Genomic DNA, 115,343 nt, shown 5'->3' with positions numbered 1-115,343 from the left:
GTGTACCAAATGAACTAATGGAACGTTACCTGTGAGGTGTGGACCAGACATGACTGTAAAATATGCAGGAATTCCTTTTCTTTTCAAGATGTCAAAAGCAAACGTATATTGGTCTTTTGTACCATCATCAAACGTTAGTACACACCATGGTTCCGAGTTGGACTTATCAATCTCGTCTAACGAGATAATTCGATGTGTCTTGCTAATTAAATCTAGCTGTTCTTCAAAGTCATGGGGATGCATGGGAACAATCCCACCCCATCCTTTCTTCTCACGTACATAGTGGTACATCGCAGCAATATTACCCATTATCAATTCCACCCTTTAGGAAGTGGCCAAATGTTGGGACGATCCATATCTCCGTCAGTTTTAACAAGATATATGTCATTCACTTCCGTATTTTGAAAGTAACCTTCATTTTTTTTAATTTTCCATACAAAATTAATGGGATTAACACGATAACGAAAAGGCTGGAACAGGCCTGCCAATCCACATTCCTTTGGCGTGTAGTCTATATTTTGTTTTTTAAAACCGATGGATTCCAGAACATGCTCTAAACGATTTGAACTTAACTGAAAATCCGCCGCAACACACCCTTGGTCACGAGCCCATGACAAAACCCCAGATACCATCTCAATCAAACGATGATCTGCTATTCCTTCCCAAACCTCCGCATTAGCTGGGATGATTTCTATAATCCTTAATACTTTTGTGCCGTGGGTACTCCCCTCTGGAGCATATACTCGATCTAGACGTGCAATTACAATCCCCTCAGCAGTGGAATCACCGAAAAATAAATACTTATAGCCCGCACTATTTATATATCTCCATTCCCAAAAGGAGGCGCTACGGTACTGCGAAAGTGAGAATCGATGTTGAATACTTTTAATGTATAATTGCTCTAACTCCTCACCCGTAATATTGAGTATTGGGCTGTATGAATGTATCAATCTTTCCTCAACACCTGATATCCATTGTCCAATAACCGAATGATCGAATGAATCATTTAGTAGGTTAACATAACCGTTGGCGTCAAGCGGAATGATGTAACGGTTCAAATGATCTGAATACGAATACCCCATACGTTCATACATAGGTACCACTTGAAGATTACAACCTAAGGTCACGCACACCGAATTATACTTTTCAGCTTCTTTCATAAGCATAATGCCCAAGCCACTGTTTCTATACTTCTCTGATACAATCCACATGGCGAAACTGATACCTTTATATTGTTCTCCGTTAGAACTATACTCACTAGGAATGACCCCAAGGAACCCCTCAATACAACCATTGTCAATCAGCAGTAAACTTTCCGATAAACCATTCTCGTCAATCCGATACTGCCAATCAAACAATTCTTTGTTATAGATAGCATGCTCTGGGGACCAATTAATTCTCATAAACGCAACCAGCGACTCATAATCAGAATCTTTATATTTTACAATTTCCAATAGCTTTCCCCCTCCTTTTTATGCGTTATATTTTTCCACATAACACTTCAAATAAATTATTAATTATGAATATTATTCAAAATATGCAAAATGCTTTGCACTGAATCTATATTAGCTATTTCATCAATGGGAATAGACACATTAAAATTAGCTTCAAGTTCCATCACTAAATTCAATTGATTGAGCGAATCCCAATTTTCAAAGTCACTTTTTACCGATCCCAATGTCACTTTTTCGACAGACACATTCATAATTTTAGATATTATCGATTGAACTAACTCAAATTTATTCAAAAAGAGCACTCCTTAAGTAAGATATGATGAGGTAAGAATATCTCTCCTAGATCTAATTCATTGTTTTTGGATACATCCCTATACTTCTTTGAAATAAAGTCATAAAAAGGTTTATTCTTTTCTGTTTTTATATACATACCCTTAATACTATGGGGGGAAAAATGCTTGGTAACTAAATAAAGCATTGCTTCCTCAATTCCCTTGCCCATGACACGACAACTCATAACAAAATCATGGATTTCAGCCTGACCTTCATCATCACATGAAACCGAAATCAGTCCTGTATAACCTGCATTTCCAAATTTGTCTTCCACTTCAAATAAGATTGCATGATTATTCGGCAGTTCACTCCAGGACCAATACTCTTCAATCGTAAACCTGCGGGTTGCCATGTTAAACTGATTCGTTTTATTCATTAACTGGACAGCACGTGTTAGCAATAATTTATTCAATTTATGTGGAGTCAGCTTAATTTCAAGTGAATGTAGCCATTCTTCCAATGATTCTACGTTTAACTTTATCGACTCTCGCTTTTGCTCCTGTTTGAACCAGTCTGTTCGTTTACGATCCTCCAACGTTATAGCAGGAGTCTCGAAACAATCCAGTTGGCTAATAAAAACAGGGTATTGGGTAACATCAATAGGTAGGTCAGGTACATATACTTCTGGAAGAGCCTGCTTGATACGATCTCTTTCAGATGGATTATCGTCTAGAAATACAACAGATTGCAGACCTAGGTTGAGCTCCTTTACAATTTCAACCACATTGGCAGCCTTGTCGTTCCAGTTGATTCGAATTGAAGAAAAGTCCTTTTTTCTCAGAATCATTTCCGGATGCTGTTCTATCATTTCTAGTGCTATCGGTTCGCTGTTTTTACTGCATATAGCCAGGATGACACCTCGGTTACTCAATCTGTGCAATTCTTGCTGAAAAAGCTTGAAACTCTCACCGACGGGATCAATCCCCCCCAGTTTGATGTTGTCAATACCATCGTCACCAATCACGCCACCCCAGAGTGTATTATCCAGATCACAGATAATTAACTTTTTACTTTGTCCGTATAGACCACTAATGATTGATTTTAGCTCATTGGATACAAAGAGAAAAAAATCGCGAGAGAACTGAATTTTCCCAAGTGCATACATTTTAGCATCGTAGCTTTTTTGCTGGATTGCTGCATACCAATAGCTAGAATCAAGAATGATAACATGCTCGTGCTCTTGTAGTCGTTCTGAAAGACGTAGATTCATTTGCATAAGTACATTGCTTAATCCTACATTGTGCTTTAATGTCATCGATTGTATCCAACGGTAATGAGGTGGGAGGGACCAAGACACAACAAAAATATGTTTTGCTTTTCCCTCAGCCCTGATAATAAGCTCGCAAAATTGATCGACTTCATTAAGAACATCACCGATATTAATTTCCTTATACTCCAGCAGTTTATTAAAAGAAGGAATTACTTTCTCAGGACTTGTCCATAAAAGCAACATATCCTTTTTTTCCGACCATACGGAGTGATCAGAATTCATAAGAACCTGATTTACTTGATTATAAGGAGCTTCTGTCACTTCTAACGTCAAATCTTGATAAGATCCCTCTAGAAAACGAACCATCGGATTTAGATTAGAATCAGAGAGGATTAATAGTTTATTTTTTCTCATTTATTTTCTCCCCCATAAATCAAGGTTCAACTTACTTCATAATGGCGACACTACCACATAAGTCACTTATAGGAGTGTACTTAACACCATGTTCTCTACAATACTCTCTAACCGCCTGTTTTACACCATGAAATCGAGTACTGTTGTAGTCATGGATTATAATATATCCCCCATCTGACATCTTAGGATAGAAAAATTTTAATCCTTCGAGAATAGGCTGATACAAATCAACATCCAAACTAACAAATGCAAAAGTTTCATTCACGTCACTTGCTGATTCTGGAAAATACCCTTTTTTCACAATACAATTTTCTTTATACATCATTTTATTCAGTACTAAGTCCACATCCGAATTGCAAAATTCTCCTGCAACCGAGTTCGAAAAATCACCTTTATTTTCGTTATCAATATCCTTCTGGTCAAAACCGCTAAAGGTATCAAATAAATATAGTTGACGATCAGGAAAAACCCGGTTAATATACTTAGAAAATTCCCCCTTAAACACACCGAGCTCTGCTACACTTCCCTTTACTCCGCACTCATTTATTTCATCAGCAATTTGCCGTAATAGAGCCAGCCTAGTATCAAATTTCAAACTCATAAAATAGTCAATAATTTTTTCCTTTTCAATCGACAACTCTTCAGTTAGCTGTTTGTACACTGATTCTCCATGAATATTCGCTATAATTACATAATCGAATACAAGCTTACAAATTTCATTAGGAGCAACGACCGGTTTGGACAAAAATTTCGAGCCTTGTTTAGATCCATCATTGTCTGCAAATGCGATAACCTCGAATTCATCACTTAATAGATAATGAACACGAAGTCCTCCATCACCTGCACCAAAAATAACTACCTTTGCTTTATCAATCAAATTCTACACCTCTCCCGAAATAAGCATCATAAACATAATGACTGAATAAATGCTCTTTTTATGCAAAACATAGCTGTGCTAATTGAGTTCAATATTATATTCATCGAAAAAAGGCCTTCATTTGATTAATAACAAAACTCTGCTCATCCACCGACATATTTGTTCCAGAGGGCAAACAAACTCCTTTTTCAAATAATATTTTGCTAATATCCAAGCCACCTTCATGAGCATAATACACGGCATCTTTAAAGAGTGGTTGCAGATGAAGCGGCTTCCATACTGGTCGAGATTCAATATTATCTTTTCCTAAATAACCTATTAAATCACTAACGCTTGTACCAATAATTTCAGGGTCTATTATCATTGTTGTCAACCATCGAGTAGACTTACCAAAACTCTTTTCCGGCATAAATTGTATTCCATCAATTCCTGATAGCTCATAGCTATACTTTTCAAAAATTTCTCGTTTCTGTTGAATGCGTTCGTCCAACACACGAAGCTGCCCTCTCCCTATACCAGCTAGGACATTACTGAGACGATAATTGAAGCCTACATCCTCATGCTGATAATGTATCGCCTTTTCCCTCGCCTGAGTTGCGTAATGTCGCGCTCTACTTAGTGCTTCTAAATCATCTGAAACCAGCATGCCCCCACCTGAAGTAGTAATAATTTTATTTCCATTAAATGAAAGAATGCCGAATTTCCCAAGCGTTCCACTCATTTGCTTGCCGTAAGTTGCTCCGAGTGATTCCGCAGCATCTTCTACAATTGGCACCTCGTAATAATCACATATTTTTTTCAACCGATCGTAGTCTGCACTCTGCCCATACAAATTGACTATAACTACAGCTTTAGGTTTCTTTCCCTTATCTGCATAAGTCTTGAATGCTCGCTCTAGTGCCTCAGGGGACATATTCCAGCTGTCTGGTTCCGAATCGATAAAGACAGGAATTGCACCTTGATATAAGATCGGATTAGCACTGGCAACAAAGGTAAGAGAAGAACAAAAAACAATATCATCCTTTTCCACACCAAGCAATATCAAAGACAAGTGAATTGCTGCTGTTCCAGAACTTAGGGCAACTGCGCCTCCACATCCTAAGTAATTTGCCACCTCTGATTCAAAAGCGTCTACATTTTTACCTAGTGGAGCAATCCAATTCGTTTCAAAGGCCTCTGCGATATATTGCTGTTCAAGCCCGCCCATATGCGGTGAAGATAAATAAATTCTATCTCGATTGGACATTTTGTTTCATCCCTTATCCTTATAGGTTTTTTATTACTTTGGCCGGACAACCCACAGCTATAACGTTTTCTGGCAAATCGCGGATGACACAAGAAGCAGCACCAACGATGGTATCGCACCCTACACGAACACCAGGTATAAGACTTGCACCTATTCCGATATGAGCACAGTATCCGATCTGAACTCCACCTGCCATATGTACACCTGGGGAAATATGCACGAAGTCTTCTATTCGGCAATCATGATCTATAGTAGCCGCCGTATTAACAATGACATGCTCTCCAACATACGCATCAGCGTTAATTACAGCATTAGGCATGACAACCGTCCCCTCCCCAATGAATGCGCTGGGTGCGACTACAGCGCTTGGATGAACAGCAGTACCAAATTGGACTGAAGCAACTTTTAATTGACTTACAATCTTCCTTCTGGTTGTATTATCTCCGATTGCCACAACGAACAGCGCCTCTGGATACAGAGATAATAGTTGAGCAATCTGATTACGGCCCCCCAAGATCGGCAATCCGTTCCATGCTTCTTCTTTACAATGGTCATCCAGAATTCCTATGACTTCTTCACCACAGGACCGTAAAATATCCACGATAACCTTGGCATGCCCTCCTGCTCCAAAAACAATATAGCTCAAGGCCGATCCTCCTTAATAGGTAATTGTCTTTTGAATAAGCTGCTCTGACTTGGATGTTCGGTTCAATATATCTACGATGCGAGAGCTGGTGTTATCTCTACTGTAAATATTGTCGGCTGCTTTAACAATTTGTTGGAAAGGCTCAGACATTGCGTACTCTATTGCAGAAGTCAATTCGAGCTCGTCAGCTGAAATATCTATTGTGTTCACAGAACGCTCTCTGCCTGTCTGGCGAGTTCCGATATTAATGACTGGAACATGAAAGGAGGCAGCCTCAATAATCCCCGATGAAGAATTTCCAATTAATATTTTTGCATTTTTCAACATCGTCAGATAATCAAGTTGCTCAAAACTGGTTACAAGGTGCATCCCTTTTCTTGCAGCAAAACGATTATATACATCAACAATCGCATCAGCTCCAGCATCCGAATTAGGCATCACACAAATTACCTCATTCTCCCCAGCCAAGAGAACTTCCATCATCTTACCAAGGATGTGCATATCCGCTTCTTCCGTGGTGACAGGATGATAAGCAAACAGCACATAATCGTTATCTATATTCAGATCGTATTTACGTTTCGTCATCTCTAGCTCAGGCAGGGAAGTGTTCATCATCGTTTCAATTCTCGGAGCTCCGACTACATGAATTCTCCAAGGTTCCTCGCCAAGCCTGATTAGGCGCTCTCTGCTTCCATTTGTAGCCACAAAGTGAATGTGGGCCAACTTGCTAATCGCATGCCGAACAGACTCATCAATCGTGCCGGATACTTCTCCACCATGCAAATGAACAAGCGGAATGTTCATGTGAGAGGATACAATCGCAGCTGCAAGCATTTCTCCCCGATCTCCTAATACAACAACGAAATCTGGTTCCAAAGCTTCTACGGCTTGTGTCATGCCCATGATTGCTATTCCAATAGAGCGAGACATATTAGCATGGGTAGATCCCTGCAGCAGACAGTCTACCTTAGCAGATACACGAAATCCGTCCTTTTGGATAGCGTCCAATGTATACCCATGCTGTGGAGACAAATGCATGCCTGTAACCAACAGGTGGAGCTCCAGAGCATGTTCTTCCTCAAGAGCCCGCAAAACCGGGTAATATATCCCATAATCAGCTCGTGTTCCGGTAATCACCAATACTTTTTTCATTGCACATCATCCCATGATAACAAATAGTCTTCATGTACATCCTTTAAAAGCTGCTTACCAACCAAGTCATCAAAATATTTAGGCTCTATTCCAGTGCCCGGACGCTTGATAACTAGATCTTCTAGTGTTAGCAACTGGCCTGTTTTTTTAGATGTTGCCACCACAATACTTTTTCTTGCAACAGCTCTTGTGCTTTCCTCAGAAGGCATACACCTTTTAACACCATCCCCTAGGGCCTGCTCCACATTACGAATCGCGAGAACCATTTTTGAGAAATCAGCAGGCTCCAGTGAAGCCTTATGGTCAGGACCTGGAAGATTTCGATCCAATGTAAAATGCTTTTCAATAATTCTCGCTCCCAGTGCTGAAGCTGCTACAGCGATCTCAATTCCAGCCGTATGATCTGAGTAACCTGTGACCTTATTAAAAGCTGTAGATATTGTCTTCATGGCCAGCAGATTTACATCTTCCAAAGGTGCCGGATAGTCGGAAGTACAGTGTAGCAATAGTACTTCACTTTTTTTAAATGCTTGTAACGATTCTCCAATTTCATCTAAATTAGACATCCCGGTCGATAGAATAATCGGACGCCCATAGCTATCAAGCTTCTGAAGAAAGGGGATATTGTTCATATCTCCTGATCCAACCTTGAATGCGTCAATATGAATTGAATTCAGAAACTCAGCACTTTCTTCATCAAAGGGCGTGGAAAGGAAATCTATCCCTTTATCCTCACAGTACCTTTTCAATAGAACAAAATCCTCAAAGCTCAATTCCAGCTGTTTTAGCATATCTAGTTGGCTTTCAGCTGAATTGGTATTTTCCGTCTGGTAATTAGCCTTCTGGGCATACTTGGTTACCAGCTTTTCGCTTTTAAAGGTTTGGAATTTCACCGCATCGGCACCGCATAAAATCGCTTGATCAATACATTCGAATGCAAGCTCCAATGATCCGTTATGGTTAACTCCTACCTCTGCGATAATATAGATAGGGTGGTTTTCATTATTTGATAAGAGGTTTTTCATGTTATATTCCTCACTCCTACTGCAAGGATTCCTTGTGATTGGATTGTCTCCAAAAAAGCTCTGCCATTTTTAAATCAAACTCGTCATCTATGTCAACAGATCTTTCTTTAGGCATAATGTAGCCACAATTATTAGGACCAATCAGAGTGTCACCATTTATCAACAGATCTCTTTTCACGATATAGATGGCTCCATTTAAAGCATGTAGTTCTTTGAGATCTTGTCTCCTCAAATGCTCCCTTTCACCTTTCAGGTAGGGCGTAAGCCGTCCGTTATCCATTTCCCTTAGTAAATAGGGTTGCACTCCAGACAAAGTGACACTTTGAAGTGAATCAGCCTGATGATCTAAAAATATTTTATATGCTTCTTTAATGTCCATAGCATTTCGCAGTGGAGATGTGGGCTGCAGCAGCATAATAACATCAAAAAATTGATTTTGCGTCTGCTCATAAAATTCAACTGCATGCTTCAATACATCAATGCTTTTAGCCTCATCGGTAGCCAGTTCATCGGGCCTTATAAACGGAACAGCCGCTCCGGCTTGGCCCGACACACGAGCAATCTCTTTACAATCCGTTGAAACTACAACTTCGTCCACACAACCACTATTTAGTGCAGCTTCAATGCTATATTGAATGAGCGGTTTATCATGTAACAATCTTATGTTTTTACCGGGTAAACCTTTTGATCCACCCCGCGCAGGAATAATCGCCAAACATTTGTGTTTGCTCATCATACAATACCTTTTGTGAAGCCCAATCCGTTCAGTTCAATAAGCTCTCGAATGGCTTTCGGGAAAATCTGTGGTGCAGTCATCGAAGAATATTCTTGACGAATAGCCTTTTTAAAACCTTCATATTCTTGCTCTGCGGTATGAAACAACGAAGGAATGATATACATCTGTCCATTCTCCAACGCTCTTTCAGATTCCTCAAGCGTCATGAGTTCCTCATATAGCTTCTCACCCGGCCGGATTCCGGTCTCAATGATCTCTCCACGATAGGGTTTACCAACCGCCTCTTCATACGAATCAACCAAGCATTGGGCCAAATCCGTAATTTTGAGAATCGGCATTTTTAGTACAAATACTTCTCCGCCTTGCGAATAGTGCGCCGCATCTATGACCAATTGAGCGGCTTGAGGAATAGACATCATAAACCGAGTCATCTCTGCATGTGTGACCGTCACCGGTACCCCTTTAGCAATCTGGTCACGGAATAAAGGAATAACAGAGCCCCTGGATCCCATAACATTTCCAAAGCGGACACAAGAAAAGATGGTACGTTTGCTCCCTTTATACAAGTTGGCGGCAGAAATTAAACGTTCTGATAGCAGCTTCGTAGCTCCCATCGTATTCGTTGGATTTACCACTTTATCTGTGCTGATGGCTACTACTTTTTCTACATTATGCTCAATAGCCGTCTCAATTAAATTCTGTACACCAATAACATTCGTTTTCACTGCTTCCATAGGGTTATACTCGCATGCAGGCACATGTTTGAGAGCAGCAGCATGAAAAATATAATCCACATCCTCCATAGCATAACTCAGTCTTTGCTTGTCCCTGATATCACCGATCAGATAACGGATATTCGTATATTCTTTTAATTCCTGCTGCAGATCAAACTGCTTGCTCTCATCCCTGCTAAAAATCCGTAAGGCTTTAGGGTTATACGATAAAATATTACGTACAATTTCGCTTCCAATCGAACCTGTGCCGCCCGTAACCAGTACAATCTTGTTGGTAAACATAATGACCTCCGGAGTGTAAAACGATTAATTTATATATCTTTATGGACCACTGCATCGCTATCTGTTTTTTTATCTAAACGGCGAATCGATTCCGAAAACATTTCTTCAAGTATTGGGATTTGTGCTGTGATATCCTGTAGCAGCTTACCCAGATGCTCATAGATTAGATCAGACTTACGAGTCAACTGATGTTCTGTAACAATCACAGGGAGCACCTGATCAAAACGCGCAATTTCGATAGGCATAATGGACTCAAATATAGGTGAGAACCAGTCCCTGTTGGCAATCACCCCCCACATCTGCTCTATGGATTCCACCATACTTTGAGCCTTTGCTGGTTTAGTGCGGCTAAATTCGCGTATTTTTTTCATCAGCTTATGAATTGCTGCAATCTCAGAACGTACATTGGAAAGATCTCCGAGTGTCGCTATCAGCTTATCTCTGACATCCTGCACCTTATTCATATCAGCAGCAATATTTATTTTGTTTATCAAATCGGCAATTGCATCATGATCAACAGATTCTGGTGCTAACAATTTATACATCTCTTCCATCGGTTCGTATGGGGCTCCCTCAATCACTGCACCATTGCGAGTTGAATTGATAAATTCAATCCTTGGAAGTGCCTTAATCAGATTTTCGACTCCATCCTTCATCAGGGAGAAACTTTCGTCTGTGATATTGTATGTCCCCTTTACATTTAGCACTTTTTTAGGTGCTTCCTGCACTATCTTATCTGTAGTTTCGGCTGCAAAATGTTCAATTCCATCTGCGTAGAATTTGTTATCAGGGAACGACAGATCCTGACCTGCAAGTATGATCCGTTTAGCCCCTAGATATGCCGCTGCTTGAATAGCCGTTCCTGCAACCGTTTCTGTAGGGGATATAAAGAGCTCCTCCTTACTGAGTCCAAAGAAATATTGTGATACAGCATCACTTTTCATAATACTATGGATTTTCCCTGCACAGTTCTGATCAGAGATTTCATAATAGGAAGAAGATGTGAATAGTAAAGGCTGCTCTCTCGTTTCAGAGGAAGCAAAGATTTTCTTATTGACTGAATGGCCATCCATTATTACAGCAAGGTGAGGATGTATTCCATGCTTTATTAATGCCTGAATGCTGGAGCCTGCTGAAATAATCAGTGCGTGAGGACGTAATTTTTTCAGCCATTCGATATCTTCCTGTAAAGATGGGCCTGATGATACAACAATCACCGTTGCACCCTCAAAAGCGTGAAAAAGCCGCTCAATGGAAGGAGTGTATAGTACATCAGATAGATGATATAGAAAATTTCGAGTCCATTCTTCTCGAAAACGATTCTCTGTATGTTTATCTACCAAAAAGCTCTGGCGGTACTCCTGAAATTTTTCCTTTACTTCACGTAGCGTACTCATATCATCGGTTAGATACTTACGCAGCGCAATAAACACTAAATCTTCCATCATGTAACTACTCAGCATATGAAACATCATATCGAGCTGAGAATCACCAACGGATAGCCAGTACAAATTGGAATACCCCAGCAAAAGACTGAGGTCATACTCCGTCACAGCCTTCCGAAAAAGCCGCTCATCCGGCTCGTATACAAACAGCCAGTGATTCGGGTACAATTCGAGGAGATCAACAATGCTGAGTCCCCTTTCAAATCCATATACAAAAAGGATCTTTCCGTTTCCAATTGCTCCTTGAACAGCATTAAGCCAAGCCGTGTCCCTTTCAAAGGGCTCAGTAAACAAAGGTATAGATAAATCTTCATTCGGCAAACTATTGATTTGGGTTGCAACATGAGGAAACCTCTGCTCTAGAATTGTATGGTTTATTTGTAGTTGAGACAAGGTAATACCACCGTTTCGCATTAATATTTGTTAATTAGTATATCGGATTTACTCTTAATGGAATGAACCTTTTCACAAAAATACCCCCATTCTAAATCGAATAGGGGGTACGCTCCATAAAGCATTTTTTATTTGCGATGATCAATAAACAAACTGTCTACAGAATAAGCTTGCTGGTATGCATGCTGCTGTACACGAATGGCTCCGCGTTTCTCCATCCAGTGGCCAGCCTCATCCTTTAGTACATGCATACGCTGCAAAATTACAGAATCATGACTTAGTATATCACGAATTTTCTGCTTATTATTTTCCGTTATCGACGGCTGAAAGGACTGCATCTGTTCTACAATGCGCTGCCTTTGATCTGCAAACTGTTCAAACTCTTCCTCACTTAAATTCATAAGGTTAGATAACACTGCTTCTGTCCTATGTTGCAGTTCTTCAAGGAGTACTTGCATATTAGGATCTGCCATTACACACTACCAACTACACCAGGCATTTTCATGGCTTCCAACCAAGCTTCCCGTAGGTCAGTCAAATGTTCCAGCACCTCTTGTGCCGGAGCGGCTATTTTGTGAACATTCGCCTCGATCAGCTCATGCAGCATATATTCATACACCCGCAATAAGTCATGGGATATTGGATACTCAAAATTCAACGCAGATATCAACTCGTGTACAATAGCTTGTGCTTTACACAAATTATTATTTGCTTTCTCGTTATCCCTATTCTCTATCCCCTCAATCCCCGCACGAACGAAACGAATAGCCCCATCGTACAGCATAATCAGCAGTTTAGGCTTGGATGCAGTTTGTGCTTGAGTCTGCCGGTATTTCTGATAGGGTGTATTGATCAATTGTAAAACCTCCTTTATGACGACATGCCTGTAAGACTCGAAGATGTATTATTATACTTGCTTATTGCCGTTTCCATGGCGGTGAATTTTTTGTAATAGTTAGTTTCAATCATCGTTAGACGGCTGGTCATGTCACTAATTCGACGGTCCAGACTCGTTAATTGCTCTCCCATTGTGCTCGTAGAAAGAAATGAAGCAGTTAGATCCTTACTAACTTTTGAAGTACCGGCTGTATCGGCCATTCTTTGCAGTGAAGTATTCGAAATCTTTTTAAGTTTAGCAATAACACCATCTTGCTGTGTGTATTTATTGGTTAGCGCGGTACTTGGATCCTGTTTCCCAAAAAAATTCGTGATAATATCTGGATCTTTTTCAACCGCTGCACGCAATTTGTCTGCATCCAAAATTAGCTTGCCTTTCGTATCATACGTCCCTGTAGTGATCCCAAGTTCAGACATCATTAATGGCTTATTCTTACCATTTGCATCAACTCTGCCGATATCTACACCTTGAATCATGGCATTACGCATTTCAGATAATGTATCCTGCAGGATAGGATCGTTTCTAAGCATGCCACTCTTGGCCTTGGTTGTCCAGAGCTTGACTTCATCATCGCTCATAGCGGATTTTTGTTCCGTCGTAAGCGGAGCGTATTTTTTATATCTCTCCTCACTAACCTTGCTGTTGAGTGTAGCAAGAACATCATTATAAGCATCAACAAAGCTTTGAATATTTTCGACGATCTTATCCGTATCTTTAGTAGCTTCTATTCTTGTCGCAGCACCACCTGCTGTCTTAAGCGTAATATCAATACCATTAATGGTAAAATTGTTAGAGGATTTTTTGACTTCAAGTCCATTTACCTTTAGCAGAGCATCAGTTCCATTCGTTGAAGACAGTTTAAACTCACTACTAATTTGAGAATCAATATTGAATGCTTGGGAACCGGTGGTTTTACTTGTTAATGACAATCCGGATTTGGCATCATATAGGGCAGTTACTCCTGTCTTACTGTTCTCATTAATTTTTTTGACAAACGATTCAATCGTTTCGTTTGCATCCACATCAATGGTAGCACCACCAACCTGAACCGTACGGGCTGCCCCATCGGCAAATGCCAGTTCACTACTAGCCTTTTCAGACCATGAGCTGTCTGAAACAGATCTTGCAGCAGTAGCGAGATTTATTACCGAGATATCCAATACTCCACTGGCAGACGATGAAGCCGTTGCAGTCAACGCGTCACTATTTCCCGTTACTGTTACTTTCTGCGGATTCATTGAAGCAGTACGACTTAATGTACCTAGTTTATCTTGTAGAAATGAAACAACTTTAGTACTGGACTCACGATAGTTTTCCCGTTTCCATTCCATCAGTTGTTTTTGTTGATTCAGCTTATCTAGCGGTACACGTTCAGCAGTCATCAACTTTTTGACCATTGCATCAATATCCATACCAGAGGCAAGGCCACTTATTCTGGTTACCATAATTATATGTCCCCCTATACTTTTTTATCGATAATTATTCCAGAAATTTCCATCATCATAGCCGCTATATCCAGAATTTTCTCAGGAGGTACCTCACGAATCAAATCTCCCGTTTCCTTGTTCATCACTTTTATCATGATTGCATGTGTCTTTTCATGTACCGATATTTCAAACGTCTTCTGCGGGCCTTGAATAGCATCAATTGCTTTCTGTAGCTCCAAAACTGCTTCCTCATGTGTCTGCTGTTTCTGCGCGGTACCACTTCTATTGGCTGTCTGGACAGCATCTTGTACAGCAGAATAATTTGTTTCGGCATCTGAAGGGGCTTCACGTTGTATTACTGCTGATGGCTGAATCGGCAACAAACTCCCAGTGCTAGGGGGGATCATCGAGTCCATACAATAACCTCCATTAATAATATTAGACACAATAAAACCGTTCTGTATTTGAAATGCCAATACATTATATATCGGTAAATGAGTGCAAATATTTATGAAAAAACTAAAATAAAAAACAAAAAAAAGATCCTGCAATACACAGGATCTTTTTTTTGTAAACTTATGTCGTTTAAAATTAACGCAGCAACGACAATACGCCTTGTGGCGCGGAGTTTGCTTGTGAAAGCATAGATTGGGAAGCTTGCAGCAAGATGTTGTTTTTGGACAGAGTAACCATTTCTTTTGCCATGTCAGTATCACGAATACGGGATTCGGAAGCTGTCAGGTTTTCTACAGTTGTGCCCAAGTTGTTGGAAGTGTATTCCATACGGTTTTGCATAGCACCCAGGTTCGCACGTTGCTTAGCAACTTTTTCAATTGCTTTAGTTGTAGCAGACAAACTTACTGCAGAAGTAAGACCACGGATATCAGTGGAATCGATACCTTTAATAGTAAGAACGAACGCGTTATCATCAGCTTGGATTTTAACGCTTCCACCGGAAATCGCAATACCGTTGAATTTAGTGTTGGACAGGATTGCATCAATTTGACCGCCCAATTGACCAAGTTCTGCTTTGATGTTGGATTTATCGCCAGCGCTGTAAGTATCATTGAGTTGTTGAACGCTCAGCTCTTTCATACGAGTCAACATGGAGGATACTTCGTTCATTGCACCCTCAGCTGTTTGTGCGAAAGAGATACCATCTTGAACGTTACGTTGTGCTTGTTCCAGACCACGGATTTGACCGCGCATTTTTTCGGAAATGGAGAGACCAGCAGCATCGTCAGCTGCACGGTTGATACGCAGACCTGAAGACAATTTTTCCATGTTTTTACTTGCTGCTGAGTTGTTCAATTGCATGTTACGGTGTGTATTTACTGCTGGTAAGTTGTGATTGATAATCATTTTATATTTCCTCCCTGAAATGGTTTAATTCCCACGTCCTTGTGGTATAAGCGTCTTCACAGGTCGGCCGCCCTGAAGAATTACCGCTCTAAAATATATATCGACCCTATGATGAGAATTGTTTATAGCATTCCAGCTTTTTTTTGAAATATTTTCTTAGTAGTTTTCGACTTGGTTATTTCGATTTAACACCAACATTTTATACATTGATGACTTTATCCAAGTCCGACCTGTCCACACCTATTCTTAACCCATCAAACTTTCGAACTCACCCAAGTGGAGATTTTCGATATTACGATAAACGGTGGAGAACATGGTTATATCAATTATTGTTCCAGATAATTAAGCATAAAATCTAGTCAAACAAAGACCGACACTTTACTTGTGTCGGCCTTCCTCAATGTATGTGCACCTCTAAGATTAGCGAATCAGGACTTTCTCTTATCCATTTCCAACATTGCATTATGAATAGCATTCGAATCCATAACAGCGATTTGGTTATTTTGCTGAATAGCATCAAAGACTTCTTTTCGATAAATATCGATATCCTTAGGGGCAGAAATACCGATTTTCACAGTATCTCCTTCAACAGAAAGAACTGTAATAACGATATCATTCTGAATTACAATGGATTCACCCTTTTTACGTGTTAATACCAGCATTAGGATTCACCGCCTTTGCTGGACTCTATTTTATTCCACAAGGGATGCTTAATTGTATAGTTCGTATTTTGCAAAACAACTTGCTTTCCCGTCTGCTGTTCAATGTTAAAAATTAAAGGCGCAAGCAAATTAACTGTTGTTTTGGATTGATCACTGTTCCATGTACAAATACATCGTACTGATATCTGTTCCTGACTTATAATCCCAATGTCCTCTAGAGCATCATCGGATAACTCAAATTCATAATCTTCAAAGAAATCAAATGGATTTACGGTAATAAAAATAGTAGCTGGCTGCTCTACTGCACTGAAAAGACTAAATAATTCATTATGCTCCTGTAGTTGAAATTCCCGAAGTTGTTCAAATCCTGGTATTCCTTTCGGAAACACATAAAGACTAGTATTTTTATCTTGGTTCTCTTCATCTAATTTCTGTTTTGGGGTCATAAGTAACTCCTCCTATATATAGTAACAAAAAAGCTACGGACCACTCGTCCATAGCTTCAAAATTATAAATGTCAAAGATAAAAATCAGCTCATAAAGTCCATCAGGGATGGCTGCATGATTTTAGCTGATGATTTCAGGGCGGCTTCGTAAATGGTTTGGGCAGATGTAGCTTGAATCATCAGACTAGCAACATCCGCATCTTCCGTTTTAGCTTGAAGTGTCGTCAAATTCAAATTTCGCTCTTCCAAACGGGATTGTATCAGTTCAACCCGATTCGTACGTGCGCCCACTTCAGACAAACTGGTCTGCATTTTAGTAAAGCGGGATTCAATACTTGAAAGTTGGCTCGATATTGCCGTACTATTTCCGCTGCTTAGTGCAGAAGATATAGCATCCATAACCTTAAAAACATTATCAGCATCTGTCGATTTCCCAAAAAAATCGCTACCGGACGTATTTACCCGAAATGCATCTTGGTCTCCAACTGCATAGCTGACCGCGGCTTGATCCGGATTAATCTGATCATAACTTGTTACCGTAGCAGATAGCTGATACGGCATCTGATCATAATTTTGTCCATTAAAAACATACTTCCCACGAAGCTGGCTGTTACCAATATTCATCATTTGTTCTTTTAGCTGATCAACTTCCAGTTTAATCGAATCCAAGCCGGATTGAGGTAGTGTTTCACTTGAAGCCTGTACTGTCAGCTCTTTAAGACGCTTCATTACATCACTGGCTTGTTGCATGGTTGTATCAGTGAAATCTAACCAGCTAACAGCCGCATCTGAGTTTGTCTTGTATTGTTCATTAGAAGCTAACTCAGCTCTGTAACGTAGCGCATAGGTTACCCCTACTGGATCATCTGAAGGCTTATTCAACTTACGACCAGTCGAAATCTGATTCTCCATTTTACCCATATTATTATTATTTCGATTCAGGTTACTGAGCAGTTGCATACTGGTCATCCCTGAAGTCACTCGAATTGGCATGGCTTACTCCACCTTCTCATTATACTAGAGACCTACGCGGCCTGTACCATTAATCAGTTTGTCTAACAGTTGATCAAAAGTTGTCATGAACCGGGAAGCTGCACTGTAAGCATGTTGAAACTTGATCATGTTCGACATTTCTTCATCCAGTGACACCCCGCTGACGGATTGGCGGTTCAAGTCCACTTGCTCAGTCAACAGCTGTGCATTCTGCGATTGTCGCTCTGCTTCCTGAGTTTGGACGCCTAATTGCCCAACAATTGCACTGAAGAAGTCATCTACAGTGGTAGTTTGCGCTTGAGTTGTATTAAAACCAAACTTCACATTTTTTAGGCTCGCCATAGACAATGCCAAAGCATTGTTACCTACAGTTACCTTTTCATTAGCTGTTCCCGTTCCATCTACACGCAAAGAGCTGGCAATTTTATTGGGATCATCTTGAATATCCTTATTCAGCGTAATGTTACCTGCTGTAATAGCAGCTCCATCTTTGGAGGTAAAGAACGCTCCGCCCTTTTGTGGTGTCGTACCACTAAGGGTGTATCCCAACTGATGGAGTCCATTAATCCCTTGTACAGTTACTTTCAAATCCGCGGTCAAGGTTCTGTTGTTATTCGCATTCGAGTAAGTCACTGCTGCATTGTTGACACCTGAATTTAGTACCGTTCCCTCAGGCAGAACTGTACCTGCAGGTAAAGTAATTTCAATGTTACCATTCGCCAGCGTATTAGCTAGCTGATCCATCTGAGTTTTGTAATCTGCTACATATTTATCTCTGGATAAAACCATACCGTACACTTCGCCACCAGTTAACGTTCCACCTTGATATGCAGCCTCAAGGCCAGCCGCCGTAATAGCAGTTACCTCTGTACCCGCTACAGCTATCTGTCCTGCCACCGTTACCTGATAACCGTTATCCAGCTGAGTTACCTGCACATTTGCAAGCTTGGACAACTTATCAACTGCATAATCCCGCTGATCACGCAAGTCATTTGGATTATCCCCAAGTTGTTCCAACTTGTAAATATTACCATTCAGGTCCGCTATAGACTGCAATAACGAATTCATCTCAGATGTTTTTAATGTAACGTTATTAGTCAAATCAGAACTGAGTGCATCCAGTTGCTTGCTAGCCTGGTTCATCGCATCTGTCAGAGCAAGCGTAGTCTCTTTTACAATTTTACGATTCGTGACATCCTGAGGATCTTGGCTCAGATCGGACCATGCATCCCAGAAATTATCCATGACCTTACGTATACCTGTATCCGAAGGCTCATTCATAATGGTCTCAAGCTTGTTCAGTGTGTCATAGCGAATGTCCCATCCACCTTGAGAAGAACTTTCATTACGATACTGATCGTCCAAAAACGTCTGACGGACGCGCTCAATAGCAGTGAATTCAACCCCTGTACCCATTTGACCTCGTACAACGGAACGATTCAAACCGTAGGCTTCCATAGAGTCCGAGGCCTTCATACTAACCACTTGTCTGGAGTAACCCGCTGTGTTGGCATTTGAGATATTGTGTCCGGTTGTATTAAGTGCTGCCGTTTGTGTGTTTAAGCTTCTTTTCGCTGTTTCTATACCATGAAATGTTGAGACCATATTTTCCTCCTTCAATTAGGCGCGTGTATCAAATAGTCCCGCTCGTACAGTAGAGGTACTTTTGTCAGCTGGACGCTGATAAACCGCTTCAGATTCCGCATAATATGACATACTCTCAATAGAAAAATCAATATAGGAAAGCGCCTGTTGTATAAGCTGTTGATTCAACTCATTTAATTTTTTCAATTCTACAAGCGTATCCGCTAGATTTTTTTGAATGTGAAGGAGGCGCTGCTTGTCTTCTACATCAAACACAAGACGAGACAACTCCGTAATATTAAGATTCAGCTTGGACTTAATACCACGTTCCTGCAAAAATTCATATGCTGCCTGCAGGCGTCGCTCATCCAGCTGTTCAATGTGTCTGGACATCTTCGATTCCTGGTTCATGACTAGAATGAGCTGATCTACCTTATTTGATATCAGTGCTTCTTTTTTTTGATTTCCTAATGCAATCAACTGCTCGTGAGCCTCTCTAAGCTGCTCCAGCACATCAATCAATCGATCTAAAGGCATATTCCTTCACCTAGCTTTCAGAAGACTGCTTGAAGTAAGGTAACAGCTTCTCTGCAATTTTATCGGCATCCACACGATAAGTACCAGAAGCTACTTGCTGCTTAAGCTCCTGAATTTTCTTAACACGGTCTGCATCACTGCTGCGGTTCAGCATTTCCATTGCTTCCGGAGAAATGGAAACCTCGTCCTTGCGGCGGGATTTCTTTTGTTCCTCTTGACGTCCTGTTTCAATATTGCGCTGATATGGATTAATAGCTCCGATGCGGTTGGTCTCGTTAATTTTCATAACTTCCACCTTCCTTAGTTATTTGATATGGTCAGAATGTATCAGACGACATAGCGTCGAACATGGTTCGTATTATGCCTCACTTCTTTATTTTGTGCATGGTTGCTAAAAATAAAAAAACCGATAAGCTCTATAAAGATTATCGGCGGTATTTGAAACTTTTTGAATAGCTGAATGCGTTTTTAATTCCCCTGTACTACTTTCCACGAAGTTTATCAATCGCGCTGTAGGTACCTGAGCCCATATTATTACTTTGATCCTGATTACTACTTTCGCGTACAGCCTGATGCAGGTCTTTAGTCAGACGTGTTCGACAAGAATCGCACATATGCCCTTCACGAATCGGTATCCCGCATACCTCGCAAGGATACGTCATATTGGGCGCATTAGCAATGGAAATACGTCCCTCACGTATAAATGTCGTGATTTGCTTTACGGATACCTCAGTAGCCTCTGAAAGCTCATGCATATGAATGCCCTTATTTTCACGTATATGTTTGACACAGCGTTCGTATTCAAATTCAATTTCTTTAATACAGTTCTGACAGATTCCCCTGACGTTCTTAATAAACAGCTTTCCACAGCGAGGACAGTTATCCAAATTCATCCTCTGTAGCGCCCCTTTCCAATTTCCGATCTTTAATTACTTTTATCCTTACATTAACTTATAATGAAGAGCCTCGTCTAGCAAATATTTCAAAAAAGATTTTCAGATTTTACACAATTGCACATCTTATAAGCTATCATATAAAAAGTATAAGAGAGAATGATCCATCAGTAAAAGTTTGTCTACATCTATATGCATCAATATGCAATGACATAAAATAAAGAAAGCTCATGGAAGCTAATAGTTCAGCCTATTGCATGTGTCTATTTATCGTCAAACATTGCTCCATACTTTAGATAGAAATAAAATAAGCGCCATTCCAGTTATTTTCGGGAATAGCGCTTCATTATACAATTAAAATAGCTATATATGAATATGAGTAAATGTAGAAATTAAATATCAAGATGAGGGAAAAACCGGGCGAAACAATCCTCAGAAGAATTCATGTTCACCTGTGCCCCGAATGACATCAAGAAAGCCCTGTAAATCCGGGGGAACGGCGCCCATACGAATGCTCCGCACATGGAGTGTGGGTATTCATAAATCTCATGGACCTAACATCATCTCAACTAATAACTCATCTGAAATCAAGCTAGATGCACCAATGGAAATTTGCAGCCCAAAAAAACAAGCTATTTCACAAATAATTATTCAAAAAAGCATTGTTTTAATAGAGGCCTTCCCGTATACTATAGTCAAACGCTTGGTTTAAAAAACACACTTCATTATACATTTATAATGATAATTATTTATTTGTGTTTGTTTGCGGTACTTGCAGTTCTTGGCCTACTTTAACCAGGTTGTTGATTTTAACCAGTTCTTCAACAGTTACACCGTATTTTTCAGCAATAGAAGCCAGTGTGTCGTCCTCTTGAACATTTACTGTGATTGTATTTACAGTTGCTGGTGTTTCAGTTGTAGTCGTTGCTGGTTTTGTAGTTGTTGCTTGATTGTTGTTCTCAGTAGCTGGTTGAGCTGGTGTTGTAGTTGCTGCATTTTCAGTCGTTTCAGTTCCAAAAAGTTTTGCTTCAAGTGCTTTTTGAGCTTCTTCTTGTTGTTTAATGATCAGTTGTTCTTCAACATGATCCCTGTTGCTATCTGCGTTGGATTTCGCCATTACTTGACCTGTTGCAAGTGGACTCAACAAAGATACTGCACCTAAACTAACTGCCAACATGCTAGATACTGCTACTTTTTTCATTACGTTTTTCATGATTTGTTCTCTCCTCTTTTTAGCTTTAAATTTTAATTAACTGCTTTACTACTGAGCGAGACACTCCCAATGTCCGCTCTTTAGTCATTAGCTAATCACTTATTACCAATCATGTTAGCTATCAACAGATAGAAATTGTACTCCTCTTTTCCAAAAAAATCAACCTCTAAATTGAAATATTCTGTTTTCATCGCTCACTTCCTTACTTTTTGTTTGTCTCTATATTTTTATTATATACCTCTCTCTAGCTCGTTGTCAAATCCTGCTGATTGTACGGCTTAAAAGACTTTTGTTCTATCAATTAATCCTTCTTTCAAGAGATTTATAACCTCTTTTTCATAGTTTCAAGCAAAATTTAATGGAAAATACTAGAGATTTAGACTTATGATCTTGCTAAGGTCAGGCAAAAAATAGCCAAATGTATTCCTTGCTCTAATGCCTTTTCTCTCAAAACACGTGCACACGCCTGTAATGTGCTCCCCGTTGTATAAATATCATCTACAAGCAAAACGGTAACGGAAAGCTTGTTCTCCGTAACACATTGAGATTCAGCTTTTAAAATAAAAGAATTCAGCAAATTTGTCATATTGGGATGGACAGAAAACGCATTATTCATGGTGTTTATGCGTTCCTTTTTGGATTTAAAGCTTTGTTTGCCTGTATCTTGTGGACGAGCAAGTAAAGATAGGAAGGGGAGCTTATTCCGCCTAGCAATCTCTTCTGCCAAGATCTGAGCCTGATTGAAGCCTCGCTCTGTAAGCCTCTTCTCACTTACCGGGACACAGGTCACTACATCCACACTCCACAAAGAACTCTTGAAACGAGAATGTTTAAGACTTGCAAACTCATACCTCATCGCCTGATAGGCTCGATTCATGATCTCACCCAGCAGGGAACCATACTTTTCATTCCCGCGATATTTGAACTGTCCAATCCATTCTCTCATCATCGGCGTATAGCTGGTTGCACTCCGATTGCATACAAAGTAACGTACTAATCGGTCAAATTTTACGCAATCCGGGCAAAACGTCGGACGTCCGCAATGAACACAACGAATGTTGTAAACCCAAGGAATTTGAAGCGAACAAGAAGTACATATCCCAGAGAATTCAGAAAAACGTCCTGTGAAAGTACCGCAAGCGATACATGTTTGGGACTGACGTTGGAATAACCAATTCAAAAATAGACGGGTTCTTGGAATCATCCCCATACCAGAATGCACCTTTCTTGGTAGTTTACGTACTGACATTGTTTCAGGTTTCACATTTCCAAAAAAACTTTTTTTTATTTAATACATTTAGTGCTTCAACTCCTTCAGGTATCCTTTTTTCCGAGCCAGTGCATTCATTCGTTTAATTTGTCTAATCGCTCTCTTTTGGCCTCGAGTCCATTGGGGCGATGTAAAAATAACACCTCCACATGGATCATCCTTGGACCTTCCCGCGCGACCAGCCATTTGGACAAGAGAGGCTTCATCAAAAAGACTGCTGTCCGCGTCTAATACATACACATCACTCCGTGGAACAGTCACCCCTCGCTCCAAAATAGTCGTTGTGACCAGAACTCGTATTTCAGTAGCTCGAAATAAGCGCACTTTAGCGGTTCTTTCTTCATCCTGTGAGGAGGTTCCAGCAATAGGTACATCAGGAAATTGTTTAATCAGCAGCTCCACAAGTCCCTGAATATGTGAGATTCGTGTCACAAACAGGAAAACCTGTGCTCCACGTTGTATAGATACGCGTAGGCGTTGAATAAAGGATAGGGGAAGCCGACCTTTTTGCAGCCAATGTTGCACTGAAGCAGCCCCCAGGCGAAATGGGACAGGTAAGGGATGACGATGAAAACGAACGGGAACCTTGGCGTGTGGCAGTAGACCGCGTGCAGCCTCTTTCTGCAAGGATTGCGGTGGTGTAGCAGACAAATAGATAAACTTGCCCTTCGGCTTACATACTGCTCGTGCAGCAAAAGCAAGCATAGGATCATTGTGATAAGGGAACGCGTCTATCTCATCAATCACAACCAAATCAAAGGCTTGACGATAACGCAATAGCTGATGTGTCGTTGCCAGGGTCAGCTGTCCCCTTTGCCACCGTTCTGCGCTCCCCCCATAGAGCGTCACCATGCTCACATTGGGAAAAGCAATGGCCAAACGAGGGGCTAACTCCAGTACCACATCACGGCGTGGTGTTGCCACAAGTGCCGTTCCTCCGTGGTCCAACACATATTGCAATAGCGGAAACATCATTTCCGTCTTGCCTGCGCCTGTTACAGCCCAGAGCAGAAAACGTTCTACCGTGGTATCAGGTACCTGCCGATCAGCGCTATATCTTACACCTTCGCCAGTTTTTGGCGAAGAATGCCTGCTACGGGCAAGGTTGCTGCCCTGCGAAGAGGCAGCATCTGATCCCCGGCACGCAACCATGACGCGCCGGAACAACGCCCGGAGCCCACGGCCTTCCGGGCGAAAACGTCCCCGCACTTCGCCGTGCAGTGCGGCCAAAAAGCGCAGCGCCGCTTCGGCGGCGGCACGCTGTGCAGGGCTCAGCCCCCAGCGGTCGAGTTCCGTCGCCGGGGCTATGCCTGCTGTGTGTGGCAGGGCGGGTTTCGCTGCACCGCGCAGCAGCAGCGAGCATTCACGGCTGCGCCCGAGCGCGAGACATGTCTCGCAGTAAGCGCACGCCTTACGTCCGCACGACGCACAGCTCGTGCGGTGCACTATCCCGCTGCCACAACGGTTGCAGCGGAGTTCATTCGTACGCGCGGCAGGCCATCGCGTACGTGGTGCTGGAGCGAGGCCAGCACCAAAACTGAGTCGGCCCTGCAGATATGCAAGCTGTGCAGCGGATCGCCAAGTACGCTCCAAACCTGGCGCTGCCTCTGCCAGTAGCGCTTCGGCTTCCGGAACGAGTAACTGGCGTCCTGACAACAAATTAACCAGCTCATTCGCTTGTCGTGTTAAACACTCCCTATCCAATCCATCAATTCCCGTGACGAGGCTCCTTTTTTGAATAGAACGTAAACCTCCGTTTGTTTCTCGTCCCTTATTCCTACTTTCTGTGCGAGAAGTCCACTCTTGTCCACCATCCCAAATGCATATATTTTCTACTCCTCCAGATAAAATCCGTTCTCCGTTGAAAGGCTCAGGAGCCAGTTCACTTTTTAGCTGTGCGAGAATATAAGCCCACCACTGCCATTTTCCCCATCGCTCCATATTTGCTAATTCCTTAAATGTTTCGCACAGCTTTGTCCCCCAGGACAAGGGAAGCTCATCTCCTAATAACACCCATTTTTCGACAACATTCTCTTGTCCCTCATCTTGATTCATCCACCATGTCATATCTACTCGAATATCCACAGATAATCGGAGAGTCCAATTCCCTTTATACTTCACTGCATATACTGCAATTTTCACCTTCCCCTTCTCCTCCCATTCATGATTTTTGCGGTTCTTGTCACCCCAGAGAACAGCAAAAAAGCACACTCCTATGGCTAATAGCCTGAAGTGTGCTTCACATCAAGTAGATCTCAATGAGATCCCTGTCGTCTTGCCTATGCAACTGTTTATAAACATTTATATCCGATTTTGACCACGATGTCCACAATCCCCTGTCGCTAAGGAACAAGTGGGGCGTCCGCCAACGACTTGACCGTTCTAAGATCAATAACAACCTGCTTTTCACCGCCTGACTTCGGTAAGACCGGGTTCCCCGGTGAAAAACGACTTGAAATGACTGAAACATCCATATGACTATAGCGCACTAACCGTGTCAGAATCGGTAGCGTATCGTCCATAGATTCATCATCCAGTACTGTCACATGTAGCGGCCTCCGGTGTAGCCAGGCAAGTATGTTCAGCGAACGCATCACCCATTCCACACGATCTCCGTCATTGGACGTAATCACAATATAGCGAGTCGCACGATGACCCGGAGATATTGCGCGTGAATCTTCACCATTGTGATAAGCCTGAACCGCCTGTCGTATATACATAAGATGAACGACTGCGGCTCCCACACCGTATATAAGCAATATCCAAACCAAGTGAGCCGTCACGAGGGTTCCACCTCCTCCTATAGCGACAATATATGCCGTATAACAGGAAGAGGTGTCACGGTTATGTACTGGGTTTCCGTATGAGCGGACATATCGCTCCAAAAGAAAGGCGGTACAGCATTCATATCTATTAGCAGCTGCATCGTCTAATGCATGGAAAACTACACTTTACAGCGTAACCCATCCATATTTGATTGAGTTAATAACTGCTTGTGTACGGTCATCAACCTCCATTTTTTGCAGAATGCTGCTGACATGGTTTTTGACCGTTTTCTCACTAATGAATAAATATTCACCGATCATCTTGTTGCTCTTACCTTCAGCCATCAGACGCAGCACTTCAGCTTCACGACGGGTCAATGGATTATTTTCACCTGCGACAAACTTCACGCCGGCTTCCTTGGTATGACCTTCAGCCATAGCCCCTGTTTCATTCAGGTAGGTCATCCGGCGAAGCTGCTGAATGAGCTTACCCGTTACCTTCGGATGGATAAACGCATATCCTTCATGAACCGAACGAATTGCATTAATGAGGGACTCGGCCTCCATATCTTTTAACAGATAACCATTGGCTCCCTTGCGCAACGTCTCAAATACATAGCTTTCATCATCATGAATGGATAAAATGATAACTTTGACATCCGGGAACATCTCACGCAGTTTTTCGGTTGCCTCTACACCATTTTCAATTGGCATATTAATGTCCATCAGAACAATATCTGGTTTCTCTACGTTACAGAATTCCAACACTTGAATACCATCGCCACATTCTCCGATGACCTCAATGTCGTCCTCCATATTCAAAATACGTTTAAGTCCTTCACGGAACAACTGATGATCGTCCGCTAAGAGAACTTTAATGGGTGCATTGCTAATTTCCTGATTTTCCATGTTGTTACTCCTTTCCCTTTTCCACGTTGGTTGGGATATGAATCACTATCTTGGTGCCTTGATTCTCAGCTGATTCGATCTCCATTCTCCCCTCGAGCAGTTCAACCCTTTCCCGCATACCAATCAGACCAAAATGCCCATGATCTTTGCTTTTTTGCTGGAAAAGCTCTGGCTTAAAGCCCAAACCATTATCCTGCACCACGATTTTTACAAGCTGCGCCTGATAGGTAATCTCAACAAGCACATAGGTAGGATAAGCATGCTTGGCAGCGTTGGTCAAAGCTTCCTGGATTAGACGGTAAATGGCTGCTTCCATCGCGGAAGAGAGACGGTGTTCCTTGCCCCTTGTTTCAAAAAGCGATCTAATTTTCGTTTTTTCTTCAAAATCCTGCACATATTTCCGGAGCGTCGGAATAAGTCCCAGGTCATCCAGGGCCATAGGACGCAAATTGAAAATGACCTTTCGCATTTCCTCAAGACTGGAGCGAACCTGTTTCTTCAAGTCTACTATTTCGTCCTGAACCATCTTAAATTCCTGCTTGGCGATCATTCTTTCCACAATTTCCGTCCTAAGCACTAGATGTGCAAGGAGCTGCGCAGGTCCATCGTGAATTTCACGGGATATACGTTTGCGCTCCTCTTCCTGAGCCAAAATAATTTTCAGACCAATAAACTGCCGATTTTTGGCCGATTCGATGATCCGCGTCACTTGTCCCAATTCGCCCGACAAATATTCCAGCACGACCCCCATCTGCGAACCGATAGTTTCAGCGCGCTCGACAGAAGCCTCGACACTTTTGGCCCGCTTTTGAAGATCATCTCTTCTGGCTTTGAGATACATTTCCTTCTCGCGGAAAATCATCACATCGAGTTGAAGCTGTGTCGCCTTCTCATAAGCCTGCTTGATATCCTCTTCCGAATAGCGAACGAAGTCACGGCTGACCTCAGTCAACCGAATGCGGGACCGCCGATAGTTCATTTCCAGCTGGTCCACCTTTTCGATCGTTTCTGCTGTTTCCTTCAAGACGCTCTGGAGCTCCTGATTTAACGTGACCAGCTCGGTCCGGGCCGTGTCCAATATTTCGAACATCTGATATTTGCTGTTCTCCATCACCTGGATGGCATTTTTAATGACTCGGTCTATGATATCGGCTTGAAAGTCCACAAATGTTCTACTCCAATCCTAGCATTTCAAGTATATATCATACCATATCATGACTGGAGGGTGATGGTCTTCGTTTCTTGTTCCCATTTTACAGTCATTCCTAACTGCTCAGACACGAGTCTCAATGGGACTAAAGTCCTGCCTCCTAGCACTATGGGTGCAACATCAGTGCTTTGACGTTTCCCGTTCAGAACAACTTCTTTTTTCCCTACGGTCAAATCCATCAGCACACCGCCACGCATAATGGTGATCCGCTGATCGCCCGCATTCCATTTGGCTTGTCCGCCAAATGCGTCCAGTACATACTTGATCGGAACATACGTTGAACCATCGCGAGTCATCGGAGCGGCATCAATCGTGGTCGGCGTTCCGTTCACCGTCATTGATTTTTGCCCGATCGTCATTTGAGCTGTTCCTTTTTTGAGTCCTTCTGTACCGACCGTTCCCGGTGTATTAAAAGAAATATTATCAAAAGCAACATTGCCTGTTTTAGCGCGCTCGTCCTGACCCTCTGCCACATTGACCACATAAAGACGCTTCAGCTTCGCCGGATACGAAATATTCAAACCGCTCATATCTGCGTTAATGGTTTTCCAGCCGTTCCAGTCGATCACTTTAGCGAGATCAATATATGCTGTTTTGCCTTGAGCATCCTCTAGCTCTGCGCGCAGCCAGTTCAGACTCTTATCCCCTCTGACATCAATCGAGATGGAAGTAGCCGCCTGTTCAAGCGTTTTCCCGGATGTGCCGTTCAATTGAGCGTAAGCATACATTTTACCACTGCCGTTCGTCATATCGTAGTTCAGCTCTAGCACTTTGGAATTGGCATGGTCGCCATCTCCTTGTACAACAGCCGCCGTGCCAGTAACACCTTCCACATTCGAAGTAAAATCAACCGGATACGAAACATTTTCGAAGTTCTCCCAGTTGTTTGTACTTGCTCCGCCAGCAGACAGGAAGACGACAGCGCTGAAACCATCATAGCGACCGATGGCATAGCCCGTTTTCACGCCTGCATCCACCGTATTTACTGTAAGCTGATTGTCCTTGACACTGCCCTTAAAGCCGATGAACTCCCATTTGAGCGCATCTGACGTAATGCTGACACTCTGTCCATCTTTTGTCTTTGCCGTTACCGGTACAGCGATTTTAGCTCCAGCGGTAAGCGAGCCAGTTCCAGTGCCTGCGGTAAGTGATGAAATTTCATCTGCTCCAAGCACCGTGACCTTTGTTGTAGCGCTGGCTGAGCCACTAGATGCCGTTAAAGTAGCAGTTCCCGGTTTGGCTCCCTTTACAACGCCGCCGCTCACTGACACAACAGCCGGATTGCTGGATTTCCACGTCACTTGTACTTTCGAGGTATCAAATGGATTGTAGTAGTTGTCATACCCTTTGAAGGAATAGCTTCCGGTCTGTCCAATCAGCAGCGTTTTATTGCCCTTGATGGTGAAGCCTTTGAGCGTTCCTTTAGGAGCATTGGTATATACCCCTACTCCATTTACAATACTACGTTGCTCTGTGCCATATTCTGTATTGAACGTAAGCCCCGCTGTCGTATCTCCCAAATCACGAGTCACCATGGTGGTAGAGCCGCCCCCGTCAAGGTTCATACCCTTCCAGACGCCAATATCTTTCATCAGCGTTTGCAGCTCGCTCAGGGATACACCAACGCTATTCCCATTCTTCTCAACAGCAATGACATAAGCGTAACGCTTGTCACGAGAGTATCCCAGAGCTGTACGCGCACGCGTCCCGCCTATGCTTGTTGTGCTCCGAGAAAAAGAGGTTTTCTGACCGTCATTTACTAATATGGTATGTCCACCAATCATCATCTGAAGGTTAGAAGGATCTACTTCACTCCCTGTCGATTTAACACGAAGATGATAACTCGTTTCTACGGTTTGTCCCACGGTCAGATGCGCTTTGGCATAATCAGCGGCTTTACCATGAGTACGTAAAATATAGCCATCCTGCGGAACGGTCATATTCAACGTAGCATTGTCGGAGACTTGTGTAACTACACCATTTTGTACCAAGATCTCGGTGGGCGTTGTCGAACTGTTTTTGGGGCGCTCAATTGCTTTCCAAGCAGATGTATAAATATACATAGCATTAGAGTGACTATAGTTGCCCCCACTCGTCTCAGGGGAATACGAAGCCTTGTTCATCCCCGCCAAAGAGAAGGACGACCCATCTCCAGCTTTCACTGTACCTTCAAAAGTAAACTGCTCCACCATCGGAGAACCATCCTTGGTTACAGCAAAGGCATACATACCCGTTAAATCAGACGGAGTAGACATCAACACACCCTTGGATACTTGTCCACCGATCGGCGCTCCCTCGCTGGAAGTATTAAAATAATCCCCGTTTACACCAGCAACCGCCCCGGTCTCTTTTGCCATGCCACCTGTGCTCTGACGGGTCGTAAACTGTCCATTCTTCCCCGTCATGACATCCAGCTTAACGTACGGATTTTGCAAGTCCACTCGAATGATATCAGCCAGCGCTGTTCCTTTGGAACCTTTAAAACGATATTTCAATAATGTTGCACCCGAAGTAATGATCTCTTCGCCCAATTTTACAGTTGAACCAGAGGCTGCACTTGCGATTGGAGCAGACATCCAACCATTCAAGGGGATTAGAGCCCCAGTTCCAGCAACCGGACCGATCCATAATACCCCTGCCAGTGTTAACACGGCCCATCTTTTAGCGATTCCTCTGCCATTAACTTTCACTTCACTCTGTTTCTTATTACTTAAAAACATTTGGATAATAGCTCCCATCTTCAATGTATTCAAACGGTTTTGTTCCGCGCGTGTACTCTATCAATAAACAAAAAAATCCTCTTATGTTAATAGACTTATTATATAGGCAAAAGTTACGAAAATCCCGTCAACTAATTCATAAAATCTAAAACGATGAATTGACGAATGCAATATCGGCGCACTATAATACATTTGAACTTATTAGTTCAAATAATACTGGTTAGTTCACAACTCCAATTATGACCCTATCGGAAGGATTGATAATCATGAATAAACAACGGGCCATCATCATATTCACTTTATCCCTGAGCATCGCACTCACCGGATGTTCTACAGAAAAAAAAGATGCCGCTCTAGGTTCATCAGCACAGCCAACCGTTGTGCGCACTGCAATCGTCAAATCCACACCCCTTCATACCGTCTATAACTTGTCAGGCACTCTTCAGGCTTATGAGGAGAACACACTGGCTTTCCAAAATGGAGGCACTGTAGCCAGTGCATATCTCACTGTCGGTACTGCTGTACAGAAGGGCGCCGTTATTGCTAGTCTGGATGACGCTGACTACAAACTTCAGGTGGCACAGGCGACAGCCTCCATCTTGGAAGCACAGGCTGGTATTGATAACGCACAGGCTAATTTACAGGCTGCTACCTCCGCGATTCAATCCGCCGATGCCGGCATTACAGGAGCTCGCGCGAATGTTAACAAGGTCAATAAAGGCGCACGTGCTCAAGAGAAACAACAAGCGCAAGCTACTGTAGATAAGGCACAAAGCGCTTATAACAAGGCCAAGACGGATAGCGAGCGTACACAGAAGCTGTTTGAGGCAGGCGCTGCTACCGCATCAGATAATGAAAATGCTCGCCTGAATGCTACCGCAGCCCTGAAAGACCTGGAACAAGCCAAGGAATCCCTGTCCCTTTTGCTGGAAGGAGCCACAGCCGAAGATCATCAATCCGCCCAAGCTTCCTTTCAAGATGCGCTTGCAGGTAAAAGCAAAGCCCTTGCGGCCAGTGAACAGGCTGCAGCTTCCCAAAAACAAGCCCATGCCAACTACGAAAAAGCCCTTGTTGCCAAGGGGCAGGCAGAACTGGCACTTTCACGCACACGTCTAATCTCTCCTGTGAACGGTGTAATCTTAGACAAAATCGTGAATACAGGTGATTTGGTCGCGTCAGGGCAAGCCGTCTATCGCATAGGCTCCATCGACCGCCTCAAAGTAATGCTTCCTGTACCAGACAGTGAAATTAAGGATTGGAAAAAGGGTCAACAAGTAGAATTGGCGCTCTATGAAGAGACTCGTCAAGGTACGGTGTCTAACGTCTATCCTTCAACCAGCACCGACACGGGAAGGGTTAACGTAGAGATTGTTATAAACAATCCACAGCGAGACTGGTTACCCGGTCAGGTCATTAAAGCTGCTCAACAGGTGACCGACAAGAATGGGATTCTCGTTCCTGCCGAAGCAGTCATTAACACGGGAAGCAAGCCTTTTATTTTCAAAGACATTCAAGGAAAAGCTGTTAAAACCCCTGTGGAGCTTGGTAATCAGGTTGTAGATAATCAGTTGCAAATCGTATCGGGACTTCGTGAAGGCGAACGTATTATCGTTAAAGGGGCAGAAAACCTATTTGATGGAAATGCGATTCAGTCGGAAGAAGGCGGACGCCCATGATTGAGTACATCGTAAAAAAACGCAAAATTACATTGCTGTTTTTTGTCATGCTGATTTTGGTCGGAATCTTCGGCTTTTTCCAGTTACCACAGCAGGAAATGCCGGATGTCACCATACAGAATGCTATGGTAACAACAGTCTACCCTGGTGCTTCACCACAAAAAGTAGAACAAACCGTAACTAAAGAGCTGGAGAAACGCATTAAGGAAGTTGAAGGTGTTAAAACGATTAGTTCGACTTCTGGTAACGGATTCTCCTCAATTTTAATCGAATCCAAAAACGGAGTTGATCCTCAAACGGTTTGGGATGATATGCGTAAAAAAGTGCAAGATGCACAAGCTGATCTTCCTCAAGGCGCTGAAGTGCCTGTTGTAAATGACAAACTAACCAGCTCTTTTATTGGCTCCTATGCCCTAACAGCTGACTCTTCCGCACCACTGTATAAACTAAATGATTTAACAACAACTTGGAAAGACCAGCTTAATACCATTTCTGGCGTATCTAGCGTCAAATTCAATGGTCTCCCTGATCAAGAAGTACGTGTCCATATTGACAATCAGAAGCTTCAGCAATACCAACTGTCATGGGGACAAGTAGCTCAAGCGATCCAGTCTCAAATTGATCGGGTTCCTACTGGTAATATTGAATACAACGGACGTACCTATCAACTTATTGTTCGCGAAACCGAAAAAGCTGATGAATTGAATCAGGTCCTTTTGACACGCACCAAAGAAGGTAATCCTGTATATTTGAGAGATGTCGGCACAACGGAGCTGGCACATCCTAATACAGAATACTTTGCCTATGTAGAGGGTAAACCGGCCATTACGCTAAGTATTGGAGCAGAAACAGGCACAGACATCCCTTCTATGAGTGAAAAGGTCAATACCAAGCTCAAAGAGCTGGAGAAAACACTCCCCGCAGGTGTTCACTTTCAAACTCTTTTTGCACAAAAGGATCAGGTAAGCCATATCTTTGACGACTTAAAGCGTGAAACGATTCTTGCGATTGCGGCCGTTATTCTCGTTTGTATGTTGGGGCTGAATTTGCTCACCTCTGCATTTGTCGCACTGGCCATTCCTATTTCGGTTTCGATTGCCATTATCTTTTTGCCTATGTTCGGCATTACTCTAAATCAGATATCCGTTGTCGGTCTGATCATCGTACTGGGCATACTCGTGGATGATGCCGTGGTTGTAAATGATAATATTGAGCGTAGACTTACGGAATTAGGAGAATCGCCCTCAGTCGCAGCTGTAAAAGGTACCAAAGAGGTCATGCTTTCTATTTTGGTTGCAACTCTGGCCACCATCTCAGCTTTCGCGCCATTGTTGTTTCTTCCTGGAAATGTAGGTGCCTTTATTAAACCCATTCCTGCTATTGTCTCCCTGACCATGCTTGCCTCTATGATTATGTCGCTCACCATCATCCCTATTTTTCGAGAATGGTATGAGAAGCGCAGACAGGCTCGTCACCCTCAGGGTAAGTCTAAACCAGCAGGCTTGCTCGGCCAGCAGATTCATTCTTTAAATAAGCTCTATTCACAAAAACTGATGCCTAAGGTCATTCAGCGTCCCTTGTTGACAGCCATGGTCGGACTCATGCTTGGAACAGCCGCCTATGGATTAGTTCCCTTTACCTCAGTTGAACTTTTTCCTGAGTCGGAAGATCCTCATGTTGCACTAAATGTAAAAATGCCTGTAGGCACTTCAATTGCGGAAACCGACCAGGTCGTTAAAGACCTTGCAGGCTGGGTGAAAAAGCAACCTGAAACTTCCAAGGTCGTCTACAGCGCTGGAGGGACTGCCCCACAACTGTTTAGTGACATTAATAGTATGGGTGGAAATATTAGTTATAACGAAACGGTGGGGCAGATTGCTGTCGTCGGCAAAGAAAACGTATTCGATCTCAATACGACAGTTGATGCTTGGGAACAACATGTTAAGAAATCCTACCCTGGAGTTACAGTTACGATGTATGTTCCTCGTCTCGGGATTCCAGTGGGCAAGCCCGTTTCCATTCGTATCTCAGGTCAGAACCTGAATGAACTGCAAATCCTTGCCCAAAAAGCAAAGGAGCAGATCGCGACAGTAGAGGGCACAACAGGCATCGTGGATGATATAGGAATTGAACGATATGCATTGGAGCTTGAGGTCAACAAACAAGCGATGGATCAGTACCTGGTAAGCTACACAGATTTGACTCGCACCCTGCTTCTATTAAAAGAAGGAGCTCAAGTCAGCCAATTTGATACTGGAAACAGTCTGGTTGATATTAAAATGTATTTGAATCACAGTGACGAGGAGCCAAGTAAGCTTTTCCAACAATTAAGTGTAGTTAATACAGCTGGTAAGCAAATACCATTAAACCAGCTCGTCCAGATTAAGCCTTCATTTGCTATTCAGCAAATCAAGCATTACAATATGGAGCGGACGATTACGGTGGAAGCCGACTTGAACGGACGAACTGCAAGCGAAGCGATGGTTGACGTTGAAAGTAAGCTGGCGCAAATGAAGTTCCCAGAAGGCTACAAATGGGAGGTTGGTGGAGAAACCTCTGACCAATCGACCATATTCAAGGACTTAGGACAGCTAGCGATCGTTGTAGTCTTGCTCATTTTACTCTTGATTACCATGCAATTTTATTCCCTCTCCATTCCTATTATTATTATGACGACCGTGTATCTGGCAGCAGCCGGCGGGATTATTGGTATCTTCTTGACCGGTATGCCTATCGGTTTTATGAGCATCATGGGAATTATTGCTCTCGCGGGCATTGTTGTGCGGAATGGGATTGTGTTAATTGAATTTATCGAGGATGCACGCCATGAAGGAATGGAATTAAAGGAAGCCGTAATACAGGCAGCCGCCGCTCGCTTCAGACCGATTTTATTGACATCTTTGGCAGCTATTGTAGGTATGATTCCGTTAGCACTATTGGGAAGCCTGCTCTTTAAGCCACTGGCTTTTACCGTCATTTTCGGTTTGTTATTCTCGACCTTGTTAACCTTGTTTGTCGTGCCGTCCTTGTATATGATCATGGCCAAGTACAAGATGCGCCGTCAACTCAAAAGACAGCAGCACACAGTTATCACACGTGACCAACCTTTGTGAGGTATGAAGTGAATTCTTATGCTGCCGAGTTGGTCGGTCCCTAGGGGGAAGTATGTATGGAAAGTAAAAAAAATGATATTTTACAGGCGGCCATTCGGCTGTTCTCCAGAAAAGGCTATTATTCAACATCTGTTGAAGAAATCGCCAAAGAAAGTGGGATGGCGAAGGCATCCTTCTATAAATATTTTCAAGGAAAAGAAGAACTCCCTCTAGAAATGTGTATCATTCTGGAAAATAACATTGAACAAGACATCCGGGCTCTCTACAGTAAACCTGATCTTTCTAAGCACGATAAACTACATGGTTTTATTGTACTTTACTTGAAAAATCTCGTTGAAAACAAAGTGTATCTCATGATGGATCTTCCTGAGCCTTCCATGCTTATTTTTCAGAATGAACATCTCAATTACGCGTTCGAGAATCATGAATACAAATTGTACAAATGGGTTCGCGACTGTCTGATTGATATTTTTGGACCGAGCATTGAAGATCATGCATGGGATATGACCTTTGTACTTAAAAGCATTGTGTTTGAATATATTCGCTTCTTTGCCGATCGGATGAATGATGAAACGATTGAACATCTAACGCAGTTTATCATCTTCTTATCCAGTTCCTTGGCAACCAGCCTGAACAATGCTGATTCAGCTCCACATTTGTTCTGGAGCAAGCAAGGCTGGTTGCCTGAAAGTGCTCTAAGTAATCCCTTTGACCAAGGCCGTCAAATTAACAGCCTTCTCCACTCCTTGGAAGACAGTATACTGCTGTCTTCGTGGAGTTCAGAGGAGAAACAGGAGTGTCAGCAAATCTACGCTCATTTAAAGGAAGAGGCTCTGAAATCCAACCCTCAGAAAGGTCTCCTGAAAGCCCTTTTTGCGTATTTGGAGCAGTACAAGGAACTGCAAAAGGTTTGTCGTTTACTTAAAAATTTATTGGACCATGCACCGATATCCGAGTAGTCACTCAGCATTCGGTACATCAGAGCAAATTCGTACTTAACAGCGAAATACATCAAAAAAAGACTGTTCATGCAAAGCATGAAACAGTCTTTTTGGGTTATTGCTTTTATTTTGATAATATACGAGGAATTACAGCCCCGCTTGCTCTTTTAGAATTTCAGCTTTATCTACGCTCTCCCATGGTACATCCAAATCTGTACGGCCAAAGTGACCGTAGGCAGCAGTTTGCTTATAAATTGGACGACGCAGATCCAACATGCGAATGATGCCTGTTGGGCGCAGATCAAAGTTATTTCGGATCAATTCAACTAGCTTCTCATCGCTTACTTTACCCGTACCGTATGTATCGACGTTAATCGAAACAGGCGTAGCTACACCAATGGCATAAGCAAGCTGAATTTCCACTTTGTCTGCCAATCCAGCTGCCACGAGGTTTTTCGCTACATAACGAGCAGCGTAAGCAGCGGAACGGTCCACTTTGGTCGGATCTTTACCGGAGAATGCTCCCCCGCCGTGACGCGCATAACCACCATACGTATCCACAATAATTTTACGGCCTGTCAGACCTGCATCTCCTTGAGGGCCACCGATAACAAAGCGTCCTGTTGGATTAATGTAATATTTGGTTTGCTCATCCAGTAATTCGGCAGGAACAACTGGCAAAATAACCTTTTCTTTGATATCTGCTTGAATTTGCTCCAAAGTAGTATCCTCTGCATGCTGTGTAGAAACCACAATAGCATCAATACGAACAGGTTTACCATTTTCATACTCTACCGTTACTTGGGTTTTACCGTCTGGACGAAGATAATTCAGTGTTCCATCCTTACGCACTTCAGACAAGCGTCGTGCAATACGGTGAGACATAGCAATAGGCAAAGGCATCAACTCAGGTGTTTCGTTCGTAGCAAAACCAAACATCAATCCTTGATCCCCAGCCCCAATGTTTTCCGTTTCTTTATCTACTTCAGCAGGATCACGGCTTTCCAAGGCAGCATTAACCCCTTGAGCAATGTCCGGCGACTGTTCATTCAAAGAAGTCAATACAGCGCAAGTATTATAGTCGAAACCGTATTTCGCACGTGTATAGCCAATTTCCTTAATCGTATTACGTACAATGGATGGAATATCCACGTATTCCGATTTGGAGCTGATTTCACCAATGACGAGAACGAGACCAGTAGCTACCGATACTTCACATGCTACCCGTGCATTAGGGTCATTAGCCAGAAAGGCATCCAAAACAGCATCGGATATCTGATCACAGATTTTATCCGGATGGCCTTCTGTTACAGACTCGGACGTGAACAAATGACGGCCTTTTACAGACATGAATTTCAACCTCCCACAATTAAAATACATGAGGATTTATAAAAAAATCCTGACATGGCAATGGTATTATTCAGATACCTTCAAGCCAACAAATGGCGGGAGATATCTTGTTACACCTGATTAATAAAAAATGAACCTTTTCCGGTAGGAAAAGGTTGCGTACAAGCCTCAAATGCCATGATATCCTATTTAAAACAAGGTGTCAATTCATACAGCCCAATTACAACTTTCGAAATTGAGGTAAGTTTACATGCAAACATTTTCGATTCACATGTAAATAACCCCAGTTTATACGCTACTATATAATCAAAAACTGTAAAAATTATTGCAATTTACAATGTACCATATTCAGATAAGCTACGTTCAGCAGATTGTATCAATCGCTTAGTAATTTCACCACCAACTGAACCGTTCTGTCTTGAAGTTAAATCACGCCATGCTACATTTTCGCTCCCCGCAAACTCCCCCAATTCTGCAGCAAATTCACTGTCAGCCTTAGGTTGTATATGTGTATATTGGGGATTATAAACAGGCAGTCCAAATTCAGCAGCGATCTCATACTTCAAATCATCTAACCTGGCACGGCTTTCAGGAATTAATCGTCTTTGACCTCTTGATGCCATCGTATACACCCTCCACTAAACGTATTGTCTTTCATGGGGGTAGTGTGCAGCGATTAGGTTCAACTTAGCCAAGAACAATTTGCTATCCCAAGCAGTATTTAAGAAAAAGAGCCACCGAAAGCAGCTTATATACAAAACAGTTTACTGAACAGTATAACCGCCTCGTACCATAACGACCAGACCAAACTTCTGACCTTCTTTTACTTGAATACCTCTTCCTTCTCTAGGAAACGATAATAAATGATTTTTCTCGACAGCCTGATTATGAACAATTTCCGTTCCCGAAGTAATATCAATAGCACCACTGGCATCCATACTATACACAACGGCATAACCATTACGTAAAATAAATTCCGAGCCTGCTTTGGCAATCAGTTTTTGACCAGGCTTTACATCAACAACCTTTAAAGCCTCTGTCTGCTCTGGCGTGGAAGCTTTTCCTGCACTAGAAGTTCCTGACGCCGTTGTGTTAGAAGTAGTATTTGTTGCTGGAGCATTCGAACTAGTCGTTTTACTACTCGTGTTACTTGCTGGTACTCCACCTTTAATTGCCTGAGCAATTTTTTGGTCGACATAGCTTTTGGTTACGACTGGATCATCAGCTGTACCAGGTTGTCCAGAACTGGAGGCACCATTAACTGAATTGTTCATTAAGGAGCCAGCAACAATTCCTCCTCCAAGTAAAACAGCAGCCAACGATACTTTATAGCGTGATTTCATGAAGTCCTCCTACAGCAGGTTATAGCAAGTATAGGTTAAGCTTTAATTATTGTGCGCTAGCTCCAGAAGAACCCTGCATAGCCCAAGGCTTATCAAAAGCCAACTTCAAAGTATCAATATTTGTAACTATATCCTCAGCCTGTTGCTCAGCAGTAGTCACTTTCAAATTAGCTTCATAAACCTGAAGCTCTGTAGCCAACCCAACATCAAACTGCTTCTTAGCCATATCAGCTGCACTTCTTGCACTCACCAAACCAGCTTGAATCTGTGAGTACTGGCTTTCTAATGCTTTGATGTTGTTATAGATTGTTCTTACTGCTTCTTCGAGTTGTCTCTTTGTGCCTTCTGTTGCATACTGAGCTTTTTCAACATTAAGTTGCTCAGCTTCGTAAGGTGTGTTTCCTGGCGTACTAAAATTGTAGAGCTTCAGGCTCAATTCAGCTAAGTCCACTTTTTGCTCGCTCAGCCAAATGGCCGTGCTACTAGTAAGTACTTGGCTTACTTTTGTCTCTACATTATCTTTAAATTCAGAATAAACAGGTTTATCCTTCAATTCATAACGTTGCTCTGGTTTGTAGCCAATCACTTGGTTCAAAGACACATAAGCACTATCAAGGTCCTTTTTAGCCTTCTCTAAAGCAGCTTGATTTTGAGTCAACTGATTGGTTGCTTGTGTAACCTCATAATCACTCGACATTTGATTATCTCGTTTAATTTGTGCTACTTTCAGTTTGCGCTCGGCATCTTCAATATTCAAAGCAGCCAGCTTAACGGCATTTTGCTTTTGAAGAAGCTTATTGTAAAGATCCTTCACATTGTACTCAATACCTTCTTTAGTCATATCCAGGTTTTTTTTAGCAGCCTCATAATTAAGATTCGTTTGAGCATAGCCTTTGAAAGCTTTATCTTGACCTTCATCACCTGCTTCTGCTGGAACAAAGTCAATATTCTTGCCTGCTTCTTTCATGATTTTGCCTGCTTGATCGATATTCGTTGCTGCTGTTTTAACTGTAGTGCTATCAGCTATAGCCAGTTTAACGGCATCATCATAGGCCAACGAATCATTATAGTAGGTATCATAGGTAACCTTTGTCACAGGAGCTGTGAGAGGCTTACTGGACAAGCTATTGGCTTCGCCAGTTGTACTTCCATCTGCTTGGTTTGAAATAGTAATTGTACGTGTACTTTGATCCCAATTTACTTTGGCGCCTAATGATTGGCTCACAAAACGTAAAGGAACAAGTACTTGACCCTTTTGAATTTGAGTTGCCGCATCGAGTTGTACAGGAGCACTATTCTTATAAGCAAGCTTGGAACCAACATTCAAAGCCAATGTATCTTCATTTTTAGAAGCAGTTACTTTTTTAGCTTTGCTGTCCCAATCGACTTTCGCACCCAAGCTTTCAAAAACACCACGGAGAGGCACCAAGGTTGTATTTTGGCTAACAACTGGGGACTGGGTATATTGCTGAGTTACACCGTTAATAATAACCTTTATATCACCTGCTTGAGCTCCTGCAAAATTGGCAAATGCAGAAGAAAGAACTAATGTAGAAAGTGCTGCCACTCCAAAACGTTTCATAATTTCTCTCCTTTGTCAATATGACTAATAAAAGAAAAGGGCTCCAAAAGGAACCCTCTTCTCATCTAATTCAGTTAACTCAAAAGAGTTGCTCTTAAATTAGTTGTTGTTTTCAACAGTTACTGTTTTAGCAGTTGCATCGTAGTTGATGGATGCATCCAACGCTCTGCTCACCCAGAAGATAGGCAGTACAGTACGGTTTTTGTTAGTTACAGCTTTAACGTCCATACGAATCACAGAACCGTTAACAGTCAACAGGTTAGTGTTCAGTTTGATTTGAGCAACGCGGTCACCTTTAATCAGGGTAACTGTGGAAGTTGCTTTGTCAAACAGGATGTTTTGTGGGGATACACCCAAAGCTTCAGCTGCATAACGTACTGGCAAGTAAGTGCGTCCGTTTTCAGCATAAGCAGCTACATCAGAAGTTTTACTTTCGCCGTTCACAGTGTAGGAAGTGCTTCCCAGTGTGAAGACAGCTTTAGTTTTAGTAGCACCTGGAGCTGGAGTTCCAACAGTTGCGATTGCTACTTCAGCAGCTGCAGTGTTGTTGTCTTTCCAGTTTTGAGTGTTGTCAGTTGCGCCTTTGTAAGCAGTGTAAGAAACTGCGCTACCTTTCAGCTTAGCAACGATGTCGCCTTGAGCTACAGTACGGTCAACAGTCAGCTTAGGAGCCGAGATTGTGATTGTACTTGGAGTAGCACTTTCGCTGTCGATGTAGAAGCTCAGACGGCCTTTGTTGCTTTCGCCGTAAGTATCAGTAGATACGCTCTTCACTTTAACGTCACCAGCTGTAACTTTTACTTCTGGAGTAGAAGCAAAACGTACGCCTGTTGGCAATTCCAAGATTACTTCACGGCTACCGTCTTTCTTAACGAAAGCTTCTTTAGCAGCTTCAGTGATTGTGATATCGCCAACTTGTTGATCGCCCAGACCGATTGTCAGGGTTGGTTTGGAAGCAGCAGCCAAAGTAACTGCTTGTTTCACAGTTGCAACCTTAACAGTACCGCTCAGACCTTGGCTACCAGCAACATCAACGTTCAGATCGCCAGTGAAACCTGGTTGCGTTGCAACTTCAACGTTTTTCAGTTTCAAAGTACCAGCGTCAGTTGTGCTGTTAGGATTGTTGAAAGTCAGTTTCAAAGTGCGTTTGTCAGAGTCAGTGTAAGATACCTCTGCTCCACCCAATCCATTACTGTTCTCCATAGAACCGGAGAAGCTGCTTCCAGGGTTGTTGCTGTCAAAAGTAGACTGCCAACGAGCACCTTCAGGCAGGCGCAATGTTACAGTACGTCCTTTTACAAAAGATTTAGCAACAGTTTCCTTAATTGTAACATCACCAATTTTTTGCTCATCATGACCAGCAAGAATTGTTGTTGGAGTAGCTACGGAAACGCCACCACCGATTTGACCATAGCTACCAACTACGAGGGAGCTAACGTCAGTTGTTGCATTACCAGAGATGCTAACTGTAACGTCGCCTTCTTTAGCGCTAGTTTCATCATCAACGTAGAATCCTACAGGCAATTGGAAAGATGTTTGCTCAGAACTAACTTTATCCAAAGACAAAGTCAAAGTATCGCCATCAGTAGAATATTTTACATTTTCCGGTTTGATAGCAGTTCCAATCAGGATAGTAGCTTTATCTTTAGGAGCAGAATCCCATTTGAATCCGCTAGGCAATTTCAACTTAATGTTGTTATTACCCAAAGAACCAGCTGTTTCTTCTTTAACTTTCAAAGTTGCAGTAAAGTTATCTTCACTGGAAACAGTATCATTTGCGGACAAGGACACTTGACCGGAAGATACTACGTTTGCAATTGTTACTTCACCGCTTGTCACACCACTTGCGGAAGCAGCATCAATAGAAACTTTTACAGGTCCATTGCTAGGTCCAGTAACATTGATACTCGCAAAGTTCATGAAGACTTCTGCACTGTCTAAAGAGTTATCAAAATTAAAAGTTACTTTAGCAGAGTTGGAAGTCAATTGTTCAACCTTCAAAGGTTGGTCAGGGAAACCAGCAGCGTCTTTGTTGTCACCAGCGTCAACATAAATACCCAAACCATAAGTAGCTTCACTAGCGGAAGTTGTAGCACCAACTGCGCCTTTCAGAGCTGCGCCATTAGCATCCGTAGAAGAGAAGGAAAAACCTTTAGGCAATGTAATAGTGAAAGTAGCGCCTTTAGCAACAGAAGCTTGGCTAACACTCATTTTAGCCTTACCCAAAGTAGCATTATCTTGTTGGTTGGAGCTGATGCTAGGAGTATTCACAGCAACATAGCTAGAAGCTGCATGGATTGCAGTTGGTGCAGTCAATGCTGCGATTGGAGCTGCAACACCAGCAACCAATGTTGCTGTTGCCAGCACGTTGATCATTTTTTTATTAAACTTTGTCATAACCTTTTTTTCTCCTCCTTGAATATAACCAGAAATATTATTTTTGTCTTTTTGTCGGATCTTGTCACTCATCAGTCGTTACACCTCCTTTCCGAGCTTTATGAGAACCCTTATAAAATGATATCTGTGACAATATCACAGAAGCTTGGAATCTAGTTGAAAGAAAGCGTCCATTTATGACGTACTCCAGTATTATACAATGTGATAACAATGCAGTAAAGATTTTTTTTAGCGAATTTTGTCTTTACGCTTTTGTACCCCTTTGTTTCATACTCACCCAATTAGACGTAGCATGGGTTCAGAAAGTTGCGCCTGTTTCAAAAAAATTTTTTTATTTTTTTGATTATGTATTCCGCTTTCCACAGTCATAATTATACTATTGAACCTGTTCCTCCGTCATCCTACAACTTTTACCTTATCAACCTTAAATGTACAAGGATTATTTCCGTACATCTGAGTCGGTCTTTAATGGAGTATATTCGTTAAGAATTATCCATAGAATATATAAAGTACATAAAGTCTATAGATTCTCTTGAAATCTAATACTCTAATACACTTTAAGTAGTAGGAATGACGGAGTAACAGTGATTTACAGTATATATAACCGAGACAAATTACTTCACTACATTAATCTTCGCGCCATCCGTAAGCAGACTAACGCCCTTAACGACAACATTTTCCCCTTCAGCAAGCCCCTTGGTTACCTCAACCTGTTTGGCACTTTCCTGGCCTGTCTGCACTTCTACCCGCTTAGCAACAGTTCCCTCCACTACATAAGCATACTTCTTCCCTGCCTGCTCCGTAATGGCATCCTGCGATACCAAAATGTTTTTAGGAGCTTCTGATTTCATGTATACAGTTACAACCATCCCTGATTTTAATTCGCCAGAACCATTAGGGACTGAAATCTCGACAGGATATGCCTTGAGATCATTATCCATTACCGGATTGACGGCCGATACTCTGGCCTCAATTCGCTTGTCTAAGGAGTCCACACCTACAGTCACAGATGAACCCACCCGCAACTTAAGAAGCTCAGATTCAGAAACGTTAACTTTGGCAATAATAGGATTGGTATTCGCTATTGTAGCAACCGCAGATTGTGCACTAACCATTTGCCCTTGGGTTCCTGTTACTACCGATATCGTGCCGGAAATCGGAGCTTTGACTACAGTATCCACTAATTGACTACGAGCTGTGTCTAAACTGGACTTAGCCTGATTGACAGAAGCACGAGCTACGTCAATGCCCGTTTTCTGTTGTGCAAGACGTAATGATTTTTGAGCATTATTATATGTTGTTTGCGCACTTTCCTTAGACGTTTGCGCATTATGAAGTGTGATCTGTGCATTCTCCACCGCAGTTACAGCCCTTCTATGCGCTATTTGAGACTGCTCTAACTCGGATTGAGAAAGAGCACCCGCACTAAACAGCTGTTGGTTGCGATTAAGCGTATTTTGAGCATCACGCACAGAACTCTGAGCATCTACCAGACTGGTCTGAGCTTGAGTGATCGTGTTGTCTTGCTGGACAAGCGCACTTTTGGCTTGATCCACGCTGGATTCTGCCTGCTGCACCGATTGCGCTGCACCTGACTCTGCCTGCTTTAAATTGGCCAGGGCAACCTGGTACGATTCCTGGGATTGCTTAATCGAGTCCCGCAAGTCCTTTTGGTCTATAGTAAACAATGTGTCGCCCTTATTTACTTTTTGCCCCACTGTAAGGTTAATGCTTTGAATTTTGCCACTAATTTTCGGAGACACCTGAGCCGTCTCTTTAGGAGCAAAGCTTCCAATAATACCTGTTGAATCGTTAATACTACCTTTGGTCACTTTTGCCACTTGGACCGGAATGGCTTGCTGCGCCGTAGTTGGTGCGGCAGGGGCCTCCCCCCCACCGCAACCCGCTAATGCAACTGATAAAAGCAAAGTTGTAGCAATCAGAGCACTTTTTTTATTCATTATGTTTCTCCACCTCACCTTATATATGAACACTTTTTTGTAGTTTCGCTTCTTTTTTTTGTTCTCTCTTTGCTTGTCTTTTTAATTTCCGATTCTTACGTTTTTCTATCATATTATCCATGATGACGTAGACTACCGGAATAAGAATCAATGTAATAACAGCTGCGAAGGATAACCCGAATACAACAACAACTGCCATCGGTGCTTGTGTCTCGTTACCACTGCCTGTAGCGAATGCCATTGGGAGCAAAGCTAGTACCGTAGCCAGCGTGGTCATCAAAATCGGACGCAACCGCTCAGACGCTCCATGAATAATAGCTTCATCCCGATCTTGGCCGTCTTTTCGGAGCTGAATTATAAAGTCAATCATAACAATGGCATTGTTGACGACCAAACCGACGAGCATGATGTAACCTGTCAAAGCTGAAACGCTGAGACTCGCCCCGGTTACAGCTAAACCGATAAGCACACCAATTACCGTAGGTGGAACGGAAAACATAATAACAAACGGTGTGAGCAACGATTCGAACTGTCCTGCCATAACCATATAAATGAGCACGACAGATAGCAAAATAGCTATCGCTAAGTTCATGAAAGACTCCATCATTTGTTCATTTTGGCCGCCACCCGTATCTGCACTGTAGCCCTCTGGGAAGTGAGTAGTCTTCAATAGAGCATCTATTTTTTGATTAATAGTAAGAATATCCCCTGTTCCATCAATATCAGCTGTAATCTGCACTTGACGCGTTTGGTCTTCACGAGTAACAGTATCGGGTACAGTCCGTTTATCAATACTTACTACGGAAGACAAAGGTACATCAATACCTTGCGAAGTGGTGATCCGTAAGGCTTTTAGATTTGACAAATCATGGCGGTTTTTCTCTGGCAACGATATCTTCACATCAATCTGATCTTCACCTGTACGATAGCTTGTGGCGACTGATCCATTAAAAGAAGTATTCACTGCAGATAAGATTTGGGTCGCTGATAAGCCATATCGACTTGCAAGTTCACGATTAACGGTAATCTCATATTCTTCGCGAACAGCACTCAAGGTACTTTTCACATTGACCGTACCCGGTATGTTTTTTACGTCCGCAACGAGATTGTCCGAGAGTTCTCTCAGGACGTCAATATCGTCACCTTTTAAGTTAATATTAACAGCCGCTCCGCTTGAAAGGCCTGTTGTAGACGCCATTGTAATCTCTGCATCTGGAATGCTATCAAATTTTTTACGAAGGCCATCAACTATAACATCTGTTGCCTGATGTCCATCCTTCAGTGTTACACTTAGATCTGCTGAGTTGGTTGGAGCTGCCCCTGAATAACCAGAATTGCCACCAGAACCAACAGTCACTGTCATTTTATCTAGATCCGGAACTTTCAAAATTTCTTTTTCTATATCTTGAACAACCTTTTCCGTTTCTTCCAAGACCGTTCCATTAGGAAGTTTCACATTAATTGTGAATTCCCCAGTATCGGATGCTGGGATAAATTCAGCCTTAACGAAAGGAACTAGAGCCCCAGCTGCCACAAACATTAATAAAGTAATAATTAACACAGATTTTCTATGGTTAATTCCCCACTTCAGTATACGGCGATACCCACTCTTAAATTTCTCGAAACCAATATTAAACCACACAATAGGGTTAACACCCTTATAAGTACCTGAAGAATAAATGGATTCATCTGGCACGGTAGGTAGCCAACGTGATCCCAGCATCGGCACAATCATAAGGGATACAAGCAAGGCTGCAATGTGAGAGAAAATAACTGTTAACGCCAACGGTTTAAATAGAACTCCCGCAATTCCGTCAACAAAAACAACTGGTAAAAATACTACGATCTGCGCAAGTGCAGATGCCATAACGGCATTACCCACCTGCTTGGAGCCATCAATAGCCCCTTGTAGCATGCTTTTCCCTTCATGTCGCTGTCTAAAAATATTCTCAATAATAACAACCGCAAAATCGACAAAGGATCCTAACCCCAGAAGCAAACCGCTCAGTGAGATAATATTAATGGTTTGTCCGGTGAAATACATCATCATAAACGTAGCTACGAAGGAAATTGGAATAACGATAGTAGCAATAATGGTAGAACGTATACTATTCAAAAATAACAGCAACACAATAGCTGCGATAATAAGTCCCAATATAGCATGCTCTACTAGTGAGTGTACGGAGTCGCTAATCGGTTTGGATGCATCTGTTACCATCTCCAATTGAGTTCCCGGAGGCAATTCCTTCCGTATCGAATCTAAACTATCCTTTACAGAATCGGCGATTGAAAGGGTATTCCCCCCTGTGGCTTTAGTAACAGAAATATTGATACTTGGCTTTCCGTTATAGGTAGAAATGGTTGTAACATCATCCAAGGAATCTTCAACTGTCGCGATGTCCTTTAGCTTAATGCTTCCCTTCCCTACTGGAATTGGCGTTTCACCCATTTCTGAAACAGCTTTGTATTCACCTTGAACCCGAAGTTGGATTTCTGTATTACCTCGGTACACCGAACCAGCAGAACCCGCTACGTTATTAGACGATAGCGCTTGGCTGATTTGATCTAGCGTAATGCCATAGCTTTGAAGTTTGGCTTGGTCTACAGTAATCTTCACAAGCCGAGCTTGCCCACCTGACATGTTGGCTGCAGCTACTCCCGCAATTCTTTCAAGCCGCGGCTCAATAATATCTTCAGCAATAGGCTTCAACTTGTTAATATCCTGGTCTCCTGTAAGAGAGAGCGTAATAACCGGCGTTGCGTTGAGATCCACCTTAAGGACACGCGGCGAATTAGCCGCCTTGGGAAGAGACCCTTTAACCCCATCAACTTTATCTCGCATGTCGAGGGTTGCTTGATTGATATCTACTCCCCAGTTAAATTGAATCATGACCATAGATGTTCCTTCTGAAGACTCGGACATGATTGTGTCCACGTTCTCAATAGAAGCCAGACTTTTCTCAATAGGTTTAGTAACCAATTCCTCAACTTCTGTAGGCGTTGCATTTGGAATACTAGTCACCACTGCAGCGAATGGCAGCTTCATATCCGGCATTTGCTCTACAGGAAGTCTTAACGCAAAAATACCGCCCCCGATTAACAAAGCAATAATTAACATAAATACTGTTACAGGACGGCGTATTGAAAACTGAGACATCTCATCACTCCCCACTCACTTCTCTATGTAATATTAAAACACACACATCCTCTACTACGATGAAATAGGCGTAAAGTTTCAGATAAATGTGCAAAAAAAACATATAAAAAAATAATAAACACATTTTGAGATAAAAGCTTAAAAAAAAGCAATTAATTACAGACATTTAAGCCAAATCCAAAATAAAAAACGTTGTAAGGCTAATCCACAGTTTTTATCTCATTGATATTATGGCATAGGCCCTTAATCCCAGTCAAATAGCTGATTTATAAAAAACATCCCTCTCATGTATATGAAAGGGAATTACCATTTCGCATGGAGGGATGTTTAGTAATTTCAGGTGTTTTGTTGATTAGATTTTAGGAAGCAGCTTTTTGTCAGCCATAACTTTAGCTACAATAATCGCTGCATCTCCGCGCAAGGTCAAGGAAGTAGGATTAAACATATATCCCTTTTTCAGATCGCTTGCATCCACAGGTGACCCTGTGATAAAGCCTTTTTTGGCAATAGCCAATATAGATGCTTGCGCATAGTAATCAATCTTGTCCGCATCTTTAAAGGTCTTAGACAGGTTCTTCATGATCTTGTCATGATCTGTTTCCAGCTTCAAATTCAATGCCTTGGCAATAATGACTGCTGCATCTTGGCGTGTGATTACATCTTCCGGCATAAAGATTCTTGGTTGCGAACCTTTGACAATACCGGCGCGTGCAGCTGTTTCAATATAACGATAATCATAGAGCGCATCTGCTGATATCGTATTTGGAATAGACACGTCGTCGAAATGCTTCGCTCCGCTGAAATTAAGCGGAATTTGCAGACCTTTGACGATCATAGACGTAAATTCGCCTCTTTTAATGTAGCTGTCTGGTCCAAAGCTATTAATCGGATCCATTGGGTTCATAACACCTTTAGCCAAGATGGCTTCGATGTAATCTCTGGCGTATTTATGCTTAATGACATCACTATACGTTTCTCCAACTTTAGCAACTACATAGTAACCGAAACGATCAAACGGTACCTTAATGGTATGTTTTTTCGGATCCACCACACCACCAATGTTCTGCCAATCTTTAAGATCAGAATCAAAATAGAACACCGTCATTTGTTTCCCTGCATCCTGAGCGATACTGTTATCATACGTCAAAGTTAATGTTGCACGCTTGGATGGTACTAATTCATTAGAAGGATCACGCCAGTAGAAGTTTTTAATCTTGCTACTGTCATTTTGCGACTTGTTAGCCAATTGATAAGGATCGGCACCATAAGTTACCGGATCGTAATCATCTGTTTTAATGTCATCTGCTGTACCTGGGTCAATCCAGAATACTGGACTTGACTTGGTAAAACGATTTGGGAATTCTCTGTTAAAGTATCTACTTCCATCTGCAATCAAGCTCTGCATATCCGACAATGCTTTTTCGGTTTCAAATTCATGACGATCGACCACACCATCTTCGCTATTTGCTATCGCAAAGTACAAAGTGTGACCAGAGAAAACCTGGTTTTTGAACTGTTGCGGTTGATCGTAATCCCGACGAATCAGACTCGTTCCCTTTGCAAAAGCAAGTGTAAGATTGCCATCGAACACTTTGTGCGATGTTTTCATCGCTTCCATGTACTGCTCACCAGGAATATTAGTAGGCACATATTTAACAGTAATGGTCTGTTTCAATTTTTCTTTACCTACAGTAACCACTACGTCAATTTTATTATCTTTGTTGGCTTTTAGACCTGTAACGATGGCTTTGTAAGTAGATGGATAATCAATGGTACCATCATAATCAGAGTCGAATCCCTCTTGAACTGCTGTTTCTTTACCTACCGTAACACTATCTGCATTACCTGCGTTTACAACAACTTGCACAAAGTTTTGATTCACGATTCTCTTTTCAGGGAGCGGACGCAAAATATCAAAAGATGTGGATTGACCGGATACTTGCAGTCGGAAAGTAGCAAATGGTCCGCTCTTGCCGCTATTGTACAAGGTAATGTTATAAGCTACTGGTGTTCCATCTTGCGAAATAGTTTGGTTTTTCAACACAAAGCTGAAATACTTTTTGTCCGGATGGTAGTACACAAGCAGGTCTTTTAAATCTTTATTTGTAAATTTATCTGTAGTAGAACCGGAATTGTATGTTGTCTTAGCATCTTCTGCTGAGAAAAACTCGTTACTCAGCGTCCAGTTGACTTCACTGTCATCCGATCCCTTAATCTCCAAAATATATTGATCTTTATTAGCAATATCACTTAACGAACCACTTACCTGATCTGCTTTACCCAAATCAGCAATACTGAAAGTACCAAATACATTGATATTTTTCAGAGATGTGTTGTAGTTAGTGTCATCCACTTTGGTGAAATTAGCATCTTTTGATTTCGGAGCAATTTCGCTGTATTTCGGCGTATTGCTCAAGCCGCTAACTGGTGTAAAAGGGATGATTCCTTGTGTGTTTGGAACAGGAATTACTGGAATATTCGTCTGTGTAAAGTTTACTTTTACCGTATTGCTATACTCAATACCTGGCTTGTATACAAACTTGATTTCATTATTCCCGTTCGCCAAGGCATTGGCTGCGGCTGTCTCTGAGGAAGCAGCAAGCTTGAAGTCCGCTCCTGAACCATCCAGATCAACCAATACATTATTAACATACAGGAATACATTTCGGTTACTTCCAGTGTAATGAATATCTGCTGCGTTGCTCACATCAAGCAATTTACCTTTAAAGTAGCCCAGCTGAGTCAATTTATAGGTATTCAAGTTTGAGCTGGATGTATTCAACGGAATTTGTTGCCCATCATAAATCGTGTCGTATTTCATGAACGGACCCTGCAACAGATTCACCGTTGCTTTAATTAACTTGGTAGAGTCACCATTCAGATAAAAATTCAGTACATTTTGTCCTTCTTTAGGCAAAGTGTCTACATAAGCAACAATTTTCTTCACTTGCGTTGACTTACCATTGATTGTACGAATTACATCTTGAGGAGACCCTACAGTATGAACCGATACTCCGGAAAGCTCACTAATTGAAGAAGGTGCGCCATTAACAACGATAAACTCCATACCTACAGGTACAGATGCTGCATCTGTAGTCTTGTTCTTCATAGAGCTACCTGTTAATTTCATAGCTTCATCTAGAGCAGCTGCCTGATCAGACCCGCTTCCATTAATTCTGTTCAACAATTGAGTATTAAAATCAGGAAGATAGTTAACATCATCAATATACGGCTGAGTGCTACTGCGCAATGTAAATTGGACAGCCGATGGAGCTGGAGGTGTACTGCTATCCGTATAAGTTATGCCCAGGGATGCCCTGGTCAAATGATCAAGTACAGCTTCCGAAGGTACAGTCACCTGAAATGGATATACTTTATAGCCATTTGATGTAACTATATTTGCAGTATCAATTGTGGCATCAACCCCAGTCGCACTACCCACAGCACTACCATTGTTACTCACATCGGTAAAACGTGCATTGATTGTGGCTACTCCTGGATCGGTCGCACCAGCTGGTACCAAAACGTTACCTTTTAAAACCACACCACTTGTAGACGATACAGTAAAGTCAGGCGAAGTGGTCAGATCGGCAGAAACATTCCCATCCTTGTTCAAGGTCAAATCAGAGAATTCCGGTTTACCCGTATAAATCGTAATTTCACGTGTAACTGTAAGAGCCTGAGTTCCGTTATTCACTTTAATAGTCACTATATTTTTACCCGGACTCAGTACAACACTACCTGTTAATTTATATGCGGTATAAGAGTTAACTGTGTACGTATTACTGCTTTTTGCAGACGTGAGCGTTACACTGTCAGCATTAGGAGCCGTACCTTGAATGACTACTTTTACATCATCCGTACCGCTATTGCGTGCGTCTGTCAGCACCGCTGTCTGATTCTCTAGCAACTGCTCGGTTGCACCATTCAGCGTAGCAGATAGATCATAAAGCTTAGGTCCATCCTGATACTCAATGTAAATGGAGTCCTTCATATCAGCCGAATTTTGGCTACTTTGAAATGTAATCCGGTTCAAACCAGGAAACAGTTTAATGTCTGTAACTTTAAGCGTAGAGCCACTGACCGTAATTCCGCCTTTTTGACTCTCGTTCTTATTAACTACGTTAAGGTTTGTTCCATTTTTAGAGAGTTGGAATACACTATAAGATATAGTACTTCCGTTCACTCCGTTAATCGTACCGTTAACTGTAACTCGGTCAGTGTTTACCATTCTAGCCGAATCCACATCATATTTTTCACTTGGAAAAATAAAATAAGTTCCCGTCGCAGCATGAGCCGTACCTACCAGGGCCGCCGGCACCAAGCCAATGATGAGACCAACCGTCAGCAACATGGATAGCAATCGTTTCAAATCATTGTCCTCCTTTGATTCTGTCGCACCTTGGGGTACGTAATCATTCAATACTTTTTTTATCGGTAGTAAACATACAAAAAATTAGTAAATTCTCAAAAAAGGAGGGAGTTTTTTTACAGCAAACATCAAAAAAGCCTTCAAACCCGCGGTATACCGCCAAGCTTGAAGGCTTACTTTTAAATTAAAATTATAATTTCGAACGTGTTTGGGAATCTGGCTTAGCCAGCAACCGAATCAGTGTGTTAATAACTGGGCGTTTGGTCTTGCCAACAAGACCAATAACCTCTGCACCGATCTGTAGGAAGAACATCATAATACAAATCACGACAAAGGTGACCCAGTTCGCTTCATTAAGCGCAGCAGACGATTGAATCACGGCCAATACACCGAAAAATGCAGCAATACCGTAGATAATCAACACCGTCTGTCTGTGACTGAAACCTAGTTCGCGTAAGCAGTGATGCAAATGACCTTTATCCGGAGAGAAAATCGGTTTTTTCTGCAACTTGCGACGAATGATAGCAAAGAATGTATCTGACAAAGGTACACCGATAATAATCAATGGCGTAATAAAAGATACGATAGCAATTTGCTTGAAACCAAGCATGGATAGCATGGCCAGACAGAAACCTAAAAATAATGACCCTGTATCACCCATGAATATTTTCGCAGGATGAAAGTTGAAAAATAAAAATCCGATAATGCTGCCCAGCAGCACAAGACAAAGCATAGCTACCATGTAATTGCCCATCAATACCGACATCACAAAGATAGTTCCAATCGCAATTCCTGAGACACCTGCAGCCAGTCCATCCAGACCGTCAATCAAATTGATGGCATTCGTTACACCTACGATCCAAAAAATCGTAAGCGGAATGGAAATCCAGCTTTCCAAAGATGAGTATGCATCCTGAAAAGGTACATTTACAAAATCTACACGAATATCAAAAGCAAACACGACCATACACGCAACGGCAATTTGAGCCAAAAATTTCAATTTTGCATTGAGATCAAAACGATCATCGAGAGCACCAATCAGTGTAATCAGCGTACCACCAATCAGAAAGGCTGCGATAAAGTTAATATCCCGAGAGGACAGCATTCCGTCAGGCACAAAAGGTAACACCGCCAATAAGGACAACAGAAATGCCAAGAAAATCCCCAGTCCGCCAAGACGCGGCATAATTCGGGTATGTACTTTTCGGGCATTCGGTACATCGACGGCTCCAACCTTCACAGCGAATTTCTTGACGAGCGGTGTCAGTAACAGCGCAAGTCCCAGTGCCATGATGAACCCAATAATATAGATCAATAACATTTGATCATTCGACCCCCAATTTTAAAGCAATCCCTTTTCAGATGTAACCGCATTGAATTATACTCTGATCAAAAATAAATACCAAGCTTCATATTCTGGCAAATTAGCGGGTTTTGTAGGCAGATTCAAGCTATTTATCACACTTTTGTGACGTTTTCTTTTTCGCGCATCACTTTCGCGGCGAATTTCGGCAGCGCAAGCATTCTTTTGTAACGGCTTGGCTCTTTGAGGAGTCTATATAACCATTCAGCCCGTAGCTTTTGAAACAATTTAGGTGCGCGTTTGGTTCTGCCTGATATAACATCGAAGCTACCGCCAACCCCCATCATCACCGGTACACCCAGCTGTTCCTTATATTTACCAATCCAGGGTTCCTGCGTGTCCGCTCCACGTGCTACAAACAACAAATCAGGATTTGCTTCACGAATGGCTGCAATCACGGCTTCATCCTCTTTAGGTCCAAAAAAACCATCACGCTTGCCACAAACCGTAATTGCGGGATAAAGCTCATGTACCCGCTTTGCGGTCGCTTGAATCACCTCAGATGTTGATCCCAGTAAATAAACCTTCCAATGATAGTTTTCTCCAGCTGCAAGTAATTCATGTAACAAGTCAAAGCCCGCTACCCGCTCAGGTACAGGATGTCCTACATAGTTTGCAGCCCAGACCACGCCAGTCCCATCCGGAACAATCAACTCTGCCTGTTTCATCACGTTCATGTACACTGGATCTTCCAATGCAGCCATTACCATAATCGGATTGGCAGTGATCACTTGATGGGGCTGGCGAGACTCCACTGCTTGAACTAATACATTTAATGTATCTTTCATATTAAGCCTTGATACCGGAACACCGAAAATCGGGACGGTAGGCACATTCGTAACCTTATCAACTGTCACTGTATCCATCATCCTTTGCGACACAAGTAATTAACGATATGCTGTGCCGGTAAGCGAGCCTCACTTTTTAACAAAGCAATGGCCGCTCCCTGGCTCTCGATCCATTGACTTCGATGATCTAGCAACCGCATAGACTCATTAGCCAGTTTTTGTCCATCCAGTGCCTCTGTAGTGCCTACAGGCTGGCTACCGACACGGCTGAGGAAATGGTCAATTTTAGGATCGTAGGATATCCCCAACGGAGGCACCTGGTGGGATGCTGCATAGATCAAGCTGTGTAATCGCATCCCGATCATCAAACTGCAACGGCTGACTTCCAAAAGCATCTGTTGAGGATCGGTGACTTGATCACACATGCTGACAAGGCTCCCCGTCCCCCTAATATCCCCCAACAAATCCATTACCATCCTTGAAGCCTGCTCGTCATCAGGCAGATGGAAAGGTAAAAAGCGTAAGTGTACACGGCGCTCAGCAGCTAATCTTTTTAAGCCGTCCGCAATAGCCGTTAAATCGCGACGTTCTTTATCCCAGTAACGTACAGATACGCCAACGATCGGAAGTTTATCCATAGCAGTCTCAAATGCTGCTTTATGCAGCTCGGAACCCGGGGGCAATGGAAGCCCCATTACCGGATCAGGAACAACTTCGACAACCGGGCGCTTCAGTTTCATAGTACCCAGCAGTGCGGCAGACTGCTCATCTCTTACAGAAACATATTCACAGCGCTGAAACACAGAACGGATCATAGGATAAAATATCTTCCGTTGTACCGGACCAATGCCCTGAGCATATACAAACGTCGGCTTTCCAGCCCATTGGGCCAGTTTCAGAATCGCCAGATAATACGGAATGCTTTTAGGGCTTGTTGCATCCTGGAGCAAACTCCCGCCGCCACTTATTAGCCCATCGCTGTTTTTAATCGCTCTACGAACTTCCCCCAGACTCATCCGCTCTACAGCTTCTACCCCGTACATTTTCTGTGTCCAGGCGGGGTCAGAAGACAGAACAACAGGCTTGATTGTAATCCCCGCCTGACGACTCTCCTCCTCTAAAGCTGTCAAAATCGACTTGAGCACCGCCTCATCTCCACTATTGCGAAAGCCGTAATAACCCGAGATGATTATCGTTTGAGCTGTGGTGACCATTTCTTCCAACACCCTTCCAGCACTTGCCACACGACAATTGCGATGATTCCCAGCACCAGACCGAAGCCCAATCCTAACAGCCCGCGACTAAGCGACAGTGCCGCTGGAGAGTGAATGTGAGCAAAGGTATCCACCATAGAGGCTTGGCCAATAGCAGCTATAATCAGTAAATAGATTGCTTTGCGATATTTCAAAGCCAGGAACGCCCCTGCAATAAACAGTGGGTGAGCCATCAAAAATTCCTTATTGCGCGGACGTACACCAAACGCATTTTCAAGGAAGTTCCGGAAAACCAGCTCCGTGTTCGACACCGTACCCGCATTTCCGGTACGAGTCAAATAGTAATAGCCTGCGGCTGCGATAACAGCCAGTGCGATCACCCACAATACAGTAATCGGCGTACGTAGCAGCTTGGAAATTTCCTCCCGTATAGAAACACCACGATAAAAGAAAATATATATCGCTGCTAAGAAGATCGGCAGAATGTGAAGCAAGCTTACACCTCTAAATTGGTTCAGCACAAGGCTGTAAGCAATACTATTCAACAGAGCAATAACAAAAGGCACTGCAGCCAGCGACAAAATCGCTGTCTGTACGTACAGTATAAGCGTTTGAATCAAACGCTGACCTACAGAAAGTTCGGACCCCTGTTCACGTTTAATTCTAATCGTACGCACGGCGATAATCATTGCAACCGTAGGTCCGCTAATCGCCGCGAGTAGGGCTAGACCTTGCTCCATCAAGCTGGAGTTCAAAACATAAAGTCCTGCTGAACCTACCAAACCGAGTGAAAATGCCAGCAAAGTCAATGCCGGGACGAAATAGGACACCATAATGGAGAAGAATGCCAGTGCACCCAGTACGACAATCATTTTCAGATAGCGCTGAATGGACGAATCGACGACTTGGAACGGTTCAGCCTGTCCAAGTTCAAACCCCTTTTTCTCCATCCGTTGTACAGCGTTACCCGGCTTGTCCAAGCTGTGGATTAGGTTATCTACCGAATCCTTCACCTTGGCTTCAGCAATACTACGGCTAGGCGCGGTATTCAGATACAACATGCGAATATTACGATCCTTGGTAGCCAATGCAAAACGATCGGCCAACGTTTCCACATCGAGCGTTGAATCTTTATCGCTCAATGAGTATAAACGCACAACGTTATAGTGGATATCGTAAGCGAGCTTATTGAAGCCTGCTTGCGGTTTTTTTAAGTTTTCGATAGCAGCTAGGCCAATATCGTATTTGTTCAGCAATTTAGCAAATGCCGCCAAGCTATGCTCTTTCTCGTTATCAGTGAAGCCTTTGACTGAATCACCTTCAAACAAAATGCGTTTTACACCATTCTGCTGAAAGGAAGCAAGCATCTCTTCCGTCAACTCCTGGTTGTAAGGAAGACTGTCGCTCATCCGTGGAACAATAAAAAATCCTTTGCTCCGAAGCTGCTTCATCGCAATCGGGTCAGGCTGCATGGGCTTGAGATACGCATCCTCTGGAGATGTTTCCACAACTAACCCTTCCTGTCCCTGATAAGTCCAAGGTTTTACATTGATGTCCAGGCTTGTAAACGTACGTAAAATTAACGGCTTTAATGCCTCGGCATTTTCTTTATCAGCGAAAACAATATACGTAAAATTCTCATTTGCAGGTGAAAGCCGTTTTTCCATATCGGCAACGTTCTGAGTCGTATAGGTTACGACGCGACCCGCTTTACGGAAATCATCCAACGTACTTTCATACATAGCCATGCTGTTCACACCCGCTTGCTGTAAGCGGTCAAGTTGCTCATTCAGATAGTCCTGCGGGTGAGCCTGATACGAGGCTGCCTCCGTCAAATCCCGATAATCGAATACAATCTCTACTTTTTTACTCGAGGATTCTGTCTTCACACGATCGGCGATGACCGGAATGGAAGCCAGCAAGCCGACAGCCACCAAAATCCATAACCATTTTCGAGAAGCCGCATTCCAATACTGCCATTTCTGATACACCAAAGAACCTCCTTAATATTCGGGATTTTGCAAAATTCAATGCTGCCCACCTTGCCGTACTCAGCCTTTTGGTAGGTCACTCATTGAATTTTGCAAAATCCTCCGTTGCCGGAATAAGGCTATTTTCCCAAAGCCTCTTCCAGGTTATTCTGCAATACAGAAATGACCTCCACGGCGTACTGCCCTTTGCCGTGAGAGGTCACCGATTACTATATCTTATCCAATTACCTTAACCTATTCTATTATAAAGGGATTTTTCTCAAGCGTCTACGCGAGCCATAACAGCATCGACCAGGTGGCTGATTCTTTGCTCCGCGTCTGACAGCGAGGAACCGCGTACCGCAAAGTATACTTTGATTTTTGGCTCCGTTCCCGAAGGGCGCAGGCAAAACCACGAACCGTCCTCCAGTAAAAATTTGAGTACATTTTCCTGTGGAAGTCCGTCCAGACCTTGTGAGTAGTCCAGTACCTTGTCTACCTTCACGCCTGCAATCTCTTGAGGCGCGTTGCTACGCCAATCGGTCATTTTGCCCTGAATTTGTGCCACTCCATCCTTACCCTTAAGGGTACGAGACTCCAGCTTCTCAAGGAAGTAGCCAAACTGCTCATACAGCTCTTGTAAAACATCATAGAGCGTCTTACCTTGTGTGCTGTAATAAGCAGCAGCTTCAGCGATCAGCATAGCCGCCAAGACAGCATCCTTATCGCGAGCATAATTCCCTGCCAAATAACCATAGCTCTCTTCATAGCCAAACAGGTAGGTGTACTCGCCAGTTTCGTCAAACTGGTTCATTTTCTCGCCAATATACTTGAAGCCAGTTAGCGTGTTAAACACAGTTGCTCCAAAATGTTCGGCAATGACTGCGCCCATTTCGCTGGTTACGATGGTTTTGATAACCGCCCCATTATTCGGAAGCTTGCCTGTTTCTTTCAGCTGATTCAACAAGTAGTAAACCATGATCGCGCCAGACTGATTACCGGACAATACCACATATTCGCCATCACGGTTTTTCACAACTGCACCCATACGGTCAGCATCAGGGTCTGTTCCGATCAACAGATCCGCACCAATTTTCTCACCCAGCGCGATTGCCAGTTTAAACGCATCACGTTCTTCCGGGTTTGGCGACTTGACAGTCGAAAACTCAGCATCTGGCAGCTCTTGCTCAGGCACTATATGCACCTGTTCAAAACCGATCTTCTTCAGCACACGACGAACCGGTTCATTTCCAGTACCATGGAGAGGTGTAAACACAACTTTGAAGTTTTTGCCAGGTCCGGCTGCAATCAGCTCACGGTTCACACTCACACTGGCTACCGTATCTACAAACGCTTCATCTTCCTCTTCTCCAAGCCAAACCAACAATCCCTGTGCCTCAGCTTCTTCACGTGTCAGACTGCGAATGTCGGCAAAAGAAGGAACCTCACGGATATAACCAATTACCTGTTCAGCTTGATCAGGAACAAGCTGACCCCCTTCATCGTTGTATACCTTGTATCCATTGTACTCAGGAGGATTGTGACTCGCTGTCACAACAATCCCTCCACTGGCTCCCAAATGACGTACACTAAACGAAAGCTGTGGCGTTGGACGCAAGGAAGGGAACAACTTAGCCACGATACCATTGCCTGCCAGCACCAAAGCTGCATCCAGAGCAAATTCTGGTGAAAAATGACGCGAATCATGTGCAATGACAACCGAAGGTTTGCCTTCTTTACCAGCATGCTGTTCTAAAATATAGCGAGCCAGCCCTTGAGTCGCACGTCCAATGACGTAACGGTTCATCCGGTTACTTCCTGCCCCGATCACTCCACGCAGACCGCCTGTACCAAATTCCAGCTCTTTGTAAAAGCGATCCTCCAGTTCCTGCTCGTTGCCTTCCAATGCGCGCAACTCCTGTTTGGTCTCTTCATCAATATAAGGGTCTTGCAGCCAGCTCTCAATGCCTTCTAATGCTTTTCTACTCAACTGCGTCATACGGAATTTCCCCTCTCCATTTTTGGGTTGTCAAAACAGGATTTCTATGTACACATGCACTCAGTTCAGACGTCGTGCTTATGTCGGCAGAGCTTTATTTATTGGGGAGGGTCAGATAAAGCAAACATAATTTCGCCCTCAGCTACTACCGTATCGCCTACTTTAGCCGTAGCTTTCCCTTTGCCAAATGCGCCTTTGGAACGAGTGATTTCCACTTCAAGCGTCAGCGTATCCCCAGGAACCACCTGTCCACGGAAACGGAAACCATCCAACCCTGCCAAGAACCCGATTTTGCCACGATTGCTCTCTAGATGCAGTAATGCGACAGCCCCAACTTGAGCCAGTGCTTCGGTGATCAACACACCAGGCATAACGGGATACCCCGGAAAATGTCCAATGAAATGAGGCTCATTCATCGTTACATTTTTAATGCCCACTGCTCTTTTCCCTTCCTCCAGCTCAATAATACGATCCACCAATAAAAATGGCGCTCGATGTGGGATAATCTCCTGAATTTGATTAACATCCAATTGCAATTTGTCCATTTACCTTAATAACTCCTCCCGCTTGCAGGTTTGACTCTGTATCAGTCATGAGTTACTGCAAGCATAATATTACCCCGCCTGCGCTGCATAAAAACAGCTCTTGGCGGCAACAATGTTAGATATCCTTCACCTACTGCAGAAGTGGAGGTTGAGATAAGGGGCTTTTTCCGCCGGTTATGCAACCTGAGGCGCGAAGAAGCCCTTTTGCCCGTGCTTGGTTTTACCCCGCAGTGTTATAAACTTCCCCATCATTATACAGTTATCAGATACAAAAAGAAAATTACGCGGAAGTACCATATTGGGTGCTCCTATTATGGGGGTGAAGCGAAGTTTCATTTGAGCCAAGGGGGGGAGGGGCTACGTGATTTATTTGATCTTCCGATCGCTGTTGCCCCTAAATTTTTTCATTTTATAATACCTGCAAGGTTAAAATTTAGGGGCAAAGGCGAACGCTATCGCTTCTCCAGATTCAAATAAACCCCTCCGCCGAGTTACTTTTGGCTCAAAAGGAAAGCCTCGCTTCAATAATACTCGCTTGCCGTGAAGGGCAGTGAAACAACCGAAGGCCTCTGCGATTGTGTCCAATGGCTGCAAGCTGCCCGTCACTGCATTTGAAGGCTCCTGCCTGAAGGCATAACAAAACCCTGCGCCACTGGCACAGGGTTTTGTTATTCTATACTCCCCACACAAATTGCGGGGGGGGTTATTTTAATAAAAGTGGCCCTGATGGCGGGTAGCAGCGGAGCGAAGGATTTGAATCTGGAGAAGCGCGAGCGTTCGCCTTTGCAACGGGATTTTTACATCTGAATAATTTATAAAATAAGAAAATCCCGCTGCAACAGCGATCGTATGATCAAATCATTCGCGGAGCGACCTTTTCCCGCCCCCACTCATTTAAAGTAAACTAAGGCGCAAATATAAGATCAATCACATGCTGCCAGGTTTTCCATTCGAATACACCTGACAACCCTTGCTTACCTACAATTACATATCCTGCAATTAAGCCGCCTAACAGCGAGAACAGGAGCAGCAACGGAACTACGAAATAACGAGCAGTACGCCAGCGGGACTTCGTCTTTTCAGGCACCGGACGGGAATCAGATTGTTCTTCTTTCATCACCAAATCCTTAAGCCCTCAGATTGTTGGCCAGGTTCATCATCGTATCACTAGAAGTTAATGCCCGTGCCGCCATTTGATACATCCGCTGAACTTGCATCATATCCGTCATTTCGCCCGCTAAATCCACATTAGATTCCTCAAGATAACCGGAACGCACAGATACGTCCGCTGGAACAGCACCTGCCACACCTGCAGCTCCGAATACATTTGCCTCTGTTATACCATTCAACAACACGAACAGGTTATCATCCCGCTGTTCCAGTCCTTCTGGACGCTGTACATCCATTAGCTTGATTCTCTGACCAACTGTCGGAGCCCCAGTTCCATTAGCACGAATCAGCAATTCGCCATCCGAGTTAATAGCCACCTTGGAACCCGCTGGAGCAGTCACAGGAACATCATTGTTATCCAGCACGGAATAACCTTCAGCAGTGGTCAACATCATCGTCGCACTATCATTCGGATCAGGAACAAAATGAAAGCTACCGTCACGGGTCCAAGCTTTTTGCCCATTTCCCTGAACTTCAAACATGGCATTACCTTGAATCGCCAGATCGGTAGGAAGTCCCGTCTCCTTGAGCGGACCTTGCTCCATATTTTTCATGATTGCGGCCGTTTTAACTCCGTAGCCCAAATTATAGCCGAGCGGCATGGCCCGTCCATTTTGGAGATACGTTGAAGGCTGTTGCTGCACATTGGCCAATACATCTTCAAAGGAACCCTGTTTACTCTTATAACCCACTGTATTGATATTAGCAATATTATCGGCAATTAAATCCAAACGCTGCTGCACACTGGCCATAGATACCATTGCGCCAATCATGGAGTTGTTCATCACTTACCCCCTGTTATACACGGCCTACTTCATTAACGGCCTTGTCCAAGCTTTTATCATAAAATTGAATTACCTTCTGATTCGCCTCATAAGCTCTTAACGCAGCCATCATATCCACCATGGACTGTGAAGCATCTACATTAGATACCTCCAGATAACCTTGACGAACGGATACAGCATCGTTAGCAGTCATCATTCTAGCTGTAGCACCGTCAGTATCATTCAGGCGAAAATTCCCATTGCCCTCACGAACGAGCTGGTACGGACGATCAATGACACTAATACCGAGCGTCGTCCCCAATGTCTGGTTGGACTGGCTATCTACCAATTCGCCCCGCTCATTTACTTTAAGCTCTGAGACAGCCCCCGTCAATTGAATCGGGTTTCCATTCGTATCCAGCACCGCTGAGCCAGTCGATGAAAGCAATGCTCCCGCTCCATTTACTTGAAAATGTCCATCACGTGTATAACGAACGTTACCATTACTGTCCCGCACCGTAAAAAACGCTTCTGGACGGTAGGTGACTTCACCGTTAGCATTGATGAATTTCCCTGCCTGATCAAATGCCATAGGTTGACCAGTAGCTGGGTCGTTCACATTAATATTGGACTGTATCGCAAAATCCGTCGCTTGTCCACTGTCCTTTAATGCTCCCTGAATGTAAGGGGAGAGGCTTTCCTCAGCAAAAACGCCAGTATTGAGCTTGCCGACCGTACGGTCCGGGTTATCAGGGTTACCACCCGTCATGGAAATAAGCATTTCGGGGAAAGAACGCTGAACACTGTTCTCCTGTTTGTATCCCGTCGTATTCATATTAGCAATATTTTGCGTCACGGTGTCATGGCGTCGTTGTTGTGTCATCAATCCGGCGGCCGCAGTATATAAACCTCTCAACATGTATCGTGCACCCCAATCCTATACTCTGCTAAAATCATATGCTCGCGCGGAGGCACGAAAGCCAAAATGCTAGGCAACCTGTCTGACCGCACACGAGTCTCTTATAGTCACTATCGGCAGATTAGAACTTTTTCTTAACCACATGATCCAAATTATCCAGCATAATTCCTGTACCTTTAACAACACAATGCATCGGATCTTCGGCAACCAGTACCGGAACACGCAGTTCTTCAGCAAGCAGCTCGTCCAATCCGCTAAGCAAGGCGCCGCCACCAGTCAAAATAACACCACGGTCAATAATATCAGCTGACAGTTCCGGTGGGGTCTGCTCCAATACAAACTTGGCCGCAGCAACAATCGCCGATACAGGATCTCTAAGCGCATCCTGCACTTCATCCGCAGAAATACTTAATGTTTTAGGCAATCCGGATACCATATCCCGTCCACGGATGTCCATCTCTGCACGACGTCCGCTCGGATGCACGGTTCCAATAGCAATCTTGATATCCTCAGCCGTACGTTCGCCGATCAGAAGCTTGTACTTCGTTTTTACATATTTCATGATGGCTGTATCAAATTTGTCCCCTGCCATTTTAATGGAAGAAGCTGTTACGACATCCCCCATAGAGAGGACTGCAACGTCAGTCGTTCCGCCACCAATATCCACTACCATGTTGCCGCTAGGCTCAAAAATATCCATTCCTGCCCCGATGGCAGCCGCTTTTGGCTCTTCCTCCAAAAATACTTCCTTGGCCCCGCTACGCTCCGCCGCTTCACGAATCGCTTTTTGCTCCACTGAGGTAATGTTCGTCGGCGCACAAATTAGAATACGAGGGTGGCTGTACCAGCTTTTTCCCCCTACCCGATTGATAAAATATTTTAACATCGCTTCTGTTACTTCAAAATCGGCGATGACACCATCACGTAATGGACGGATGGCTATGATATTACCAGGAGTACGTCCCACCATACGGCGCGCTTCCTCTCCGACAGCCAGAACTCTTTTTGAATCGCTTTCTATCGCGACAACGGAAGGTTCGTCAAGAACAACCCCCTTCCCTTTGACGTGGATAAGCACGTTGGCCGTACCGAGGTCGATACCGATATCATTACTGAACATATTAAAAAGGCCCCCAAAGTGATATTTTAAAAAGCTAAGATTCGACAAGAAGCGGCAAATATATGTATAAACCTACGGTTACATGTCATTTTTCGTCTTGTACCATCTTTTAACATATCATACTTCAGGGGGTTGATTCAATGGCTTTGCCAGCCAATTCACTATATATTTTTAGGACTTGCCAGAAACGAGAATCTCCCTTCGTTTGCCACTCGTTTTTTTGTACTTAATTTTCGTCGCTTCTCCTCCCCGCAGATGGCGGATGGATTTATGGTATTCGAGAATGTGCTTCACCTGATCGGCAAGATCCGGGTTGATTTCAGGCAGCCGTTCGGTCAGATCTTTATGCACCGTGCTCTTGGAGACACCAAATTCCTTGGCAATCGTACGGACCGTATTCCTTGTTTCCACGATACAGCGACCGATTTTGATGGTCCGTTCCTTGATGTAATCGTGCACGCTCCCGCCTCCCTACTGTGGATAGTTTGGTACATTATATGAGGAGCGTGCCTATATATTCGCGGTTTGGCGGGAAGACATGCTTCCGAAGGCCTATTTATTTGGCAAAAGCAGCTTATGTTTACCTTATGCACAAAAACTACACAAGAAAAAAGCAGGGAATGTGGATTCCCCGCTTTGCATGCAAAGCCATGACCAAATTTATTTTTTAGGAAGCAGACCAGCTGGATTTACAGGCTTGTCATCCTGATACACTTCAAAATGCAGATGTGTTTTCAAATCCTTTTCAAGCTCGTTACGACCCGCTGAAGCAATCACATCGTTTTGTTTCACTTGATCGCCTTCTTTTACTTTCAGATCACTCAAGCTTTGGTACACCGTTTTGAGATTATTATCATGCGTGATTTCTACGACACTACCTACCAGCGGATGTTGTTCCACACGAGATACTTTGCCACTCAGGGCGGCTCTTACTTCAAACGCCTGATCGTCGGCCCGGGAAAGATCAATCCCAGTGTTAGCGGTAAATGTTTTATCGTACTCTACCATAGCTGCCGCCTGCTCATCAGCGGTCGCGTTCTCATCAAAGAACGGCTTTACGACCTGTACTGCGCCAGCATCTGCTACTGGCCATGCGATATTTTCCGACTGGGCAACTACTTCCACGCTTTCTGGCTGTTGTCCGTTAACATCGGTGTTCACTGCACTTGTGCTTTGTACCGATGGACTAGCTGGGTCAGGTTTGAAAGACTTCTGGCTGGCATCCTGATAGACCCACACTAAGGTTAGTATAATGGCTGCTGCGGCAATGTAGGCTGCCGGGTATGCCCACCTTTTGGACAACAGCTTTTTCCACGAAGACGGCCGTGAAGCTCTTCCACCCTGAAAGGTTTTGGGTGTTTCTTCATGGTTTTGGTTCTGGTTTTTATTTTGTTCATTCATTTGCTCATCACCTCAGTAACCAGTGTTACCGGGTGCAACTCTTTTATACTTCAAAGTTTCGAAATATTTACTAACTTAGAATACGAGAGGCTTGCGCAAAAGAAATGCCAGTATAATAGTGAAGGAGAATTTGAGTGGCAGTATGACCTTCCTTGGCCATTCCATTGGCTCCCCACTGACTCATACCAACACCATGACCATAACCATAGGTTGTTATAGCAATCCGATCCCCTTCAGCCTTCCACGTAAACTCAGCCGAACGCAGCCCCAGTTTGTTACGGATTTCCGGCCCTGTAAAGATTGAACCACCAACCTCAATCTTCTTGATGCGATGTCCTTCTGTCTTAGAGAGTATACGAATCTCTGGCATTCTCCCTCCTCCAGTAGAAGCAGCTATCGCAGTACGACTCAACCCCAATCTATCGAACACACTCTGACGACTCAGTGTGACGGTTTCTGTATAACGTGGGGCCAACTGCTTGTCCCATGGACTTGACACACTTCGTAAATAGGGCACTGCCTTCGCCCATACATCCTCTGAATTTTCGGTGTAGCCATTGCTAGTAGAAAAAAAAGAGGCCGTAATGGGCTTGCCTTCATATACCATGATCGTATCCTTGGTGTCTCGTACAGCCTGCTGAATTTTAGCCAGCTCTGCGGATTTACCAGAGTGCCCCCATTCTCTAGTAAGTTTAGCTTTAGAGATATAAGCCTGATGTTTAACAGTATCCGTCACATCTGCTCCCGCCGGGGCACCGCTGGTGTCATCAGCCAGCAAACGCCGGGCAATGAAGGTACGCGCGGCAATGGCCTGCGCTTTCAGTGCCTCGCCCTCGAAGCTGGGCGGCATTTCGGCGGCTACTACGCCGACAATGTATTGCTCCAGCGGTAACGTCTCCGTGCGACCGGTAGACGTGACGTACACACGCACGTCCGGCTCTGCCACCACCGGCACGCTGCGCGTTGGAGCAGCGGGCACCGCCGGTATCGGCGGGACACCCGGCAGGCGCGTGACGGGCGTCCCGCCCTTTGCCGTTACGCTAGGTGCAGCCGGTGCTGCCGTGCGACTGCTCGGTGGCACCGGCTGCGCCGTCTGGCGAGGCCACGCCATTAGCGCGGGCACAGCCATGGCAAGCACCAGCACCCCTGCCATGGCGGCGAATGGCAGCCATGGGCGGCGGCTGCCCCAGCGCGGGGCACGCCCGGCGGAAGGACGCAGGTGCGGTAGCGGCACCTGCAGCGGGCTTGCAGCGCGTGTGTCATGGACCGCTGCTCCAGCAATAGGCAAAGCCGTATCAACAGAGTTCACAGCGGAAGGCACGACTGTTGTACGCCGATTGGGCTTGACGCCAATCGGCAATGTACCTCTTGTGTCCGGCTGCTGTTGCATAAGCTTATTTTTCTGTAACGAAGTAGCTATAGAGCCAGAGCGTTCCTCCGCAAGTGAAGCCTGGCGATGTTCCTTAGGATGATGAATGGGTATACGGATGCGAACCTGTGAATCTTTCATAGGCTGAAACCTCCATCAAAGGGCTAAGTGTCCGGCTGGAAGTACTGATATACTCCAGCAGATATTTTCAATCATATGAAGTCGTCCACTTTGATAGAACCGTTTTAAGAGAACTGAAAGAATGAAAAAAACTGGTTGCAAACAACAAAAAAACCAAGCCCTTTCGGACTTGGTTCCTTATTGTTCAAGAATATACTTATGCAACATGAAGCGACATACGTTAAAGCTTAGGCGAGGGAAGGCTGGATCTTCTTAAACAGATTTCCCGACGTCTCTTCCGGCATTACGCGCTCTGTACTGGGCGAATGATTCAGTTTGGACTCTTCCACGGTCACTCTGTAAATGTCCGCTCCCAATCCAGTCAGCTTCTCAGCCAAATGAACGTAACCGCGATCGATGTGATGTACGCCGGATACCTCCGTTGTACCTTCCGCAATGAGTCCGGTCAGAATTAACGCAGCACCTGCACGCAAATCTGTAGAGGTTACTTTCGCACCTGTCAGCTTAGCATTACCAGTTACAATGGCGGAACGACCTTCAACCTTAATTTCCGCATTCATGAGATGAAATTCATCCACATGCATGAAACGATTTTCAAACACGGTTTCCGTAATAATGCTCGTTCCTTCAGCGGCAAGTTGAAGTGCCATCATCTGAGACTGCATATCGGTAGGAAAACCAGGATAAGGCAATGTTTTAACATCAACGGCCTTTAACGGCTTATCTGCAATGACACGAATTCCGTTCTCATCAGGTTGAATGGTTACACCCATTTCTTCCATCTTGGAAATAACCGGTCCTAAATGATCGGATATTGCGCCTTCTACATATACGTTCCCGCCTGTGATCGCAGCAGCAACCATATAAGTACCTGCTTCTACCCGGTCGGGAATGACCGTATGTTTTACACCATGCAGCTTCTCAACGCCTTCAATACGAATAACGCCCGTGCCCGCACCGCGTACTTTGGCACCCATTCCATTCAGGAAATTTGCGAGATCAACAATCTCAGGTTCCTTAGCAGCATTCTCGATGGTAGTTACGCCCTCAGCAAGAGTAGCGGCCATCATAATATTCTCGGTTGCTCCTACGCTGGCTACATCCAAATAAACTTTAGCTCCACGCAGACGCCCGTTACTTTTAGCTTCAATAAAACCTTGGCCCAGGCTAATCTCCGCGCCCAATGCCTCAAAACCCTTCAAATGCTGATCAATTGGTCGCGTTCCGATTGCGCATCCGCCTGGAAGCGAGATCCTTGTACGTCCCAAACGTGTAAGCAGCGGCCCCATAACCAAGAATGATGCGCGCATTTTCCTAACCCACTCGTAAGGGGCTTCACAGGAAATTATCTTCCGCGCGTCAACACGAATGACCTCATCTTGGTATGTAACGCCTGCTCCTAAGGACTCCAGCACTTTGTTAATGGTCATCACATCGTCTAGAGGAGGTGCATCAATAATAACACTTTCTCCTTCTTCTCCTAGCAGAGAAGCGGCGATGATCGGCAGAACTGAGTTTTTGGCTCCGCTGACTTTGACACTCCCGGTCAATCTGTTGCCACCGCGGACGATAAATTTGCTCATCTATGGTTCCCTCCGCGCGTCATTTCCCTTTTCCATTCTGGAAAAAAAGAACATATTCCGCTATTTTCATGCCTTGCTTTTTCATTACATAAAAAAACAAGATTTTACTAATACCCTAACTGCCATCATACCACTGATTAAAACAAGTATACAAGCGTTTTTTGTACTTGACGACCATTGTACTCTAACTGATTCAGCCAGCTATACATGTATGGTTCTTTTGTTTACCATTGTTAACAATATGACGCGATGTTATTCGACAATTCCCGCAGAGACACAGTCATAAGGTCATATAACCCGCCCACTTCATGTTAAAACAAATTCTAGAGCATCTGACTCCAAGAAATGTAGCTCAACAGGAACCCAGAAACCAACTGTCCCAAAATTATAGCAAGAAACAAGTGTAGCAATCTGCCTTGCGGTCCTTTGGGTTGCCGGATTAACAAATCCAGCTTAAAACTCTGTAAAGCCCACCAAGCTAACGCTATACAGATGAGCGACACGATCATGGAGATCAGCGCGGTCATACTCGCCGATTGACTTAGCTGTTCAGCCAATTGCTGTTTCCCGTTCAACCATAATTCCTCCCATCTGCGTCACAGACTTCTTTATAATACTCGGCGAACGCCTAATATGCCAGTGCTATTTCTGTTTTCAGGACATTTATTTCGACAAAATGTGATTAATCACTTCTGTTTCGTGAATTTAAAAGGTACTAAATACCTAGCAGCCGGGCAAGAAATAGGACTGTACATTTGGTAATAACAGCTAAAAAAGGGCCCGATCACAGTGATCGAAGGAAGCAAGGTTCTCCCTCACCTTCTACCGGACATTCTTTGGCAGAAATTATGAAGTGGTCTCCTTGTCGTTCCATCCGTATACTATGCCGAACCCTTTTAAAATTCCACTTAAAATCCAATATTAATTCTTATTGGTTCTGATGCTTGTAGCATTTAAACGGTTAAGCGCCCGTTGCAGAGCTACTTCCGCCCGATGATGATCTATCTGTTCCTGCTTGCTCTGGAGCCGCAGTTCTGCCCGCTCCCTTGCCGCACGGGCACGCTCCACATCAATTTCTTCGGAACGTTCCGCACTCTCAGCCAAAATGACCACTTTATCCTTGCGGACTTCAAGAAAGCCCCCATTGACCGCGATCACTTCGGTTTGACCACCGATTTTAATGCGTATCGGTGCAATCTTCAAGGGAGTGACCAAGGGAAGGTGTCCAGGTAAAATCCCAAGATCGCCTTCCGAGCCGCGAACACTGATGCTGTTTACCTGTTCTGTATAAACCAGGCGCTCCGGCGTCACAATCTCTAGTAAATACGTGCTCACTTGAATCCCTCCTGGAAGCTGTCCGCAGACAGCTCACTTCGTAAGGCTCGGCTATTCTTTGCCTGTTGTTTACAACGTTTTAGCTTTTTCAACTGCTTCTTCGATGGCTCCTACAAAAAGGAAAGCCGCTTCTGGAAGATGGTCATACTTGCCTTCCAAAATTTCTTTGAAGCTTCGTACAGTTTCTTTAACCGGCACATATTTACCTGGGAAGCCGTTAAATGCTTCGGCAACGTGGAAAGGTTGAGAAAGGAAACGCTGGATTTTACGTGCACGTGCCACCAACATTTTATCTTCTTCACTCAGCTCGTCCATACCCAGGATGGCAATGATATCCTGAAGCTCATTGTAGCGGGCCAAAATTTGTTTTACCCCTTGTGCTACATTGTAATGCTCTTCACCCACAACGTCTGGAGCCAAAATACGGGAGCTTGATGCGAGTGGATCAACCGCCGGGTAAATACCCATTTCGGAAATTTTACGTTCCAGATTCGTTGTAGCATCCAAATGGGCAAACGTTGTAGCAGGAGCCGGGTCAGTGTAGTCATCCGCAGGCACATAGATCGCCTGAATGGAAGTAACAGAACCTTTTTTAGTAGAAGTAATCCGTTCTTGCAATTGACCCATCTCAGTAGCCAGCGTAGGCTGGTAACCTACTGCTGAAGGCATACGTCCCAACAGGGCCGAAACCTCAGAACCTGCTTGAGTAAAGCGGAAAATGTTATCAATAAAGAGCAACACGTCACGGCCTTCTTGGTCACGGAAGTATTCCGCCATCGTCAGACCTGTGAGAGCTACACGCAAACGTGCACCCGGAGGCTCGTTCATTTGTCCGAACACCATCGCTGTTTTGTTGATAACGCCGGAATCTCTCATTTCATGGTACAAGTCATTTCCTTCACGTGTGCGTTCACCTACACCCGCAAATACAGAAATACCACCATGCTCCTGAGCGATATTGTTAATCAATTCTTGAATGGTTACGGTTTTACCTACACCAGCACCACCAAACAATCCGACTTTACCACCCTTAGCATAAGGAGCCAGCAAGTCGATAACTTTAATACCGGTTTCGAGCATCTCTGCTTGAGTTGTCAGCTCATCGAAAGAAGGAGCTTGACGGTGAATCGGATTTCTAGCCGTTTCACTCATATCAGCACCATTATCAATTGGCGTTCCAAGCACGTTAAATACGCGTCCAAGAGTAGCTTCGCCGACAGGTACTGAAATAGGTGCTCCCAGATCTATGGCTTCAGCCCCACGAACCAAACCATCTGTGGAAGACATAGCAATACAACGCACACGGTTGTCACCTAGATGTTTTGAAGCTTCGAGCGTCAGATCAATTTTGACTCCGCTCTCCAGCACAGTCCCAATATGAATGGCATTCAGGATTTCTGGAAGTTGTCCACGTTCGAACTCAACGTCGACAACCGGACCCATGATGCTCACTACGCGTCCTTTGTTCATCTTTTGGTTTCCCTCCTACAAGCTTGCACAGCCGCAAATCCGAACCACTCTGATTTGTTTTGCGCCCGCAATTTATCATAATAGTGTAGACCCTGCTATAAAACAGTCACAACAAGCCTAATTAAGACTGAGCGCTTGCCCCTGCAACGATTTCCGTAATTTCCTGGGTAATAGCCGCTTGACGAGCACGGTTATAGGTCAAGGAAAGCTCACCAATTAACTTGGAAGCATTCTTCGTAGCAGATCCCATCGCCGTCATCTTCGCTCCCAGTTCACTAGCTTTACCATCCAGCAAAGCGCCGTAAATGAGCGTTTCCGCGTAACGCGGCAGCAATACTTCCAGCACTCCTTCTGGTGAAGGCTCATACTCATAGTTAATTGAGGATGAAGCTGTAGCTGAATCCGGTGTTGCCATTGGTAACAGACGGTCAACTGTTGGAATTTGAGTCAATGCGTTGACAAAGCGGTTATAGCATAGATAAAGCTCATCAAATTCTTTAAGTTCAAAGCCTTGTACAGCCTTGCTTGCAATTGTTTTGATATCTGCAAAAGCAGGTGTATCCGACAGATCTGTTACCGATTCAGCGATAGGAAATTCACGACGTCTGAAATAATCCCGTCCTTTTCGTCCAATGATGAAAATCACAAATTCATCCTGTGAACGGTGACGTTCAGAAATCGTCTGCGTAACCTGTCGTAAAATATTGGCGTTATAACCACCAGCCAGACCACGATCAGATGTAATGATGAGATAAGCAGTCTTTTTAACCGGACGCGTTTCCAGCATTGGATGCTTGATGTTATTCGCTCCAGAAGCAATGCTACTCACAACTTCCTTAAGCTTTTCCGAGTAAGGACGAGCCGACTCCGCTTTCTCCTGAGCTTTTCTCAGCTTGGATGCAGCGACCATTTCCATCGCTTTCGTGATCTGCTTCGTACTCTGCACACTTTTAATCTGACGTTTAATCTCGCGCATACCTTTTGCCATGATTTCACCACCTTTAAGCTCTAGCAAAGCCAAAGCTAACTTCGTAAGCAATCCCTTAGCTTGGGCCAAGTCCAAGCACTTCGTAAGATTCAAATCCAGCCGGACATATGTTAAAGGGCCTGTTATTGAGGGTAAAACATGCCAAGGAAGCCAAAACCCGGAGGGCACGCTTCCTTAGTACATCTTTCATCATAAACAGGCAAATTCCAATGTATTAAACCGACGTGGCGAATGATTTTTTGAATTTCTCGATAGCCGCCTTCAAAGCCGCTTCGTTATCAGCAACCAGGTCTTTCGTGTCGCGGATAGATTGAAGCACGTCTTGATGGTCAGACACCATGAAAGACAGGAAGTCTTTTTCAAAACGTTTTACATCCGCTACAGGGATATCATCAAGGAAGCCTTTTACAGCAGTATACAAGCTCACTACTTGTTGCTCTACAGCAAGCGGTTGGTTAACACCTTGTTTCAAAATTTCCATCATGCGTGCGCCGCGATCCAGACGGGCTTTTGTGGATTTATCCAAGTCGGACCCGAATTGGGAGAACGCTTGAAGCTCTCGATATTGAGCAAGATCCAGACGCAGGGAACCTGCTACCTTTTTCATCGCTTTAATCTGAGCTGAACCACCTACACGAGATACAGAAATACCTACGTTAATCGCCGGACGTTGCCCTGCATAGAACAAGTCAGCTTCCAAGAAGATCTGTCCATCCGTGATGGAAATAACGTTGGTTGGAATATATGCAGAAACGTCGGAAGCCTGTGTCTCGATGAACGGCAATGCGGTAAGTGATCCGCCGCCCAACTCATCATTTAGCTTCGCTGCACGTTCCAGCAAGCGAGAGTGAAGATAGAAAACGTCACCCGGATATGCTTCACGACCCGGTGGACGACGCAGCAACAGGGACAGTTCCCGGTAAGCTGATGCTTGTTTAGTCAAGTCATCATAAACTACAAGGACATGCTCGCCTTTGTACATGAAATACTCACCCATGGCGCAGCCAGAGTAAGGAGCAATGTACAGCAATGGTGATGGTTCGGAAGCAGATGCCGTAACGACAATCGTGTATTCCAGCGCACCGTGACGACGCAATGTTTCAACAACTTGAGCTACCGTGGATTGTTTTTGACCAATAGCGACATAAATACATTTCATGCCGTTACCTTTTTGGTTCAAAATTGCATCAATTGCGATAGAAGTTTTACCTGTTTGACGGTCACCGATGATCAACTCACGTTGACCACGACCAATCGGAACCATCGCATCAATAGCTTTAATCCCCGTCTGCATAGGCTCATGTACCGATTTACGGGCCATAACGCCTGGAGCCTGACTTTCAACCGGACGGAATTCTGTTGTAGCAATCGGTCCTTTACCGTCTACTGGTTGTCCCAGTGGGTTAACTACACGTCCGATCAATGCTTCCCCTACAGGGACCTGCATGATTTGACCTGTACGTTTTACTTGACCGCCTTCACGAATGTCGGAGAATTGACCCAAAATAACAACACCGACATTGCTTTCTTCCACGTTGAGCGCCAAGCCCAATACGCCAGTGTCGAATTCAACCAATTCACCGGCCATAACTTTTTCCAGTCCGTAGACGCGGGCAATACCGTCGCCGACTTCAACAACAGTGCCGACTTCAACGACCTCGATATCATTTTTATATTGTTCAATCTGACTTTTAATCAATGAACTGATTTCCTCAGGTTTGATACTCAAGTGTGTTCACCCCTATCTTCTATACTCGTCTGTTAAAGGATTTCTCGAGACGATCCAGCTTGCCGGCCAGACTGCCGTCGTACAGTGTATCGCCGATAACCACTTTCAATCCGCCCAGTAGACTCGGGTCCACTATATTTTCCACACGGATTGTTTTATGTTCACGGGCTCCGAATTCCTCGGCTACCGCTGTTTTTTCCTGATCACTTAAAGCATAAGTCGAATACACCTTTGCATGAGCAATTCCCAGCTTGTATTCCTGAATATCGAGGTATCCGGCAAGGAGAGATTCGAACAAATCTGCTCTACTACGCTGAATCAACAGCTTGATCGTGTTAATTAGCGAGGCAGAAAGCTTGCCTTCAAAACTGTTAGCCAGAACTTGAAGCTTGACCGCTTCCGTAATGTTAGGAGAATTAATGAATTTACGGATTTCAGCATCCCCCGATACAGCCTCTACAAAAGCACGTAGCTCCTGCTCGGTTTCCATAATGGTCTGTTCCTGCTCTGCCACTTCAAACAAAGCTTTCGCATACCGTTTGGCTACTACCGTATCCCGGCTCATGCTTTGCCTCCTACCTCTTTAAGGTATTGGTCGACAAGCTCTCCCTGGACTTGGTCTTCCTTGATTTCCTTTTGAATCAGTTTGGAAGCAATTTGTACCGAAGCTTTACCCACTTCGCTGCGCAGTTCGGCAACCGCCTTATTACGCTCGCTTGTGATTTCACGAACAGCTTCGTCTTTCAGGCGGACAGCTTCGTCTTTAGCCTGAACAATAATTTGCTCCGCTTGTTTGTTACCTGTTTGTTTTGACTGCTCGATAATGTCGTACGCTTCCTTACGTGCCTGCTGGAGAGCCTGCTTTTGCTCCTCAACATAAGCAGCAGCCTGTTCACGCGTCTGTGCCGCTTCATTCATTTGCTGTAATACAAGCTGACGCCGCTTCTCCATAACGGAAAAGAGAGGGCCGAATGCATAACGCGTCAGTAACCAGTACAAGATCAAAAATGCAATGATTGTGAAAACGATACTTGTCCAATTTAAACTCAATTGAAGTCACTCCTTTCCGGTGAACGTCGGTTCTGGATCTTTCATGTTCAAACGAACAAAGAAGGCGCGGATGGCTGTGCCTTCCCCGCCAAACCTTGCTTCCATTCAATTAAGCACCTGCGTAGAAAATGAATGCCAGAACGACCCCGATGATTGGCAGGGCTTCGACCAGACCTACACCGATAAACATTACCGTTTGCAACGTTGCTTTTGCTTCAGGCTGACGAGCGATACCTTCAACTGTTTTACTTACGATCAGACCGTTACCAATACCTGCGCCCAAAGCGCCCAAACCTACTGCGATTGCAGCTGCGATATATGCCCAAACTCCCATTTTAAAAATCCTCCTTAGTGATGTGTATTTATATTGTACATGTATTTGCAGTTAAGAGCGAAGCGTACTCCTGAACTTAACTAAAAACCGGAAAACGAGCTTGTCTAATGCTCTTCTTCATGCGTGTCAATGGACTGCGAAATGTATACAAACGTCAGAATCGTGAAGACGAACGCTTGAATACTGCCGACAAAGATACTAAATCCTTGCCAAACAACGAGTCCCAATACGGAAGCAATCCAGCCTCCTACACCAAGTGCTGTCAATTTCAGCAGAACACTGATCAAAACTTCGCCGGCAAAAATATTACCGAATAGACGCATACCATGTGTCAATAGTTTTGAGAACTGCTCAATCAAGTTAATTGGCAAAAAGAATGGAAATGGCTGAACGTAATGCTTGAAGTAAGCTTTGGTATTGCGGAAGATTCCCAGGAAATGAACCAGGACAAAGATCATTAAAGCGAGTCCAATAGATACCCCTGCATCTGCAGTAGGTGATTTCCACCAGCTGATGCCTACATGGGCAGCTTCGCCTGGGTGAGACGCCTGTGCTTGTTCTAATGCTTCTTTGACTGGAATGATTTCATGTCCAAATACTTGGGCACTTTGCGCATTATCGAATTCGGTCACAATCCCGAACGGTAAGCCCAGCATATTCCCCACGAAAATGAACATGATCAGCGTCATCCCCAAGGAGAGGAATGGCTTCCCTTTTTTCAAATCCATCGTGCTGGTAATCAGTCCTTGAACGAATTCTACGACCCATTCCATAAAATTTTGCAACTTGCTTGGATTGTCCACAGACAAATTGCGCGTTGCAGCAAATGCCAGTCCAAATACAATCGCACAAGTCACAATAAGCATAATAATGACGGACAAGTCAATGTTAAACCCGCCCAATTGGATAATCGGTGATTCATGCAACATGTTTTCTCACCCCTTTCTCAGTTGAGCCATCATTTTTCCTGAAGCGCGAATATGATGCCTATAATTAACAGAAGAAATTGCCCAGTCACCAGGCTTGCCATTACAGCGATCTCATGGAAATAGGCCGGAAATTCTATCGCCAGCACCACTGCCAAAATTGAGGTCCCTAATCGAACGCCAAAGCCAATACCAAACACTCTCTTCTTTCTTTCACCGGCGGCCGCACTCGCAACCTGTCGAATTTTGTAGGCCATATACAGCACATTTAGACAGCTTACTCCCGTTCCCAGAATGATTCCGTGAGCAATGTCACGATGTTGGGGCATGAAGGCGGAGACCAGGAAACACAGAGCCATAATACCAAGCGCTACGATCCATAACATTTTTTGCATACGGGTCATCTCATTCATGGTTATCCCTCAGTACCTTTCCGATCACAAGGGCAATACTTAATGCGCCTACAACCAAGCCTGCGAGAACGCTTACGCCAATCCAAATTCCGGAGCCACCAAGTTTGGCATCAAGCCATTTTCCTGCATAGAAACCACCCAGTGTGCATATCGCCAAATCAATGCCGATCGCGCTCACCAGTCCTATAGCCTTAAAGGCATTTCCGGTGTTATTTCGGTTGTTGTTTTGCTTGGAAGGTTTGACCACTTTTCCATGTCACCCCTGCAATTCCAGTCCATTTTACTTAAATATAAGATACTTTGTCAATTGAGATATTTTAGTGCCCTAAAGTATAAAATCAAACGACAAAGCATCTTAAATTGCTGTATCCCTTGGTAACCGTACAGTTTAACTGTATGCTTGCCTTGTAAAGAATAATTATATCGGACGAACACCTTTTGTGAACATTGTGTGAAATTCTTCAGGGCGTTCGGATTGAACACCATAATGGTGCAAAATCGCATTGACAATTCTTACTGATGCTTGTCCATCGCCGTAAGGATTCGCTGCTTGGCTCATAGATTCGTACAACGCGGAATCTGTCAAAAGTGCCTTGGTCCGATTGTACACGTTCTCTTCACTCGTACCCACCAGTTCCAAGGTGCCCGCTTCAATTCCTTCCGGTCTTTCAGTCGTATCACGCAGCACCAGAACAGGTACTCCGAACGAAGGCGCTTCTTCCTGAAGCCCACCGGAATCCGTAAGGATCAGATGTGTATGTGGGTAAAAATTGTGCAGATCCACAACATCCAGCGGATCAATCAGCTTAATACGCGGATGGTTGCCTAAAATCTCAAATGCAGGTTCCTTCACAGCCGGACTCGGATGAACCGGGTAAACAATAGCGATATCCTCAAACTCATCCGCAATTCGCTTAACCGCATTAAAAATCTGACGATGCGGTTCCCCTTGGGATTCCCGGCGATGTGCTGTCATAAGAATCAGGCGTTTGCCCTGAGCCCAGTCCAGTACGGGGTGCTCGTAATCCTGGCGAACCGTATACTGAAATACGTCAGTTACTGTATTGCCTGTAACATATATTCGCGATTCAGGCTTATTTTCCTTCCGCAAATTTCCAGCCGATAAAGAAGTAGGCGAGAAATGCAGATCAGACAGCACGCCTGTGAGCTGACGGTTCATTTCTTCAGGATATGGAGAAAGCTTGTTCCACGTCCGCAAGCCTGCTTCCACATGCCCTACTTCAATCTGCTGCATAAAGGCTGCATAGCTGGCGAGGAAAGTGGTCAGCGTATCGCCGTGAACCAACACGATATCGGGCTTGGCCTCACGCAATACAGGTTCCAGACCTTGAAGTACCCGCATGGAGATTTCATTAAGTGTCTGGCGATCCTTCATTACGTCCAGATCATAGTCAGGGTGAATATTGAAAACTTCCAGAACCTGATCAAGCATCTGGCGATGTTGAGCCGTAACGCATACCACGGACTCGATATGTTCCGGGTGACGCTGAAGCTCCAAAATAAGAGGAGCCATCTTAATCGCTTCCGGACGCACACCAAAAATTGTCATCACTTTGATTTTGGACATTTTCTGTTGAACCCCTTTTCATAATAAATGTCCGCTTCACAGATCTTCCATTATTCAGAAAAATGACCTGTCATAACGTCCATAGATTTTGCCGAAACGCCAAAGGCAATCTACTTGGTTCCGTACAAGCGGTCTCCCGCGTCACCAAGACCTGGAATGATGTATCCATGATCATCCAGACGCTCGTCCAATGCAGCGACGTAGATGTCTACATCAGGATGCGCATCCTGCACAGCTTTGACTCCTTCAGGAGCAGCAATCAGATTCATCATTTTAATTTGAGTGCAACCTCTCTTTTTCAACACATCAATCGCCGCAATTGCCGAGCCACCCGTTGCAAGCATCGGATCAATCACGATCAACTCGCGCTCAGTTACATCTGTAGGCAGCTTCGTATAGTATTCTACGGGTTGCAGCGTCTCAGGATCGCGGAACAGTCCCACATGGCCTACCTTTGCTGCAGGCAGCAGCTTTACTACGCCATCCAGCATACCCAAGCCTGCACGCAGAATCGGAATAAGACCCAGCATACGTCCTGAAATCACTTTACCTTCTGTCTCAGCAACCGGTGTCTGCACCGTAATGCTTTCCAGCGGGATATCCCGTGTAATTTCATAAGCCATCAATGTTGCTACTTCATCCACCAGCTCGCGGAAATCCTTGGTGTTGGTCCGCACATCGCGGATAAATGTAAGTTTGTGTTGGATCAAAGGGTGATCGCAAACCACCAGTTTCGCCATAATATATTCCCTCCGGTATTATCGTCACGTTCTTTCGCGCCAGCATATCGAACTATCCTGAGTCGAAAGGATCTATGTAACCTATTTGTACAAACCAAATAAGCACAGATGCAATGCGTGCCTGTAAATCCTGTTTATTATAACATTCCCTTGATTGATTTAACACCTGCCACCGCAACCTTTTGTCAAGGGAAAGATATGACATGTAAAATACTTATTAAGACCACTTCACGTGTGACTTTCGTCACATAAAAACACATCAAAAAGGCCCTGACGGCACTTGACCGTCAAAGCCTGTGGACTTTAAGCTTCCTGCCCGACCTATCCCCTTTGCATCCTCATGCAGCGCTATTCTTTTATCTATACTTCAAATTGTCCCATGCTCCCTGAAATTGCTGAAGCATTTCATCCTTCGTGATAACCCCTGCAATATAGGCTTGCATACTACTGCTTAAATCCTGATTCAGCCCCTTCGGGAAGCGTTGGAAGTTCCAGCTCCATATCTTGCCTTCCCTCACATGCCGAGATATTTCTGCACCTAGATCACCTGTCATCTCGTCACTGGACGTGATACTTTTGAAGGCGGGAACAAACTTAAACTCCTTGGTGATATAGTGCTTGCCTGTTTCTGATGTGACCAACCAATTGAGGAATTCTTTTGCCTCCTGCTTCACAGGCGAATTTTTGTTGACCACCCAGTTCGAAGCCACTCCGACAGCCAGTCTACCTCCTGTGGAGGGATCATTGTCTATAGGAGCAGGCAGAATACCCAAATTCAAGTTAGGATTAATTCCATCCATTTGCGGTTGCGTCCAGTTCCCCTGGTGCATCATAGCAGCCTTACCTGTCGAAAACAGTGTCACTTGTGTATTGTAATCCGTAGTGAGCGGATTGCGGTTTCCATATTTTATAGTTAGGTCAAGCAACTTCACCCACTGATCGAACACGGGGTTACCGGGGATGCGAGCCGTTCCTTTGTTTAAATCCGCAACATAACTTTCTGGGTTCGGCTGTCTGGCAAACGGGATATTGATAAAATGGTTCCCCAGAACCCACCATTCCGCATACCCGTTAGCAAAAGGTATAATCCCTGCCGCTTTCAGTCGCTTAGCTGCTTCCTCGAGTTCATCTATCGTCTGAGGCAGTTTGGTTATGCCCGCTTTTTTGAACAAATCCTTGTTATAAACAAAACCAAATCCTTCTAGGTTCATAGGCTGTCCATAAATCTTACCGTTAACCGTCATCGGCTTACGAGCAAAATCGTCCAGATCCTTCACCCATGGCTGATCCGACAAATCCTCCAAGTACTCCAGCCACGTATCGCGGTCCTGGTAGCCCTCATTTGTAAAAATGTCCGGCTGATCGCCTGATGCGAATTTAGCCTTCAACGAAGCACCGTAGTCCGTACCACCACCGACAGATTGGATATCCAGCTTGATGCCCGGGTGCGTTTTTTCATATTCTGCCTTCAGCTTATTTAGCGGTTCCGAAATCTCTACTTTGAATTGATAAATGTGTATCGTTTTCGTCTCACTCTGTTGAGCCTTCGTATTTCCACAACCTGCAAGTGTACATGCGAGCAGCACCATCAAGGAGATGACAAGTAACGCTGTTTTTTTCATCGGTTATCCCTCCCATCAGCCTTTGACCGCACCGGCTGCAATGCCAGAAACGATGTATTTTTGCATCACCAGAAAAAACACAACAACTGGCGCGATCCCCAATACCAGTGCTGGCAGCGCCAAGTCCCATTGCTTGGTGTACTGACCAAACAACATATAGGTTGCAATCGGAATGGTGCGCAACTCAGGATCATTCAAAATGAGTGAAGGCAACAGATAGTCATTCCAGATCCATAAGGTGTTCAAAATAAGTACGGTTACGAACATAGGCAGCAGCAGTGGACAAACAATGCGAAAGAACACCCCGTACCGGGATGAACCGTCCACCCTTGCCGCCTGCTCGATCTCAATAGGTACCGTTTTAATAAAGCCATGAAAAAGAAAAACGGACAAAGGCGCTCCAAAACCCAGATAACATAAGATCAGTCCCGGTATACTGTTGTTCAAGCTCAATACGTTGGACACTTCCATAAGCGGCAACATAATTGATTGAAAAGGGACTACCATCGCAGCCACAAGCAAACCGAATAGGCAACGATTAAAAAGAGTGTCATGCCGAACCATCTGGTAAGCGGCCATTGAGCTGATTAGCAGCAAAAGCGCATTACTGACGATCGTGACAATCAGTGAATTCCCCAGTGCTGTGGGAAAGTTTATTTTATTCCAGGCGTTAGCATAGTTTTCAAAACGGAAGGTTGTCGGCCACGAAGCGGAATGGGCCAAAATGTCGCCAAAGGATTTAACGGAGTTTACGAGCAAAAAATAGAACGGAACCAGAAAGATTAACCCGATCACAATAAGCAATAATTCAGCAGCCCATGTGCCCAAACGATAGTTTGACGTTTTTCCCATTACATTTCGACCTCCTTTTTCTTCGTGAGACGCACCTGAATGCTGGTAATGATCGCAACGACCACAAAGAAAATCATAGCTTTGGCAGTCCCTAATCCAAGTCGATTATTTGTAAACGCTTCATTATATATGTCCAACGCTACAGACTCTGTCGACTTGAAAGGTCCCCCCTTCGTGAGAGCCAAATTCAACTCAAATACTTTAAAGGACCAGGATATCGCCAGGAACAAGCAGACGGTCACCGCTGGCATAATAAGTGGTACTACGATATGACGCAAAATCTGTCTTCGGCTTGCACCGTCGATTTGGGCCGATTCAATAAGGGCATGCGGGACATTATTTAACGAGGATATGTAAATAACCATGAGATAACCTGCATATTGCCATACAAACACAATGACAGTCCCCCAAAAAGCAGTTGGCCCATCACCCAGCCACGGCAGTTTAAAAAAGGAAAGCCCTGTCGCCTCTCCTACCGCAGAAAAGCCTCGTACAAAAATAAATTGCCAGATAAAACCGAGCAGCAAGCCGCCAATCATATTGGGCATAAAAAATACAGTTCGCAGTGCATTACGGGTACGCAGCGGTTTGGTAAGTGCATAGGCTAGGAAAAAGCCAATCAGGTTTGTCAGAATGACACCACATACGGTAAACCGGACCGTAAACCAGAACGCATTACGGAAATCTGGATCATCCCTAAAAATATGAACGTAATTCCCTAGTCCGAGCCATCGGATATTTTCAGATACTCCATCCCAGTTCGTCATGGAATAATACAGCCCCAGCAGGAACGGAATGACCATAATCAAGACGAAAAACAACGCCATCGGTCCCACAAATACGAGTTGCTGCAATAATTGCGCGGATTTTCTTTGACTCAATGCAATCACTCCTTTGTCGTAGATCATGAAGGAAAGCGCGCATAAACCCTTACTGTAATCGCTTATTACCCAAAAATGTATGTTTCGAGTCGTTCGGAAGCAAAAAAAGGCTGTTCTCCTCCGGCTTATGGAAGGAAAACAGCCTTTAACATAAAGATTATGAATATCGATGAATTAGTATTGAGTTCCTGGATAGATCGGGAACTTGTCTGTCAACTCGCCAACCGCTTGGCTTGCTTTGGACAATACAGTATCATCTTTCGGGTTTTTAAGGGTTTCAGCAATGATTTTACCGATTTTGACCATAGCCTCTTCATCCATACCACGAGATGTTGCAGCAGGTGTACCAATACGAATTCCGCTTGTTACGAATGGACTAGTCGGGTCAAAAGGAATCGCATTTTTATTGACCGTGATGCCCACGGAATCCAATACATGCTCCGCTTCTTTACCTGTGATATTCAAATTGCGCGTATCCAACAGCATCAGATGGTTATCCGTACCACCCGATACAATGTTAATCCCCTCAGCCAGCAGTGTTTCAGCCAGCACCTGTGCGTTGCGGACTACGTTTTGCGCATAGGTTTTGAACGATGGCTGGAGCGCTTCACCCAAAGCAACCGCTTTGGACGCGATCACATGCATCAGTGGCCCCCCTTGAGTACCAGGGAAAATAGCTTTATCAATCGCTTGCGCCCATGCTTTGCGAGTCAGAATCAGACCCCCACGCGGACCACGCAGCGTTTTGTGTGTCGTTGTTGTTACAAATTGGGCATGCGGAACTGGACTTGGGTGAATTCCCGCTGCCACAAGACCTGCGATATGTGCCATATCCACCATGAACAAAGCACCTACATCATTGGCAATGGAAGCAAAAGCTTCAAAATCAATAGTACGCGGATATGCACTCGCGCCAGCTACAATCAGACGAGGACGGTGCTTGAAGGCTGCCTTACGCACTTCATCGTAGTCGATGCGGAAGTTGTCTTCGCGTACACCATAGGCAGCAAAGTTATACAACAAGCCGGAAGCGTTAACCGGACTTCCGTGTGTTAAGTGGCCACCATGCGCCAGATTCATACCCAGTACAGTATCTCCAGGTTTGAGAGCTGCCAGATACACCGCCATGTTGGCTTGTGCTCCAGAGTGAGGCTGCACGTTAGCATGCTCGGCGCCGAACAGTTCTTTCGCGCGGTCACGTGCGATGTCTTCAACGATATCTACATGCTCACAGCCACCATAGTAGCGTTTGTTCGGATAACCTTCAGCATATTTATTCGTCAGCACGGAGCCCATGGCTTCCATTACTGCTTCACTGACAATGTTCTCGGATGCGATTAGCTCGATATTGTGGCGTTGTCGTTTCAGTTCAAGTCCCATTGCTTCCATCACTGCCGGGTCACTTTTACGCAGGTGTTCCATCATGATTGATTACTCCCTCTCCATAGTCAATTGTTGGGTATACAAGCAAACGCCTGCTCCTCTGTTGGGTACCTCATCATCAATGCAAAAAAGATTAGTACAAACATGCCGCCATGCCAAATGCTAATCGCAGTTTCCGCCGACTTCTTGCTCCAGACTGTACACCGCCCGTTGTCCGCCAATAAGTGGAGGACGGGTGAACGCTGCTGTCACACGTGCTTCGCCAATCCAGCGAAGGCTTGGGCGAAACGGAACAGCAATGGGTCGCAGATGCATGCCAATCAGCGTTTCGCCGATGTCTATCCCGGCATGAGCCTGCACGTTCGCCGCCAAACACGCGTCGCTCATAGAACGATAGGCGACGGTAGCCATAGAGCCTCCTGCTGTACGAACAGGAACAGCTGCAACCTCCATCAGTCCCAATCGCTCCAGCACAGCCCGTTCAACGACCAGCGCTCGGTTCAAATGCTCACAGCATTGAAACGCCACATCAAAGCCATACTCCCTGCGAACAGACTCTACTCCAGACAACAGTTGCTGAGCCACATCGAGCGCTCCCGCCGTACCAATCCGACTTCCAGCCACTTCACTTGTGCTAACGCCGATAACCAGCAGGCGACCAGCCTTGAGACTGGCTGCTTCTGCGATTTCCCGCACGACAGAAGTGGTCTGTGCTTCCAACGGAATCTCATGATCTAATTGTTCCACCATTGGAACCTCCTTTGGTTGAACAGCCTCTCAGAGACTAGGCACGGTCTCATGCCCCAAGTTCAACACACTCTCTCCTGATCACAATCTGACTATATTATAGCCGATGTTTCAGATTTCGAGCAGAAAAAATGGAAGAATCTTTAATGGAATCAACTCTCAGCTAAAAATCTGGCATAACTTGTATATGAAAAAAAGAGCAGTCCACACCTATGTGGAATTGCTCTTTTGCCCAGGCGACCGGCCGTATATCCGATGCTCCATCGTGGTTAATCCCACTTTTGTCGCCAGTTACATCGGATTCTCATTTTTCCACCTTATCTTAACGGATTAACCGCCAAAAATCAACAGATTCCGTACAAAACAGATGAGTAATACCAATTTTATTCGGAAGATGCCTTTAGCTTGTCCAGCAGCTTATGCAGTGCCGTACGGATTTCCGCAGCTGTGACATCGTAATCTTCTCGCGAACCGCCAAACGGATCAGAAATATCAAAGCCCGGAATCCGTTGGTGTAATTCAATCATTCGTTCACGCTCCTGCGCCGATAGCTCTTGTCCGAGTGAAGCCATCAACTGCTGTGAAGCATATAAACTATCCAACTCCTGTACATCATTCAACACCGCATCCCGGTTCTCCACATATTCCTTAAGCGTAAATACTTTGCCCGCCGTTTGGGGAAAGCGCTGAATTAAGTGCTGTTTATGTCCTTGCGTCAAGGTTAAGATCAGATGCGCCCACCCGGCAAGCCCGTCGCTCAAAGGGGTTGAAGTGATCTGATCGGATATATCATGATCACGTAGAACCGCCTCTGCATGTCGGGATATCGGCGTGCCTTCCATCGCGGCTACTCCCGCAGAACGTACTTCCAGTTCTAGCCCATGCTCAGCAGCCAACTTACGCAGCATCCCTTCAGCCATTGGACTGCGACAGGTGTTCCCTGTGCATACGAATAAGATATTCTTCAACGTTTTCACCCCCCGTATGTTAAAAAATATATAAACAGAGGATTACTATAATTCTAATCCCTTACTATAATCCTGCATTTATTTTACACTGTCTACGCTAAAATCAAAACATAAACATAAAGCCGAATGCCAGCAAAATGGCACCGCCCACTGCTTCTCCATAATCTCCTAGATTGCGGCTGACCTTGCGACCCAACAGCAGGCCCAACATCGCCATTGCTCCCCCGCAAAAACCAAACGCCAGAACGGACAGCACCAGATCACTTTGGAACATACCTAGTGACACTCCTACAGAAAATGAGTCAACGCTCACCCCAAGTGCAAACAGCAAAAGGCCTAAAGGCGAACGATGATCCAATACCTGTACGCCGTCCCCTTTAAAGGAATTATACACCATATGCCCGCCCAAAAGGATGAGTAACCCCCCTGCGAAGTAGGCCGTCACATGACCTAATAAAGAACTCATATAATGGCCTGTGAACATTCCCAGCAATGGCATCAGAATGTGAAAAAAGCCAATAACAGTACTGATGCGCAGCACGTCTCGCAGGCGTATCCCCTTCATGCCGATCCCTACGCCCAGCGATAACGCATCCATTCCTAGCGCTACCGCCATGATCAGAATCGTTACAACCTGCCCGGCATGGGCAGAGGCTGCCAGCATACTCCATCCCTCCATTATCCGTCTGTTCTTGTACACGTTATGCGGACAAGGGGCAAATCAGTACAAGCATACACTGAAAGTGCCCAATACCAAGACGAGGAGAGGAGAAATTTAATATAAGAGGCTCTGATTCGACAGAAGCTACAAGCGGACGATTCGGTGACCTGCCGCTTTAAGCAGGCGGTTCATGACGGCGTCTCCCAATCCTTTCGGCGGACAGGATTCCGCCAAAATGTAGGTGACGCCGTCCTCGTCGCAGCGGCGCAGCACGCCGTACAGGCGCTGCGCTGCCTCATGGAGCGCGTCCAGCTTGCCTAGCGTGTAGACGCGCTCTCCGGCGTAGCCGGCGGCATGCTCGTCGAACGCGAGCACTGCCGTGCGCTCCCCGCGCGCGGAAGCCTCCGCCAGCGCGGCGCTAATCCAGCCCGTCACCTCAACGGACGACGGGCCTTGTACCACGCTCAAGCGGCCTCGCGGCGCGTAGTGCGTGTACTTCATGCCTGGCGAGCGCGGCGCCGGGCTGTCCGCGTCTTCCCCAGGCGTAGCGGCCAACGCCGGGTCCAGCACGACGGCGCGAGCAACCGCAGCGAGCTGCTCGGCCGTCACGCCGCCGGGGCGCAGGATGGTGACGGTTCCGTCGTCACCCGCCTGCACTACCGTGGACTCCAGTCCCACCCCCGTGGGACCTCCGTCCAAAATGCCGCCGATGCGGCCCTCCAGATCCTCCCGCACATGCTGTGCAAGGGTGGGACTGGGTCTTCCCGACCGGTTGGCGCTTGGCGCAGCCAGTGGACAACCCGCTTCAGCGATCAAACGAAGCGCTATCGGATGATCCGGCATGCGCACACCAACCGTGTCCAGCCCGGCTGTCACACGCGATGACAGTGCCTGCGGCACTACCGGCAATACGAGAGTCAGTGGTCCCGGCCAGAACATATTCATCAGCGCTCGGGCTGTATCGTTTATTTCTGCTACCATACCCTCTAATTGATCAACATCAGAAATATGTACAATGAGCGGGTTATCGGAAGGGCGTCCTTTGGCAGCAAATACCGCCTCCACCGCTTTTGTACTACGCGCATCGGCCCCCAGGCCGTACACGGTCTCCGTAGGAAAGGCTACCGTCTCTCCAGCTTGGAGGAGTAAGGCGGCCTCGCGTATGCCCTTTTCCGCCGCAATCCGAGCCTGTTCATCCCAAATTTCGTCAGAAACATCCCCGTCAGTGTTGCTCACAGGAACCAAACATCTTACATCCCACCATTGTGTATGGGAAGACTTCAATGCCTGCTTCAGCTCGCGAATCCCCTGTTCATCTAGCTTTTGCTCAGGTTTTTCCTTTTGCACAAATTCTCCGCGCAAGTCTTGCATTTGATTCGATTTATCGCTCATATCAGATCATCCCATATCTTATTGTCATATACAGGCCAGTGATTTCGCCTGATCCTATAAGGCTACTTTGTAAGATCAGTTCATTTGGCTCTGCCATGTGTATATCTATCGTAAGCTCCATTATAGCATATGGGGAAACTTACACTCCTCAACGTTTAGGCAAACAAGCCACTCACCCAGCTACACAGTCCCGCAAGTGCATCCCACAGAAAAAAACGTACTTCCGGCTCCTTGTCAGCGGCATTCGTCCGACTTTCTCCGTGATCCGTTTTTGCTGATACCGTTTGTGCCGCTGCTTCCCCACTGCCTGCATCAATAAAACATAGCGGAGGAAACAGCACGCACCACCAATTTTGACCTTTTCCTTGCCCCAGCGTAACCCGAAGTGCCTCATAATTCCCTGCCGGGTAGACAAGACCACCGTACATTTTCGTTGGGAAAGGTACGCTCGCCAGTTCCACCTGATGATCATATGCAATGCCCCGACGAGCCAGTTCCGTACCTACCAAACGGTCAATTTCAGGTAAATGAGCACCAATCAATGATCTCGCTTGATCTAAGCTTTGCGGGTTTTCCAGCTCACCCACCCAGGCATTCATCTGCTGTACAATAGCGTCCCGTATTTCGCGTTTAACCAGCTGATCCTCCGGACGATCCGAGTTGGCCAAAATACGCAGTCGAATGGAGTCATGCGGAATCACATTCAGCCCTGTTGTAGCTACTCCTGATGCTAAGATTCCTCTTGTTCCAGTGGTCATAGCAGCATCCGTCTTTTGACCTTCCCAAGACATCATTAATATCGAAATACAAAATAGTATCATTGCGGCTTGCTTTACCCAACTTCTCATTTTCGTCCCCCCAAACCCAAACTCTATCATGTCTATCAGTCTGTCCGGTTTGGGAGAGTCTAAACCTATGATTCTTGTAAAAGATTCAGGACCACTTTACAGATTTTTTTCAAAAATACCCTCAAATCATGCTACACCAAGCTTCTGACCCTCACCGAGGAATATGAAAAAGCCCAGATTTCACAATCTGGACTCTCTCGTTGCACCGTTTCAACTCACACAAATACCAATCATTATCTAGCCACATTCCACCTGTACTAGGCTTATTTCGCCTTCGTCAAGCTTAGTCTGGAAGGCTGTGGCAGATCATCCTCCAGCTCTTGGCCGTGCACCTTAATACTCATAACCAAGCCGATACTAGCCATGTTAATAAGCAACGAGGTACCACCATAACTTATGAACGGGAGCGTAATCCCCGTAAGCGGCATAATGCCCAGAAACGCACCAATATTCTCAAAAATCTGGTACAGCAACATGGACACAATCCCGACAATAATATACGGTCCGGCGCGATCCCGGCATTCCAGCGAAATCAGGATCATGCGGTGAATCAAAATAAAATATAACAATAGCAGCACTGAAGAGCCTACAAAGCCAAATTCCTCCGCTACGACCACAAAAATAGAATCCGCGTACGTATAAGGAACACGCCCGGACTGTACCGAGGTTCCATGCAAAAAGCCCTTGCCCATCATCCCGCCAGAGGCTATCGCCAGCTTGGCATTTTTGGTATGATAAGACGCCTTCGCGGTTGCCTCTTCCGGTACCAACCAAGGGTCCAAACGCTCAACCCAGTGACTACGGCCAATCCCCTTCATAAAGGAATCAATCTCATCGTGAAACGAAATATAAGCTTTAATCCCGCCGCCAACAGCGACTGCAAATACTATGAATCCGATCAACGCATGGGATGCCTTCACATTACCAATCCATAGCATACCGATGACGATGACAATATAACCGAGCGCATTACCCAAGTCATTTTGTGCCATAACCATGGCAAACGGGACAAAGCTCACCAGTGCGACCGGAAGAACATCCTGAATAAAATACAGCTTGCTCTTGCGCTTTTTGATCAGCATATAAGTCAGAAAAACGATAAGGACCAGCTTGAATACCTCAGCAGGCTGAAGATTCAAGCCACCAATTTTCAAAAAGCCCTGAGAGTTGTTAACCGTCCCGCCAAAAAATCCGAGACCCAACAAGAATATTCCGCCTCCATATACGTACAAGGCTTTTTTAATGAATATCCGAAAATCGACCATCGCTAAACCCAAAATCGCCACAAAACCCAATATATAATACCCGATCATCTTCTGGTAGTCATTGCCGTGCTCTGCCAAGTTCGTAGGGCCCCTACCTGCGCTGTATACCGTTATGATACTAATCGCCATGAGCAAAACCAGAATAAAGATAACCGGACCGTCAATTTTTTTCAATTTCTGAAGCATGATTTCCCCCTGAGCCGTTTCTCGGTCATACTCCTCTTATTCTAAAGGAAAGACTCGCAAAAAGAAAATGCAGCACTACTCCGAGACACCTAGGACATGTCGCTCGATCCCTGCAAGGTCAGGAACGATTATAATGTTCTTCCAATGACCTGCCTGTGCCAGCAGACCAGCCACGTCTCTGGCCTGTCCCATCCCCAGCTCAAACCCGATTAGCCGCGGCGGAGCCTGAAGGAGTCCGAGCTGTTCCAGCATTGCCCGATACGGGCCGAGCCCGTCAGGACCACCATCCAACGCCATCCGCGGCTCATGGTCGCGTACCTCTGGCTGTAAGCCAGCGATGTCAGCAGCCGGGATGTACGGCGGGTTGGACACGAGAATGTCCACCGCCGTTCCCGCGAACGGCGCCAGCAGATCGCCCTCGCGGAATTCTACGGCTGCGCCGTTCGCAGCAGCATTATGAGTCGCTACTTTTAACGCGGCAGCCGAAATATCCCCTGCCGCCACGCGCCAGCTCGGTCGCTCAGCCGCCAGCGTCACGGCAATCGCACCGCTGCCTGCGCCGATGTCGAGCGCCTGCGGAGCGCCGCTTGGCCACAGCCGATCGCCGTGCTGGAGTATCGCCTCGACGAGCAGTTCTGTCTCGGGGCGCGGAATCAGCACCGACGGCGAAACCGCGAACGGGCGGCCATAAAATTCCTGCCGTCCGATAATATACTGCGCCGGTTCACCCGCAGCTTTGCGGGCTATAATCCGTTCCCACTCCTCCCTGACGGAGGAAGGGAACGAATCACCCAGAGCAGCGTAAAACGCCGTGCCTTCCAACCCGAGCACATGCTCCAGCAGTAAGCGGGCATTGTGCTGCGGCTCCAGAACACCACAGCTTCCTAAAAAAGAAGAAGCCTCAACTAAGGCTTCTCTGACACTCATGTTCCGTTCCGGCGACATCCGATACACACAATCGCGTTCGTTCCCCAAAACTTAAACCTCTTGTTCCATCAAATCAGCCTGCTCTGCAATCGTGAGCGCTGATACGATTTCTTCGATCTCCCCGTTCATCACCTGGTCCAGCTTATGCATAGTTAGGCCAATACGATGATCCGTTACACGGCTTTGCGGGAAGTTGTAGGTCCGGATACGCTCACTGCGGTCTCCAGTACCTACTTTGCTCTTACGCTCGCCTGCATATTTGGCTTCCTCTTCCTGACGCAACATATCCGAAATACGGGCACGCAAAACTTGCAGCGCCTTCTCCTTATTGGAGTTCTGGGATTTGCCGTCCTGACAGGTTGCCATAATACCTGTAGGCATATGTGTCACACGCACCGCCGACTTGGTCGTATTAACGGACTGCCCGCCTGCACCGCTGGAGCAGAACGTATCCACGCGAATATCCTTGTCGGAAATTTCAATATCCACTTCTTCTGCCTCAGGCATAACGGATACTGTAGATGTCGACGTATGAATACGTCCACCTGATTCTGTTGTCGGAATCCGCTGTACGCGGTGTGCGCCGCTTTCGAATTTCATTTTGCTGTATGCACCACGACCGTTAATCATGAAAATAACCTCTTTAAAGCCCCCGAGATCATTCATGTTCGCGTCCATCAGCTCTACACGCCAGCCTTGAGTATCGGCATAACGAGTATACATCCGGTACAAGTCTGCTGCGAACAATGCCGCTTCGTCACCACCCGCTGCACCACGAATCTCAATAATAACGTTCTTATCATCATTCGGGTCCTTCGGCAGCAGCAAAATACGGATTTTTTCATCCAGCTCCCGCTTGCGAACACTAAGTTCATCAATCTCCATTTTGACCATTTCACGCATCTCGTCGTCCAGCTTTTCACCCTGCATGGTTTTTGCAGCTTCCAGCTCTTCAACGACATTTTTATATTCGGTATATGCTTCATAAGCAGGCTGTAAATCAGACTGTTCTTTGGAATAATCTCTAAGTTTTTTGCTATCGTTCGCTACATCCGGATCGCAGAGCAGTTCGCTCAGTTTATCGTAGCGGTCCGCCAATGATTGCAATCGGTCCAACAAGCGATTCACCTCTTCAGTTAAATTAATATGAAACCAGCTTCAATTTCACTGGCTACAGCTCTTTATTATACCAACTAATTCATGAATTAGCTACAAGAAATACTGACTAATTTAGGATTTTGCAAAAATCCACACAACATGCAATACAATAAAAAGTCGCCGCCCTAATATAGGCAGCGACCACATAATCTAGCACATTTCAGAACACACATACATTGAATCATCGTCTTTTATATATCCGAATCGAGTATTGTACTCTGGAAATTATATATTAAACATTAAAACGGAAATGCATAACGTCTCCGTCCTGCACTACATATTCCTTACCTTCCAGACGAAGCTGACCACGTTCCTTAGCCCCGTTCATCGAACCAGCAGCGACCAAATCGTTGTAGGATACAACCTCGGCACGGATAAATCCGCGTTCAAAATCCGTATGAATTACGCCCGCAGCACCCGGTGCTTTCGTTCCTTTGTGAATAGTCCAAGCGCGTACTTCCTGCACACCTGCTGTGAAATACGTATACAGGCCCAGCAAGCGATAAGCTGCTTTAATCAGACGGTTCAATCCGGATTCAGCTAATCCCAGCTCCTCAAGGAACATCGCCTTGTCTTCGCCTTCCAGCTCAGCAATTTCAGATTCTACCTTGGCGCTGATCGGCACCACTTCTGCATTTTCATCTATGGCAAAATCGCGTACCTTTTGCACATATGGATTGCTGTCAGCTTCCGTTACGCCATCTTCGCTGACATTAGCTGCGTACAATACAGGCTTCATCGTAAGCAAATGAAGATCGCGTACAATCAACCGTTCTTCATCCGACAATTCTAAGCTACGCGCCGGTTTATCAGCATACAGCGATTCCTTGATCCGCTCCAGCACTTCAACCTCTTGGGTGTACTGCTTGTTGCCACCCTTCATGTTTTTGCGGGAACGTTCAATACGCTTGTCTACGCTTTCGATATCCGCCAGAATCAGTTCCAGATTAATGGTCTGAATGTCGCTGATCGGGTCAATTTTGCCGTCCACATGGGTAATGTTCTCATCTTCAAAGCAACGTACCACATGTACAATCGCATCCACTTCACGAATATGAGCCAGAAACTTGTTACCCAGACCCTCGCCCTTGCTCGCACCGCGCACAAGTCCTGCAATATCAACAAATTCAAATGCCGTTGGCACCGTTTTATTCGGTACAACCAGTTCAGTCAGCTTATCCAGCCGCTCATCCGGTACTTCAACGACACCCACATTCGGGTCAATCGTACAAAATGGATAGTTTGCGGATTCCGCACCCGCCTGCGTTATTGCGTTAAACAGTGTTGATTTGCCCACGTTCGGCAGACCCACAATCCCCGCTTTTAAAGCCATAATCAGAACAACTCCCGTTTATATAAAATATGCGTTATGCCATCCGTTAGTTTACCAACCCACATTATATATGAGAACCTATACACGCGGCAAGCATACGGTTATGAAATTCAGGATTTTGCTATATCCCTATTTAGATTTCTTTGCTCATCTGGATATCCGTAACCCGATAGCCCGATTTGCGATATACATGCAAAGCTCGCTCATTATGCCCAAATACATGCAAACCGATGCGGACAGCTCCCAGTCTGCGAGCCTCCTTTTCCAAAGCCTCCATCGCCAGCGTACCTAGACCTCTCCCCTGGTATGAATCGTATACAAGAATATCCAGTAGAAAAGCTTCTTTTCCTTGCGCGCCGTCCGTAATATTGAACCAGATATAGCCAGCTTCCTCCTGACTCTGCCCCCCGGCATCGGAAAACATCAACATATACAGGTGAGCATGAGGTGTGTCTAGCCTCTGTGGCAGGTATCGAGCAAAACTTTCTGCCGCACGTTCTGGTGCTTCTTCTACCGTCCATGTACCTGCTTGGATTTTCTCATCCGCATAGTCGGCAAGCGAGCGTTGTTCAAATCGATCATATTGCTCCGCATTCATCTGAACCAATGTAATAAGTCCGCTCATCCATTTACCTTCTTTCTTAGTCGAGTCGTGTCTTTAAGCCCTTCTATTCCATCTACCCCAATCCCAAACATGACCGTTCGGAGTTCCAGCTCCACCTGCTCCAGGCGTGCTTCCAGCGCTTCGCTGGAGTCAACCGCCGAACCGAGCAAAGAACGCCCGAAGCCTGCCATGTCAGCCCCCAGAGCGAGCGCCTTCGCTGCATCGACACCGTCTCTCAGTCCACCGCTACCGATCAGAGCACCATGTGGCTGAGCAGCTCTAACTTCCACGATACAATCAGCGGTTGAATTTCCCCAATCCGCAAACGCCTCCGCCGCGGCACGACGCACAGGGTCAGGATTACGAAATTTCTCCACTTGGCTCCAGCTTGTCCCACCTGCGCCAGCGACATCAATAAAGGCAGCACCCGCATCATACAGTCTCGATGCCGTCTCGCCATCTATGCCCCAGCCTACTTCCTTCACTCCTACAGGCACTGAAAGCTGACGACACAACTCCTCGATGCGCTGAAGCAGGCCGCTAAAATCCAAATTCCCTTCGGGTTGAAAAATCTCCTGCAATCCGTTCAAATGCAGCACCAACATATCTGCTCCGGCAATTTCCACTGCACGGCGACAATCGTCCACGCCAAATCCGTAGTTCAGCTGCACCGCACCCAGATTGGCAAGGACCGGGATGCTGGGTGCTAGACGGCGAACCGCAAAGGTTGAAGCTAATTCTTCCCTTTCCACCGCAGCCCGTACCGAACCGACGCCCAGCGCCCAGCCGCGTCTCTCCGCTGTCTCTGCTAATCGCTCATTAATCGCTCCTGTCTCGGCGCTGCCGCCTGTCATGGAGCTAATAAGTAGCGGTGTTCGTACAGCCTGTCCTAAAAAGGTAGTATCCAGACGAACCTCGTCAAAATGCAACTCCGGCAGAGCGCAGTGCTTAAAGGCATATCGCTCTAGCCCGCTGGTGATGCCTTGTCCGGCCACATCTTCTTGCAAACAAAGGCGGACGTGCTCAATCTTCCGTTCGCCTGTCCGTGCGGCAGGTAACAAAGAGCCGGATCTATTAAAACCGTCAGGTGCTCCTTTTTCATTTTCTGTACTACTCATCTATGTTCCACCTCATCCAAAGTCACTCTGTTTATTGTATCAAGTTCAAGAAGCACAAATAAGACCGTTCCCGAACACGGTAACCGATCTATTTATCGTCTCTTATATCAAATATCGTAGCCCTTAATATGGCTATTTTAAGATACTTTCATTGTATCATGGATGGAAAAATATATACACGATCGTGAACATTTTTTCTTTCGGAAACTCTACAGAAAAGCCGCTCCTAATTGAGCTGCCGCTTTTCTGCAAAATGCCTATTCGAAAGGACAATCCCTATCCCAGCAAGATAAAGGTCTTTACAATCTCCTTTATCCCTTCATCGAATCAGGTACAGATGAAATGCTTTCTGCTTGCTCCTTCGTACGCCCATGTCCAAATTTGAATACGAGAATACCACTGATAATGACCAATACACCGATCAACTTGTTAAAGGTAAACGGAATCTTTTCTAATCCCAGCCATCCTAACGAATCCCACAACAGGGCGGTACCTAATTGTGCCGTCAATACAATGGAGATTGCATAGGTCGGGCCAAGTCGCTTCATTCCTTGTACCAGACAGAACACAACACCGACACCAATCATGCCACTGAACCAGTACCACGGCTGCATATGCTGTAAAGCAAATGTATTTTTCCCTTCAAAAATAAGACTCCCGAGTAAGGAAGCCAAGAACCCTGTTCCCAGCACCAATGTTGTTGTGGCCCACGATCCTGTCCGTTCATTCACCTTATTATTGAATATCGTTTGTAGACTGACCAAGGCACCTGCGATAATCGCCAATACAATTCCTAATAACATATTTTAACTCTCCCTTGATGATCCCTGATATTCTTCTGCCTTTATCCTAAATGCTCCTATTACAATGATTCATAAATATTATGTCCTGCCAGTTCACTCAAACCTTTTCTGTCCCGAATGACAATGTAACCTTTGGTCCGTTCAACCCATCCATCTTCAATCATTTTGCGAATGACACGGTTGAGATGTCTATAGCTGGTTCCGATCAAATTCGCCACATCTACCAGACTAGATGCACGTAATTCCTCATGAAAAGCCGTATTCGATTCGTCAAAAGAAACCGATAGCAGGTAGCTCGCCAGCCTGACTTCCACCGGATACATGAGATTGAAACTGGAAAAGTCGGAGTCCAAGCAAAACTTTCGCGTGACAATATCCAATAGAAATTGCAGCAAAGGAGCATAGTCTCTGCCGTATTTGTTCATCCATTGGTGGTGAATACCGATCACATAGATCGGAGACACTGCCTCTACTGTGTTGATAACGTGACTACTCCGAATATATTCAACATCTCCTATGACCTCGATCGGTGTTTTGAAGCAAAGGATCAGGGTCTTCCCTTCTGTAGAACTGGTATAAATCTTGACCTTGCCCTGCACCAGTATATATAGATGTTCGATGGAGTCTCCCTGTGAACAGAGCCTTTCCCCTTGCTCCAAACGATGCAACGACAAATAAGGATGTAGTGGCTCGTAGAGTATGGATTCCAACTCATGCAGCTGCAAAAAATATTTTAGCTGCTCTTGATCCTGAATTTCTCTCATTCCTAAGCTCACCTTCAATTTCTACATTCTAAGCTTTCTTACAAGTTAAAATTCTATTTTAGAGCTTCAGAATAATTACACCCGCGATCATCATACCAATACCTATAAATTGTGGCAGCTTCATCTTTTGCTTCACTATACCGAACCATCCCTTGATATCTACCAGGAAGGTTAAACACAACTGCGCAATCAACAACGCCGAGATCGTGAACGTAACCCCAATATGTTGGATTGCCGTGACTTCACTAAATATAATAATAGCTGCAAAGGCACCGCCCCAAAGATACATCGGCTTTACCTGTTTCATTTCAGCTACATTGCCATCCCTTGTAAACATCCAGACTAATGCTGCCAAAATAAAGCCTATTAGCTGAGTAACAGTGGCCGCCGGCCATGTACCGATATCCTGACTAATCCGTGTATTCGCTACCCCCTGTAGCGTAATACACGCTCCTCCCAGAAAAGCAAACAAGATTCCTCTCATAAATCGTTATTCTCCCCATGTAAATGACTTTTCTATATATTAAAGTATAGGGCAGACTCTCTATAAAGGACATATGTCCTCAATGAATAGTAAAACATACTCCATTTCATTCCATTCAGTATCCGCGTCAATCCTGCACACTTGCGTTAATAACTTGACAGTATCCCATCATAAAACTGCATGTTCCGGCACGATAAAATGGAATGCAGTATTCAATTGAGGAGTTGATCGTCATATGACTACACGTGATCCGCTGCATTCTGTGCCGGAATATCAAAGAAAAACCGGGAAAAAGGGCCGTACTCTTAAAATCGCTATTCTGGTACTTATTCTCTGGCTGATTACCGTCATGCTGTATCAGACCCATAAACCATTGCCTCCGTTCGTCTCCTATGAAAGTCAGGAATATTCAACCCATGAGGTAAACTTCTGGACGGATTTGACCTATCCCACCGGGGATGGAAGCACTGCACAGCATGAAGGACAAATTTTGAATCGTATGCTCGGGATCATTGATGAAGCCCAACAATTTATTGTCATCGACCTGTTTCTGTTCAATGACTATAAGCATAAAGGTCAACGCTTCCCCCAAGTCAGCGCACAAATGACCGATCATCTTATTGCCAAAAAGAAAGCTCATCCGGATATGCCTATCTTTTTCATTACAGATGAAGTCAATACCAACTACAATTCTGCCCCCAATCCTTTGTTGGAGAATATGAAGCGAGCAGGGATTCAAGTCGTGCAGACCGATGTAGACCCGTTGCGGGACTCCACCCCCATATATTCGGCAGTGTGGCGTACCTTTTTCCAATGGTTCGGGCAGCAGGGCACAGGCTGGATTCCCAACCTGATGGCCAGTGACGGACCTGATGTAACGGCTCGCTCCTATCTTAAGCTGTTAAACGTCAAGGCCAATCACCGAAAATTGGTTGCCAACGAACAGACAGCGCTCATTTCTACAGGCAACGTGCACGACGCGAGCGCCTATCACTCCAATGTAGCGCTGGAGGTGAAGGGGCCTATCATCGGAGACATTTTACAAACAGAGCAGGCGGTGTTGGACTTTTCGGGCGGTGGGCAGCTTCCTGCCTATACACCACAAGCTGAACCCAAAGTTCCATCGAATAAGGACAGCTATCGGATCAAATATCTAACTGAGGGCAAGGTGTACACCTCGGTTCTGGATGGCATCGGGCAGACGAAGAAAGGTGACAGCATTCATATGGGCATGTTTTATTTGGCTGACCGCAAAGTATTGAACAGCCTGCTGGATGCCTCTGCGCGCGGTGTAAACATCCAATTGCTGCTGGACCCCAATGAAAACGCGTTTGGTCAGGAAAAAATCGGCATCCCCAATCGTCCGGTTGCCCAGGAGTTGTCCGATAAATCGGGCGGGAACATTCAAATTCGCTGGTATCATACCACCCATGAGCAGTTCCATACCAAACTGATTTATATCGCCAAGGCACAAGGAGAGCATATCATTTGGGGTGGCTCTACCAATCTGACCCCCCGTAATCTGGATGATTTGAATCTGGAAAATGAATTGTGGGTGGCCGCTCCGGCGGACAGCAAGCTGACCCGACAGGTTGCGGCCTATTTTGATAAGCTATGGAATAATCAGGGGGCTGAATACAGTTTGGATCTAGCAACTTACGAGGATCATTCAACATTTTGGAAAGATATTATATACCGTCTACAGGATATTTTAGGCTTTACTACATTTTAACTACGGGATACTGCTGCAGCGAATTCGTTTATGCTTACAGCAGCGGTGACAGCAGCCGCGCGAGAGATTCCATCAAACGTTTGAACAGACGTTTTTTCATGAATTCTTCGCGTACGATCAGACTGGCAGAGTGCAAATCTCGTTCGTAGTCTGTTACCATCTGCTGCACACTGTGCGTTTGAATTAACAGAGCGTTAACTTCAAAATTCAAATGAAAGCTACGCATATCCATATTGGCTGTCCCGATGGTCGCAACTTCCCCGTCAATGATGAGGAGCTTGGAGTGAAGGAACCCTTTTTCATATTCATATACCTTGACTCCAACCTCCAGCAACGACTGGAAGTACGAATGGGACGCGAGGAACGGTAGCCATTTATCCGGTTTTGCGGGAAACAGAATACGCACGTCCAACCCGGACAGGGCAGCCATCCGTAAGGCAGTCAGGATATCTTCATCCGGGATAAAATAAGGAGTGGCAATCCAGACTGATTTTCGGGCAGATGTGATCATGGAGAAAAAGAGATTTTTAAGTACTCTCCGCTCATTATCCGGGCCGCTGGCAATAATCTGCACGCCTCCATCCGTAATGGGTTCAATATTGGGAGACAGATATTCGCTATCGAGCACCGACTCGCCCGTCATGTGAAGCCAATCCTGTAAAAATATAAGCTGCAACGTCCGCACAGCTTCGCCCTTCACAATCATATGCGTATCACGCCAAAAGCCGTAGGCTTTGTTGCGGCTGAGATACTCATCCCCTACATTTAGTCCACCAATTAATCCGATATTACCGTCGATAACTACAATTTTACGGTGATTACGATAGTTTACCCGGCTGGAGAAAAACAAGATCCGAGCACCACCGTATGCAACGACCTCTACTCCTGCATCTCTCATTTCCTTCAAAAATGACTTCGACAACTGAATACTGCCCACCGCGTCGTACATAAACCGAACCTTAACACCCGCTTTGGCCTTTTCGATCAAAATCTTCTGAATGCTGGTACCGATATCATCCGACCGGAAAATGTAATATTCCATATGGATATGATGCTGCGCCTTGCGCAGTTCTTCCAGCAAAGTGGAGAAGGTTTCATCTCCATTGTTCAGAATTTGAGTTTCTGTCGCAAAATAAATCGGGGAGCGGGCCAGTCTGCGGGCCAAACGCATCAACTGCTGCTGCTCATCTGTAAAGCAGGTCAGATCCCGTTTGACTCGCAAAGCATCCTTTTCAATGCGGTCGTAAGCCTGTTGGTCACGCAATGCCTTTTTGTCATACTTGCGACGCTTGAATACATTTTGCCCAAACAAAAAATAAAGAGGAAGTCCAACGACTGGCAGCAATGCCAGCAGCAAAATCCAGGACATCGTGGTGGAGGGATTACGATTCTCCGTAAAAATAATCAGACTGATGGAGATCACTGTCAGAGTGGAAAAAATACTGATGACAGTTCCTTCATTTTTGCCGATGTAATTAAACAAGCCAAAATAATAAATAATAAACACCATAGCCGCGATCAATACGGCCAGTAAGCTTCGCCTCATAACTAACCTCACTTCCAGTGGACTGCATTTGACAGGTATTCTTCATTATATTGTACATGAGCCCCTTATTTCTTCCCACTTTTTTATTAAAATGTTGATAAAAAAATCCAAAGAAAAGCTTTATACAAAACGCAATGATGCTGGGTTGACACTTACTTTTTTTCGTGTAAAAATAAACTAACGAACGTTAGGTAGGTGAAAATAATGGGGATGGAAGAGATTCGAAAGGCCGCTCTTTTTCAGTTTGCCACCAATGGGTATGAGGGAGCCTCCTTGAGCAGTATTGCCGCTGAGGTCGGTATCCGAAAACCGTCTATATACGCGCATTTCCAAGGCAAGGAGGATCTGTTTCTACAGGTGGCGAGGTACGCTTTTCAAGAGCAGAATTTACGTATTTTCGAATACTTTACGGAACGTAAAGATCAGCCGCTTAAGCATACCCTGCATGACTTCTTGTTTTGGATGGGACAGGAATATGAGAGCAACGACTCAGCCAAGTTTATGCTTCGCTTTTCCTTCTTTCCGCCTGTATCGTTGTATCACGAGGTGCTGGATATTGTTAATCCTTTTCTGGATAAAATGGAGCGAAAATTAACTCGCCGCCTCCGGAATACACGGGATCGGGAACCCTTTGGGCATATGGAGCCAGTGGATGTGGCTTTAGCCTTCATGACACTGGTGGACGGAATCATGGTGGAGCTACTGTACAGTGGAAGCATCAACTACCACCGAAGACTGAACGCTGCATGGCCTATTTTTTGGCGTGGGATTACGTTAACCTCACCTCATGAAGCGTGAAGCCGTCGAACTTATAAAATCTATTTTTGAGGAGAACATTCATCATGAATCGCAGTTGGATTTACGTTTTTGTTGGCGGCCTGATTGAGGTCGTATGGGTATCGGGTTTGAAGCATGCGGATTCTGCACTCGCCTGGGCTGTAACCGTGCTGGCTGTGGTAGCCAGCTTTTATTTGATCATGAAGGCTGCGAAGCGTTTGCCTGTAGGCACGGTATATGCTGTATTCACCGGACTGGGGACAGGGGGAACGGTCGTAGGCGAAATGCTGCTATTTGGGGAACCGTTTCAATGGTCCAAAACGCTGTTAATTGCCCTTTTGCTGGCAGGTGTGGTCGGCCTGAAGTTAGTTACCGACCGTGATGTTCAGGAAGGGAGTGGCGCATAATGGCTTGGATTGCATTGGTTATCGCGGGATGCTCGGAAGTGTTAGGAGTCATCGGTATGAAGGGCGTTACGGTGGGCAAAGGCTGGAAGTCCTTAGTGCTTATGGTCTTATCCTTTGTTCTTAGCTTCTCTCTACTCAGCTATGCCATGAAAAGTTTGCCTATGGGAACTTCCTATGCGGTATGGACAGGCATCGGAACGGTTGGCAGCACGATTACAGGCATGTTCTTGTACGGTGAACAAAAAAGCGTACTGCGTGTTTTATTCATCGCCATGATTCTTGCCGCAGCATTGGGATTAAAGCTGATATCTTAGCATGAGCGAATGGCATCAAATGTTGCAAATTGCTGATCTTAAAGGAGTGATGCCTTGTGATTACCACCGTAACGCTTAACGCGGCTGTGGATAAAATCTACACGGTTGCAGGCTTCGGTTTGAATGCCGTCCACCGCATTGAAGGCGGCCTGACGGTACCGGGCGGCAAGGGCGTGAATGCCGCCCGCGTCGTTCGCACGCTCGGCGAGCCTGTACGAGCGACCGGGTTTGCTGCCGGACACACTGGACGGCTACTCATTGACGGGTTGAGCGCAGAAGGCGTAAGCGCCGATTTCATCGAAACGGCTCATGGGGAGACCCGTCTCGCCATTACCGTGCTCGACCCGTCCGCGCGCACGCAGACCGAGCTGATTGAGAGCGGGCCAACCGTTGGGCCGCTTGAATTAGCCGCACTACGGCGCAAAATCGAGACCCTTGCCGAGGATTCGGCTTGGGTCGTATTCTCCGGCAGCCTGCCACCCGGCTGCCCGCCCGATCTGTATGCCGAGCTGTGCACGCTGGCGAAGGCGCGCGGCGCGCGGGTGGCGCTGGACGCGAGCGGTGAGGCGCTGCGCTTGGGGCTGCGCGGAAAGCCCGACCTCGTGAAGCCTAACGAGGACGAGGCCGCCCACTTCGCGGGAATCGACGCAGCGCGCCCGGATGCCGCTGAAGCGGCGGCAGCAAAGCTGCTGGAAGCCGGAGCGCAGCTGGCCGTCATCTCGCTCGGCGCGCGCGGGGCGCTGGCGGTAACGAGCGATGCGCGCTACCGCGTGAGCCTGCCAGACGCGGACATTGTCAGCGCGCTCGGCAGCGGTGACGCCATGGTCGCCGGACTGGTCACCGGCGCGGCGACGGGGCTGGATCTCCCTGCCATGCTACGGCAGGGAGCGGCCTGCGGCACAGCGGCAGCTCTGCACGCCATGGCTGGGAAGATCGAGCTCCAGGACGTGAAACGTCTGGAGCAAGGCATTACGGTGACGCTGTTGTAATTCAGCGTCACTTTTTTTTATTTCATCCAAGCATTCGCTTATCTTTATTTCACAAATACAGTTATTCCGAATGCTCTATATTCCAAATGTTCGGTTCTCCGATTGGCTTACAGCAAAACCCTGTTCTCCAGTATATTTTTCATACAAATATGCGACTTCGAAGGACCCAGCTTGACTAGTGAATCCTGAAGCTCTGCAATTTCCTCTACTGACGCGGTTTGTACCTTAATGAGATAATTAAATTCCCCACTAATGCGAAATAAATCGGTGACTTCCTTCGCCTCTCTACAAAATTCAACCAGCTCTTGGCAATGTTCTGTCTTTATTAGAATAAATGTAGTCGTCCCTCGATTCATTTCCCGTAAATTAAATACGGTGCTATATCCAGAAATAATCCCTCGTTCTTCAAGCTTGGTTATCCTTTCTTTAACAGACGGCTGTGACATCGAGATTTCTTTACTGATTTGGGAAATAGTTATCCGAGCGTCATGCTGTAGCAATTTCATGATTTTGTAATCTATATCGTCAATGTGATGCTGCATATCGAGCCCTCCTAACCTGAATTTAAAAAAATAATATTTTTCACCCAAATTAACTTTTATTTAATAATTAATGTAGTATAAAAACCTTACTTTAAATATATAAGCACCCCATAATTATTCATATAATAAGGTTTACTTACATGAGGATTTTGCAAAAATCTCATAAGCGACTTCCAATGAACAATATATAGATCGAAATGGTCTAGTTCGTCTATATATTGCACTTCGGAGCGGCTGGAATCGAATTTCGCAAAATCCTGAATCAAAAGGAGGATCTGAAATGAGCGTAAAGGGACTAGCGCATGTTGCCATACAAGCCCGTGACTATCAAGCGACCATTGCATTTTATACCAAGGTATTGGGATTTAAAAGAGGACATCACTGGAGTCTTCCGTCTTTTCGAATTCAAGAGGCTTCCATGCTGATCTCACCCGATCAGAGAACCTGTCTCGAAATTTTTGATAATGATGCTGTCATTCCTGCCCAAGGAAAAAAAGCTTCATCCGAGCAAGAGATTGCTCACGGGGCTTTATTACACTTGGCATTTTACGTAGACAATGTAGATGAAATATATCAAAAAGCCCTTGCCCACGGAGCAAGAACCTTTGTGGAACCCAATCAACTTACACTTGGGGAACCTCCTCTGATTGTAACAAATGCATTAGTCCACAGTCCTAATGGTGAGGTTATCGAATTTATCAAGGATGTTGATTTTGATATGTCCCTATCGAGCAAAAACTAATCCTCGCAGCTATTAAAAAGATCCACTTCCCGGTGAAGTAGGATCTTTTTATATTCCATACAGCTCTGCCGTTATCTCTATGGAAGAATTAAACTGTTCCTAAAAACGTCCGATATATTGATTATCGCTTATTTAAAGGAGTAGATTATCATCTCAATTGATTTCAATGTGTATTGGTTTCATTTTAGCTCCGATCTGCTGATGCCATTGTTCAGCTTGATTGGACTGCTACTCATCTATTTGGGATTCAGAACGATCCGTCGTCATCGTTATCGTAAACGCCACTGGATCCGTACCAAGGGGCAAATCGTTGATGCGCATATCGAAGTAGATATTGATGTCGTTCCCTTTGACCGAGATGATCCGGTAGATACTAGCTACACCCGCCGATTAAAGGTGCGCTTCTATACAGCTTCAGGTGAAGCCGTAGAATTCTGGAATCCTTATAGCACCAACCTAAGCCTCAACCGGGTTGGCAGCAAGATTAAGGTATTATACAATCCATCCAACCCTCGGGACGCCCGAATTGCAGGCGGTATAAATGGTGCTGGCTGTCTGGCCTTTATGCTGTTTTTGATCGGTGTTCCCTTTGCTTTGAGCGGGGTATTCGCTGTTTTGAAGTTTTTCCTCTAACTAGGCTTGGATCACATACTGGTAATAAAATTTATCGCCATATACATCGCCAGGACTAAAATAATCAGTGCCGATATTTTGTTGAGCACAGTCCCAAACTTCCCTTCTGAATCCATACGTCCCACGAGACGCCCCGCCGTTGCCAGACCGATAAACCATATCCAAGATACGGACACGGCAGCCAGACCAAAGGCCCAGCGTTCCCCGCCGTCATATTGAAGGGAGCTGGTTCCAATTACCCCAACAGTGTCGAGTATGGCATGTGGATTCAATAGCGATACCGAAGCGGCAAAAATCATCTGTCGTTTCGGGCGCATCGCCTGACTTTCTCCTGAGGAAGCTGCCTTCGACCTCCATAGAGTCCAGGCCATATACAGCAGAAACAAACAGCCCGCTGCATAGAGTATGTTCGTGAGCCATAGAAATTGCTGCAAAATAAGAGACATGCCCCCAACCGCAAGCGTGATCAGGATTGTATCACAGACACCCGCTGTAATGACAGCAGGCAGTGCATTGCGAAACCGCGACTGGGACGCCCCTTGATTAAACACAAATACATTCTGTACCCCCAAAGGCAAAATCAAACCCAGCGCTAGTAAAACAGCATGGATAATAGCTTCCAACATGTTATGTACTCCCCTCAAAATCATTACACTTCTTCTCTCTCATCTCCTGTTATTTCCTTCCGTTCTTGATGTGGTTATCGTTCTGGTTTTTCCAGGTTCTGTGCACGTTCGGTACGTTTTTTTATATGCTCCAATTGCTCCACTGTAGTCTGATAATCTTGCGGGTAGTTCATATTAAATACAGCTTGCCGCCACATCTCTAAGCTCGCACCTGGCCAATCACCCACTGTCTCATAACGAACGTTCAATGAATCTAGCCAGTCGATCAGACGAAGACGTCCACTACGCAGACATTGCTCGGCAGACGGCAACACACTTTGATGATATATGCCTAGCAGCGGATGTATACGTCCATCCACAGAGGCAATCACTGCCTGTAATGCTGGTTCTGCTGGCTGGGGCGATGAGCCTTTTCCTGTCAAGGGTGCATGATCCCCCTGTACTTGTTGTTTTCCTTGTTCACTGCTTGTCTCTTGCGCCGCTGTCCAGTTCGTTGCGTGAGTAAGCAAAGCACACAATATCTCTGGCTGCACGAAGGGCATATCGCAGGCAACGACAATGCTCCACTCCGTTCTGGAAGCAGAAAGCCCCGCATGAATGCCGCTCAAAGGCCCTAAGCCGGGATACAGGTCTCTTGTCGTTTCCAGATCAAACTCTCTATACTGCTGCGTATCCCGGGTCACTACAATAACCCGTTTTGTTACCTGCCCTAGCACAGCAGCTATTCTCTCCAGTACCGTAATCCCTCCCAGCTGAAGCAGCGCCTTGTCCTGTCCCATTCTGCTGGAGCGTCCGCCTGCCACGATAATTCCAGTCACCTCCACCATCACCATCGCACCTCCTTTTTGCTAGACAAATTCTATCATTAAACACGGATAAATCTAATAATATCATCTATATAAAGTATAAAAAATGGCGATCCACCTGGATCGCCAAAAAAGAGGGTGCCTATTCGTCTAGTTCATTACTTTTAATTCGTGAACTTAATAAGTTGCAAAAATCGTTTTATTATGGAAGTAGCCTCCGCCCGGGCCGCCTGCTGTTTGGGCGCAAGCAAGTCGGGAGAGACACCCTTAATTAAGCCTTGCTCTGTAGCCTGCGCCATAGCATCTTGAGCCCAAGGAGAAACAGTAGATGCGTCGCTGTAAGTCTCTTTATATTTCTCATTAGTAGGATCAGCATTCAGTGTTTGAGCATAATGTACAGCCTTTTCGGTAATAACCACGATTTCCTCACGCGTAATTAACCTTTCTGGTCCAAATGACTGATCCCCATAACCACGAATCAAACCAGCTTCCACCGCAGCTCCAACACTACCAGCATACCAGGCATTTTCTTTCATATCTGTAAAAGACTTTGTTAACGGCTTCTCCTGCATACCAAGTCCGCGAACAAGCATTGACACAAATTCAGCTCTTGTTACAGCCCGATTTGGTTCAAAAATATCAGGCTGGACGCCTTTTACAATTAGCTTATTTGCCAGCATCTCGACATCTTTTCGTGCCCAATGATTCTCCAGATCCTTAAATTTTTTATCTGCTGAGACTACAGCATAAATACTGTTATGATTTGATTTGATAATTGCCTCTGTTTGTCCATTCACATTCCGAATCAATACAGGAACAGATGACAACACACCTGTCTGAGGATCAAACCATACGGCCGCTACATGCTCAGGATCAACTTCATGATCGAGAATCAATTTCCGTTCCACGTAATGCCCGAAAAATTCAGTGATCTCTTGATCTCCAGCCATAAGCTTGAAATCAACCGGGTTTACCACAACATTCGCTAAACCCGTGTCAGCAATAGCTTGTCGCACTTGTACACCGTTTTCGCCTGACAACGCTGAAATTTCGACGATCAGGTTGTCTTCAGGATATAATGAGACCAATTTGCCAACCAATTCAGTAGAAAGAGTAAACCGGGCTACTGCTGTGTGAATGCTAATCGGCACCTTTGTATTTTCTTTCTCATATTCCTTTAAAAAGGTAGAAGGTATACTCACTTTTGCTGCTTTATTGTACCCCGAGGCGTCCACGACCAACTCTTTCTGCTCACCGATTGTAACATTCAGGGCTTGGCTGACGTCTCCATCATTCAAACCAATAAGTTGAATAGTGCGGCTCTTATCGGCTACTGTCTTAGCGTCTGTTGATACGACACCCGTCTTGGTCTCTGTTTGGGAAGTCGCTGACGAGGTATTCTGAGCTGACGTTTCTTTATCCTTAGAACGATGTGAGCGCTCATCTAGCGTACGGAACGTCCAATCCTCCGGCGTATGCATACCCACATACGGATTCATCGCCAAATCCGTCAGTGCTCCCGAGGTGATTTCCAGATAGTAGGACTTTCCTTGTTCCAGTCCACCCGATAACCCAATGTACGCTATATTTTCCTGGCCTTTTAACGTAAAATTCGAATTCCCAGCTCCGGATACCCGCAGCTCTCGCACTACAGCCCCACCCGAGACTTCACGGAGTCTTACGTAACCGTGGTTCCACTTCATCGGCTCATTAAACTCCAGCATAAAGCCTGCATACTGGCCTGCACCACTAAGCTCTGAACCTTCCGGTGATACCTTCCTTACCAGCTTCGGCGCTGTGGTGTCTGCCGTCTGGAAGCTCCACATGTTCTTGTCCCAAATCGCATTGGTACCTTGACCCGCGCGATCTACAAACATACCCGAGCTGACCTCCACATAATACTGGGTACTATCCGCCAGTGGATGATCCAGTTCCATCCGCACATGCTGACCGCTGATATGTACCGTGCCACCTACGACTGTACCTCCGCTCACGTTAATCCGGCCCGCTTCACTTCCATCCTTCTGGTGCACCACCAGATGGCCTGTACCTAGCTGCACCTCTTCGCTGAATGCCATTCCTAGCTCCGGTGTGAGCGTCCACATATTTCCGTGGGGAGACATATAGGTATAATAAGGTCTCTCATCTTGCACGCGGAACGTCCACTCCTCTGGAGTACGTGTACCCACATACGGATTCATCGCCAAATCCGTTAGTGCTCCCGAGGTGATTTCCAGATAGTACGACTTTCCTTCCTCCAGCCTGCCTGACAGCATAAATTCGACTACATTATCATGTCCTTCTAACGTACTGTTTAAATTTCCTGCACCGGATACTCGTAGTTCGCGAACCACTGCCCCACCTGAGGCTTCGTGAAGCCTTACATAGCCTTGGTTCCACTTCATCGGCTCATTGAACTCCAGTATAAAGCCTGCATACTGGCCTGCACCACTAAGCTCTGAACCTTCCGGCGATACCTTCCTTACCAGCTTCGGCGCGGTGGTGTCTGCCGTCCGGAAGGTCCACATGTTCTTGTCCCAAATGGCATTTGTCCCCTGACCCGCACGGTCTACAAACATCCCCGAGCTGACCTCCACATAATACTGGGTACTATCTGCCAGTGGATGATCCAGTTCCATCCGCACATGCTGACCACTGATATGTACCGTGCCACCTACGACTGTACCACCGCTCACGTTAATCCGGCCTGCTTCACTTCCATCCTTCTGGTGCACTACCAGATGGCCTGTGCCTAACTGCACCTCTTCACTGAAGCTCATGTGCAGGTTCGGGGTGAGCGTTTGACCACTCCCTTCTGGATACAGATTCGTATAACGAGGCCGCTCATCTCGTGTGCGGAATGTCCAGTCCTCCGAAGTATGCATCCCTACATATGGATTCATCGCCAAATCCGTTAGTGCTCCCGAAGTAATTTCCAGATAGTACGACTTTCCCTGTTCCAGCCCACCCGAGAAGGAGAAGTAGGCTGTATTTTCCCAGACTGATTGGGATTTCCCCGTTCCCCACTGACCCGATATCGGTAACTCACGAACCACTGCCCCACCCGAGGCTTCGTGCAACCTTACGTAGCCGTGGTCCCATCTCACTGGCTCATTAAACTCCAGCATAAAGTTCGCATCGTAGGGACTTACGCCACTCATGTCTGGGCCCTCTGGTCCCTTCCTCACCAGCTTCGGCGCTATGGTGTCTGCCGTCTGGAAGGTCCACATGTCCTTGTCCCAAATCGCATTGTTGCCTTGACCCGCGCGATCTACAAACATACCCGAGCTAACTTCTACATAGTACCGGGTACTATCTGCCAGCGGATAATCCAACTCCATTGACACGTTCTGACCGCTGATATGTACCGTGCCACCTACGACTGTACCTCCGCTCACGTTAATCCGACCCGCTTCACTTCCATCCTCCTGGTGCACCACTAGATGACCTGTGCCCAGTTGCACCTCTTCACTGAACGACATAGCCAGATTTGCGGACAAAGAAACGCCGCTTTCCTGAGGTGAAAGCCATGTATAGTATGGAGGCTCGTCCATTTGCGCCTGCATATAGACTGATAAGGCCACGGGGGATGAGGAAGCGTCTTGTATGAACCCGTCCGACACCGACACATTCTCCGTCGTATTGTCGCTTACGCTCTCCGATGCAAACGTCGCTGAAATATATGGGTTGGCTAGGTTGAGCACCTGTGTTGTCAGTACACTTACCTTAATCATTCGATTTACATGATTCTTATTTCTTTTCTTCTTACTCATATACGTGCTCCTTTTTATCTAGGTGTGAATGGAATGGTGAAATTCATGGATCTCATTCTTGATTTCCATATAATCCTGCTGGCATTTCCATATGAAATCCCCGAAGTACAGCAGAATTTGCTCCCCTCTGATTAGAGGATTCCTACTGCTCTGAATGGCGCCCATTTTACTGTACAAAAACTCATACAGCATACGATGGCGAGGAAGAACATATACTTTGAAAAAACAATTACCTAATAATGAGGCAAATAAGTCATCAAACTGTCCAAAGGACACGTTCAGCATATTGGCCTGCTTCAGACTGAGCTTATGTTTGATGCCGAGCAAAGCATGATGAATCTGTTCCATAATGGTTTGAAAAACCTCTTCATCCCGCTGAAGCTCTTCAATGCGTGACCTCAGAAACATGAGATCGTATTCCGAATTACTGCTGGTTTGCAGCCACGCATCGTCAATAGCACCTTTTAACCGCGTCTGGACTACCTCTTCCAAGTTCTGAAAAGATGTTCCTTTGATAACAGCGCCTTCACGCGTTGTGTTTATAAATTCAGTTCCCTTCACTGTACTAATGTAAAACTCCATCTCTATTTTCATTTTAATAAAAGAATGTCGTGTAACTACCTGTTGACCATGAACACCCTGTACACGCGGCAAATCGGCACTAGCTGGAACACCTTGGGCATGAGTAATCCCCTCAGCATAATATTGTTCATCCCGATAAGCTAAATTTTGCCCTACCAACACAACAGGGTCTGCTTTCATCTGGATCAGACATTGGAGTGCAATGACCGCTACTGAAGGAGCATCGTTAATAATCGTTGGTTTATTTCCCTCCGGTGTACGCAATACGTGTTTGGAGAGTTCATCCTGAGAAATAATGATATGCATAAGACGACCTGGATAATGATCGAGTGTGTGTTTACCGACCGTACTGCCGAAAATAAGTGGAATTGAATCAATTCGCTTGTCGATCACCTTTTGAATTACATTTACGTTGTGTTCGTTCGGGTCATAACTGAACGTGCCGTGCGGATAAATGCCATGCTCCACCAGCGTGTTCACTGCCGATCCTACTGTAAACAGATAAGCAAGATTATTCTCACGAATATGTCGCAGGTGCTCAATTTCGTCGTTAAGCGAAGGGCCAGCGGATATTACTAAGGCTGGCTTACCCCTAATATGCTCTGAGCCCGCCTGCAGAAAATCCGAACTATGTAAAATATAAGGGAAATTATGAATACTGTTTAACGCCCATTTTTTTTCGTACACGTTATTAATAGCCATTTTGTCCTTCTTGTTAGAGACCATTTTGTACAATATTTCATTAAACTTCTTCAGTTCCGCAGCAAATAAGGAGCGATACGGGAGCCATGGAACAACTAGGATCCCAGATACACGGTCGATCAACCTATGCAGTGTACCGATTGTCTCTCCTGTCATTCCTCCTACCATTACCTCTTCGATCATCTCATCAGCCAGCCAATCGTTTTCATTCAGATGCTGCAAAAAAATATTCATCAAACCAGTGTCGGGCTCGACGATGGAGAAGCTGGTATTCGGGTACTTGCGTAGAAATTCACGAATATGGTACCCAAGTCCTACACCAAAAAAGATCACGTGCGCTTGAGGTTTAACCTCGTTAAAACCCAAAACAAATAATTCTGCTTCCCGCCTAGGTTGCTCAGGATCATGCAAATAATATGATTGTCCCTCACGAGTCAGTATTACATTGGGCTCGTTGGTTTCAGAAGTCACCAACGCACCTCGTTCTCCTGCCTGAAGCAAAAGAAGCCGAGGAAATCGGTGGTACAAGGAATTGTCTCTATGATGCTGCAATGCCGTTTTCCATCCCTTTCCACCCGATATTTCATAAAACCAACTATACAGGCCAGTCGATTAAACCTATATCATTTCTTACGAAGCATAGTATTCTGATTTTATGTAATATCTGCGACAATATATTTTTATTCAAGAAAAAATAATCCTAAATTCTCCTGATTATGGATTAAGTATCGGCTATTCTATGTATAAACTTTAGGTCTTAAGAACCTATTTATAAATAAAGATTTTGTAACTAACCAAGCATTTACTTGAACTAACCATATATAGTCTTAAACCCTGTAGTTCGTCTACATGTCGCCCCTTAGAGCTACAAAAACAATAACTAGTAAAATAGCGAAATAATCATTAAGTTTGCATAAACCAATATCAAATTAGTATCTTCTAATAATTATTACATAATTGTTAATTTATTGGTTTGTTAACCCTTTCAACACATGATACATTGGAATAAAGAACCTCCCACAGATCGGCATCGATGCGCAATTCTCTATCGGGCTAAGAAAGGAATGGCTTGTCTTGCAAAAGAGAGAAATTCAAGAGACTCCTCTATATTCCTTAAAACTGTATAATTTTTTTCTATATGGAGCTATGGTCATTTTCTCCAGCTTCTTCCCGTTGTATCTGCAAGATATCGGCATGGACAAGCTGGAGATCGGGAGTCTGATGGCTATCGGACCTTTTGTATCCGTATTCGCGAACCCTTTTTGGGGCTATACAAGCGACCGGAGCCGTAACCTCCGACGTATTCTACTATTTATGATTATAGGTACCTTGTTATTGCTACAAGCTTTATTTCATGTCCATACGTATATCATGATTTATGTGGCGATGATTGGTTTTTATTTTTTCCAAAGCCCTTTATTTGCGCAAAGCAACAGCCTAATTCTCAGCTATATTGAGGGCACAGACCGGAAATTTGGTTCATTCCGTATATGGGGCTCCTTCGGTTGGGCTGTGACAGCAGCAGTTGCTGGCATAGTTATTGACCAAACGGGGATATCCAGCATATCCACCATCTTTACGGTACTTCTTCTGGCTGCATTGATCTGCACCTTGTCGATTCCACCACTGAAAAGCACTGTGGAGACAGCAACCATTCATTTGCGTGGCTTTGGCAGCGTTCTAATGAACGGATACTTTATATCCTTTATTTTATTGGGCATCCTTGTATCCATCCCGAATTCGATCAACAGCGCCTTTATGTCCCTGTATATCACCGAACTGGGTGGGTCCAAACAAATGCTTGGTTTTGCCGTTTTTATGTCATCGGTATTCGAAATTATTGTATTTTTGCTGTTTGATCGCTTCTTGAAGAAAAGAATGACCGTGATGGTCGGTTGTTTGGCACTCGTCAGTTTGCTGTTTGCCTTACGGTGGGAACTGATGGCTCTGGCCACAGACCCGATTCAGATCGTGTTCATTCAGGCACTTCATTGCGTCACCTTCGGTGGATACTTCTATGTAGGCACCCAGTTGACCGTCCTATTTACCCCTGCAGCATACCGATCATCCGGACAGGCCGTATATACCTTGACCTGGAGTGGTATATCCGGTATCGTAGCAGGTTTTGCGGGAGGTTGGCTATTCCAGAACTTTGGCGGAGAAATGATGTACCATGCAGGGGTCTTTTTCGCCCTACTTGGCTCTGTGGGATTCGCTATCATGTGGTATATGCTGTACAAGAACGGTTATCAGCCAGGACTGCCAGCGGGCACTAACGAATAGAAGAAGCCCCTTAACAACACTAGAGGAATGAGGTATCCCCTTCCCTTCTGGCTTGTTAGCAAAGGCAATAGAGTATCGTCAAGTCAATGATCATGTATAAAGAGCGTGCATGCGTAAAATAAAGGAGTCTGCCGACGGCAGACTCCTTTTCAACTTGGTCGCACGAAGCTACCATCTCTCCCACACTTTCCAACAACCTATTGCTTAGGCAATTGGAAAGAGCTTTTCAACGATACAACACGGTTAAATACAGGCTCACCCGGTTTGGAAAGCTTCGGATCGACACTGAAATAACCATGACGGAAAAATTGGAACTTGTCCTGCGATTGAGCTTCTTTCATGTTCGGCTCGACATAGCCATGAGCAATTTCCAAAGAGTTCGGATTCAATTGGTCAAGGAATGTTTTTTCCGATGCATCCTCTTCAATCTCTTCCGTGTCCTCTGCGTTAATCAAAGGCTCATACAAACGGAATTCGGCAGGTACAGCCTGAGTAGCCTCTACCCAGTGGATTGTGCCTTTCACTTTACGTCCAGTAAAGCCTGATCCGCTCTTGGTTTCTACATCATAGGTACAGTGGATTTCCGTTACATTTCCGTCTGCGTCCTTAATCACATCGTTGCATTTAATGAAGTAAGCATGCTTGAGACGTACTTCATTACCAGGGAACAAACGGAAGTATTTGCTCGGCGGATTTTCCATGAAGTCCTCACGCTCAATATAAATTTCACGTGAAAACGGAATTTGACGTGTACCGAGTTCCGGATTTTCAGTATTATTTTCCGCCTCCAGCATTTCAACTTGTCCTTCAGGATAGTTTGTGATAACCACCTTCAACGGATCTATGACTGCCATGGTGCGAGGTGCCTTAAGCTTCAAATCCTCACGTACAAAATGCTCCAGTACCTGTAAATCGATGACTCCGTAGGCTTTGGAAATGCCTGTCTCATATACGAAGCTACGGATGGCCTCCGGCGTGTAGCCGCGACGACGTAAACCGGAAATCGTCGGCATACGCGGATCATCCCAACCATCTACGTGCTTTTCATCGACCAGAAGCTTGAGCTTACGTTTGCTGGTTACGGTTTGAGCCAGGTTCAGCCGTCCAAATTCGTATTGGTGCGGTACCTTTTCCATCTCGCATTCAGCTACAACCCAATCGTACAGCGGGCGCTGATCTTCGAACTCCAGCGAACAGAGCGAGTGCGTTACTCCCTCAATCGCATCTTCCAGCGGATGAGCATAGG

Annotated in this window: 102 protein-coding genes and 1 riboswitch (2 of these 103 running past the window's edge); of the genes, 11 read left to right on the top strand and 91 right to left on the bottom strand. The window is 45.0% G+C overall.

Annotation, left to right across the window (positions count from 1 at the left end):
• From NLX82_RS15840 to NLX82_RS15690, 31 genes are all read right to left on the bottom strand, one after another.
• A protein-coding gene (locus tag NLX82_RS15840) for a polysaccharide deacetylase family protein (RefSeq protein ID WP_053326231.1) crosses the window boundary here: on the bottom strand, nucleotides 1-309 show its 5' end (the start). 591 nt of this gene lie to the left of the window's left edge; 309 of the gene's 900 nt are visible here — the first part of the coding sequence; it begins with the start codon at nucleotides 307-309; the stop codon falls past the left edge of the window.
• A 2-nt stretch (nucleotides 310-311) separates the two neighbouring features.
• Nucleotides 312-1,454, bottom strand: a complete 1,143-nt coding sequence (locus NLX82_RS15835) for a GNAT family N-acetyltransferase (RefSeq protein ID WP_028542138.1) — start codon at nucleotides 1,452-1,454, stop codon at nucleotides 312-314.
• Nucleotides 1,455-1,513: 59 nt separating this feature from the next.
• Nucleotides 1,514-1,756, bottom strand: a complete 243-nt coding sequence (locus NLX82_RS15830) for an acyl carrier protein (protein ID WP_254348531.1) — start codon at nucleotides 1,754-1,756, stop codon at nucleotides 1,514-1,516.
• The gene (locus tag NLX82_RS15825; RefSeq protein WP_028542140.1) at nucleotides 1,744-3,411 is read right to left on the bottom strand and encodes an HAD-IIIC family phosphatase; all 1,668 of its coding nucleotides are present in this window, start codon (nucleotides 3,409-3,411) and stop codon (nucleotides 1,744-1,746) included. Before NLX82_RS15825 ends, NLX82_RS15830 begins: the two co-directional genes overlap by 13 nt.
• A gap of 31 nt (nucleotides 3,412-3,442) precedes the next feature.
• Nucleotides 3,443-4,288 carry a TylF/MycF/NovP-related O-methyltransferase gene (locus NLX82_RS15820; protein WP_053326232.1) on the bottom strand — a complete coding sequence of 282 codons (846 nt, stop codon included), beginning with the start codon at nucleotides 4,286-4,288 and terminating at the stop codon, nucleotides 3,443-3,445.
• 100 nt (nucleotides 4,289-4,388) lie between these two features.
• Nucleotides 4,389-5,534 (bottom strand): DegT/DnrJ/EryC1/StrS family aminotransferase, encoded by a 1,146-nt coding sequence (locus NLX82_RS15815; RefSeq protein WP_028542142.1) that lies wholly within the window; start codon nucleotides 5,532-5,534, stop codon nucleotides 4,389-4,391.
• A 19-nt stretch (nucleotides 5,535-5,553) separates the two neighbouring features.
• Complete coding sequence (locus NLX82_RS15810) at nucleotides 5,554-6,180, bottom strand: acetyltransferase (protein WP_053326234.1); 627 nt, start codon at nucleotides 6,178-6,180, stop codon at nucleotides 5,554-5,556.
• Between the two features lie 12 nt (nucleotides 6,181-6,192).
• On the bottom strand, nucleotides 6,193-7,332 hold the full coding sequence (gene neuC, locus NLX82_RS15805) for a UDP-N-acetylglucosamine 2-epimerase (RefSeq protein WP_053326235.1): 1,140 nt from the start codon (nucleotides 7,330-7,332) through the stop codon (nucleotides 6,193-6,195).
• Nucleotides 7,329-8,357, bottom strand: coding sequence for an N-acetylneuraminate synthase (neuB, locus tag NLX82_RS15800; RefSeq protein ID WP_254348530.1), 1,029 nt, complete (start codon nucleotides 8,355-8,357; stop codon nucleotides 7,329-7,331). The genes neuC and neuB overlap by 4 nt, the downstream gene beginning before the upstream one ends.
• 16 nt (nucleotides 8,358-8,373) lie before the next feature.
• On the bottom strand, nucleotides 8,374-9,090 hold the full coding sequence (locus NLX82_RS15795) for an acylneuraminate cytidylyltransferase family protein (protein WP_053326237.1): 717 nt from the start codon (nucleotides 9,088-9,090) through the stop codon (nucleotides 8,374-8,376).
• Nucleotides 9,090-10,109 carry a UDP-N-acetylglucosamine 4,6-dehydratase family protein gene (locus NLX82_RS15790; RefSeq protein WP_068938895.1) on the bottom strand — a complete coding sequence of 340 codons (1,020 nt, stop codon included), beginning with the start codon at nucleotides 10,107-10,109 and terminating at the stop codon, nucleotides 9,090-9,092. The genes NLX82_RS15795 and NLX82_RS15790 overlap by 1 nt, the downstream gene beginning before the upstream one ends.
• A gap of 29 nt (nucleotides 10,110-10,138) precedes the next feature.
• Nucleotides 10,139-11,947 carry a motility associated factor glycosyltransferase family protein gene (locus NLX82_RS15785; protein WP_175405224.1) on the bottom strand — a complete coding sequence of 603 codons (1,809 nt, stop codon included), beginning with the start codon at nucleotides 11,945-11,947 and terminating at the stop codon, nucleotides 10,139-10,141.
• Between the two features lie 128 nt (nucleotides 11,948-12,075).
• On the bottom strand, nucleotides 12,076-12,420 hold the full coding sequence (locus NLX82_RS15780; RefSeq protein ID WP_053326239.1) for a hypothetical protein: 345 nt from the start codon (nucleotides 12,418-12,420) through the stop codon (nucleotides 12,076-12,078).
• Nucleotides 12,420-12,803 carry a flagellar export chaperone FliS gene (fliS, locus tag NLX82_RS15775; protein ID WP_053326240.1) on the bottom strand — a complete coding sequence of 128 codons (384 nt, stop codon included), beginning with the start codon at nucleotides 12,801-12,803 and terminating at the stop codon, nucleotides 12,420-12,422. Before fliS ends, NLX82_RS15780 begins: the two co-directional genes overlap by 1 nt.
• A 14-nt stretch (nucleotides 12,804-12,817) precedes the next feature.
• A complete protein-coding gene (gene fliD, locus NLX82_RS15770; RefSeq protein WP_254348529.1) occupies nucleotides 12,818-14,290 on the bottom strand; it encodes a flagellar filament capping protein FliD in 1,473 nt (490 codons plus the stop codon).
• 14 nt (nucleotides 14,291-14,304) lie between these two features.
• Nucleotides 14,305-14,688: a flagellar protein FlaG gene (locus NLX82_RS15765; protein ID WP_053326242.1), complete on the bottom strand. Its 384-nt coding sequence runs from the start codon at nucleotides 14,686-14,688 to the stop codon at nucleotides 14,305-14,307.
• A gap of 175 nt (nucleotides 14,689-14,863) precedes the next feature.
• Nucleotides 14,864-15,634: a flagellin N-terminal helical domain-containing protein gene (locus NLX82_RS15760; RefSeq protein ID WP_053326243.1), complete on the bottom strand. Its 771-nt coding sequence runs from the start codon at nucleotides 15,632-15,634 to the stop codon at nucleotides 14,864-14,866.
• Between the two features lie 428 nt (nucleotides 15,635-16,062).
• A complete protein-coding gene (gene csrA, locus NLX82_RS15755; RefSeq protein WP_053326244.1) occupies nucleotides 16,063-16,296 on the bottom strand; it encodes a carbon storage regulator CsrA in 234 nt (77 codons plus the stop codon).
• Nucleotides 16,296-16,742 carry a flagellar assembly protein FliW gene (locus NLX82_RS15750; protein WP_068938899.1) on the bottom strand — a complete coding sequence of 149 codons (447 nt, stop codon included), beginning with the start codon at nucleotides 16,740-16,742 and terminating at the stop codon, nucleotides 16,296-16,298. Before NLX82_RS15750 ends, csrA begins: the two co-directional genes overlap by 1 nt.
• Nucleotides 16,743-16,826: 84 nt before the next feature.
• Complete coding sequence (flgL, locus tag NLX82_RS15745) at nucleotides 16,827-17,735, bottom strand: flagellar hook-associated protein FlgL (protein WP_075154850.1); 909 nt, start codon at nucleotides 17,733-17,735, stop codon at nucleotides 16,827-16,829.
• A gap of 24 nt (nucleotides 17,736-17,759) precedes the next feature.
• Nucleotides 17,760-19,340: a flagellar hook-associated protein FlgK gene (flgK, locus tag NLX82_RS15740; RefSeq protein WP_071558139.1), complete on the bottom strand. Its 1,581-nt coding sequence runs from the start codon at nucleotides 19,338-19,340 to the stop codon at nucleotides 17,760-17,762.
• Nucleotides 19,341-19,355: 15 nt separating this feature from the next.
• Nucleotides 19,356-19,856, bottom strand: a complete 501-nt coding sequence (locus NLX82_RS15735) for a flagellar protein FlgN (RefSeq protein ID WP_068938901.1) — start codon at nucleotides 19,854-19,856, stop codon at nucleotides 19,356-19,358.
• A 10-nt stretch (nucleotides 19,857-19,866) separates the two neighbouring features.
• Nucleotides 19,867-20,142, bottom strand: coding sequence for a flagellar biosynthesis anti-sigma factor FlgM (flgM, locus tag NLX82_RS15730; RefSeq protein WP_013312286.1), 276 nt, complete (start codon nucleotides 20,140-20,142; stop codon nucleotides 19,867-19,869).
• Nucleotides 20,143-20,338: 196 nt separating this feature from the next.
• Nucleotides 20,339-20,749: a TIGR03826 family flagellar region protein gene (locus tag NLX82_RS15725; RefSeq protein ID WP_023990675.1), complete on the bottom strand. Its 411-nt coding sequence runs from the start codon at nucleotides 20,747-20,749 to the stop codon at nucleotides 20,339-20,341.
• A 745-nt stretch (nucleotides 20,750-21,494) separates the two neighbouring features.
• The gene (locus tag NLX82_RS15720) at nucleotides 21,495-21,962 is read right to left on the bottom strand and encodes a LysM peptidoglycan-binding domain-containing protein (protein WP_075154852.1); all 468 of its coding nucleotides are present in this window, start codon (nucleotides 21,960-21,962) and stop codon (nucleotides 21,495-21,497) included.
• A gap of 382 nt (nucleotides 21,963-22,344) precedes the next feature.
• On the bottom strand, nucleotides 22,345-22,911 hold the full coding sequence (locus NLX82_RS15715; RefSeq protein ID WP_023990678.1) for a ComF family protein: 567 nt from the start codon (nucleotides 22,909-22,911) through the stop codon (nucleotides 22,345-22,347).
• Nucleotides 22,912-23,259: 348 nt separating this feature from the next.
• Nucleotides 23,260-25,374: an ATP-dependent helicase ComFA gene (locus tag NLX82_RS15710; protein ID WP_254348522.1), complete on the bottom strand. Its 2,115-nt coding sequence runs from the start codon at nucleotides 25,372-25,374 to the stop codon at nucleotides 23,260-23,262.
• Nucleotides 25,375-25,574: 200 nt separating this feature from the next.
• Complete coding sequence (locus tag NLX82_RS15705) at nucleotides 25,575-26,015, bottom strand: hypothetical protein (RefSeq protein ID WP_025719114.1); 441 nt, start codon at nucleotides 26,013-26,015, stop codon at nucleotides 25,575-25,577.
• A gap of 168 nt (nucleotides 26,016-26,183) precedes the next feature.
• Nucleotides 26,184-26,906 carry a response regulator gene (locus NLX82_RS15700; RefSeq protein WP_007432713.1) on the bottom strand — a complete coding sequence of 241 codons (723 nt, stop codon included), beginning with the start codon at nucleotides 26,904-26,906 and terminating at the stop codon, nucleotides 26,184-26,186.
• Nucleotides 26,907-26,910: 4 nt separating this feature from the next.
• Nucleotides 26,911-28,071, bottom strand: coding sequence for a sensor histidine kinase (locus NLX82_RS15695; protein ID WP_013312293.1), 1,161 nt, complete (start codon nucleotides 28,069-28,071; stop codon nucleotides 26,911-26,913).
• Nucleotides 28,072-28,118: 47 nt separating this feature from the next.
• Complete coding sequence (locus NLX82_RS15690) at nucleotides 28,119-30,836, bottom strand: stalk domain-containing protein (RefSeq protein WP_254348513.1); 2,718 nt, start codon at nucleotides 30,834-30,836, stop codon at nucleotides 28,119-28,121.
• Between the two features lie 266 nt (nucleotides 30,837-31,102).
• On the opposite strand from NLX82_RS15690, the gene NLX82_RS15685 reads away from it, so the two are divergent.
• The 3 genes from NLX82_RS15685 to NLX82_RS15675 are packed head-to-tail and all read left to right on the top strand — an operon-like array spanning nucleotide 31,103 to nucleotide 36,584.
• Nucleotides 31,103-32,512, top strand: coding sequence for an efflux RND transporter periplasmic adaptor subunit (locus NLX82_RS15685; RefSeq protein WP_254348505.1), 1,410 nt, complete (start codon nucleotides 31,103-31,105; stop codon nucleotides 32,510-32,512).
• Nucleotides 32,509-35,625, top strand: a complete 3,117-nt coding sequence (locus NLX82_RS15680; RefSeq protein ID WP_068938909.1) for an efflux RND transporter permease subunit — start codon at nucleotides 32,509-32,511, stop codon at nucleotides 35,623-35,625. Before NLX82_RS15685 ends, NLX82_RS15680 begins: the two co-directional genes overlap by 4 nt.
• 56 nt (nucleotides 35,626-35,681) lie before the next feature.
• Entirely contained in the window at nucleotides 35,682-36,584 is a 903-nt protein-coding gene (locus NLX82_RS15675; RefSeq protein WP_028542162.1) for a TetR/AcrR family transcriptional regulator, read from the top strand.
• Nucleotides 36,585-36,713: 129 nt separating this feature from the next.
• On the opposite strand, the gene metK is transcribed toward NLX82_RS15675, so the two are convergent.
• The 53 genes from metK to NLX82_RS15410 form a co-directional block, all read right to left on the bottom strand.
• Nucleotides 36,714-37,916: a methionine adenosyltransferase gene (gene metK / locus NLX82_RS15670; protein WP_013312298.1), complete on the bottom strand. Its 1,203-nt coding sequence runs from the start codon at nucleotides 37,914-37,916 to the stop codon at nucleotides 36,714-36,716.
• A gap of 332 nt (nucleotides 37,917-38,248) precedes the next feature.
• Nucleotides 38,249-38,539, bottom strand: coding sequence for an alpha/beta-type small acid-soluble spore protein (locus NLX82_RS15665; protein WP_013312299.1), 291 nt, complete (start codon nucleotides 38,537-38,539; stop codon nucleotides 38,249-38,251).
• Between the two features lie 141 nt (nucleotides 38,540-38,680).
• On the bottom strand, nucleotides 38,681-39,259 hold the full coding sequence (locus NLX82_RS15660) for a hypothetical protein (protein ID WP_053326256.1): 579 nt from the start codon (nucleotides 39,257-39,259) through the stop codon (nucleotides 38,681-38,683).
• Nucleotides 39,260-39,305: 46 nt separating this feature from the next.
• On the bottom strand, nucleotides 39,306-40,841 hold the full coding sequence (locus NLX82_RS15655; protein ID WP_053326257.1) for a stalk domain-containing protein: 1,536 nt from the start codon (nucleotides 40,839-40,841) through the stop codon (nucleotides 39,306-39,308).
• Nucleotides 40,842-40,940: 99 nt separating this feature from the next.
• On the bottom strand, nucleotides 40,941-43,310 hold the full coding sequence (locus tag NLX82_RS15650; protein ID WP_023990689.1) for a copper amine oxidase N-terminal domain-containing protein: 2,370 nt from the start codon (nucleotides 43,308-43,310) through the stop codon (nucleotides 40,941-40,943).
• Between the two features lie 542 nt (nucleotides 43,311-43,852).
• Entirely contained in the window at nucleotides 43,853-45,199 is a 1,347-nt protein-coding gene (locus NLX82_RS15645) for an efflux RND transporter periplasmic adaptor subunit (protein ID WP_053326258.1), read from the bottom strand.
• Nucleotides 45,200-45,218: 19 nt separating this feature from the next.
• A complete protein-coding gene (locus NLX82_RS15640; RefSeq protein WP_053326259.1) occupies nucleotides 45,219-48,356 on the bottom strand; it encodes an efflux RND transporter permease subunit in 3,138 nt (1,045 codons plus the stop codon).
• Between the two features lie 352 nt (nucleotides 48,357-48,708).
• Complete coding sequence (locus tag NLX82_RS15635) at nucleotides 48,709-52,728, bottom strand: S-layer homology domain-containing protein (RefSeq protein ID WP_254348503.1); 4,020 nt, start codon at nucleotides 52,726-52,728, stop codon at nucleotides 48,709-48,711.
• 190 nt (nucleotides 52,729-52,918) lie between these two features.
• Entirely contained in the window at nucleotides 52,919-54,049 is a 1,131-nt protein-coding gene (locus NLX82_RS15630) for a glycosyltransferase family 4 protein (protein ID WP_013312307.1), read from the bottom strand.
• A 137-nt stretch (nucleotides 54,050-54,186) separates the two neighbouring features.
• A complete protein-coding gene (locus tag NLX82_RS15625; protein ID WP_025724242.1) occupies nucleotides 54,187-54,948 on the bottom strand; it encodes a WecB/TagA/CpsF family glycosyltransferase in 762 nt (253 codons plus the stop codon).
• A gap of 8 nt (nucleotides 54,949-54,956) precedes the next feature.
• Entirely contained in the window at nucleotides 54,957-56,093 is a 1,137-nt protein-coding gene (gene csaB, locus NLX82_RS15620) for a polysaccharide pyruvyl transferase CsaB (protein ID WP_254348501.1), read from the bottom strand.
• A complete protein-coding gene (locus tag NLX82_RS15615) occupies nucleotides 56,069-58,084 on the bottom strand; it encodes a DUF5693 family protein (RefSeq protein WP_068938917.1) in 2,016 nt (671 codons plus the stop codon). Before NLX82_RS15615 ends, csaB begins: the two co-directional genes overlap by 25 nt.
• Nucleotides 58,085-58,343: 259 nt before the next feature.
• A complete protein-coding gene (locus tag NLX82_RS15610; protein ID WP_254348499.1) occupies nucleotides 58,344-60,062 on the bottom strand; it encodes a phospho-sugar mutase in 1,719 nt (572 codons plus the stop codon).
• A gap of 98 nt (nucleotides 60,063-60,160) precedes the next feature.
• Nucleotides 60,161-60,607 carry a 3-hydroxyacyl-ACP dehydratase FabZ gene (fabZ, locus tag NLX82_RS15605; protein ID WP_013312312.1) on the bottom strand — a complete coding sequence of 149 codons (447 nt, stop codon included), beginning with the start codon at nucleotides 60,605-60,607 and terminating at the stop codon, nucleotides 60,161-60,163.
• A 904-nt stretch (nucleotides 60,608-61,511) separates the two neighbouring features.
• A complete protein-coding gene (locus tag NLX82_RS15600) occupies nucleotides 61,512-61,724 on the bottom strand; it encodes a DNA-directed RNA polymerase subunit beta (RefSeq protein WP_028542171.1) in 213 nt (70 codons plus the stop codon).
• A gap of 10 nt (nucleotides 61,725-61,734) precedes the next feature.
• Nucleotides 61,735-62,562, bottom strand: coding sequence for a flagellar hook-basal body protein (locus NLX82_RS15595; protein WP_023990701.1), 828 nt, complete (start codon nucleotides 62,560-62,562; stop codon nucleotides 61,735-61,737).
• 13 nt (nucleotides 62,563-62,575) lie between these two features.
• Nucleotides 62,576-63,460, bottom strand: a complete 885-nt coding sequence (locus NLX82_RS15590) for a flagellar hook-basal body protein (protein ID WP_023990702.1) — start codon at nucleotides 63,458-63,460, stop codon at nucleotides 62,576-62,578.
• Between the two features lie 121 nt (nucleotides 63,461-63,581).
• Nucleotides 63,582-64,580, bottom strand: a complete 999-nt coding sequence (gene mreB / locus NLX82_RS15585) for a rod shape-determining protein (protein ID WP_013312317.1) — start codon at nucleotides 64,578-64,580, stop codon at nucleotides 63,582-63,584.
• A 171-nt stretch (nucleotides 64,581-64,751) separates the two neighbouring features.
• Nucleotides 64,752-65,039, bottom strand: a complete 288-nt coding sequence (spoIIID, locus tag NLX82_RS15580; RefSeq protein ID WP_007432737.1) for a sporulation transcriptional regulator SpoIIID — start codon at nucleotides 65,037-65,039, stop codon at nucleotides 64,752-64,754.
• 201 nt (nucleotides 65,040-65,240) lie between these two features.
• The gene (locus NLX82_RS15575) at nucleotides 65,241-65,981 is read right to left on the bottom strand and encodes a M23 family metallopeptidase (protein WP_013312318.1); all 741 of its coding nucleotides are present in this window, start codon (nucleotides 65,979-65,981) and stop codon (nucleotides 65,241-65,243) included.
• A 70-nt stretch (nucleotides 65,982-66,051) separates the two neighbouring features.
• On the bottom strand, nucleotides 66,052-67,491 hold the full coding sequence (gene spoIID / locus NLX82_RS15570; protein ID WP_069080912.1) for a stage II sporulation protein D: 1,440 nt from the start codon (nucleotides 67,489-67,491) through the stop codon (nucleotides 66,052-66,054).
• A gap of 227 nt (nucleotides 67,492-67,718) precedes the next feature.
• Entirely contained in the window at nucleotides 67,719-69,074 is a 1,356-nt protein-coding gene (gene murA, locus NLX82_RS15565) for a UDP-N-acetylglucosamine 1-carboxyvinyltransferase (RefSeq protein WP_028542175.1), read from the bottom strand.
• Between the two features lie 323 nt (nucleotides 69,075-69,397).
• Nucleotides 69,398-69,649, bottom strand: coding sequence for a DUF1146 family protein (locus NLX82_RS15560; RefSeq protein WP_013312321.1), 252 nt, complete (start codon nucleotides 69,647-69,649; stop codon nucleotides 69,398-69,400).
• Between the two features lie 346 nt (nucleotides 69,650-69,995).
• Complete coding sequence (locus tag NLX82_RS15555; protein WP_013312322.1) at nucleotides 69,996-70,409, bottom strand: F0F1 ATP synthase subunit epsilon; 414 nt, start codon at nucleotides 70,407-70,409, stop codon at nucleotides 69,996-69,998.
• A gap of 69 nt (nucleotides 70,410-70,478) precedes the next feature.
• Complete coding sequence (gene atpD / locus NLX82_RS15550) at nucleotides 70,479-71,879, bottom strand: F0F1 ATP synthase subunit beta (RefSeq protein ID WP_013312323.1); 1,401 nt, start codon at nucleotides 71,877-71,879, stop codon at nucleotides 70,479-70,481.
• Between the two features lie 121 nt (nucleotides 71,880-72,000).
• The gene (gene atpG / locus NLX82_RS15545) at nucleotides 72,001-72,867 is read right to left on the bottom strand and encodes an ATP synthase F1 subunit gamma (RefSeq protein WP_023990707.1); all 867 of its coding nucleotides are present in this window, start codon (nucleotides 72,865-72,867) and stop codon (nucleotides 72,001-72,003) included.
• A gap of 214 nt (nucleotides 72,868-73,081) precedes the next feature.
• The gene (atpA, locus tag NLX82_RS15540; protein WP_013312325.1) at nucleotides 73,082-74,596 is read right to left on the bottom strand and encodes a F0F1 ATP synthase subunit alpha; all 1,515 of its coding nucleotides are present in this window, start codon (nucleotides 74,594-74,596) and stop codon (nucleotides 73,082-73,084) included.
• 19 nt (nucleotides 74,597-74,615) lie between these two features.
• Nucleotides 74,616-75,161 carry a F0F1 ATP synthase subunit delta gene (locus NLX82_RS15535; RefSeq protein ID WP_013312326.1) on the bottom strand — a complete coding sequence of 182 codons (546 nt, stop codon included), beginning with the start codon at nucleotides 75,159-75,161 and terminating at the stop codon, nucleotides 74,616-74,618.
• Nucleotides 75,158-75,646 carry a F0F1 ATP synthase subunit B gene (atpF, locus tag NLX82_RS15530; RefSeq protein ID WP_023990709.1) on the bottom strand — a complete coding sequence of 163 codons (489 nt, stop codon included), beginning with the start codon at nucleotides 75,644-75,646 and terminating at the stop codon, nucleotides 75,158-75,160. Before atpF ends, NLX82_RS15535 begins: the two co-directional genes overlap by 4 nt.
• 109 nt (nucleotides 75,647-75,755) lie before the next feature.
• Entirely contained in the window at nucleotides 75,756-75,980 is a 225-nt protein-coding gene (gene atpE, locus NLX82_RS15525) for a F0F1 ATP synthase subunit C (RefSeq protein ID WP_007432750.1), read from the bottom strand.
• Between the two features lie 104 nt (nucleotides 75,981-76,084).
• Nucleotides 76,085-76,909, bottom strand: a complete 825-nt coding sequence (gene atpB, locus NLX82_RS15520; protein WP_028542178.1) for a F0F1 ATP synthase subunit A — start codon at nucleotides 76,907-76,909, stop codon at nucleotides 76,085-76,087.
• A 29-nt stretch (nucleotides 76,910-76,938) separates the two neighbouring features.
• Complete coding sequence (locus tag NLX82_RS15515) at nucleotides 76,939-77,319, bottom strand: ATP synthase subunit I (protein WP_013312329.1); 381 nt, start codon at nucleotides 77,317-77,319, stop codon at nucleotides 76,939-76,941.
• Nucleotides 77,312-77,566, bottom strand: coding sequence for an AtpZ/AtpI family protein (locus NLX82_RS15510; RefSeq protein ID WP_023990711.1), 255 nt, complete (start codon nucleotides 77,564-77,566; stop codon nucleotides 77,312-77,314). Before NLX82_RS15510 ends, NLX82_RS15515 begins: the two co-directional genes overlap by 8 nt.
• 171 nt (nucleotides 77,567-77,737) lie before the next feature.
• Nucleotides 77,738-78,907, bottom strand: a complete 1,170-nt coding sequence (gene wecB, locus NLX82_RS15505) for a non-hydrolyzing UDP-N-acetylglucosamine 2-epimerase (RefSeq protein ID WP_023990712.1) — start codon at nucleotides 78,905-78,907, stop codon at nucleotides 77,738-77,740.
• 110 nt (nucleotides 78,908-79,017) lie between these two features.
• A complete protein-coding gene (gene upp / locus NLX82_RS15500) occupies nucleotides 79,018-79,647 on the bottom strand; it encodes a uracil phosphoribosyltransferase (protein ID WP_013312332.1) in 630 nt (209 codons plus the stop codon).
• A gap of 356 nt (nucleotides 79,648-80,003) precedes the next feature.
• The gene (locus NLX82_RS15495; RefSeq protein ID WP_053326266.1) at nucleotides 80,004-81,269 is read right to left on the bottom strand and encodes an ABC transporter substrate-binding protein; all 1,266 of its coding nucleotides are present in this window, start codon (nucleotides 81,267-81,269) and stop codon (nucleotides 80,004-80,006) included.
• A gap of 15 nt (nucleotides 81,270-81,284) precedes the next feature.
• Nucleotides 81,285-82,121 (bottom strand): carbohydrate ABC transporter permease, encoded by an 837-nt coding sequence (locus tag NLX82_RS15490; protein WP_069080911.1) that lies wholly within the window; start codon nucleotides 82,119-82,121, stop codon nucleotides 81,285-81,287.
• Nucleotides 82,121-83,029: a carbohydrate ABC transporter permease gene (locus tag NLX82_RS15485; protein ID WP_371915917.1), complete on the bottom strand. Its 909-nt coding sequence runs from the start codon at nucleotides 83,027-83,029 to the stop codon at nucleotides 82,121-82,123. The genes NLX82_RS15490 and NLX82_RS15485 overlap by 1 nt, the downstream gene beginning before the upstream one ends.
• A 147-nt stretch (nucleotides 83,030-83,176) precedes the next feature.
• Nucleotides 83,177-84,427 (bottom strand): serine hydroxymethyltransferase, encoded by a 1,251-nt coding sequence (locus NLX82_RS15480; protein WP_013312336.1) that lies wholly within the window; start codon nucleotides 84,425-84,427, stop codon nucleotides 83,177-83,179.
• Nucleotides 84,428-84,547: 120 nt separating this feature from the next.
• Nucleotides 84,548-85,135, bottom strand: a complete 588-nt coding sequence (locus tag NLX82_RS15475) for a TIGR01440 family protein (protein ID WP_023990717.1) — start codon at nucleotides 85,133-85,135, stop codon at nucleotides 84,548-84,550.
• A gap of 220 nt (nucleotides 85,136-85,355) precedes the next feature.
• Nucleotides 85,356-85,437: riboswitch (ZMP/ZTP riboswitch) on the bottom strand.
• Between the two features lie 78 nt (nucleotides 85,438-85,515).
• On the bottom strand, nucleotides 85,516-86,100 hold the full coding sequence (locus tag NLX82_RS15470) for a low molecular weight protein arginine phosphatase (RefSeq protein WP_069080908.1): 585 nt from the start codon (nucleotides 86,098-86,100) through the stop codon (nucleotides 85,516-85,518).
• Between the two features lie 103 nt (nucleotides 86,101-86,203).
• The gene (locus NLX82_RS15465) at nucleotides 86,204-86,764 is read right to left on the bottom strand and encodes a manganese efflux pump MntP (protein ID WP_023990719.1); all 561 of its coding nucleotides are present in this window, start codon (nucleotides 86,762-86,764) and stop codon (nucleotides 86,204-86,206) included.
• A 141-nt stretch (nucleotides 86,765-86,905) separates the two neighbouring features.
• Entirely contained in the window at nucleotides 86,906-88,153 is a 1,248-nt protein-coding gene (locus tag NLX82_RS15460; protein WP_254348497.1) for an L-threonylcarbamoyladenylate synthase, read from the bottom strand.
• Nucleotides 88,154-88,308: 155 nt separating this feature from the next.
• A complete protein-coding gene (gene spoIIR, locus NLX82_RS15455; RefSeq protein WP_254348495.1) occupies nucleotides 88,309-89,001 on the bottom strand; it encodes a stage II sporulation protein R in 693 nt (230 codons plus the stop codon).
• Nucleotides 89,002-89,264: 263 nt separating this feature from the next.
• Nucleotides 89,265-90,452, bottom strand: coding sequence for an FtsW/RodA/SpoVE family cell cycle protein (locus NLX82_RS15450; RefSeq protein ID WP_254348489.1), 1,188 nt, complete (start codon nucleotides 90,450-90,452; stop codon nucleotides 89,265-89,267).
• A gap of 75 nt (nucleotides 90,453-90,527) precedes the next feature.
• Nucleotides 90,528-91,427, bottom strand: a complete 900-nt coding sequence (prmC, locus tag NLX82_RS15445; RefSeq protein ID WP_075154859.1) for a peptide chain release factor N(5)-glutamine methyltransferase — start codon at nucleotides 91,425-91,427, stop codon at nucleotides 90,528-90,530.
• Nucleotides 91,428-91,430: 3 nt separating this feature from the next.
• The gene (gene prfA / locus NLX82_RS15440) at nucleotides 91,431-92,498 is read right to left on the bottom strand and encodes a peptide chain release factor 1 (protein ID WP_023990723.1); all 1,068 of its coding nucleotides are present in this window, start codon (nucleotides 92,496-92,498) and stop codon (nucleotides 91,431-91,433) included.
• A gap of 271 nt (nucleotides 92,499-92,769) precedes the next feature.
• Nucleotides 92,770-93,870, bottom strand: coding sequence for a redox-regulated ATPase YchF (gene ychF / locus NLX82_RS15435; RefSeq protein WP_023990724.1), 1,101 nt, complete (start codon nucleotides 93,868-93,870; stop codon nucleotides 92,770-92,772).
• Nucleotides 93,871-94,003: 133 nt separating this feature from the next.
• Nucleotides 94,004-94,495, bottom strand: coding sequence for a GNAT family N-acetyltransferase (locus NLX82_RS15430; protein WP_028542186.1), 492 nt, complete (start codon nucleotides 94,493-94,495; stop codon nucleotides 94,004-94,006).
• Entirely contained in the window at nucleotides 94,492-95,592 is a 1,101-nt protein-coding gene (gene fni, locus NLX82_RS15425) for a type 2 isopentenyl-diphosphate Delta-isomerase (RefSeq protein WP_023990726.1), read from the bottom strand. Before fni ends, NLX82_RS15430 begins: the two co-directional genes overlap by 4 nt.
• Nucleotides 95,593-95,903: 311 nt before the next feature.
• Entirely contained in the window at nucleotides 95,904-96,395 is a 492-nt protein-coding gene (locus NLX82_RS15420; RefSeq protein WP_254348487.1) for a DMT family transporter, read from the bottom strand.
• A 59-nt stretch (nucleotides 96,396-96,454) separates the two neighbouring features.
• On the bottom strand, nucleotides 96,455-97,159 hold the full coding sequence (locus NLX82_RS15415; RefSeq protein ID WP_053326275.1) for a Crp/Fnr family transcriptional regulator: 705 nt from the start codon (nucleotides 97,157-97,159) through the stop codon (nucleotides 96,455-96,457).
• A 58-nt stretch (nucleotides 97,160-97,217) separates the two neighbouring features.
• Nucleotides 97,218-97,643: a DMT family transporter gene (locus tag NLX82_RS15410; RefSeq protein WP_023990729.1), complete on the bottom strand. Its 426-nt coding sequence runs from the start codon at nucleotides 97,641-97,643 to the stop codon at nucleotides 97,218-97,220.
• 235 nt (nucleotides 97,644-97,878) lie between these two features.
• On the opposite strand from NLX82_RS15410, the gene NLX82_RS15405 reads away from it, so the two are divergent.
• Nucleotides 97,879-99,375: a phospholipase D family protein gene (locus tag NLX82_RS15405; RefSeq protein WP_025721845.1), complete on the top strand. Its 1,497-nt coding sequence runs from the start codon at nucleotides 97,879-97,881 to the stop codon at nucleotides 99,373-99,375.
• A 34-nt stretch (nucleotides 99,376-99,409) separates the two neighbouring features.
• Here the strand turns inward: NLX82_RS15405 and cls are convergent, their stop codons facing one another.
• Nucleotides 99,410-100,921, bottom strand: a complete 1,512-nt coding sequence (gene cls, locus NLX82_RS15400) for a cardiolipin synthase (RefSeq protein ID WP_023990731.1) — start codon at nucleotides 100,919-100,921, stop codon at nucleotides 99,410-99,412.
• 204 nt (nucleotides 100,922-101,125) lie between these two features.
• On the opposite strand from cls, the gene NLX82_RS15395 reads away from it, so the two are divergent.
• From NLX82_RS15395 to NLX82_RS15380, 4 genes are read left to right on the top strand one after another with little or no spacing between them, the layout of a single operon-like run.
• Entirely contained in the window at nucleotides 101,126-101,719 is a 594-nt protein-coding gene (locus NLX82_RS15395; protein ID WP_023990732.1) for a TetR/AcrR family transcriptional regulator, read from the top strand.
• Nucleotides 101,720-101,763: 44 nt separating this feature from the next.
• Nucleotides 101,764-102,105, top strand: coding sequence for a DMT family transporter (locus NLX82_RS15390; protein ID WP_023990733.1), 342 nt, complete (start codon nucleotides 101,764-101,766; stop codon nucleotides 102,103-102,105).
• A complete protein-coding gene (locus tag NLX82_RS15385) occupies nucleotides 102,105-102,419 on the top strand; it encodes a DMT family transporter (RefSeq protein ID WP_013312355.1) in 315 nt (104 codons plus the stop codon). Before NLX82_RS15390 ends, NLX82_RS15385 begins: the two co-directional genes overlap by 1 nt.
• Before the next feature lie 56 nt (nucleotides 102,420-102,475).
• The gene (locus NLX82_RS15380) at nucleotides 102,476-103,408 is read left to right on the top strand and encodes a 1-phosphofructokinase family hexose kinase (RefSeq protein WP_076156434.1); all 933 of its coding nucleotides are present in this window, start codon (nucleotides 102,476-102,478) and stop codon (nucleotides 103,406-103,408) included.
• Nucleotides 103,409-103,515: 107 nt separating this feature from the next.
• On the opposite strand, the gene NLX82_RS15375 is transcribed toward NLX82_RS15380, so the two are convergent.
• Nucleotides 103,516-103,950 carry an Lrp/AsnC family transcriptional regulator gene (locus NLX82_RS15375; protein ID WP_069081118.1) on the bottom strand — a complete coding sequence of 145 codons (435 nt, stop codon included), beginning with the start codon at nucleotides 103,948-103,950 and terminating at the stop codon, nucleotides 103,516-103,518.
• A gap of 280 nt (nucleotides 103,951-104,230) precedes the next feature.
• On the opposite strand from NLX82_RS15375, the gene NLX82_RS15370 reads away from it, so the two are divergent.
• Together NLX82_RS15370 and NLX82_RS15365 are read left to right on the top strand one after the other, a co-directional pair.
• Nucleotides 104,231-104,692, top strand: a complete 462-nt coding sequence (locus tag NLX82_RS15370) for a VOC family protein (RefSeq protein ID WP_076156437.1) — start codon at nucleotides 104,231-104,233, stop codon at nucleotides 104,690-104,692.
• Between the two features lie 168 nt (nucleotides 104,693-104,860).
• Nucleotides 104,861-105,325: a DUF3592 domain-containing protein gene (locus NLX82_RS15365; RefSeq protein WP_076156440.1), complete on the top strand. Its 465-nt coding sequence runs from the start codon at nucleotides 104,861-104,863 to the stop codon at nucleotides 105,323-105,325.
• A gap of 11 nt (nucleotides 105,326-105,336) precedes the next feature.
• Here NLX82_RS15365 and NLX82_RS15360 read toward each other — a convergent pair whose 3' ends face one another.
• The 4 genes from NLX82_RS15360 to NLX82_RS15345 all read right to left on the bottom strand — a co-directional run bounded on the left by NLX82_RS15360 (nucleotide 105,337) and on the right by NLX82_RS15345 (nucleotide 112,366).
• Nucleotides 105,337-105,951, bottom strand: a complete 615-nt coding sequence (locus NLX82_RS15360) for a LysE/ArgO family amino acid transporter (protein ID WP_254348486.1) — start codon at nucleotides 105,949-105,951, stop codon at nucleotides 105,337-105,339.
• Nucleotides 105,952-106,025: 74 nt separating this feature from the next.
• On the bottom strand, nucleotides 106,026-106,778 hold the full coding sequence (mobA, locus tag NLX82_RS15355) for a molybdenum cofactor guanylyltransferase (RefSeq protein WP_179085362.1): 753 nt from the start codon (nucleotides 106,776-106,778) through the stop codon (nucleotides 106,026-106,028).
• A 143-nt stretch (nucleotides 106,779-106,921) separates the two neighbouring features.
• Nucleotides 106,922-110,530 (bottom strand): Ig-like domain-containing protein, encoded by a 3,609-nt coding sequence (locus tag NLX82_RS15350; protein WP_254348484.1) that lies wholly within the window; start codon nucleotides 110,528-110,530, stop codon nucleotides 106,922-106,924.
• An 18-nt stretch (nucleotides 110,531-110,548) separates the two neighbouring features.
• The gene (locus NLX82_RS15345; RefSeq protein WP_226887717.1) at nucleotides 110,549-112,366 is read right to left on the bottom strand and encodes a motility associated factor glycosyltransferase family protein; all 1,818 of its coding nucleotides are present in this window, start codon (nucleotides 112,364-112,366) and stop codon (nucleotides 110,549-110,551) included.
• Nucleotides 112,367-112,888: 522 nt separating this feature from the next.
• On the opposite strand from NLX82_RS15345, the gene NLX82_RS15340 reads away from it, so the two are divergent.
• Complete coding sequence (locus NLX82_RS15340) at nucleotides 112,889-114,097, top strand: MFS transporter (RefSeq protein WP_068938947.1); 1,209 nt, start codon at nucleotides 112,889-112,891, stop codon at nucleotides 114,095-114,097.
• Nucleotides 114,098-114,294: 197 nt separating this feature from the next.
• Here the strand turns inward: NLX82_RS15340 and NLX82_RS15335 are convergent, their stop codons facing one another.
• Nucleotides 114,295-115,343: the 3' portion of a glutamine--tRNA ligase/YqeY domain fusion protein gene (locus NLX82_RS15335; RefSeq protein WP_068939324.1), read on the bottom strand. 631 nt of this gene lie beyond the right edge of the window; only the last 1,049 of its 1,680 coding nucleotides appear in the window; its start codon lies beyond the right edge, outside the window; it ends in the stop codon at nucleotides 114,295-114,297.

It is taken from the genome of Paenibacillus sp. A3M_27_13 (genome assembly GCF_024213315.1).
Lineage (GTDB): Bacteria > Bacillota > Bacilli > Paenibacillales > Paenibacillaceae > Paenibacillus > Paenibacillus polymyxa_B.
This window is presented reverse-complemented; position numbering and strand designations above follow the sequence as displayed.

Coding starts and splice junctions, on each gene's coding strand:
- NLX82_RS15825 (WP_028542140.1), bottom strand. CDS start 3,411: ATGAGAAAAAATAAACTATTAATCCTCTCTGATTCTAATCTAAATCCG.
- NLX82_RS15815 (WP_028542142.1), bottom strand. CDS start 5,534: ATGTCCAATCGAGATAGAATTTATTTATCTTCACCGCATATGGGCGGG.
- neuC (WP_053326235.1), bottom strand. CDS start 7,332: ATGAAAAAAGTATTGGTGATTACCGGAACACGAGCTGATTATGGGATA.
- neuB (WP_254348530.1), bottom strand. CDS start 8,357: ATGAAAAACCTCTTATCAAATAATGAAAACCACCCTATCTATATTATC.
- NLX82_RS15795 (WP_053326237.1), bottom strand. CDS start 9,090: ATGAGCAAACACAAATGTTTGGCGATTATTCCTGCGCGGGGTGGATCA.
- NLX82_RS15790 (WP_068938895.1), bottom strand. CDS start 10,109: ATGTTTACCAACAAGATTGTACTGGTTACGGGCGGCACAGGTTCGATT.
- NLX82_RS15780 (WP_053326239.1), bottom strand. CDS start 12,420: ATGGCAGATCCTAATATGCAAGTACTCCTTGAAGAACTGCAACATAGG.
- fliD (WP_254348529.1), bottom strand. CDS start 14,290: ATGGTAACCAGAATAAGTGGCCTTGCCTCTGGTATGGATATTGATGCA.
- NLX82_RS15765 (WP_053326242.1), bottom strand. CDS start 14,688: ATGGACTCGATGATCCCCCCTAGCACTGGGAGTTTGTTGCCGATTCAG.
- NLX82_RS15760 (WP_053326243.1), bottom strand. CDS start 15,634: ATGATTATCAATCACAACTTACCAGCAGTAAATACACACCGTAACATG.
- csrA (WP_053326244.1), bottom strand. CDS start 16,296: ATGCTGGTATTAACACGTAAAAAGGGTGAATCCATTGTAATTCAGAAT.
- NLX82_RS15750 (WP_068938899.1), bottom strand. CDS start 16,742: ATGACCCCAAAACAGAAATTAGATGAAGAGAACCAAGATAAAAATACT.
- flgL (WP_075154850.1), bottom strand. CDS start 17,735: ATGCCAATTCGAGTGACTTCAGGGATGACCAGTATGCAACTGCTCAGT.
- flgK (WP_071558139.1), bottom strand. CDS start 19,340: ATGGTCTCAACATTTCATGGTATAGAAACAGCGAAAAGAAGCTTAAAC.
- NLX82_RS15735 (WP_068938901.1), bottom strand. CDS start 19,856: ATGCCTTTAGATCGATTGATTGATGTGCTGGAGCAGCTTAGAGAGGCT.
- flgM (WP_013312286.1), bottom strand. CDS start 20,142: ATGAAAATTAACGAGACCAACCGCATCGGAGCTATTAATCCATATCAG.
- NLX82_RS15725 (WP_023990675.1), bottom strand. CDS start 20,749: ATGAATTTGGATAACTGTCCTCGCTGTGGAAAGCTGTTTATTAAGAAC.
- NLX82_RS15720 (WP_075154852.1), bottom strand. CDS start 21,962: ATGAAAAACGTAATGAAAAAAGTAGCAGTATCTAGCATGTTGGCAGTT.
- NLX82_RS15715 (WP_023990678.1), bottom strand. CDS start 22,911: ATGATGAGAGAATGGATTGGACAGTTCAAATATCGCGGGAATGAAAAG.
- NLX82_RS15700 (WP_007432713.1), bottom strand. CDS start 26,906: ATGGAAAATCAGGAAATTAGCAATGCACCCATTAAAGTTCTCTTAGCG.
- NLX82_RS15690 (WP_254348513.1), bottom strand. CDS start 30,836: ATGTTTTTAAGTAATAAGAAACAGAGTGAAGTGAAAGTTAATGGCAGA.
- NLX82_RS15685 (WP_254348505.1), top strand. CDS start 31,103: ATGAATAAACAACGGGCCATCATCATATTCACTTTATCCCTGAGCATC.
- NLX82_RS15680 (WP_068938909.1), top strand. CDS start 32,509: ATGATTGAGTACATCGTAAAAAAACGCAAAATTACATTGCTGTTTTTT.
- NLX82_RS15675 (WP_028542162.1), top strand. CDS start 35,682: ATGGAAAGTAAAAAAAATGATATTTTACAGGCGGCCATTCGGCTGTTC.
- metK (WP_013312298.1), bottom strand. CDS start 37,916: ATGTCTGTAAAAGGCCGTCATTTGTTCACGTCCGAGTCTGTAACAGAA.
- NLX82_RS15665 (WP_013312299.1), bottom strand. CDS start 38,539: ATGGCATCAAGAGGTCAAAGACGATTAATTCCTGAAAGCCGTGCCAGG.
- NLX82_RS15660 (WP_053326256.1), bottom strand. CDS start 39,259: ATGAAATCACGCTATAAAGTATCGTTGGCTGCTGTTTTACTTGGAGGA.
- NLX82_RS15655 (WP_053326257.1), bottom strand. CDS start 40,841: ATGAAACGTTTTGGAGTGGCAGCACTTTCTACATTAGTTCTTTCTTCT.
- NLX82_RS15650 (WP_023990689.1), bottom strand. CDS start 43,310: ATGAGTGACAAGATCCGACAAAAAGACAAAAATAATATTTCTGGTTAT.
- NLX82_RS15645 (WP_053326258.1), bottom strand. CDS start 45,199: ATGAATAAAAAAAGTGCTCTGATTGCTACAACTTTGCTTTTATCAGTT.
- NLX82_RS15640 (WP_053326259.1), bottom strand. CDS start 48,356: ATGTCTCAGTTTTCAATACGCCGTCCTGTAACAGTATTTATGTTAATT.
- NLX82_RS15630 (WP_013312307.1), bottom strand. CDS start 54,049: ATGTTATTGATCTATATTATTGGGTTCATCATGGCACTGGGACTTGCG.
- csaB (WP_254348501.1), bottom strand. CDS start 56,093: ATGGTCACCACAGCTCAAACGATAATCATCTCGGGTTATTACGGCTTT.
- NLX82_RS15610 (WP_254348499.1), bottom strand. CDS start 60,062: ATGACGCAGTTGAGTAGAAAAGCATTAGAAGGCATTGAGAGCTGGCTG.
- fabZ (WP_013312312.1), bottom strand. CDS start 60,607: ATGGACAAATTGCAATTGGATGTTAATCAAATTCAGGAGATTATCCCA.
- NLX82_RS15600 (WP_028542171.1), bottom strand. CDS start 61,724: ATGAAAGAAGAACAATCTGATTCCCGTCCGGTGCCTGAAAAGACGAAG.
- NLX82_RS15595 (WP_023990701.1), bottom strand. CDS start 62,562: ATGAACAACTCCATGATTGGCGCAATGGTATCTATGGCCAGTGTGCAG.
- NLX82_RS15590 (WP_023990702.1), bottom strand. CDS start 63,460: ATGTTGAGAGGTTTATATACTGCGGCCGCCGGATTGATGACACAACAA.
- mreB (WP_013312317.1), bottom strand. CDS start 64,580: ATGTTCAGTAATGATATCGGTATCGACCTCGGTACGGCCAACGTGCTT.
- NLX82_RS15575 (WP_013312318.1), bottom strand. CDS start 65,981: ATGAATGAACAAAATAAAAACCAGAACCAAAACCATGAAGAAACACCC.
- spoIID (WP_069080912.1), bottom strand. CDS start 67,491: ATGAAAGATTCACAGGTTCGCATCCGTATACCCATTCATCATCCTAAG.
- murA (WP_028542175.1), bottom strand. CDS start 69,074: ATGAGCAAATTTATCGTCCGCGGTGGCAACAGATTGACCGGGAGTGTC.
- atpD (WP_013312323.1), bottom strand. CDS start 71,879: ATGAACAAAGGACGCGTAGTGAGCATCATGGGTCCGGTTGTCGACGTT.
- atpG (WP_023990707.1), bottom strand. CDS start 72,867: ATGGCAAAAGGTATGCGCGAGATTAAACGTCAGATTAAAAGTGTGCAG.
- NLX82_RS15535 (WP_013312326.1), bottom strand. CDS start 75,161: ATGAGCCGGGATACGGTAGTAGCCAAACGGTATGCGAAAGCTTTGTTT.
- atpE (WP_007432750.1), bottom strand. CDS start 75,980: ATGGGAGTTTGGGCATATATCGCAGCTGCAATCGCAGTAGGTTTGGGC.
- atpB (WP_028542178.1), bottom strand. CDS start 76,909: ATGTTGCATGAATCACCGATTATCCAATTGGGCGGGTTTAACATTGAC.
- NLX82_RS15515 (WP_013312329.1), bottom strand. CDS start 77,319: ATGAATGAGATGACCCGTATGCAAAAAATGTTATGGATCGTAGCGCTT.
- wecB (WP_023990712.1), bottom strand. CDS start 78,907: ATGTCCAAAATCAAAGTGATGACAATTTTTGGTGTGCGTCCGGAAGCG.
- upp (WP_013312332.1), bottom strand. CDS start 79,647: ATGGCGAAACTGGTGGTTTGCGATCACCCTTTGATCCAACACAAACTT.
- NLX82_RS15495 (WP_053326266.1), bottom strand. CDS start 81,269: ATGAAAAAAACAGCGTTACTTGTCATCTCCTTGATGGTGCTGCTCGCA.
- NLX82_RS15490 (WP_069080911.1), bottom strand. CDS start 82,121: ATGGGAAAAACGTCAAACTATCGTTTGGGCACATGGGCTGCTGAATTA.
- NLX82_RS15485 (WP_371915917.1), bottom strand. CDS start 83,029: ATGATCTACGACAAAGGAGTGATTGCATTGAGTCAAAGAAAATCCGCG.
- NLX82_RS15480 (WP_013312336.1), bottom strand. CDS start 84,427: ATGATGGAACACCTGCGTAAAAGTGACCCGGCAGTGATGGAAGCAATG.
- NLX82_RS15475 (WP_023990717.1), bottom strand. CDS start 85,135: ATGGTGGAACAATTAGATCATGAGATTCCGTTGGAAGCACAGACCACT.
- NLX82_RS15465 (WP_023990719.1), bottom strand. CDS start 86,764: ATGCTGGCAGCCTCTGCCCATGCCGGGCAGGTTGTAACGATTCTGATC.
- NLX82_RS15460 (WP_254348497.1), bottom strand. CDS start 88,153: ATGAGCGATAAATCGAATCAAATGCAAGACTTGCGCGGAGAATTTGTG.
- spoIIR (WP_254348495.1), bottom strand. CDS start 89,001: ATGAGAAGTTGGGTAAAGCAAGCCGCAATGATACTATTTTGTATTTCG.
- NLX82_RS15450 (WP_254348489.1), bottom strand. CDS start 90,452: ATGCTTCAGAAATTGAAAAAAATTGACGGTCCGGTTATCTTTATTCTG.
- ychF (WP_023990724.1), bottom strand. CDS start 93,870: ATGGCTTTAAAAGCGGGGATTGTGGGTCTGCCGAACGTGGGCAAATCA.
- NLX82_RS15430 (WP_028542186.1), bottom strand. CDS start 94,495: ATGAGCGGACTTATTACATTGGTTCAGATGAATGCGGAGCAATATGAT.
- fni (WP_023990726.1), bottom strand. CDS start 95,592: ATGAGTAGTACAGAAAATGAAAAAGGAGCACCTGACGGTTTTAATAGA.
- NLX82_RS15420 (WP_254348487.1), bottom strand. CDS start 96,395: ATGTTATTAGGAATTGTATTGGCGATTATCGCAGGTGCCTTGGTCAGT.
- NLX82_RS15415 (WP_053326275.1), bottom strand. CDS start 97,159: ATGAGAGAAATTCAGGATCAAGAGCAGCTAAAATATTTTTTGCAGCTG.
- NLX82_RS15410 (WP_023990729.1), bottom strand. CDS start 97,643: ATGAGAGGAATCTTGTTTGCTTTTCTGGGAGGAGCGTGTATTACGCTA.
- NLX82_RS15405 (WP_025721845.1), top strand. CDS start 97,879: ATGACTACACGTGATCCGCTGCATTCTGTGCCGGAATATCAAAGAAAA.
- cls (WP_023990731.1), bottom strand. CDS start 100,921: ATGAGGCGAAGCTTACTGGCCGTATTGATCGCGGCTATGGTGTTTATT.
- NLX82_RS15395 (WP_023990732.1), top strand. CDS start 101,126: ATGGGGATGGAAGAGATTCGAAAGGCCGCTCTTTTTCAGTTTGCCACC.
- NLX82_RS15390 (WP_023990733.1), top strand. CDS start 101,764: ATGAATCGCAGTTGGATTTACGTTTTTGTTGGCGGCCTGATTGAGGTC.
- NLX82_RS15385 (WP_013312355.1), top strand. CDS start 102,105: ATGGCTTGGATTGCATTGGTTATCGCGGGATGCTCGGAAGTGTTAGGA.
- NLX82_RS15375 (WP_069081118.1), bottom strand. CDS start 103,950: ATGCAGCATCACATTGACGATATAGATTACAAAATCATGAAATTGCTA.
- NLX82_RS15370 (WP_076156437.1), top strand. CDS start 104,231: ATGAGCGTAAAGGGACTAGCGCATGTTGCCATACAAGCCCGTGACTAT.
- NLX82_RS15360 (WP_254348486.1), bottom strand. CDS start 105,951: ATGTTGGAAGCTATTATCCATGCTGTTTTACTAGCGCTGGGTTTGATT.
- mobA (WP_179085362.1), bottom strand. CDS start 106,778: ATGGTGGAGGTGACTGGAATTATCGTGGCAGGCGGACGCTCCAGCAGA.
- NLX82_RS15350 (WP_254348484.1), bottom strand. CDS start 110,530: ATGAGTAAGAAGAAAAGAAATAAGAATCATGTAAATCGAATGATTAAG.